This is a genomic window from Serratia sp. L9 (assembly GCF_050632285.1).
Classification (GTDB): Bacteria; Pseudomonadota; Gammaproteobacteria; order Enterobacterales; family Enterobacteriaceae; genus Chania.
Genome location: NZ_CP192591.1, coordinates 806,247 through 921,589, shown reverse-complemented (window position 1 = coordinate 921,589; position 115,343 = coordinate 806,247). Strand labels below are relative to the sequence as shown.

General features: G+C 53.8%; 76 protein-coding genes, 5 tRNA genes and 19 pseudogenes (1 of these 100 only partly in view). 70 read left to right on the top strand and 30 right to left on the bottom strand.

Translation table 11 applies throughout. The annotated features are described in order from the left end of the window. The first annotated feature begins 291 nt into the window (after positions 1–291). Positions 292–930 (top strand): histidine phosphatase family protein, encoded by a 639-nt coding sequence (locus tag ACQ86O_RS04315; protein ID WP_431224260.1) that lies wholly within the window; start codon positions 292–294, stop codon positions 928–930. 139 nt (positions 931–1,069) lie between these two features. Then, positions 1,070–1,306 (top strand): DUF4282 domain-containing protein, encoded by a 237-nt coding sequence (locus tag ACQ86O_RS04310; RefSeq protein WP_431224259.1) that lies wholly within the window; start codon positions 1,070–1,072, stop codon positions 1,304–1,306. Positions 1,307–1,372: 66 nt separating this feature from the next. On the opposite strand, the gene ACQ86O_RS04305 is transcribed toward ACQ86O_RS04310, so the two are convergent. Then, positions 1,373–2,122, bottom strand: coding sequence for an NAD-dependent epimerase/dehydratase family protein (locus ACQ86O_RS04305; RefSeq protein ID WP_431224258.1), 750 nt, complete (start codon positions 2,120–2,122; stop codon positions 1,373–1,375). Between the two features lie 651 nt (positions 2,123–2,773). Here ACQ86O_RS04305 and bglF point away from each other — a divergent pair. Further along, positions 2,774–4,645, top strand: a complete 1,872-nt coding sequence (gene bglF / locus ACQ86O_RS04300; protein ID WP_431224257.1) for a PTS beta-glucoside transporter subunit IIABC — start codon at positions 2,774–2,776, stop codon at positions 4,643–4,645. A gap of 22 nt (positions 4,646–4,667) precedes the next feature. Further along, on the top strand, positions 4,668–6,068 hold the full coding sequence (locus tag ACQ86O_RS04295; protein ID WP_431224256.1) for a glycoside hydrolase family 1 protein: 1,401 nt from the start codon (positions 4,668–4,670) through the stop codon (positions 6,066–6,068). Positions 6,069–6,107: 39 nt separating this feature from the next. Here the strand turns inward: ACQ86O_RS04295 and ACQ86O_RS04290 are convergent, their stop codons facing one another. Continuing rightward, positions 6,108–7,766 carry a ShlB/FhaC/HecB family hemolysin secretion/activation protein gene (locus ACQ86O_RS04290; RefSeq protein ID WP_431224255.1) on the bottom strand — a complete coding sequence of 553 codons (1,659 nt, stop codon included), beginning with the start codon at positions 7,764–7,766 and terminating at the stop codon, positions 6,108–6,110. 72 nt (positions 7,767–7,838) lie between these two features. Beyond that, on the bottom strand, positions 7,839–9,896 hold the full coding sequence (locus ACQ86O_RS04285) for a filamentous hemagglutinin N-terminal domain-containing protein (protein WP_431224254.1): 2,058 nt from the start codon (positions 9,894–9,896) through the stop codon (positions 7,839–7,841). An 802-nt stretch (positions 9,897–10,698) separates the two neighbouring features. Between ACQ86O_RS04285 and eptB the strand changes: the two genes are divergently transcribed. The 9 genes from eptB (at position 10,699) to ACQ86O_RS04240 (ending at position 22,657) form a co-directional block, all read left to right on the top strand. Beyond that, positions 10,699–12,393, top strand: coding sequence for a kdo(2)-lipid A phosphoethanolamine 7''-transferase (gene eptB, locus ACQ86O_RS04280; protein ID WP_431224253.1), 1,695 nt, complete (start codon positions 10,699–10,701; stop codon positions 12,391–12,393). A gap of 237 nt (positions 12,394–12,630) precedes the next feature. After that, positions 12,631–12,707 (top strand) — tRNA-Pro (locus tag ACQ86O_RS04275). A gap of 1,211 nt (positions 12,708–13,918) precedes the next feature. Continuing rightward, a complete protein-coding gene (locus tag ACQ86O_RS04270) occupies positions 13,919–15,610 on the top strand; it encodes a glycosyl hydrolase family 18 protein (RefSeq protein WP_431224252.1) in 1,692 nt (563 codons plus the stop codon). A 596-nt stretch (positions 15,611–16,206) separates the two neighbouring features. Beyond that, positions 16,207–17,814 (top strand): dipeptide ABC transporter periplasmic-binding protein DppA, encoded by a 1,608-nt coding sequence (gene dppA / locus ACQ86O_RS04265; RefSeq protein WP_431224251.1) that lies wholly within the window; start codon positions 16,207–16,209, stop codon positions 17,812–17,814. A 158-nt stretch (positions 17,815–17,972) separates the two neighbouring features. Further along, the gene (gene dppB, locus ACQ86O_RS04260; protein ID WP_431224250.1) at positions 17,973–18,992 is read left to right on the top strand and encodes a dipeptide ABC transporter permease DppB; all 1,020 of its coding nucleotides are present in this window, start codon (positions 17,973–17,975) and stop codon (positions 18,990–18,992) included. 11 nt (positions 18,993–19,003) lie between these two features. After that, positions 19,004–19,906 (top strand): dipeptide ABC transporter permease DppC, encoded by a 903-nt coding sequence (gene dppC / locus ACQ86O_RS04255; protein WP_431224249.1) that lies wholly within the window; start codon positions 19,004–19,006, stop codon positions 19,904–19,906. A gap of 13 nt (positions 19,907–19,919) precedes the next feature. After that, positions 19,920–20,900 (top strand): dipeptide ABC transporter ATP-binding protein, encoded by a 981-nt coding sequence (dppD, locus tag ACQ86O_RS04250; RefSeq protein ID WP_431224248.1) that lies wholly within the window; start codon positions 19,920–19,922, stop codon positions 20,898–20,900. Next, positions 20,897–21,886 (top strand): dipeptide ABC transporter ATP-binding subunit DppF, encoded by a 990-nt coding sequence (gene dppF, locus ACQ86O_RS04245; protein WP_431224247.1) that lies wholly within the window; start codon positions 20,897–20,899, stop codon positions 21,884–21,886. Before dppD ends, dppF begins: the two co-directional genes overlap by 4 nt. Before the next feature lie 417 nt (positions 21,887–22,303). Then, the gene (locus ACQ86O_RS04240; RefSeq protein ID WP_431224246.1) at positions 22,304–22,657 is read left to right on the top strand and encodes a YebF family protein; all 354 of its coding nucleotides are present in this window, start codon (positions 22,304–22,306) and stop codon (positions 22,655–22,657) included. Here ACQ86O_RS04240 and ACQ86O_RS04235 read toward each other — a convergent pair. Both ACQ86O_RS04235 and ACQ86O_RS04230 read right to left on the bottom strand, forming a co-directional pair. After that, a complete protein-coding gene (locus ACQ86O_RS04235) occupies positions 22,597–22,866 on the bottom strand; it encodes a lipid II-degrading bacteriocin (RefSeq protein WP_431225644.1) in 270 nt (89 codons plus the stop codon). The genes ACQ86O_RS04240 and ACQ86O_RS04235 overlap by 61 nt on opposite strands. Positions 22,867–22,897: 31 nt before the next feature. After that, positions 22,898–23,248, bottom strand: coding sequence for a lipid II-degrading bacteriocin (locus ACQ86O_RS04230; protein ID WP_431224245.1), 351 nt, complete (start codon positions 23,246–23,248; stop codon positions 22,898–22,900). Between the two features lie 708 nt (positions 23,249–23,956). Here ACQ86O_RS04230 and ACQ86O_RS04225 point away from each other — a divergent pair. After that, complete coding sequence (locus tag ACQ86O_RS04225; protein WP_431224244.1) at positions 23,957–24,325, top strand: colicin E1 family microcin immunity protein; 369 nt, start codon at positions 23,957–23,959, stop codon at positions 24,323–24,325. On the opposite strand, the gene bcsG is transcribed toward ACQ86O_RS04225, so the two are convergent. The 3 genes from bcsG to bcsE are packed head-to-tail and all read right to left on the bottom strand — an operon-like array spanning position 24,291 to position 27,705. Then, positions 24,291–25,946, bottom strand: a complete 1,656-nt coding sequence (gene bcsG, locus ACQ86O_RS04220) for a cellulose biosynthesis protein BcsG (RefSeq protein WP_431224243.1) — start codon at positions 25,944–25,946, stop codon at positions 24,291–24,293. The two genes, ACQ86O_RS04225 and bcsG, sit on opposite strands and share 35 nt — an antisense overlap. Further along, positions 25,943–26,146 carry a cellulose biosynthesis protein BcsF gene (gene bcsF, locus ACQ86O_RS04215; RefSeq protein WP_431224242.1) on the bottom strand — a complete coding sequence of 68 codons (204 nt, stop codon included), beginning with the start codon at positions 26,144–26,146 and terminating at the stop codon, positions 25,943–25,945. The genes bcsG and bcsF overlap by 4 nt, the downstream gene beginning before the upstream one ends. Beyond that, entirely contained in the window at positions 26,143–27,705 is a 1,563-nt protein-coding gene (gene bcsE / locus ACQ86O_RS04210; protein WP_431224241.1) for a cellulose biosynthesis protein BcsE, read from the bottom strand. Before bcsE ends, bcsF begins: the two co-directional genes overlap by 4 nt. Before the next feature lie 193 nt (positions 27,706–27,898). Here bcsE and bcsR point away from each other — a divergent pair, with 193 nt between their 5' ends. From bcsR to ACQ86O_RS04165, 9 genes and pseudogenes are all read left to right on the top strand, one after another. Further along, entirely contained in the window at positions 27,899–28,093 is a 195-nt protein-coding gene (bcsR, locus tag ACQ86O_RS04205; protein ID WP_431224240.1) for a cellulose biosynthesis protein BcsR, read from the top strand. A 3-nt stretch (positions 28,094–28,096) separates the two neighbouring features. Continuing rightward, positions 28,097–28,834: a cellulose biosynthesis protein BcsQ gene (gene bcsQ / locus ACQ86O_RS04200; RefSeq protein ID WP_431224239.1), complete on the top strand. Its 738-nt coding sequence runs from the start codon at positions 28,097–28,099 to the stop codon at positions 28,832–28,834. Then, a complete protein-coding gene (bcsA, locus tag ACQ86O_RS04195) occupies positions 28,831–31,434 on the top strand; it encodes a UDP-forming cellulose synthase catalytic subunit (protein WP_431224238.1) in 2,604 nt (867 codons plus the stop codon). Before bcsQ ends, bcsA begins: the two co-directional genes overlap by 4 nt. 64 nt (positions 31,435–31,498) lie before the next feature. Further along, positions 31,499–33,807 (top strand): annotated as a pseudogene (gene bcsB / locus ACQ86O_RS04190) (cellulose biosynthesis cyclic di-GMP-binding regulatory protein BcsB). 8 nt (positions 33,808–33,815) lie between these two features. Beyond that, entirely contained in the window at positions 33,816–34,928 is a 1,113-nt protein-coding gene (bcsZ, locus tag ACQ86O_RS04185; protein WP_431225643.1) for a cellulose synthase complex periplasmic endoglucanase BcsZ, read from the top strand. Continuing rightward, positions 34,910–38,367 (top strand): annotated as a pseudogene (gene bcsC / locus ACQ86O_RS04180) (cellulose synthase complex outer membrane protein BcsC). Before bcsZ ends, bcsC begins: the two are co-directional and overlap by 19 nt. 306 nt (positions 38,368–38,673) lie before the next feature. Next, positions 38,674–40,683, top strand: coding sequence for a biofilm formation regulator HmsP (gene hmsP / locus ACQ86O_RS04175; RefSeq protein WP_431224237.1), 2,010 nt, complete (start codon positions 38,674–38,676; stop codon positions 40,681–40,683). 291 nt (positions 40,684–40,974) lie between these two features. Beyond that, positions 40,975–42,264, top strand: a complete 1,290-nt coding sequence (locus ACQ86O_RS04170) for a dicarboxylate/amino acid:cation symporter (RefSeq protein WP_431224236.1) — start codon at positions 40,975–40,977, stop codon at positions 42,262–42,264. Between the two features lie 355 nt (positions 42,265–42,619). Further along, a complete protein-coding gene (locus ACQ86O_RS04165; protein ID WP_431224235.1) occupies positions 42,620–44,119 on the top strand; it encodes a M16 family metallopeptidase in 1,500 nt (499 codons plus the stop codon). Between the two features lie 35 nt (positions 44,120–44,154). Here ACQ86O_RS04165 and ppiC read toward each other — a convergent pair. After that, positions 44,155–44,435: pseudogene (ppiC, locus tag ACQ86O_RS04160) on the bottom strand (peptidylprolyl isomerase PpiC). A gap of 183 nt (positions 44,436–44,618) precedes the next feature. Between ppiC and rep the strand changes: the two are divergent. After that, entirely contained in the window at positions 44,619–46,643 is a 2,025-nt protein-coding gene (gene rep / locus ACQ86O_RS04155; RefSeq protein WP_431224234.1) for a DNA helicase Rep, read from the top strand. Positions 46,644–46,664: 21 nt separating this feature from the next. Here rep and ppx read toward each other — a convergent pair whose 3' ends face one another. Beyond that, positions 46,665–48,158, bottom strand: coding sequence for an exopolyphosphatase (ppx, locus tag ACQ86O_RS04150; protein ID WP_431224233.1), 1,494 nt, complete (start codon positions 48,156–48,158; stop codon positions 46,665–46,667). Between the two features lie 130 nt (positions 48,159–48,288). Then, positions 48,289–49,575, bottom strand: coding sequence for an ATP-dependent RNA helicase RhlB (gene rhlB, locus ACQ86O_RS04145; protein WP_431224232.1), 1,287 nt, complete (start codon positions 49,573–49,575; stop codon positions 48,289–48,291). 132 nt (positions 49,576–49,707) lie between these two features. On the opposite strand from rhlB, the gene trxA reads away from it, so the two are divergent. From trxA to ACQ86O_RS04050, 19 genes and pseudogenes are all read left to right on the top strand, one after another. Further along, the gene (trxA, locus tag ACQ86O_RS04140; RefSeq protein WP_156293301.1) at positions 49,708–50,034 is read left to right on the top strand and encodes a thioredoxin TrxA; all 327 of its coding nucleotides are present in this window, start codon (positions 49,708–49,710) and stop codon (positions 50,032–50,034) included. Between the two features lie 526 nt (positions 50,035–50,560). Continuing rightward, positions 50,561–51,820 carry a transcription termination factor Rho gene (rho, locus tag ACQ86O_RS04135; RefSeq protein WP_025119023.1) on the top strand — a complete coding sequence of 420 codons (1,260 nt, stop codon included), beginning with the start codon at positions 50,561–50,563 and terminating at the stop codon, positions 51,818–51,820. 285 nt (positions 51,821–52,105) lie between these two features. Continuing rightward, positions 52,106–53,202, top strand: a pseudogene (gene wecA, locus ACQ86O_RS04130) (UDP-N-acetylglucosamine--undecaprenyl-phosphate N-acetylglucosaminephosphotransferase). 20 nt (positions 53,203–53,222) lie between these two features. Then, positions 53,223–54,275 carry an ECA polysaccharide chain length modulation protein gene (gene wzzE, locus ACQ86O_RS04125; RefSeq protein ID WP_431224231.1) on the top strand — a complete coding sequence of 351 codons (1,053 nt, stop codon included), beginning with the start codon at positions 53,223–53,225 and terminating at the stop codon, positions 54,273–54,275. Between the two features lie 203 nt (positions 54,276–54,478). Next, positions 54,479–55,609 carry a non-hydrolyzing UDP-N-acetylglucosamine 2-epimerase gene (gene wecB / locus ACQ86O_RS04120; RefSeq protein WP_431224230.1) on the top strand — a complete coding sequence of 377 codons (1,131 nt, stop codon included), beginning with the start codon at positions 54,479–54,481 and terminating at the stop codon, positions 55,607–55,609. Beyond that, positions 55,606–56,867, top strand: a pseudogene (gene wecC, locus ACQ86O_RS04115) (UDP-N-acetyl-D-mannosamine dehydrogenase). The gene wecB and the pseudogene wecC overlap by 4 nt, the downstream one beginning before the upstream one ends. Beyond that, entirely contained in the window at positions 56,864–57,931 is a 1,068-nt protein-coding gene (gene rffG / locus ACQ86O_RS04110) for a dTDP-glucose 4,6-dehydratase (RefSeq protein WP_431224229.1), read from the top strand. Before wecC ends, rffG begins: the two are co-directional and overlap by 4 nt. Positions 57,932–57,996: 65 nt before the next feature. Then, positions 57,997–58,878 (top strand): glucose-1-phosphate thymidylyltransferase RfbA, encoded by an 882-nt coding sequence (gene rfbA, locus ACQ86O_RS04105; protein ID WP_431224228.1) that lies wholly within the window; start codon positions 57,997–57,999, stop codon positions 58,876–58,878. Further along, on the top strand, positions 58,856–59,575 hold the full coding sequence (gene rffC / locus ACQ86O_RS04100; RefSeq protein ID WP_431224227.1) for a dTDP-4-amino-4,6-dideoxy-D-galactose acyltransferase: 720 nt from the start codon (positions 58,856–58,858) through the stop codon (positions 59,573–59,575). The genes rfbA and rffC overlap by 23 nt, the downstream gene beginning before the upstream one ends. Continuing rightward, a pseudogene (gene rffA / locus ACQ86O_RS04095) lies at positions 59,562–60,691 on the top strand (dTDP-4-amino-4,6-dideoxygalactose transaminase). Before rffC ends, rffA begins: the two are co-directional and overlap by 14 nt. A gap of 1 nt (position 60,692) precedes the next feature. Then, positions 60,693–61,943 carry a lipid III flippase WzxE gene (wzxE, locus tag ACQ86O_RS04090; protein ID WP_431224226.1) on the top strand — a complete coding sequence of 417 codons (1,251 nt, stop codon included), beginning with the start codon at positions 60,693–60,695 and terminating at the stop codon, positions 61,941–61,943. Beyond that, positions 61,940–63,025: a TDP-N-acetylfucosamine:lipid II N-acetylfucosaminyltransferase gene (locus ACQ86O_RS04085; protein WP_431224225.1), complete on the top strand. Its 1,086-nt coding sequence runs from the start codon at positions 61,940–61,942 to the stop codon at positions 63,023–63,025. The genes wzxE and ACQ86O_RS04085 overlap by 4 nt, the downstream gene beginning before the upstream one ends. Beyond that, positions 63,022–64,389 carry an ECA oligosaccharide polymerase gene (wzyE, locus tag ACQ86O_RS04080; RefSeq protein WP_431224224.1) on the top strand — a complete coding sequence of 456 codons (1,368 nt, stop codon included), beginning with the start codon at positions 63,022–63,024 and terminating at the stop codon, positions 64,387–64,389. The genes ACQ86O_RS04085 and wzyE overlap by 4 nt, the downstream gene beginning before the upstream one ends. Positions 64,390–64,397: 8 nt before the next feature. Continuing rightward, positions 64,398–65,138 (top strand): lipopolysaccharide N-acetylmannosaminouronosyltransferase, encoded by a 741-nt coding sequence (gene wecG / locus ACQ86O_RS04075; protein ID WP_431224223.1) that lies wholly within the window; start codon positions 64,398–64,400, stop codon positions 65,136–65,138. A 217-nt stretch (positions 65,139–65,355) separates the two neighbouring features. Next, positions 65,356–66,758 (top strand): annotated as a pseudogene (gene thrP, locus ACQ86O_RS04070) (bifunctional threonine/serine APC transporter ThrP). A gap of 135 nt (positions 66,759–66,893) precedes the next feature. Continuing rightward, positions 66,894–66,970, top strand: a tRNA-Arg gene (locus tag ACQ86O_RS04065). A 59-nt stretch (positions 66,971–67,029) separates the two neighbouring features. Continuing rightward, positions 67,030–67,105, top strand: a tRNA-His gene (locus ACQ86O_RS04060). Between the two features lie 46 nt (positions 67,106–67,151). Then, positions 67,152–67,238: transfer RNA gene (locus ACQ86O_RS04055), tRNA-Leu, on the top strand. Positions 67,239–67,313: 75 nt separating this feature from the next. Continuing rightward, positions 67,314–67,390, top strand: a tRNA-Pro gene (locus ACQ86O_RS04050). 1,433 nt (positions 67,391–68,823) lie between these two features. On the opposite strand, the gene hemY is transcribed toward ACQ86O_RS04050, so the two are convergent. The 4 genes and pseudogenes from hemY to hemC form a co-directional block, all read right to left on the bottom strand. Continuing rightward, entirely contained in the window at positions 68,824–70,017 is a 1,194-nt protein-coding gene (hemY, locus tag ACQ86O_RS04045) for a protoheme IX biogenesis protein HemY (protein ID WP_431224222.1), read from the bottom strand. A 3-nt stretch (positions 70,018–70,020) separates the two neighbouring features. Further along, positions 70,021–71,145 carry a uroporphyrinogen-III C-methyltransferase gene (hemX, locus tag ACQ86O_RS04040; protein WP_431224221.1) on the bottom strand — a complete coding sequence of 375 codons (1,125 nt, stop codon included), beginning with the start codon at positions 71,143–71,145 and terminating at the stop codon, positions 70,021–70,023. Positions 71,146–71,167: 22 nt separating this feature from the next. Continuing rightward, entirely contained in the window at positions 71,168–71,908 is a 741-nt protein-coding gene (gene hemD / locus ACQ86O_RS04035) for a uroporphyrinogen-III synthase (protein ID WP_431224220.1), read from the bottom strand. A gap of 4 nt (positions 71,909–71,912) precedes the next feature. After that, positions 71,913–72,845: pseudogene (gene hemC / locus ACQ86O_RS04030) on the bottom strand (hydroxymethylbilane synthase); the annotation flags it as partial. 314 nt (positions 72,846–73,159) lie between these two features. On the opposite strand from hemC, the gene ACQ86O_RS04025 reads away from it, so the two are divergent. Beyond that, positions 73,160–75,718, top strand: coding sequence for a class I adenylate cyclase (locus ACQ86O_RS04025; RefSeq protein ID WP_431224219.1), 2,559 nt, complete (start codon positions 73,160–73,162; stop codon positions 75,716–75,718). A gap of 36 nt (positions 75,719–75,754) precedes the next feature. On the opposite strand, the gene cyaY is transcribed toward ACQ86O_RS04025, so the two are convergent. Beyond that, on the bottom strand, positions 75,755–76,075 hold the full coding sequence (gene cyaY, locus ACQ86O_RS04020) for an iron donor protein CyaY (protein ID WP_431224218.1): 321 nt from the start codon (positions 76,073–76,075) through the stop codon (positions 75,755–75,757). 205 nt (positions 76,076–76,280) lie between these two features. Between cyaY and lptM the strand changes: the two genes are divergently transcribed. From lptM to uvrD, 6 genes and pseudogenes are all read left to right on the top strand, one after another. Then, positions 76,281–76,475 carry an LPS translocon maturation chaperone LptM gene (gene lptM / locus ACQ86O_RS04015; RefSeq protein ID WP_431225642.1) on the top strand — a complete coding sequence of 65 codons (195 nt, stop codon included), beginning with the start codon at positions 76,281–76,283 and terminating at the stop codon, positions 76,473–76,475. 71 nt (positions 76,476–76,546) lie between these two features. Continuing rightward, positions 76,547–77,371 carry a diaminopimelate epimerase gene (gene dapF, locus ACQ86O_RS04010; protein ID WP_431224217.1) on the top strand — a complete coding sequence of 275 codons (825 nt, stop codon included), beginning with the start codon at positions 76,547–76,549 and terminating at the stop codon, positions 77,369–77,371. Beyond that, positions 77,368–78,072: a DUF484 domain-containing protein gene (locus ACQ86O_RS04005; protein ID WP_431224216.1), complete on the top strand. Its 705-nt coding sequence runs from the start codon at positions 77,368–77,370 to the stop codon at positions 78,070–78,072. The genes dapF and ACQ86O_RS04005 overlap by 4 nt, the downstream gene beginning before the upstream one ends. Further along, positions 78,069–78,970 (top strand): annotated as a pseudogene (gene xerC / locus ACQ86O_RS04000) (tyrosine recombinase XerC); the annotation flags it as partial. The gene ACQ86O_RS04005 and the pseudogene xerC, both read left to right, overlap by 4 nt. 7 nt (positions 78,971–78,977) lie before the next feature. Next, a complete protein-coding gene (yigB, locus tag ACQ86O_RS03995) occupies positions 78,978–79,694 on the top strand; it encodes a 5-amino-6-(5-phospho-D-ribitylamino)uracil phosphatase YigB (RefSeq protein WP_431224215.1) in 717 nt (238 codons plus the stop codon). A gap of 78 nt (positions 79,695–79,772) precedes the next feature. After that, positions 79,773–81,933: pseudogene (gene uvrD, locus ACQ86O_RS03990) on the top strand (DNA helicase II). Positions 81,934–81,991: 58 nt separating this feature from the next. Here uvrD and ACQ86O_RS03985 read toward each other — a convergent pair. The 3 genes from ACQ86O_RS03985 to ACQ86O_RS03975 form a co-directional block, all read right to left on the bottom strand. After that, positions 81,992–82,726 carry a hypothetical protein gene (locus ACQ86O_RS03985; protein WP_431224214.1) on the bottom strand — a complete coding sequence of 245 codons (735 nt, stop codon included), beginning with the start codon at positions 82,724–82,726 and terminating at the stop codon, positions 81,992–81,994. 23 nt (positions 82,727–82,749) lie between these two features. Next, positions 82,750–83,256 (bottom strand): hypothetical protein, encoded by a 507-nt coding sequence (locus ACQ86O_RS03980; RefSeq protein WP_431224213.1) that lies wholly within the window; start codon positions 83,254–83,256, stop codon positions 82,750–82,752. A gap of 179 nt (positions 83,257–83,435) precedes the next feature. Then, on the bottom strand, positions 83,436–83,912 hold the full coding sequence (locus ACQ86O_RS03975) for a WbuC family cupin fold metalloprotein (protein WP_431224212.1): 477 nt from the start codon (positions 83,910–83,912) through the stop codon (positions 83,436–83,438). Between the two features lie 190 nt (positions 83,913–84,102). Here ACQ86O_RS03975 and ysgD point away from each other — a divergent pair, with 190 nt between their 5' ends. From ysgD to ACQ86O_RS03960, 3 genes are all read left to right on the top strand, one after another. Further along, a complete protein-coding gene (gene ysgD / locus ACQ86O_RS03970; RefSeq protein ID WP_431224211.1) occupies positions 84,103–84,192 on the top strand; it encodes a YsgD/CorL family protein in 90 nt (29 codons plus the stop codon). Between the two features lie 166 nt (positions 84,193–84,358). After that, positions 84,359–85,309, top strand: coding sequence for a magnesium/cobalt transporter CorA (gene corA, locus ACQ86O_RS03965; RefSeq protein WP_431224210.1), 951 nt, complete (start codon positions 84,359–84,361; stop codon positions 85,307–85,309). Between the two features lie 130 nt (positions 85,310–85,439). After that, the gene (locus ACQ86O_RS03960; RefSeq protein WP_431225641.1) at positions 85,440–86,501 is read left to right on the top strand and encodes an AbrB family transcriptional regulator; all 1,062 of its coding nucleotides are present in this window, start codon (positions 85,440–85,442) and stop codon (positions 86,499–86,501) included. Here ACQ86O_RS03960 and rarD read toward each other — a convergent pair. Beyond that, entirely contained in the window at positions 86,493–87,380 is an 888-nt protein-coding gene (gene rarD / locus ACQ86O_RS03955; RefSeq protein ID WP_431224209.1) for an EamA family transporter RarD, read from the bottom strand. The genes ACQ86O_RS03960 and rarD overlap by 9 nt on opposite strands. Positions 87,381–87,598: 218 nt before the next feature. Next, entirely contained in the window at positions 87,599–88,069 is a 471-nt protein-coding gene (locus ACQ86O_RS03950; RefSeq protein WP_431224208.1) for a thioesterase family protein, read from the bottom strand. Between the two features lie 200 nt (positions 88,070–88,269). Here ACQ86O_RS03950 and pldA point away from each other — a divergent pair. The 3 pseudogenes from pldA to rhtC all read left to right on the top strand — a co-directional run bounded on the left by pldA (position 88,270) and on the right by rhtC (position 91,721). Then, positions 88,270–89,147: pseudogene (gene pldA / locus ACQ86O_RS03945) on the top strand (phospholipase A). A 104-nt stretch (positions 89,148–89,251) separates the two neighbouring features. Next, a pseudogene (gene recQ / locus ACQ86O_RS03940) lies at positions 89,252–91,083 on the top strand (ATP-dependent DNA helicase RecQ). A 12-nt stretch (positions 91,084–91,095) separates the two neighbouring features. Further along, a pseudogene (gene rhtC / locus ACQ86O_RS03935) lies at positions 91,096–91,721 on the top strand (threonine export protein RhtC). A gap of 39 nt (positions 91,722–91,760) precedes the next feature. Here the strand turns inward: rhtC and rhtB are convergent. Further along, positions 91,761–92,381, bottom strand: a complete 621-nt coding sequence (gene rhtB, locus ACQ86O_RS03930) for a homoserine/homoserine lactone efflux protein (protein ID WP_431224207.1) — start codon at positions 92,379–92,381, stop codon at positions 91,761–91,763. A gap of 136 nt (positions 92,382–92,517) precedes the next feature. Here rhtB and pldB point away from each other — a divergent pair, with 136 nt between their 5' ends. The 10 genes and pseudogenes from pldB to ACQ86O_RS03880 all read left to right on the top strand — a co-directional run bounded on the left by pldB (position 92,518) and on the right by ACQ86O_RS03880 (position 103,152). After that, positions 92,518–93,555, top strand: coding sequence for a lysophospholipase L2 (pldB, locus tag ACQ86O_RS03925; protein ID WP_431224206.1), 1,038 nt, complete (start codon positions 92,518–92,520; stop codon positions 93,553–93,555). An 11-nt stretch (positions 93,556–93,566) separates the two neighbouring features. Beyond that, positions 93,567–94,367, top strand: a complete 801-nt coding sequence (yigL, locus tag ACQ86O_RS03920; protein WP_431224205.1) for a sugar/pyridoxal phosphate phosphatase YigL — start codon at positions 93,567–93,569, stop codon at positions 94,365–94,367. Between the two features lie 303 nt (positions 94,368–94,670). Next, positions 94,671–95,339, top strand: a complete 669-nt coding sequence (locus ACQ86O_RS03915; RefSeq protein ID WP_431224204.1) for a cysteine hydrolase family protein — start codon at positions 94,671–94,673, stop codon at positions 95,337–95,339. Positions 95,340–95,431: 92 nt separating this feature from the next. Beyond that, positions 95,432–96,325 carry a DUF2877 domain-containing protein gene (locus tag ACQ86O_RS03910; protein WP_431224203.1) on the top strand — a complete coding sequence of 298 codons (894 nt, stop codon included), beginning with the start codon at positions 95,432–95,434 and terminating at the stop codon, positions 96,323–96,325. Positions 96,326–96,563: 238 nt separating this feature from the next. Further along, positions 96,564–98,126 carry an acyl-CoA synthetase FdrA gene (fdrA, locus tag ACQ86O_RS03905; RefSeq protein WP_431224202.1) on the top strand — a complete coding sequence of 521 codons (1,563 nt, stop codon included), beginning with the start codon at positions 96,564–96,566 and terminating at the stop codon, positions 98,124–98,126. Next, positions 98,123–99,543 (top strand): annotated as a pseudogene (locus ACQ86O_RS03900) (DUF1116 domain-containing protein). The gene fdrA and the pseudogene ACQ86O_RS03900 overlap by 4 nt, the downstream one beginning before the upstream one ends. Beyond that, positions 99,540–100,499 (top strand): carbamate kinase, encoded by a 960-nt coding sequence (gene arcC / locus ACQ86O_RS03895; protein WP_431224201.1) that lies wholly within the window; start codon positions 99,540–99,542, stop codon positions 100,497–100,499. Before ACQ86O_RS03900 ends, arcC begins: the two are co-directional and overlap by 4 nt. Positions 100,500–100,516: 17 nt before the next feature. Continuing rightward, positions 100,517–100,909, top strand: coding sequence for an allophanate hydrolase-related protein (locus ACQ86O_RS03890; RefSeq protein ID WP_431224200.1), 393 nt, complete (start codon positions 100,517–100,519; stop codon positions 100,907–100,909). A 32-nt stretch (positions 100,910–100,941) separates the two neighbouring features. Beyond that, positions 100,942–102,164: pseudogene (locus ACQ86O_RS03885) on the top strand (cytosine permease). 79 nt (positions 102,165–102,243) lie between these two features. Further along, entirely contained in the window at positions 102,244–103,152 is a 909-nt protein-coding gene (locus tag ACQ86O_RS03880) for a LysR substrate-binding domain-containing protein (RefSeq protein ID WP_431224199.1), read from the top strand. 4 nt (positions 103,153–103,156) lie between these two features. Here the strand turns inward: ACQ86O_RS03880 and ACQ86O_RS03875 are convergent, their stop codons facing one another. From ACQ86O_RS03875 to glpT, 3 genes are all read right to left on the bottom strand, one after another. After that, positions 103,157–103,867, bottom strand: a complete 711-nt coding sequence (locus tag ACQ86O_RS03875; RefSeq protein ID WP_431224198.1) for a hypothetical protein — start codon at positions 103,865–103,867, stop codon at positions 103,157–103,159. A gap of 152 nt (positions 103,868–104,019) precedes the next feature. Further along, positions 104,020–105,099: a glycerophosphodiester phosphodiesterase gene (gene glpQ, locus ACQ86O_RS03870; protein ID WP_431224197.1), complete on the bottom strand. Its 1,080-nt coding sequence runs from the start codon at positions 105,097–105,099 to the stop codon at positions 104,020–104,022. Positions 105,100–105,240: 141 nt separating this feature from the next. Continuing rightward, on the bottom strand, positions 105,241–106,593 hold the full coding sequence (gene glpT, locus ACQ86O_RS03865; RefSeq protein ID WP_431224196.1) for a glycerol-3-phosphate transporter: 1,353 nt from the start codon (positions 106,591–106,593) through the stop codon (positions 105,241–105,243). 365 nt (positions 106,594–106,958) lie between these two features. On the opposite strand from glpT, the pseudogene glpA reads away from it, so the two are divergent. The 3 genes and pseudogenes from glpA (at position 106,959) to glpC (ending at position 111,064) form a co-directional block, all read left to right on the top strand. Further along, positions 106,959–108,607: pseudogene (glpA, locus tag ACQ86O_RS03860) on the top strand (anaerobic glycerol-3-phosphate dehydrogenase subunit A). After that, on the top strand, positions 108,597–109,868 hold the full coding sequence (gene glpB / locus ACQ86O_RS03855; protein WP_431225640.1) for a glycerol-3-phosphate dehydrogenase subunit GlpB: 1,272 nt from the start codon (positions 108,597–108,599) through the stop codon (positions 109,866–109,868). The pseudogene glpA and the gene glpB overlap by 11 nt, the downstream one beginning before the upstream one ends. After that, positions 109,865–111,064, top strand: a complete 1,200-nt coding sequence (glpC, locus tag ACQ86O_RS03850; protein ID WP_431224195.1) for an anaerobic glycerol-3-phosphate dehydrogenase subunit GlpC — start codon at positions 109,865–109,867, stop codon at positions 111,062–111,064. The genes glpB and glpC overlap by 4 nt, the downstream gene beginning before the upstream one ends. A gap of 35 nt (positions 111,065–111,099) precedes the next feature. Here the strand turns inward: glpC and ACQ86O_RS03845 are convergent, their stop codons facing one another. Both ACQ86O_RS03845 and ACQ86O_RS03840 read right to left on the bottom strand, forming a co-directional pair. Next, a complete protein-coding gene (locus tag ACQ86O_RS03845; protein WP_431224194.1) occupies positions 111,100–111,663 on the bottom strand; it encodes a DcrB family lipoprotein in 564 nt (187 codons plus the stop codon). A 178-nt stretch (positions 111,664–111,841) separates the two neighbouring features. Further along, positions 111,842–112,505, bottom strand: a pseudogene (locus ACQ86O_RS03840) (7-cyano-7-deazaguanine/7-aminomethyl-7-deazaguanine transporter). A gap of 174 nt (positions 112,506–112,679) precedes the next feature. On the opposite strand from ACQ86O_RS03840, the gene tusA reads away from it, so the two are divergent. Continuing rightward, positions 112,680–112,931 carry a sulfurtransferase TusA gene (gene tusA / locus ACQ86O_RS03835; protein WP_431224193.1) on the top strand — a complete coding sequence of 84 codons (252 nt, stop codon included), beginning with the start codon at positions 112,680–112,682 and terminating at the stop codon, positions 112,929–112,931. Between the two features lie 50 nt (positions 112,932–112,981). On the opposite strand, the gene ACQ86O_RS03830 is transcribed toward tusA, so the two are convergent. From ACQ86O_RS03830 to ACQ86O_RS03820, 3 genes and pseudogenes are all read right to left on the bottom strand, one after another. Continuing rightward, a complete protein-coding gene (locus ACQ86O_RS03830; protein ID WP_431225639.1) occupies positions 112,982–113,152 on the bottom strand; it encodes a DUF4056 domain-containing protein in 171 nt (56 codons plus the stop codon). After that, positions 113,129–113,404 (bottom strand): annotated as a pseudogene (locus ACQ86O_RS03825) (DUF4056 domain-containing protein); the annotation flags it as partial. The pseudogene ACQ86O_RS03825 and the gene ACQ86O_RS03830, both read right to left, overlap by 24 nt. A gap of 238 nt (positions 113,405–113,642) precedes the next feature. Further along, positions 113,643–115,343 (bottom strand): annotated as a pseudogene (locus ACQ86O_RS03820) (zinc/cadmium/mercury/lead-transporting ATPase); it runs 620 nt beyond the window's last position.

Here is a 115,343-nt window from a genome sequence, read left to right as displayed (position 1 = left end):
TTTTACTCGGTTCCTGATGCTGAGAGAACATTAATCTATAATGGCGAGGCTTATTTGAGTTTTGCAATCTATGTCGGGTTGTCAGATTTTTTAGCATAAAATGCCAGGTTGCCAAGGGCTGTGTGGTCGTCAGATTCGCCGGCACTCAGGCCATTTTTTCATTAGTGCTTCGGAGGATCTCGGGTCGAAGTAGGGTATTGTCTGAATGCTGCGTGATCCTGCGTTGTTCCACATGCTAAACCCTGCTCATAGTCTATAGTTAATGCCTCATCATGGATGGAGAACCACGCGATGCGCTTTATCGTTATCAGGCATGCTGAATCACAATGGAATCGGGAAGGGATTATCCAGGGCCAGTTGGATAGCCCGGTAACTCCGCAGGGGCACCGGCAAATCGCGGCGTTGATGGTAGCCTTGAAGGAAATGCCTTTCAGCCAGATTTTCAGTTCACCCTCCGGGCGAGCCATGACCACGGCGCAAGCCCTAGCTAGCCAAGGCCAGTGTGCGCTCAGCAGTGATGTGCGATTACATGAGCAGCATTTCGGCTGTTTGCAGGGGCAGCCTTATCACCAGGCGATGCGCAGCCATCCAGATATTATCCCGCGTATTTTTGCTGGCGAACCGGCAGCATCGGCCCCAGAAGGGGAGTCTGCCTTTGACGTTGCACAGCGCCTTTCGGCCTTCTTCTTAAGTTTCCCCTCCTCCTTGCGAGGGACCTTCGGTGTGGTAACCCATGGCCATGCTTTGCAGGCGCTGATTTGGCAGTTGAAAGGGGAGACTGGATGGATGACACCAGCCGATACGATCACCCCAACTGCGGTTATTCAGTGCTTGAGTTGGGTAATGGGCGGCTGCAATTACAAAGCTGGGGGTTGCCACGCATTTACGGGCGCTGCAGCCGGCCCCTATTTAGTGCGGGCGCGGCGGTAGGTTAAAATAATCGATAAGCATAACTACTTACTCTTTGTAAATTTTGGTAAAACTCCCTAATATTTATTCACTGTCTTGTCAGTGGGAGGCGCATTTGGCCTCTCTGGAATGGTTAACATTAACGAGGGAAGGATACACAGTGAAAAATATTTTCTTTTTTGACGCGATGCTGACACCTAAAATTATTACCGGTGTTTACTGGCTCTGCTTGCTGAGCATTCTCGTCGGCGGAATTGGAATGATGATTTATGGCGAGTTTTTCCGTGGTCTGCTGGGCATGATTGTTGGTGGTGTATTCACCCGTGTCTGTTTTGAAATGATCATCATTGCTTTCAAAAATAACGAATATCTGCGCAAAATCGCTGAAAAGCCGTAATTTTTTATCAGTAGAAGTACAGTTCCTGCGGTGGCGTGATTAACATTGTCGCGCCACCTGTTAATGTCAGGCAAAACCGAGGAGGGTGAACGCATCGTCTTCGGGGTAATACCCAAGCAAGCGCGTGGTTTCCTCCAACGACAACCTTTTATAGCGATTATTGGAGATGCCATGTACCACGGCGTACTCCACGTTTTCGATCCGGATACAGCGATCGAGCAGGTCGGCGGCGTCCCGGTGGCTAAGAAAAGCGCTCATATCTCTGGCGCTGATCTGCTGGCCGACTTCCAGCGTGGTGAAATTGGCAATCCGCACCGAAAGCGCTGAAAGCCCCTCCTGATAAGCGAAATAGGCGGCGATACCTTCGCCAAACGCCTTACTGGCACCGTACATATTCTTCGGTTTTGGTGCATCTTCCGGGCGCACCTGATAATCCAACGGGTAACCTTCTACCGCTTGCGCGCTGCTGGCAAAAACGACGCGTTTACAGCCGGCATCTTTTGCCGCCCGGAAAATATTGAACGTACCTAGAATATTGTTGCTCATCAGTGAGGAGCAGAAATCAGCATCCGGGGAGGGATCGGCCGCCAAATGTAACACTGTGTCGATATTGACGCAGGCGGCACGGCAGGCCTGAATATCGGTGATATCAAAGGCTAATGCCTGATCGTCAGGGCGTAGCCCATGCAGCATACTCAACTCTTTCTCTGCCAAACGAAAAGCGTATCGATCGCCAGCAAATTGCCTGAATGCCGTTGCTACCCGGCCAGCTGCGCCAGTAATCAAAACCCTTCCTAGCTCGGTACGTAATGGCATCGCGACAACTACCCTAAGTCAAATTCGCAGAGGGATAGTAATAATACTCTGGGTTATTTTTGTCCACATTTTAATTAGTTTTTCTGATGTATTTTTGCAAAAAAACTAAGATTAGTCTGGTGTTTGTTGTGGGCGGAAGCTTCAATCAACAAGAATTCTCTCATTTTACTCCCTAGTAATTATATGAATATATCGAAGTGCTAAAAACATCGAATCGATATAATTGTTTGTTATTTATTAGTTTTTTAATTTTTTTCTCATGCTTTATCATTAGGGTAAACGTATGCTTACCATAAATTACATTATGATTTTTTATTAGAAAAGTTAATGTTTTTCTTTGTCGGACTTCATGATTGGTAACCATCCGATTTGCCCGTTGGGTGAGGCGTAAATTTTGTATCCCAGATCACACTTCGGCAACTTTGCACTGGAAAACCTTGTCGCTCAGAAAAACAGGATGTTACTGTTATGGCTCAACCGATTTAGGGTTGTCACTGCTTCGGCAGGCAAAACCTAAACCTCGTGCTTCTGTCTCCCCCTGTTGGGTGTGCAGTGGCAACGAGGTTTAGGTTTTTTTGTGCTGAATTCCATTACGGCGATTGGCCATCACCGTTAGTTGGGGCAGCAAAGCCAAGCGTTAAGGACACAGTGATGAAATATCAGGAATTAGCCAGTGAGATCTTGGCCGGCGTCGGTGGCCGCGACAATGTGAAAAGCCTGGTGCATTGCGCAACCCGACTTCGTTTTAAACTGCGTGAAAGCAGCAGGGCGAATGCGGAGGCGTTGAAGAAAAATCCAGGCGTGATCATGGTCGTGGAAAGCGGCGGCCAGTTTCAGGTGGTGGTAGGCAATCATGTTGGCGAGGTCTATAAGGCCTTAAGCGCGCAGGTGGGATTGGGGGACGATGCACCAGACACCAGGGAGGAGAATAAAAAGGAAAATCTGCTCAGCCGCTTTATCGACATCGTTTCCGGCATTTTTACCCCGCTGCTCGGGGTAATGGCGGCCTCGGGGATCCTGAAAGGCTTCCTGGCGTTAAGCCTGGCCTGTGGCTGGTTGTTGGAAAGTAGCGGTACTTTCAAGCTGCTGTTTGCCGCCAGCGATGCGTTGTTCTACTTCTTTCCGATCATGCTGGGCTATACCGCAGGCAAGAAATTCGGCGGTAACGTTTTTATTACTATGGCAATTGGCGGGGCATTGACGCATCCGTTGATCATGAGTGCTTTTGAAGCCTCACAACAGCCGGGCGTTCAGCCGGAATATTTCCTCGGTATCCCAATAACCTTTATCAACTACAGTTCGTCGGTTATCCCGATCATTTTTGCTGCCTGGCTCTCTTGCCGGTTGGAACCCTTGTTTAACCGGGTGATCCACAGTGCGCTGCGTAATTTCGTCACGCCGCTGATGTGCCTGGTGATCACTGTGCCATTGACCTTCCTGCTGATTGGCCCTGCGGCTACCTGGTTGAGCCATTTGCTGGCCAATGGCTATCAAGCCATTTATGCCTTCAACCCGATCATTGCTGGGGCCTTTATGGGGGCCATGTGGCAGGTTTGCGTGATTTTTGGCCTGCATTGGGGGTTGATACCTTTGATGATCAACAACATGAGCGTTTTTGGGCGGGATACGCTGTCGCCGCTGTTATTGCCTGCAGTGATGGGGCAAGTGGGCGCGACTCTGGGGGTGATGTTGCGTACCCGCGATGCCAAACTGCGGGTAATGGCGGGATCTGCCTTCACCGCCGGGATTTTCGGCATTACCGAGCCTGCGGTATATGGGGTTACGTTGCCGAACAGGCGGCCGTTTATTATCGGCTGCATCGGCGGGGCGCTGGGCGGCGCAGTGATTGGTTACTTCCATACCGCCGTCTATTCGTTTGGCCTGGTAAGCATTTTCACCTTTGCCCAGATCATTCCCGCCAGCGGCTTTGATGCCACGGTGTGGGGGGCGATTGGCGGTACGCTGGTGGCGTTCCTGTTTTCCGCTATTGCCAGCTATCTGTTTGGCATCGTACCTGCGGTGGATCAAGAGGTTGCAGTGGCCCCGGCGGAGAATGCTCCGCTCAATCGCAGGCAGTTGGTCACCAGCCCGATTGCTGGGGATGTCATCCCGTTGGAACAGGTTGAGGACGCCACCTTTGCCAGCGGCCTGTTGGGTAAAGGCGTGGCCATTGTGCCGCATCAGGGCCGGGTGGTTGCGCCGGTCAACGGTAGCGTGGTGTCCCTGTTCAAGACCCGCCACGCTATCGGCATCGAATCGGATCAGGGGGCGGAACTGTTAATCCATGTCGGCATTGATACCGTCAAGCTTGATGGCCTGCATTTTACCGCTCATATCAAAGAAGGCGATCGCGTTAAACAGGGCGATCTACTGATCGAGTTTGACCTGGAGGCCATTCGCGCCGCGGGTTTTGATACCACTACGCCGATCATCGTCAGCAATAGCGACGACTACGTCGACGTGCTCAGCAGCGGCCACAGCCCGGTACAGGAAGTTGCGCCGCTGCTGACTTTATTACGTTAATCAGATCGTTGAGGAGAAAGCGATGAGTTGCAAATTTCCAGAACACTTTTTATGGGGCGGTGCGGTCGCGGCAAATCAGGTGGAAGGTGCGTACCTGGAAGAGGGTAAAGGCCTTTCGACATCAGATCTGCAACCACAAGGGATTTTTGGTGCACTGACGCCGCGTGTTGCGGGCGACAGCGGCATCAAAGATGTGGCGATCGATTTTTACCACCGTTACCCGGAAGATATCGCGTTGTTTGCCGAGATGGGCTTTAAATGCCTGCGAACTTCAATCGCCTGGACACGCATCTTCCCGCAGGGGGATGAGGAAGTCCCCAATGAGGCTGGGTTGGCATTTTACGATCGTCTGTTTGATGAGATGGCGAAATACGGCATTCAGCCGCTGATTACGCTTTCCCACTATGAAATGCCTTATGGCCTGACGCAAAAGTATGGTGGTTGGGGGAACCGCAAGACCATTGTGTTCTTCGAACGCTATGCTCGCACGGTGTTTGAGCGTTACAAGCACAAGGTCAAGCATTGGTTGACCTTCAATGAGATCAATATGTCTCTGCATGCGCCTTTTACCGGCGTCGGTCTGCCGGAAGACAGCAGCAAGAGTGAGATTTATCAGGCGATCCACCATCAGTTGGTAGCCAGTGCCAAGGCGGTAAAAGCCTGCCACGAGATTGTGCCGGGTGGGCAGATTGGCAATATGCTGCTGGGCGGCATTCTATACCCGCTGAGCTGTAAGCCGGATGACGTGCTGGAAACCCAGCGCCAGAACCGCGATTGGATGTTCTTTGGCGATGTACAGGCGCGCGGTGCTTACCCCGCTTACATGACGCGTTTTTTCCGTGAAAACGACATTACGGTGACTATCACCGAGGAAGACAAGCAGGCGCTACGGCAAACCATCGACTTTATCTCTTTCAGCTACTACATGAGCGGTTGTGTCACCACCGACGAAGAGCAGAACAACACCGCCCGTGCCAATATTCTCAATATGGTGCCAAACCCGCATCTGACAAGCTCGGAATGGGGCTGGCAGATTGACCCGGTGGGGCTGCGTTACCTGCTTAACGTGCTGTATGACCGCTACCAGAAACCGCTGTTTATTGTTGAAAACGGGCTGGGAGCGAAAGATCGTCTTGAGGCCGATGGCAGCATCAACGACGATTACCGCATCAACTATATCAACGATCACCTGGTGCAGGTGGCCGAAGCGATCGATGACGGCGTCGAGGTGATGGGGTACACCAGTTGGGGGCCGATTGATCTGGTCAGCGCCTCTAAAGCGGAGATGTCGAAGCGCTACGGCTTTATTTATGTTGATCGTGACGATGTAGGTAACGGCAGCCTGGAGCGCCGCCGCAAGAAGAGTTTTTACTGGTATCGCGATGTGATCCACAGCAACGGCAGCAGCCTGAAAATCAAGTAACCCCTTCAGGCCCCTCTTCTATCAGAAGAGGGGTCACCATCAAAACTGCCATTGCAGAGTGAACCCCAGACTAACCGGGCTGGTGGCGAAACCATCAGGTTTTGAGATGGGCACTCCGGCAAATGCGTCATAGCTGACCCGGCCTATTCCCCCTCTGATCCCGATCACGCCGCCAGTCAGATGGCCGGTGGTAAAACTGTTATTACTCCTGCTGACCTTGCCGTAATCAATACCTGCGTACAATTGCTGATTCAACTTGGGCAGATTCAGGTTAATGTCATTGCGCAGTGAATAGCCCTTGTTGGCCGACAGGTTGAACTCCCCGTCAAAGCCGCGCACTGTCCAGCGGTTGCCGATGCTGAACTGATCCTGAGTGGCCAGGCGATCGGGGCTGTATTGCTGTTGATAACGAGGTTGGTAACTCATCGATTGCCCAAACAGGATGAAAGGGACGAATGCGCTCACATCTAGATTGGCGATACGGCTTTTGGAACTGGTGCCAGCCTGTTGCTGCGCACCAAACCAGGACGTATTGCGCTGATAGCTCACCATCGCATCGACAATGGACTGGCCGATGTAGTGACGGTGGTTCAACCGGGTGATCAGGTTGGTGACATCGCGCTCCTGGTTATTGATTTCCGTGTCGTTCAGATAATAGTGCGAATTGTTTTTTAATAGTTGAACGCTGAGCGTGGTTTTCTGGCTGGCGTTACGGTACAGCAAGCGGTTTACCTTCAGGCTCAGGTTATCGCTTTTACCCTGATACTGAAAATCTGCCCAGATCCCGGAGATCTTTTGTAAATACTCGTTGTGGCTGGCGTACATATCCACCGACCAGAAACCGTAGGGAACGGAATAATACAGGGAGCTATTCTTTGAATTGTGTGAGTTGTGGAAATGCAAATCACGCCCGACCGAAACATAGAATAGATCGTTTAATGAAGTTGGGTTATCCAGATAGAGTGCCACACCGCTCTGGTAGCGGCCGGTATATTTGCTCCCCGCATCGTCAAACCAGCCACCTAGGCGCCAAAATGAGGGCTGAGTGCGTTCGATTTCAATGTCGGTGCCGCCAGCCTTTGCGCCAGGGCGGAGGATCACATTGGCATCAGCACCGGGAATGCGCTGTATATTTTCCAGCCCTTGCTCAATGGCACGCAGATCCAGAATATCGCCCTTATGACCAGGGAAAGTGGTGTAGAGATTGGCGTATTTGTCGCTGTGCTCGCTGAAGGTGATATTACCAATCACACCGGGCAAAACGGTCAATGTCAGTATGCCCTCATTCAAATCCTGGCGGGGAACCACGACCCGGGTAGTGATGTACCCGTGGCGGATTAACTTGTTTTGTACGGCGGTGGCCAGCGTGCGGATACCCTCGATGCCCAGGCAGCGTCCTTCAGCCTGTCCGGTGAGTTTATGCAAAGGCAACCACTGCGGAATTTTTTGGTCTTTATTGAGGATAACCTGGCGGATTTCAAAACAGTTGGGCTCCGCCGGGAATTCTAGCCTGGTGCTTTGTGGGCCGCTGTCGGCTGCGCGGACATCCTTACCTTGCGTTTCTAACTGGTGGTAACGGGCCTTTTCCTGCTCTTGTTGGCGGTTTACCTGTTGCTCAATGAGCTGGAGACTTTCCGCCCCCTTAGCGACTGGGATAAAAAAAGCTAATAACAGAGAAGCGGAAAAGCGAGCACGCATATTCTTTATATCCTTATATGAACTAGGGCATCCGTGAGAAGCTCAGGTGGCCCGGAGGCCACCTGTTATGACTTACTTGTTTGGGATGATTGTGATGTCACCGTCAATGGTGCCATTGTTGGTGAAGCTGCCAGGGGTACCCAGCACCAGTTGTACGCCAGCAGGGCTGTTGATCACCGAATTTCTCAGGTTAAAGAAATTACGGCTGTTAACGGTGGTCACGCCATTGGCAGAAGAGAGCGTGCCGTAGTTATAAACAGTGCCTTTCTCTGCGTTGATAGTGAGGCCTTCTTTACCGCTCAGTTTGCCTTGGTGGGAATAGCTGCCCGATAAAGACAGCGTCGCCTGGCCCTCGGCACTTATTTCACCGTTGCTGTTGGCAATAGAGTTGGCGGTAATCACGGTGTCTTCCACCGATTTGATGGTGCCTCTGCTGTTATCGAGATTTCTGGTGTTCATCACGATATTGCGGTCGCTTTCGATGATGCCGTTGGTGTTTCTCAGCGATGCTGAGGTATGGGTAACAATGTCGCCCTTCGATGAGATTTGCCCGTTGGTATTGGTGATAGTGCTGGCAATCAGCGTCATGCCGCCTTCACCACTGAACAGCCCGGCATCGTAGGTATCTTTAATCAGACCGGTGTTGGTGATCATCCCGCCGTTGGTGTTGATGTTCAGGTAATTCTCGGACAATACGCGGCCAGAGGTATTATTCAAACCCGCGCTGTTAATGTATACATTTTCACCACCGCGAATAGCGCCTTTGCTGTTATCCAAGGCTCTCTTGTTGGTGTTAATGGTCAGGTTATCCAGAGATTGAATTAACCCGGAGTTGTTATTCAAGTAACCCACATCCAGGTTAAGTTCACAGCAGGCTTCGATAGTCCCTCTGGTATTATTCAAGGTGTATCCGGCGGTGTGAATATCGAGATCGCCAGTGTTAGCGCTGATCAGGCCGTTAGTATTATCCAGGCTGTAAGAGGAAATTACGACACCTTGCTCACCACGAATAACACCACCATAGTTATTTAAGGTTCTGCCGTAACCATAATAATAAGGGTCATGGCGCATATTCACGGAGCCTTTACTTTCAATTTTGCCATACCTGTTGTCTACGTCGCTGCTGACAATATTGATATCGCCGTTTGCCTGGAGCGTTCCGCCGCCGTTACTCAGCCTGCTTTTCGCAATGTCGATATTGATATTGTTGCCGGCTTTGATGATACCGTTCGCGGAGTTGTTCAGGGCACGGCCATAGGCATAGTAATAGCCGGTGTAACCTTTGCGCGCGCGGGTGGTGTCGATAATCACGTCATTTTTTGCGGTGATAGTCCCTTTATTTTCCAGGATACCGTCACTGGTCATGCTGACATCACCAACGGCAGCGCCAATAGTGCCCGCATTACGCACACCAACGCCACGATCGGTGCTTACCAACGTAATTTTGTTGGCGTACATCCCGCCTAGCTTGGCGACGTCAATACCCACTGAGGATAGATTGCCCCTCGGCGTCAGTTCCCCAATCTGGGTATTATCCGCATTGACATTGTTGCGCCCGACGGTAACTTTCAGATCTTTGGCATGGATATCGGCGTTAACCTGTACCACGCGCGCGATAATGTCAGTGTAGTTGGCATCTGCGGTATTCAGGCCGTTACCATTTATGATAATGGTCCCTTTCTCTACGGTATAACCAAGCAGTTTACCGTTGGCCACCTGTGGTTTACCGGTGGTCAACGTTGCGCGATCGGTATTGATAAAACCACAACCGCTACAGGTGATCCCTGATGGGTTGGCCACGATAACCTGGGCTTGCTGGCCAGCAACTTCGATCATGCCGCTCAGTTGGCTGGCTTTGTTAGAGTTGACTTCATTAAGGATGATGGAGGCGGAACCGCCAGCCAGATTGACGTTCCCGGCGATATTCCCGGCCAGTTGCGATGTGGAACCCGCGGCACTGTTATTCAGCACTACGCCGCCTCTATCTACATCAAACTGCGAATAGATATTGTGGGAAACGCCGCCATTACCTGCCGCATTGATATTAACCACGGTGCTGCCATTGGCTCCGGCACTCACGGAAGGGCCACCGGCAACCGGAGCTGATGGAGTGATTGCTGCATGGGCCACGGCCCCCCAGGCGACCAAGCTAAAAAAACAAATTGGAGTTAATTTGGCGATGAGTTGTTTTTTTGTCTTATTCATTAAAAAACATTCCTTTTTCTTTATGAGATATAGGCAACCCATAATTTCATTCTATATGAGAAAGGGGGGAGGTTATTCTGCGCATAGTAGGAAATTGGGCTTTGAATGATTGCCCACTTCGTGGGCTAATAAGATGATAGCAGCTCGGTTAATTTCACGTAAACACAAGGCCAGTAAACTGGATTATTCTTGGTTTTACTAAGAATATAATGGGTGTGTGATTTGTGCTGATATTTAAATTTGAGTTTGTTGGGGTTGTTTATCTGTTTTTATCAGTTAAATATTTACTCATTTCGTTGTGTGTTATTTATTATTGTAGAATAAGTGTGCAGTTATTTAGCGGTGTAAGTAATATTCATTTTCCCCTGATTTTGTATCACGCCACCGCGTTTTTTAGTCGCGCTGCCGGGGAGGTTAAAGCCAACGTGCCGGATAGTTGCGCATCAGACAGGTTTTGGCGCCAGGCTACCCAGTGGTGCGGCTAATCCTTGACCTGACTTAATATTAATCCTGCGATTTAGGTCAAAAATGCAGGGCCCCGCTCCCTCATGGCCGTACCGTTCACTCATGTTGGCTGGCGGCAAAAATTAGCAAAAAGTGCTTATTTATTGCGATTTTTCTTGATTATGCTATGGGGAGTGGTGCTTATTGCCCATCGGCTGAACCTGACGGCACATCGACTGTCTGATTGGTTTCAGAACTTGTAAGCCCGGAGCTACAGCGTTACATGAACAAAGTTAAATCGCTATCACAGCAGAATTTATCGTTATTGTTAGCGATCTATATCGGCATATTTTTAAACCTTTCCGTTTTCTACCGTCGTTTTGATTCCTTTGCGCACGGCATTCAGGGGATCAAGGTTGTTTCTGCGGTGACTGAAGTTATCGCCATTGTCTTGTTCACCTTTTTTATCATGCGACTGGTGTCTTTGGGTGGCCGGCTGTTCTATCGCATCATTGCCTCTTTGCTGGTACTGATCTCGGTGGCTGCCAGCTATTACATGACGTTCTTTAACGTGGTGATCGGCTATGGGATTATCGTTTCGGTGATGACCACCGATATCGATCTCTCTAAAGAAGTGGTCGGGATGCACTTTGTGTTGTGGATGATTGTCATCAGCGCCTTGCCGTTGCTGTGCATCTGGCGCAACAATCTGAAAGATACTCTGATTGAACAGTTGAAGACGCCGGGTCATCGTATCAAGCCATTGCTTATTCTGTTGGCGGTGGTGGCGTTGGTATGGCTGCCTCTACGCACGTTGGATAAAGAGCAAAGCGCGCAGGAAAAGATAACCAATATTGACCTGCCAAGTTACGGTGGCGTTGTCGCCCACTCTTATCTGCCTTCAAACTGGATCTCGGCGCTGGGACTGTTTGCTTACACCCGTTACGACGAAAGCCAGGACGAAGCAAACATGTTCGATCCGGGTAAAAACTTCACCTATGTTCCCCCTGCTGGCATTGATGAGACCTATGTGGTGTTTATCATCGGTGAGACCACGCGCTGGGATCATATGGGTATCCTGGGCTATGAACGCGATACAACGCCAAAGTTGTCACAGGAGAAGAACCTGGTGGCATTCCGTGGTGAATCTTGCGATACCTCCACCAAACTTTCGTTGCGCTGTATGTTCGTACGCGAAGGGGGCACGTCGGATAATCCGCAGCGTACGCTGAAAGAACAGAATATCTTCGCGGTGCTGAAAGGGCTGGGGTTCTCATCTGAACTGTTCGCGATGCAAAGTGAAGTGTGGTTCTACAACAACACTGACGTGGATAACTACTCTTTCCGCGAAATGATCGCCTCCGAGAAGCGTAACGACGGCAAATCGGTGGACGATATGCTGCTGGTGGATGAGATGAAAGAGTCCCTGGCGCGTAATCCCGACGGCAAGCATTTGGTGATCTTGCACACCAAAGGCTCACATTATCTCTATTCGCAGCGTTATCCACGCAGTTTCGCCCGTTATCAGCCGGAGTGTATGGGGGTGGATGAGTTCTGCTCCAAAGAGCGTCTGATTAATGCTTATGATAACTCGGTGCTCTACACCGATACCTTTATTGACAGCGTGATTGACCAGGTCCGTGATAAGAAAGCCATCGTGTTTTACGCTGCCGATCATGGTGAATCGATTGGTGAAAACTCGCATTTGCACGGCACGCCGCGGGAAATGGCTCCGCCAGAGCAGTTCCGCGTGCCGCTGATTGTGTGGGCATCAGACAAATATCTTGAAGACCCGCAGCATCTGAGTGCGTTTGAGCAGTTGCAGGCCCAGCAGCGTATTGGCAAAACCCACCGCCATGTGGAGCTGTTTGACAGCATCCTGGGTTGCCTTGGCTATACCTCGCCAGACGGCGGTATTGTGGATAAAAATAACTGGTGCAATATCCCGCAAACTAAAGCCGACAGCGATACGCTGTAATGGGTCTGAAAGGCGGGTATCAGCTTGATGCCCGTCGTGTTTCAAGTTGCAGCGTTGTTACCTGCAGTCACTGGCTTAAGGCAGCGTCAGGGGATAAGTGATCTGGGTATTTGAGCGGCCAATTTGAAATTCATAGGGTATATACTCGCCTTTCTGGCGTTTTTACCATCACTTGGCAGTCTGGGCAGAAAAAGTGATTGACGCGTATGACCCCCAGCAGTAAGATGCGCCCCGCATCGGCGAGTAGCGCAGCTTGGTAGCGCAACTGGTTTGGGACCAGTGGGTCGGAGGTTCGAATCCTCTCTCGCCGACCACATTCAAGAAACCTGCTTTTTAAGCAGGTTTTTTTCGCCTGGAGTTTATGAGGATGAGAACCTCCGCGGAGGTCGACAAATCTGCCGGGAGCAGATTTGCATATCGCGTAAGCGATACCCCGAAGGGGCGAGCAGCAACGATGCAGGCAATAAATGAAAAAAGCCCTGACTGAAATAGCCAGGGCTTTTAGGTTACTGCAAATTTAAAATTTAACATTCATCAACTTAAACGCTTGGTACTGCTTGATACTATTTAAAAATGTACTCGTTTATCACAGATAATATTGGGTACTAAAAAGCTAGCTACATCCTCCCATATACTGACTGGTTATACGAATCCTACTGGTTCAGTAGGTTAAACTGGTACATCTCCCTCGCGATATGAACTATTGATGCGTGGCCTTACTTTCGTTACGCACTCAAATAACACCTACTTAACAATACGTAACATCCACAAACTAAAATCAGAGCCTTACATCATCGCGTTATCGTACACACCCTGCGATCGTCGATACTGACTACGTGGCCTGAAAGCATTATCGAGTGAGCTGTAATCTATGCTCCACTGCGATTGTCCCATACAAAAAATACTTCGTGGCCTTTATCGCAACACACTAAAAAACTTATTAAAGACTCTTTTAACTCAACAGCGAACTATCAAATCACCGCTGTTGAATACCAATCTACGGATTTATTATGCACTGTCAATACTGTTTTTAATAACATGTCTTTATGAGCAGTATTAATATATTTAATTTGAATAAATATCAATAATTTGTGGTGAAATTCACCTGCCAACTCTGCCAGTGAAATGTCCTTTTTATGCGCGAGTACTTTAAATCGCAAAGCCAGAGCTCAGCCTCAAGCGGCTAAGTGATTCTCAGAATCATCATGCAGCATGACAAATATTGATGCTTTGCCAGAAATAAATTCACATACTGCGTAGCCACGGGCGATTGTTACCTAAATGTAAATAAATTCATTATTGACCCCTAAAACCCGATTAATAGCACTATTGTGTTATAGATTTCTTTATCTATATTCTGTTGGTGCGGAACGGGAGTGATTATTCTCGCCGTGAATTGAAATTATATCCGATTATCCATTTTCTTTAATCAGCCATGATTATTGCGGGGCCGTTTTATCCGCGAATTTCGGTAGCTGCATTAAAGATATTTATCTTCTTTCTCTTGGAATTAAAGGAATCAGTTATGCGCAAATTTAATAAACCGCTGTTAGCGTTGTTGATAGGTAGTACGTTGTGTTCGGCGGCGCAGGCTGCCGCGCCGGGGAAGCCCGTGTTGGCCTGGGGTGAGACCAAGTTCGCCATTATTGAAGTCGACCAGGCGGCAACGGCTTATAATAATCTGGTGAAAGTAAAAAATGCTGCCGACGTAGCCGTTTCATGGAACTTATGGAATGGTGATGTGGGAACAACGGCAAAGGTTTTATTAAACGGCAAAGAAGTATGGACTGGGCCTTCTACCGGTGCTGCCGGTACGGCCAATTTTAAAGTGAATAAAGGCGGCCGTTATCAAATGCAGGTGGCATTATGTAATGCCGATGGTTGCACTGCCAGCGATGCCAAGGAAATTATTATTGCCGATACGGACGGCAGCCATTTGGCTCCGTTAGCAGAACCGCTGCGGGAGAAAAATAAGCCTTATAAACAGGATTCCGGCAAAGTGGTGGGGTCTTATTTTGTTGAGTGGGGGGTTTATGGCCGTAACTTCACGGTAGATAAAATCCCGGCCCAGAATCTGACCCATCTGCTGTATGGTTTTATCCCGATTTGCGGCGGTGATGGTATCAACGATAGCCTCAAAGAGATCGAGGGCAGTTTCCAGGCGCTGCAGCGTTCGTGCCAAGGGCGTGAAGATTTTAAGGTCTCGATCCACGATCCTTTTGCCGCCTTGCAGAAGGGCCAGAAAGGCGTCGGTGCCTGGGACGATCCCTATAAAGGCAACTTTGGCCAGTTGATGGCGTTGAAGCAAGCTAGGCCAGATCTGAAAATCCTGCCGTCAATCGGCGGTTGGACGCTGTCGGATCCGTTCTTCTTTATGGGGGATCAGGTAAAGCGCGATCGCTTTGTCGCCTCGGTGAAGGAGTTCCTGCAAACCTGGAAGTTTTTTGACGGCGTCGATATTGACTGGGAATTCCCAGGCGGCCAAGGTGCCAACCCGAATCTGGGAAGTGCGCAAGATGGCGCCACTTACGTCCAATTGATGAAGGATTTGCGCGCCATGCTGGATCAGCTTTCGGCAGAGACGGGTCGCAAATACGAGCTGACTTCGGCTATCAGCGCGGGTAAGGACAAAATCGACAAGGTGGATTACAACACGGCGCAGAACGCGATGGATCATATTTTCCTGATGAGTTATGACTTCTATGGGGCGTTCGATTTGAAAAATCTGGGCCACCAGACGGCGCTGAATGCACCTGCCTGGAAACCGGATACTGCTTATACCACCAGTAACGGCGTCAATGCACTGCTGGCACAGGGGGTCAAGCCGGGTAAAATTGTGGTGGGAGCAGCAATGTACGGGCGTGGTTGGACCGGCGTGAACGGCTACCAGAACAACAACCCGTTCAGCGGTACGGCCACCGGGCCAGTTAAAGGCACCTGGGAGAACGGTATCGTAGATTATCGTCAGATCGCTAATGAGAATATGAGCGGCGAATGGGTATACAGCTACGACGCCACGGCAGAAGCACCTTACGTGTTCAAAGCCTCTAGCGGCGATCTGATCACCTTCGACGATGCACGCTCCATCCAGGCAAAAGGCAAATATGTGTTGGATAAGCAGTTGGGCGGGCTATTTTCGTGGGAAATCGACGCCGATAACGGTGATATTCTCAACAATATGAACGCCAGCCTGGGTAATTCGGCCACGGGGCAGTAATAGGAGTGTCGCTATGCCGGGGGCGATTTATCCCCGGCTTATTTCCCCGGTGAGAGTTTTTTGCATCACACAAATTGTGGCCAACCCCCGTTCAAAAAACGTCCACTTCCCTCACTCTTTCGGGTGGCGCTTCAGCATTTCCTACTGTCTTTTACCTTGATCACAAAAATAACCGTTCAGATATTCATCATTCAGTAACAAACTTTTTTAGTTTTTTATCGGAGCTTAACGCTGGATGCGTTCTGTTACATAGCTCATTACCCTGAAAAATGGCGCTTAGCATAAATTTTAATGCTGTAACTGTTACGGAAAGGTTTTTTTTATGTTTGTTTGCTGTTTCTCACAGTCTATGTAAATCCCTACTGGTTATATTGACGACACTCAAAACAGTTGGCAATTTGGTAACCTCAGGGATAAGAGCGATAGGTGTATGAGTGGCTCACACGCGCTTAAAACGCCCAGCCGTGATGCGTTCCATCCGGCACTCTCGCACTTTTTTCCTCCTGCTCTCGGGCACCGACTGCACAGGCAGTGCAATAAAAAATATAGGGCCTGGCAGTAATTACACACATCACATCACATACGGAGCACTAGCGATGACAAGTTCCTTGGGTAAATCAGGGATTCTGAAATTCGGTATTGGGCTGATTGCGTTGACCGTTGCGGCCAGCGTACAGGCAAAGACACTGGTTTACTGTTCTGAAGGTTCTCCTGAAGGGTTCAACCCGCAGTTGTTCACTTCCGGCACCACCTATGATGCCAGCTCAGTGCCAATTTATAACCGTCTGGTCGAGTTCAAACTGGGTACCACCGAGCTGGAACCTGGCCTGGCCGAGAAATGGGACGTTAGCGAAGACGGCAAAACCTATACCTTCCACCTGCGCAAAGGCGTGAAGTGGCAAGACAGTAAAGCGTTCAAACCGACCCGTGATTTCAATGCTGACGACGTTGTTTATTCCTTTATGCGCCAGCTCGATCCGAACCACCCTTACCACAAGGTTTCTGGCGGTAGCTATGAATACTTCCAGGGTATGGGCATGGGGGAGCTGATCAGCAAAGTCGAGAAAGTGGACGACAATACCGTGCGTTTCACGCTGACACGTCCGGAAGCCCCATTCCTGGCTGACCTGGGTATGGACTTTGCTTCCATCCTGTCTGCGGAATACGCCGACAATATGTTGAAAGCCGGCACGCCGGAGAAAGTGGATCTGAACCCTGTCGGTACCGGTCCGTTCCAGCTGTTGCAGTATCAGAAAGACTCCAAGATCCTCTACAAGGCCTTTGAAGGCTACTGGGGCACCAAGCCGAAGATCGATCGCCTGGTATTCTCCATCACGCCAGACGCCTCGGTGCGTTATGCCAAACTGCAGAAAAACGAGTGCCAGGTCATGCCGTACCCGAACCCGGCTGACATCGCTCGTATGAAGCAGGACAAAACCCTCAACCTGATGGAACAGCCTGGCCTGAACGTGGGCTATCTGTCGTTCAACGTTGAGAAAAAACCGCTGGATAACGTGAAAGTGCGTCAGGCGCTGACCATGGCGGTGAACAAACAAGCCATCATTGACGCGGTTTATCAGGGTGCAGGCCAGCCTGCCAAGAACCTGATCCCACCAACCATGTGGGGCTACAACGATGCGGTGCAGGATTACGCATACAATCCGGACAAGGCCAAAGAACTGCTGAAAGAAGCGGGTATGCCAGACGGTTTCTCTATCGATCTGTGGGCAATGCCGGTACAGCGTCCGTATAACCCGAACGCTCGCCGCATGGCGGAAATGATCCAGTCCGACTGGGCGAAGATTGGCGTGAATGCCAAGATCGTTTCTTACGAGTGGGGCGAATACCTCAAGCGTGCCAAAGATGGTGAACACCAGACGGTAATGATGGGGTGGACCGGTGACAATGGGGACCCTGACAACTTCTTCGCTACGCTGTTCAGCTGCGCAGCGGCGAAAGATGGCTCCAACTACTCCCGTTGGTGTTACAAGCCATTTGAGGATCTGATCCAACCTGCTCGTTCCGAATCGAACCACGAAAAACGCGTAGAACTTTACAAGCAGGCTCAGGTGGTGATGCACGATCAGGCTCCGGCACTGATTATTGCTCACTCAACCGTTTACGAGCCAGTGCGTAAAGAAGTGAAGGGCTATGTGGTGGATCCGCTTGGTAAGCATCACTTTGAGAACGTTTCTCTGGATTAATCCTGCCCGATAAGGCCGGTTTTGGGACCGAATTTGCAGGGGCGCAATACGTTGCGCCCCTGCATTCCCGTCCCCAGAAGAATGTCGTGAAGAGTGTGAGTTTTAATAAGCCTGGCGGACGATGAGCTACCAGGCACTTTATACAGAGAGTTCGGGATATGTTGCAGTTCATACTCCGACGTTTGGGGTTAGTTATCCCAACGTTTATCGGCATAACATTGCTGACTTTTGCATTCGTCCATATGATCCCCGGCGATCCGGTGACCATCATGGCCGGGGAACGCGGGATCTCCGCAGAGCGCCATGCACAGCTCATGGCCGAGATGGGGCTGGACAAACCGCTCTATCAACAATATTTCCATTACGTAACCAACGTGCTGCATGGCGATCTGGGTACGTCCCTCAAGAGCCGTATTTCCGTTTGGGAAGAGTTTGTCCCCCGCTTTAAGGCCACCCTGGAGCTGGGTTTCTGCGCGATGCTTTTCGCGGTGATTGTCGGTATTCCTGTGGGGGTGCTGGCGGCGGTCAAACGCGGTTCGGTGTTTGATCATACCGCCGTGGGGGTCTCGCTGACCGGCTATTCGATGCCGATTTTCTGGTGGGGCATGATGCTGATCATGCTGGTGTCGGTGCAGCTCAATCTCACGCCCGTATCGGGGCGAATAAGCGATACGGTATTCCTCGACGACAGCCTGCCGTTGACCGGATTTATGCTGATCGACACCCTGATCTGGGGTGAGCCAGGCGACTTCATCGATGCCGTGATGCATATGATCCTGCCTGCTATCGTATTGGGCACCATTCCGCTGGCAGTTATTGTGCGTATGACCCGTTCCTCGATGCTGGAAGTGCTTGGGGAAGACTACATTCGTACCGCGCGCGCCAAAGGGGTGAGCCGTATGCGGGTGATCGTGGTACACGCACTGCGTAACGCCTTGCTGCCGGTGGTCACCGTGATTGGTCTTCAGGTCGGCACCATGCTGGCCGGGGCGATCCTGACCGAAACCATCTTCTCCTGGCCGGGATTGGGCCGCTGGCTGATGGATGCGCTGCAACGCCGGGATTACCCGGTTGTCCAGGGTGGCGTGTTGCTGGTCGCCTGTATGATTATTCTGGTTAACCTGCTGGTAGACGTGCTCTACGGCGTCGTTAACCCGCGCATTCGCCACAAGAAATAAGGGGCGCTCTGATGTCTCAAATTACCGAGTCTGTAGTGAAAGGTGCGCCGAAGCCAATGACCCCACTCCAGGAGTTTTGGCACTATTTCAAGCGCAACAAAGGGGCCGTTGTTGGCCTGATTTATATCGTTATCATGCTGATTATTGCGCTGGGGGCCGGGTTCCTGGCTCCGCATGCGCCAGCCGAACAGTTCCGTGATGCCTTGCTCAGACCACCGGTCTGGCAGGAAGGCGGCAGCTGGCAATACCTGTTGGGTACCGACGATGTGGGCCGTGATGTGTTGTCGCGCCTGATGTACGGTGCCAGGCTCTCGCTGCTGGTTGGTTGCCTGGTGGTGGTGCTCTCGCTGATTATGGGCGTGGTGTTTGGCCTGCTGGCCGGTTACTTCGGCGGCGTGGTCGATGCCATCATCATGCGTGTGGTCGACATCATGCTGGCGCTGCCAAGCCTGCTGTTGGCTCTGGTACTGGTGGCGGTATTTGGCCCGTCAATCGTTAACGCCTCGCTGGCGCTGACCTTTGTGGCCCTGCCGCACTATGTCCGTCTGACCCGCGCCGCGGTGCTGGTAGAAGTGAACCGTGATTACGTCACGGCTTCCCGCGTAGCGGGGGCCGGGGCAACTCGACAGATGTTCGTCAATATCTTGCCAAACTGCCTGGCACCGCTAATCGTGCAGGCTTCTCTTGGTTTCTCGAACGCTATCCTGGACATGGCCGCGCTCGGCTTTCTGGGCATGGGTGCGCAACCGCCAACGCCGGAGTGGGGCACCATGCTCTCCGACGTTTTGCAGTTCGCACAAAGTGCCTGGTGGGTTGTGACCTTCCCAGGGGTGGCAATTCTGCTGACGGTTTTGGCATTTAACCTGATGGGTGACGGGTTGCGTGATGCTCTCGACCCTAAACTCAAGCAGTAACGAGGAACGGACCATGGCGTTATTGAATGTAGACAAGCTTTCGGTGCACTTCGGTGACGAAGGCGCGCCGTTCCGCGCGGTAGACCGAATCAGTTATAGCGTGGAACAAGGCCAGGTAGTGGGTATTGTCGGCGAGTCCGGCTCCGGTAAGTCCGTCAGTTCGCTGGCGATCATGGGGTTGATTGATTACCCCGGTAAAGTCATGGCCGATAAGTTGGAGTTTAACGGCCAGGATTTGCGGAAAATCTCTGAAAAGGAACGCCGCCAACTGGTGGGTTCCGAAGTGGCGATGATTTTCCAGGATCCGATGACCAGCCTCAATCCGTGCTACACCGTGGGCTACCAGATTATGGAGGCGCTGAAGGTGCATCAGGGCGGCAACCGTCGCACTCGTCGCCAGCGAGCTATCGATCTGCTCAATCAGGTCGGTATTCCCGATCCGGCCTCGCGGCTGGATGTTTACCCGCACCAACTTTCCGGTGGGATGAGCCAGCGCGTGATGATCGCCATGGCGATCGCCTGCCGGCCAAAACTGCTGATTGCCGATGAGCCGACTACCGCGCTCGACGTGACCATTCAGGCACAGATCATTGAGTTGCTGCTCGAGCTGCAACAGCGCGAAAACATGGCGCTGCTGCTGATCACTCACGATCTGGCGCTGGTGGCCGAAGCGGCACATCACATCATCGTGATGTATGCCGGGCAGGTGGTGGAGTCCGGTAAGTCATCGGAAATCTTCCGTGCGCCACGCCATCCGTACACTCAGGCGCTGCTGCGTGCCTTGCCGGAGTTTGCTACCGACAAGGCGCGTCTGGCTTCACTGCCGGGTGTGGTGCCGGGTAAATATGATCGGCCAGAAGGCTGCCTGCTGAACCCACGTTGCCCGTATGCCACAGAACGTTGCCGTGTAGAAGAGCCGGAACTGCGTAGCATTCCTGGCCGTCAGGTTAAATGTCACACACCGCTGGATGATGCGGGGAGGCCGACCGTATGAGCCAGAACTACCCTTTATTGCAGGCTATTGACCTGAAAAAACATTACCCGGTCAAGAAGGGGTTGTTTGCCCCGGAACGGCTGGTAAAAGCGCTGGATGGCGTTTCCTTTACCCTTGAGCGCGGCAAGACGCTGGCGGTAGTGGGGGAATCTGGCTGTGGCAAGTCCACGCTGGGTCGTCTGCTGACCATGATTGAAGTGCCGACCGGTGGTGAGCTTTACTATCAGGGGCAAGATTTGCTCAAGCCGGACGTTACGGCGGAGAAGCTACGCCGCCAGAAGATCCAGATCGTGTTCCAGAATCCTTACGGATCGTTGAACCCGCGTAAGAAAGTCGGGCAGATCCTTGAGGAGCCGTTACAGATCAATACCGAGTTGAGCCGGGCCGAAAGGCGTGAAAAAGCGTTGGAGATGATGGCGAAGGTCGGTCTGAAAACCGAACATTATGATCGTTATCCGCATATGTTCTCCGGTGGTCAACGCCAGCGTATTGCTATTGCGCGTGGTCTGATGCTCAACCCGGATGTGGTGATTGCCGATGAGCCGGTTTCCGCGCTGGACGTGTCGGTGCGTGCGCAGGTGCTGAATCTGATGATGGATCTGCAGCAGGATCTGGGGCTGTCATACGTGTTCATCTCTCACGATCTGTCGGTGGTGGAACACATTGCTGATGAAGTGATGGTGATGTACCTCGGCCGCTGCGTGGAGAAAGGCAGTAAAGACGCCATTTTCAATAATCCGCGCCATCCGTACACTCAGGCACTGCTATCTGCTACGCCGCGTCTGAACCCGGATATGCGCCGTGAGCGCATCAAACTGACCGGTGAGCTGCCTAGCCCGATGAACCCGCCGCCGGGCTGTGCGTTTAACGCTCGCTGCCGTCGTGCCTTTGGCACCTGCACCCAGTTGCAACCACAGCTCAAGCAGTATGGTGACCAGATGGTGGCCTGTTTTGCTGTCGACCAGGAAGAAACGGCTGGGTCTTGAGGCCGCTCTCCAGGCTGGCAACTTACCTCAGCAACACTGCCATGTTGTTCTCAATCTGACGCCGGTAGCGATACCGGCGTTTTTTATGGGTGCGGCTCAGAAATCTGCTGTGTGCGATGCGGCGTTAGACGCTCAACGGCAGGCGGGTAATTTCGGTCATGGTTTTGTTAAACGCTGTTATTTTTTCGATCTCGCTTTGTCGTCCTGAAAGCCGCTGATGGCCCTTGGCTGTTGTCAATACACGTTGTTTAATGGCCTCACTCCTATTTCTTTTGCTCATCGAAATACTTCAGAATATATTTTAAAGTTATGCCGACTTCACGCAAACTTCACAAAAGGAAGATAGCTTAATTGAATTGCATCTTGCATTGCGTGCAAGAATATTATTATTACGTGAAGTTAATAAGAGAGAAAATTATGCAGTGGGTGAAAGTTTTTATGACACTTTACATTTTATCAACTTTTTCTTCGACTGTGGCAGCAGCAGAAGAATTTCAAGTTTGTAACTATGAAAAAGTAGATGAATTAATCAGTGTTGTTCAGGATGATTTCTATAAAATTAGAATGCCTCGGTGGGAAAAGGACTCCGAAGTTTTAGGGACACAAAAGCCAGACTTAATTTTTGATAAAAATAATATCACAGGTTCTGACGTGATCCTCTTGCCATTTATTGCTGGCGGTATACAGCATAAAAAGGAATACTTTGCACTTTATAAGTGCCGTGATGGGAATATAGAATATTCATCCGGAAATTTCGCCCCTTTAAAATAAAGGGGTGAACAGATATTATTATCTCTTACCACTATATTTTTCTGGGAGATCACCAGGAATGGTAATTGTATATGGTTTTCCGTTGATGGCAGGTAATATAGTGGTTGCTTTCGCCTAATGTACCTCCGATGCGAGCTAGGGTTTGCATCAAAGGTCTTATTATATGCTCTTATAACCCCATTGTAATTCCAGACACCATTTTGCTGTATGGATAGGATCCCCTCCGTTTTCAGCGTAATGTTACCAAGGTAGGCGGCATGGGATCATGCCATTCTTGGAAGTCTCTCTCGTGAAGTTGGATGAAATATCAAACACCCCGACTTGCCCACTATTGATAACGCTCATTACTGGAGGAATATCGGATGCTTTCAATTTCATTCTAATGTTTTCAATCTTAATCCTTCGCTCCTCCCCATTGCCAAGAATATAATAAGCAAGTGCGGCAACGGGGGTAACAACACCTCCTGTAAACTCTTTTACAGCATCACGCTTAAAATCAAATTGACCAGGAGCTTGACCAAATGGATAAGGATGATGCGTTGAATCATAATAATTCCACCAAATACCATTGCTTAACTTACCTTTCCACACAACTTGTTTTTCGCTATAAGCGGCAAAGTAAGAAGAGAGCCAATTTCATTTGCATCTTTATTAGCCAATGTGTTAATTAGGCTGACAAAAGCGTCATGAGTCCATCGTCACTCTGGCAATATGGCCTCACCGCCATAGTTATTATTTGCTCATTTGATGGGATATTTGGTGAAGATACGACTACGCCTAAACCGGCCATATTACCTGGTGTTAAAGGTTTAGCTGTTACAATCATTACGTCAGACATTTTATATTCTCCGTTTTCGGTTTTCGAAAATTAACCAAGCTTTAAAACTCATAATACACATAGCAATCATCTGTGTATAAACAGTGTTTTATTTTAGTGAGTTTGCCGAGTCGATAGAGATGTGTCGTGTGGATGTTGATACAAAAATTAAAAGAAATTTTCTAGATAAGGAGGGAACCGAAAAATGAATAGTGCTAGCGGAATTAGGCCACCGTTATCAGTATCTGCTTTCCGTTCCCTGTAAAATTAGGAAATCTGCTGACAGATGTAGTTCCAGTGTCCGGGGGATGATGCCAGCTGTCCGGTGAACAGGATTTTCCCCTGTGTTGTTCTCTTTCATACGCTTTTCTGCAGGGGGCAGCATCTTCGCATGGCTAGAATAGTAAAATAGAAACCAATGTGCAGGAGCAATGCGGGAGACGTGGTGATGACCAAGGCATTTTATCTAAAGAATGTAGTGTATGGTTCTCTGTGGGGGCTTGGCAGTGTATATCGATTACACCGGTTTCAATCAGGGCCATTCGGTAGGTATGTACCTCATCTTTGGGCTGTCAGCAGTCCTCTTTCCTTTCGCAAAATGCCTGATTGAAACGCTGGCACTCAAATACACTACGCGTGAGTTCTGGTCGCGGGGACTGTTTGTTGAAACTGCGGCAAAGAATGGCCTCTACGCCCTGTACCATATGGCTTGCTTCGTTGTTTCCATCCCTCAATGGATGACTATCGAAACCAAATGGGCGCAGCATGCAGCGCCCCTACAGCATGGTTTCTGCCTCTGGCCAGCTTCCCCACCGCTTACTGAGGATAAGGTACCCAGTCGCCACCGTTAAGGCGAATATATGGCTTGCCCTGATATTGCATCACGATGGCATTGTCGTTCTCGGAAATCACGGCGGTCTGAGGCAGGTCACGCGTTAAAGCTTGCCAATCGACGCTCGGCGCGGTGAATACCTTGCCATCAACCAGTCTCGAGATCAGCTCAGACATCGCCAGATAACTGCTCGGGGTCTTGATCTCCAGCGGGCTGCCCTGATGTGGAGCCTGCATCCCGATCAGTTTTATGCCAACTGGCGTATGGGTAATATTCGGGCTCGGAATATCACGCAGCCCGGACATCTGCATCTTGTCGCCCACCAGGGCCGCACCGTGTTCCGGCACCACCACTACCATCACTTTGCGCCCCGATTTCTGCAGCTCATCCAGGAAGGTGTTCAACTGATCGAACAGCTTTTGCGCCCTTGGCTGGTAATCGGCACTCTTGTTGGTGCCGACAAGCCGGTTGCCATCATGCAGCGGAATGGTATTGAAGAAGGTTGCGGTACGGGCATCACCCTCTTTTTTCTGTTGTTCAAGCCAGCGGTTGAGCAACTCCAAATCGTTATATATCGGTTCACCGTCGAACGAGGCCAACTGATTACTGATACCGGCCTGTGACATCAGCGGTGCCTGCATATCCCCTTGTTCGCGCAGCTCTTTCAGGAAATTACCGAATACGCCGGAGTGGTCCAGCATCAGTTGCTGTTTAAAGCCCAGCCTGGCCAGATTATCAAACAGGTAGCATTGCTGATTGGCCGGTTGATACAGATCGTGGTGCGAAGTCTGGCCACAGCTGGCGCGCAGCAGGCGGATTGCCGCCGGGCCGCTGTAGGCGGTAGCCGAGTTGAAGTTGGTGAACATGATGTCCATCTTCGCCCACAGCGGGTGGTTTTGCAGATTGACGGCATCCATATCGGCCCAGGCCAGCGAACAGATGTTAATGATCAACACATCAAACGGCTGCGCATCGGCGGGCAGGGCGGTTGGGAAGGTGGTCGTCCTGGCTTTCTCCTGCTCGTAAAACTTGTTCAGATAGGCGGTGAGATTGGCGCTGGTCGGAGGGCCATTGGCGGCGGGAAGATTGCCAGCCGGGGCTGCCGCCGTGGTTGGCGCGGGTGTCGCATCAGACGCCGCAACCTGGCTGGTCGCAGGCAATAACGACATTGCCGGGCCAGCAATAGTGATCAGGTTCAGCCATACCAGCGCCGCGACGGTAAACACCGTCACGCGGATCCATTGCGCCAGGAACAGATAGCCGATCAGCAACACAAAACCGGCACCTATCATCTGCCAGTTGATAAAGCGATCGACCAGTTCAAGCAGATACTGGGCGCTGAAACCGGTGAGTTGCGAGCCTTGGCTGAGGATGCTGTTAATCCCGGGCAGCCAGGTGTCGTGGTAGAACAGGCCGATACCGATCGGAATGGCAATGATATGCCGCCAGCGGTGCCAACGTGGCGAGGGGATCGGCATCAGCAAAAATGCCATAAACACCAGATTGGGCAGCGCATGGAAATTCAGATAGCCAAACCACAGCAGGCCGAATTTGGCCAGAAAATAGAAGTTCCAGCCACCGAGACCGCGCCAGTAGCGCCACAGAGTATTGCCGGTTTGCGTGTTGTCTTTATCCGTCATTGTGGTTTTTTACGCTTAATCTTTGAGGTGGAACCTTCGCGCACCCAGAGTCCAGCCGACTTTAAGTAGCGCGGTGATAACAACAGGTTTTGCCAAGCCTGGAACCCGTTGGGGAAACGGCGATGCAACGCATATCCCAATGGAATAAAGACGAGTGCACACAGGAAAACCAACTGGATAATATCGCCAAGGCCGGTCATGTTCGCTCCTCCAGCCCATAACTCAAGAGCGTGAAGGGCACAGGTTCACGGCGTTCTGCCTGATCTTCTGTTACCGCCGCGTGGGTTTTGACAGCCTCGGGCTGCTGCTTGGCCACCGGTAGTGACAGCTCGATATGTTGTGCCAGTAATCTGATTTTGGCGGTGATATCCACATCCTGATGCCAGACTACCCGGTTACTGAACGCCTCGCTGACTGGCAGGCGGAAAATAAATTTCAATGCGGTCTCCAGATCGTTAATCCTGCAGGTGGAGAGGAACAGGAACAAGCGGTTCTGCGCTACGGTCATGACATCGCCAAAACGGCGCAGATGGCACAGCGTCATTGATTGGCGGGCGGTTAACCCTGGGGCAGGGCGCAGGGCGATCATTACGCCCTTGCCATCTTCCGGCAACAGTGTGTTTTCCATCAGGGAAATCACCGCTTTGCTGAAATCCTCCAGCGGCATATAGCCTTTTAATGGCAAGGGGCGCAGCCCGGCCAGCAAGGCATCAATATCCGCCGGAACATGGCGTGATAGCCGCTGGCCCTGAATGCCCTCCAGCATGGTCAGGAAGCTGGAAAGAGGTGCCACATGGGGCACAATCAGGTTGGCTCCGCAGGCCAGCAGCAACCGCTCATCGCTGTAACGCAGGCTGGCGCTCATTTCGCGCACCACAATTTTCAACCCGTCACCCCGGCTGCGGCGCAGGCTGTGGATAAAGTGCGCCAGCTCATCAATTTCATCGCTCTGATACAGGGCGAAAATCAGCGTGGCGGCTATCGTCGCCATACCGCGCTGCATCAGTTGCTGATTGCTGTTGAACAGCCGCCAGTTGGCCGACAGCGGAGGGGCTCCCTCCAGAATACGCTGTTCGGCCAGGCATAGGCTTTCGTCGTTGCGTTCCGCCGTGGGGGAGGGTTTATTGCTGTCGTCCTCCCCTTGCCAGCCTTGCGCGCTCTGGGTCAGGGTAAACAGCTGGTTGGCGTTGATGCCGTTGGCCGTGCTCCACCAGTTCACCAGATATTGGGCGCTGTCCTGTTGCCATTGCAGGCTGGCCAGGCCGTTGAGGATACGGTGTTCGGCGCTCAACTGGCCTTTCAGCTTGTTGACACCGCTGCCGTGGCTGAGGATGAGCAGCGTGCACTGCTGTTGGTTCAGCCATTTGCCGAGCTTAGAGGCCCAGGCGCGCAGTTCCTCGCTGGTAAAGGTTTGCCACAGGCTGGCGTGAGCCAGCAGGATCAGCAATCGGTTTTCAGTTTTTAACGTGCGCATCAAATCGTCGCTGAGATGCCACAGCGCCGCTTTCTTTTCCGGCAAGGTATATAAAGGAAACTTTTTTAATGCGCAGGGAAAAGGTTCGGCCAGTAAGTTATCCGGTTGATCACCGCTGCAAATCAAAGCCAATGGGCTGTTTTCGGTTTGGGACGCAATAATTTGCCGGCAAAGCAAATTGGCATCGGCCTGACGATCGACATTGACCCAATAAAATCCTGGGGATTGCATTACCGATAATTCCTGCCAAATACGCCGGATACCTAATACAAAAGTTTGAGCCATGGATTTATTCTACTTTCGTTGAAAGTGAAGCAGACCAACCAACTTTCGTCACATTAAAAACGTAACGTTGAAATTATCATAGCAAATTTGGCGCAGTGATCGATTATATCCGTTTGGATTCATCTTATTGCCCCTGTTTTTTCTGAACGTTGCTATAGTCATTTAACATTAGCCTATATTTTAAGGCGGCAAGATGAATAATGATGAGTGGATGAGCTTTCATGCTCAGGTTCCGTTGGAAATTGAAGACGACCTGCAGGCATTAAGCCATGCTTTTTCTTTGCCCAAGCTGAACTATATCGATATTTCACGGCAGGAACGGTTAACGCAAATGATGACGCGTTGGCCGCTGTTGGCTGAGTTGGCGAAAAAAACGGGGAGTAGCTGAGTTATGCCAGTCATTGCGCTGCAAGGGGTGCGGGGCGGAATTGGCGCAACGTCGGTGACGGCGGCGCTGGCCTGGGCATTACAGCAATTGGGTGAGTCGGTGCTGGCCATCGATCTCTCGCCGGATAATCTGTTACGTTTGCATTTTAATACCCCTTTCAGTCTGAAGCGTGGCTGGGCGCGGGCGCAGTTGGATGGTGCAGACTTGCAGCAGGGGGCAATGCGCTACAGCAAAAGTCTCGATTTTCTGCCGTTTGGCCGTTTGAACCTGGTCGAACAGCGTCAGTTACAGCAGCAGACTCTGGAGGCGCCGGAACGCTGGCGGGAGTTTCTGGCTCAATTGCGGGCCTCAGGGCATTATCGCTGGATCCTGCTGGATATCCCGGCGGGCAATAATCCCCTGATCGAGCAACAGCTGGCGCTGGCAGACTGCGTATTCCTGATGCTTTCCCCCGATGCCAATTGCCATGCGCGTCTGTATCAGCAGCCCATGCCTGTTGGCTGCCACTTCCTGATAAATCGCTACTCATCGGCTAACCTGCTGCAACAGGATCTGCACCAGCTGTGGCTGCAAACGTTGGTGGGCCTGCTACCGCTGGTGATCCATCGGGATGAAGCCCTGGCGGAGGCGATGGCGGTGAAACAACCGCTGGGAGAGTACCGGCCAGAAAGCCTGGCGGCCGATGAAGTTCTGACGCTGGCCAACTGGTGCCTGCTTAATCTACAGGACCCGGCGCAATGAGCCGGGTACTGAACCTGCTACTGGTGCCCCCCGTTCACCGGGTGGTGCAGGCGCGTTATCGCGCTTACCGCCGTGCTGGCGCCTCCGCATTTACCGCTTTTCTCACCACACTGATGGTAGCCTTGGGCTGGCTGTTGCTGCGGCTGGAATCCCCGGCCTGGCAAAAAGTGAACGATGGCCGCAGCTATTGGTTCCCGCATATTTCGCCTAATCGTCCACGGCCAGCAGATCTGGTGCGTTACTTCTTGCAGGTAATCTGGCTGCTGGTGACGCGCAGCGGCCCCGCGCCGATGGGGCGTTACCATTTTGCCGGTTGGCAAAACCTGCAACTGCGTTATATCAATTGGTTGCAGCGCTTACCGCAACGCCTGCAGGAGGCCGGGATAGAGGCGCGTTCGGTGCAGCGCCTCAGCCGGATGAACCGATATGTGCGGCGCGCGTTGTTTATTCTCGCCGCAATGCTGGCCACGGTGCTGGCGCTGCTGTGTATTTCCCAACCTTTTGAGCTACCGGCGCAGTTTGTATTCGTGCTGTTGCTGTGGTGCATCGCCATGGTGGTGCGCCGTGTTCCTGGCCGTTTGCCGAGCCTGATGCTGATCGTATTGTCGTTGACCGTTTCCTGTCGTTATCTGTGGTGGCGCTATACCGCCACGCTGAATTGGGACGATCCCGTCAGCCTGGTGTGCGGTTTACTGTTGCTGATAGCGGAAACTTACGCCTGGGTGGTGCTGGTGCTGGGCTACTTCCAGACCGTCTGGCCATTGAACCGCCAGCCGGTGGCGATGCCTGCCGACAGCAGCACCTGGCCGGTTATCGACCTGATGGTGCCGACCTATAACGAAGATCTGGGCGTGGTGAAACCGACTATTTACGCGGCGTTGGGCATCGACTGGCCGAAAGACAAAATCAATATCTTCATCCTTGATGACGGTAACCGGCCTGAATTTAAAGCCTTTGCCGAAGAAGTGGGGGTCAGGTATATCGCACGACCCACCCATGAACATGCCAAAGCCGGAAACATCAACAATGCCCTGAAGTATGCGACCGGCGAGTTTGTCACCATCTTCGATTGCGACCACGTTCCTACCCGTTCTTACCTGCAACTGACCGTGGGCTGGTTCTTCAAAGATAAGAGTCTGGCGATGTTGCAGACGCCGCACCACTTCTTCTCACCCGATCCGTTTGAACGCAACCTGGGGCGTTTTCGCCAGACGCCGAACGAAGGCACCTTGTTCTACGGATTGGTGCAGGATGGGAATGATATGTGGGATGCCGCTTTCTTCTGCGGTTCCTGTGCCATCCTGCGCCGCAGTGCGTTGGATGAAATCGGCGGCATTGCGGTGGAAACCGTGACCGAAGATGCCCATACCTCATTGCGCCTACACCGTCTCGGTTACTCGTCTGCTTATATCCGTATCCCTCAGGCTGCCGGTTTGGCGACAGAAAGCCTGTCGGCCCATATCGGCCAGCGCATTCGCTGGGCACGCGGTATGGTGCAGATCTTCAGGCTGGATAACCCGCTGTTGGGCAAAGGGCTGAGGCTGGCGCAGCGCCTGTGTTATGCCAACGCCATGCTGCATTTCCTGTCCGGCATCCCAAGGTTGATCTTCCTGACGGCACCGCTGGCATTTCTGTTAATGCATGCCTATATCATCTTTGCCCCGGCGTTGGCGATCGCGCTTTATGTGCTGCCCCATATGATCCACGCCAGCCTGACCAACTCGCGTATTCAGGGTAAATACCGCCACTCATTCTGGAGTGAAATCTACGAAACCGTGCTGGCCTGGTATATCGCCCGGCCAACCACCGTGGCGCTGCTCAATCCGCATAAAGGTAAGTTCAATGTCACTTCCAAAGGCGGTTTGGTGGAGGAAGAACACGTCGACTGGGTAATTAGCCGACCGTATTTGTTCCTGGTAATGCTCAATTTTGCCGGTTTGGGGTTTGGTTTATGGCGTCTTTTCTATGGCCCGGCTGATGAGGTGATGACGGTAGTCATCAGTCTGGTATGGGTGATCTACAACATGACAATCCTCGGCGGGGCGGTAGCGGTGTCGGTGGAAGCCAGGCAGGTACGCCAATCGCACCGCGTGGAAATCGCGATGCCAGCGTCGGTGGCCCGGGCCGATGGGCATCTGTTCCCCTGCACGCTGCGTGATTATTCCGACGGCGGGGTTGGCATAGAGATGCGGGTGTCAGATCAGTTCAAAGAGGGCGACCGGATCGCCTTGTTGCTCAAACGCGGCCAGCAGGAATTCAGCTTCCCCTGCGTGGTGACGCGCGTTAATGGCCGCTTTGCCGGGATCCGCCTGGTGGAGCTATCTACACGCCAGCATATCGAATTTATTCAGTGCACCTTTGCGCGTGCCGATACCTGGGCACTGTGGCAGGACGGGTTCCCTGAAGACCGGCCTGTGGACAGCCTGCGTGACGTTCTGATGCTGGGTTTCCACGGCTATCTGCGTATGGCGGATTATGCACCGCCAGCCGTTCGCAAAATGATTATCGGCTTTACCACGCTAGCTACCTGGATTATGTCGTTTATTCCTCATGGCGTTGGGAGAGGCCGAGTTTCAGCAGCACAGGAAACAGTGGCATAGACTGTGTGTCGCAACCGCCCGTTCGCTTGCCTGGTGAACCGGCTCTAACATTGATGATGATACGATGACGAGAAAAATAAACTGGTTTACCGCATTGGCCTTGGGCATCAGTACATTGTCTCAGGCAGAAACTGCCAGCGCGCCAACGGCCATTGAGTCACCCCCGTGGCCACTGCGGCTGAAGCTCCGGTCAGCGCGCCTATCATTGCTCCGGTTGCGCAAGCGCCCAGTGCGCCGGTACGCGACGTTCAACTCCCCTTTGCCAAGATTGCTCCACCGCCGGGTACTTTTAGTTTGCGGGGGATCCGCCCTGAGGGGCAGGTGGAGTTTGGCGTGCGCAGCGATGAAGTGGTTTCGCAGGCGATGCTGGATCTGGAGTTTACCCCATCGCCTTCCCTGATCCCGGTGGAGTCGCACCTCAAGGTCTATCTCAATGATGAGCTGATGGGCGTCACTACCATCACCAAAGAGCAACTGGGTAAACCTAATCGCATCCAGATGCCGATCGATCCGCGCTATATCACCGATTTTAACCGCATACGTCTGGCGTTTGTTGGCCATTATCAGAACATTTGTGAAAATCCGGCCAACAGCACGCTGTGGCTGGACGTGAGCAAGTCCAGCTCGCTGAACCTGCGCTTCCAGACGCTGCCATTGAAAAATGAGCTTTCGCATTTCCCTGAGCCATTCTTCGACAGCCGAGACAACCGGCCATTAACTTTGCCAATGGTCTTTGCCGGTCAGCCGGATCTGACGCAACAGCGTGCCGCCGGGATCCTGGCCTCTTGGTTTGGCACCGTCGCGCAGTGGCGCGGCCAGTCATTCCCGACATTATTCAATCGATTGCCTGATCAGCACGCTATCGTATTTGCCACCAACAAGCAGCGCCCGGACTTCCTGAAAGACTACCCGGCGGTAAACGGACCAACGGTGGAGATGATAGGCCACCCCGATAACCCTTATGTGAAGCTGTTATTGGTGCTGGGGCGTGACGACAATGATCTGATTACTGCGGTGAAGGGGATCGCCCAGGGCAATATCCTGTTCCGTGGCCAGACCCTGACCGTCGACAAAGTGGAACAGTTGGCTACCCGCCAGCCGTACGATGCGCCAAATTGGGTGCGAACCGACCGGGCAATGAAGTTCAGCGAATTGCAGCAATATGCGCAACAGTTGCAGACCGATGGCGTTGAGCCTGGGCCGATCACGCTGTCGATGAATCTGCCGCCGGATCTGTTCCTGATCCACAGTACCGGCATCGATATGCAGCTGAAATATCGTTATACCTCGCCGCGTATCCAGGATGGTTCACGCTTGAGCATCAGCCTGAACAATCAGTTTGTGCAGTCTTATTCCCTGGTGCCGGAAAATGAAAAGGGGGCTCAGCTGCTACGTTTGCCGCTGGTGCAAGGGCTGATTGATTCGGACAAGGCGGTCAACATCCCGGCGCTGAAGCTGGGGGCGACCAACCAACTGCGCTTTGATTTCGATTACACCACGCTGCTGGCAAGCGGGGCCGAAGGGCGCTGTGAAACCTATTCGCTGGTACCTAACCATGCCGTGATCGATGGCAGTTCTACTATCGATTTCTCTGGTTATCGCCACTTTATCACCATGCCCGATCTGCGTGCTTTCGCCAATGCCGGTTTCCCGTTCAGCCGGTTGGCCGATCTTTCGCAAACGCTGGTGCTGGTGAACAAACAGCCGCAGCCAGCCCAGGTGAGCGCACTGCTTAACGCGCTGGGTAATGTGGGGGCACAAACCGGTTATCCAGCGCTGGCCTTCACGCTGGCGGATGACTGGTCGCAGGCCAAGGATAAGGATGCTGACATTTTGCTGATTGGTACCATCCCGCCAGAATTGCGGGATGACAAGAAAATCAGTCTGTTGGTGGAGGCGATGCTGAGTTGGGTGAAACAGCCGATGCGGCAACTGCCGCTGCCGGAAATGGAGATCCAGCAAGATGACGCCACGCCGGACAGCAAAACCACCATCAGTTCTGAAGGTGCCATGTCGGCGATTATTGGTGTGCAGTCTCCCTTCCACGATCAACGCAGTATCATAGCCTTGCTGGCAGACAGCCCTCGGGGTTATGAACTGCTGAATAACGCGCTGCTTGATAGCGGCAAACGTGCGGCGGTGTTTGGCTCGGTCGCGGTGATCCGTGAGTCGGGCGTCGATAGCCTGCGCGTCGGGGATATTTATTATGTCGGTCATCTGCCGTGGTGGGAGCGTATTTGGTACGCGTTGTCGACACATCCGGTGATTTTGGGTGTGATAGCCGCGCTGGTGGTGGTGATTGTGGCACTGTTGCTGCGGCGTGGCCTGAAGGCCTATAGCCGTCGTCGTCTGTCACCGGAAGATCGGGATTAATTAACATGGTGGCTTGTGGCCTGAAACGTCTGCTACCTGGCTTGCTGTTGCTGTGCGCTTTCAGCACGGCGGCGGCCTGTGAATGGCCAGCCTGGCAGCAGTACAAACAGTTTTATATCAGTGATGAAGGGCGGGTTATCGATCCCAGCAGCCCGAACCGGATTTCTACCTCCGAAGGGCAAAGCTACGGGATGTTCTTTGCGCTGGTGGCCAACGACCGGCCCACCTTCGACAAGTTGCTGGAATGGACAGAGAACAATCTGTCCGCTGGCGATCTGAGTGCGCATTTGCCTGCCTGGCAGTGGGGTAAAGACGATAAAAACCACTGGAAGGTGCTGGACAGTAACTCGGCCTCCGACGCCGATCTATGGATTGCTTACGATCTGATAGAGGCAGGCCGGTTGTGGCACAGCCGTCGTTACCAGACGCTGGGTACCTTGCTGCTGCAACGGATTGGCCGCGAAGAAGTGGCGGATATCCCCGGTTTGGGGCCAATGCTGTTACCTGGCAAGACTGGTTTCGTCGCGGAAAACCGCTGGCGGCTTAACCCCAGCTATCTGCCCCCGCAGTTGCTGGCGCGTTTTGCCTCATTAAACGGGCCTTGGCGATCCATGCAGCAAACCGGCCAGCGTTTGTTGCTGGAAACTGCGCCACAGGGTTTCTCACCGGACTGGGTAGCCTGGCAAGCCACCAAAGGCTGGCAGCCAGACCCGGTCAAACCTGATGTGGGCAGCTATGATGCCATCCGCGTTTATCTCTGGGCCGGAATGTTGGCAGATGACGATCCCCATAAAGCAGCGTTGGTCAAACAGTTCCAGCCAATGACTACTCTCACCGCACGGCTTGGCGTGCCACCGGAAAAAGCCGATACCGCCAGCGGGAAAACCACCGGCAATGGCCCGGTAGGGTTCTCTGCTGCGTTGTTGCCGCTGCTAGCCGCCCAGCCTGATGCCCTGGCGGTTCAGCGCCAGCGCATCAAAGACAATCCTCTGGGCAATGACGCCTATTTCAATGCCTCTTTGGTGCTGTTCGGCCAGGGATGGGATCAGCAACGTTATCGTTTTAATCGTCAGGGTGAACTTCAACCCTCCTGGGGCAGCCAATGCGTAACTTTAAACTAGGCTGGATTTTAGGCCTGGCCATGTTGCCGCAGGCGCAGAGCGCTGAAACCGTTGCTCCTGAGCAATGGCTGTTGGAGCAGGTGCGCATCGGTGAGGCCAGTAATAAAGACGAACTGGTTCGTCAGTCGCTTTATCGCCTTGAACTGATGGATCCGAACAACCCGGACGTGATTTCGGCGCGTATGCGTTTGGCATTACGCCAGGGCAATCTGGTGGTGGCACAGCAGCAATTGGACAAGCTTAAAGGCGTGGCACCGCAATCCCCGGTTTATCGTCAGGCGGAAATGAACATGCTTCTGACCCAGCCGGAAACCCGCCAGAAGCTGCAACAGGCGCGTCTGATGGCGACTGCAGGGCGCTTGACGGAAGCCAAAGCCCAATACGATGAGCTGTTCCAGGGCGATCCGCCTACGTTCGATCTGGCCGTGGAGTATTGGCGGCTGGTGGCCCGATTGCCCGGCCAGGAGCCCGCAGCAATACAAAAGTTGCAGGCACTGGATAAGCAATATCCGGGTAACGTAGCGCTGCGTATGGCGCTGGTGCGGCTGTTATTCAGCCAGGGTCAGGATGCACAGGCTTATGTGCTGTTACAGAAAGTCGCAGCCGATCCCGCTGGCCGTGGTGATGCGGCGGATCTGTGGCTGGAAAAAGTCAAAGCGATGCCCGTCAGCCCGCAGAGCGTAGCCGCGTTAAACCGCTTTCTTGGCGTGTTTGAAAGCGGTGAGCAGGCGCTTAACGCACAGCAGGAATTGGCCCGGCAACAAACGCTGCTGGCCGATCCGGCTTATCAGGCCCGTATCACCGGGTTGGCACAGGTGGACCAAGGCGGCAGCCGTGCCGCAATCCCAGAGTTGAAAAAGGCCTTATCTGGCGCGCCCAAGGATGCTGAAGTCCTCGGGGCGCTTGGGCTGGCCTATTCCCGTGCCGGTAACCGCCAGCAGGCGTTAAATCTGTTCCTGCAGGCACAAAAAGCGGATAAGGATAATTACGACAGCGACAAATGGCAGAGCTTAATCCAGAGCACCCGCTACTGGATGGCGATCGATGCCGGTGACAAGGCGCTGAAGGCCAATAACCTGCCGCTGGCGCAACAGAAATACCAACTGGCACGGCATATTGATAACAGTGACAGTGATGCGCTGATTGGCCTGGGTGACGTTGCCGTAGCCCGTAAGGATGATGTTGCCGCAGAACGTTATTACCAACAGGCGCTACGCCTTGACCCAGGCAGCGGCAGTGCGGTGCGTGGTTTGGTCAATATTTACCAGCGGCAGTCACCACAAAAGGCATTGGCCTACCTCAACAGCCTGTCTCGTGGGCAGCAGAACAAGATGCGCAGCACGCTTGAGGGCCTGCAACTGGACATGCTGAAGCAGCAGGCGGATGAGCTGGCGCAGCACCAGCAATGGCCACAGGCGGCGGAAAAATACCGTCAGGCGCATCAGAAAGACCCCGATGATGTCTGGCTGACCTATCACTATGCGCAGGCGTTGCGCCAAGCCGGGCAACCGCAGCAGGCCGACGAGATGTTCCGTCAGTGGGTCCAGAAAAAACCCAGCGACCCGCAGCAGATATACGCCTACGCTCTCTATCTGTCGGGCAGCGATCGCGATACCCAGGCATTGGCGCATCTCAATAGCCTGCCACCGGCCCAGTGGGACGACAATATGCGTGAAATGGCGCAGCGGCTGCAGATGCAGGCGACGCTCGATCACGCTGAACAGCTCCGGGCGGGCGGTGATGAACCTGCAGCCATCGCCTATCTGCGCCAACAACCGGCAAATACGCGTATCGACCTGACCCTGGCTGATTGGGCGTTGGAAAGAGGGGAGTATGACGCGGCATTGGCGGACTATCAGCGGGTTCGGACCCGTGAACCGAATAACCCGGATGCGCGGCTGGGGGAGGTGGAAGCCTATGTGGCGCAAGGCAAGCTGAGTGAGGCTCGCCAACGGTTGCAAGCGGCACCGCTGCAGCCGGATGAATCGATCAATGGCCAGCGCCGTATCGCTAATGCCTGGATGGCGGTGGGCGAACCTGCTAAAGCGACAGGTATTTTCACCCAGTTGAAAAGCGCTGCTCAGCAAGAGCCGCCAGGTCAGGCAAAAGCGCTGGTTTATCGCGATGCCGCCAGGCTTGAGCAGGCACAGCGGCAGCCGGTACTGGCGCAGCAGGATTACCGCCAGGCGATGGTTGCCAGCGGTATTGCCCCAAGCGTGCCCGAAGATAATGACGGTTACACTCGCCTGACCCGCAATAACCCGACGGATGACTGGCTAAAAAGGGGGATCCGTTCTGATGCCGCCGATCTCTATCGCCAGCAGGATGTCAGAGTTACGCTCGACCATGACTATTGGCGTTCGAGCGGGACCGGCGGGATCTCTGATTACCAGGCGCATGACACCATGCTGCAGGTGGATATGCCGCTGTATGACGGGCGTGCGTTCTTGCGCACTGACACCGTACAGTTAAATGCAGGATCGTTTTCTACCACTGGTGGTAAGTATTTCGAAACCTTTGGTACCTGTAATACCGTGGGATGCAGTGGTGACGAACGGCAGAAAACTACTGGCACCAGCGTGGCGGCGGGTTGGGCAAACGACCATTGGCTAACCGATATTGGCACCACTCCGATGGGATTTGAGGTGGTGGATTGGGTCGGTGGCGTGGCCTACAGCGGTGACTGGAACCATATCGGCTGGACGCTGGGCGCATCACGGCGTCCGCTGACCAGTTCGCTGTTGGCCTTTGGCGGCACCCGCGATCCCAACACCGGTATTACCTGGGGCGGCGTACGGGCCACAGGTATCAACCTGAGCGCCAGCTACGATCGCGGTGAAGCCAACGGGGTGTGGGCCGATCTCAGTGCCCATCAACTGACCGGCAAGAATGTGGAAGATAACCAACGCCAGCGATTGATGGCCGGTTATTACTATAAAGTGATTAACGAAGATAACAGACGTGCCACCATTGGGCTGAGCACCATGCTCTGGCACTATCAAAAGGATTTGAGCAGTTACTCACTCGGGCAGGGGGCTATTACAGCCCGCAGGAATATGTCTCGCTGGCGGTACCGGTGAACTATCGCCAGCGTACAGAAAACTGGTCCTGGGAACTGGGTGGCTCGGTGTCAATTTCACACTCGAAATCCAACGATGAAAAGCGTTATCCCCTGCAAGGGCTTATCCCTGATTCTCTGCCGGACAAGTTTGCGGTGGAGAGTGGGGGTTCCTCCTCCGGTGTGGGTTACACGCTGCGGGCCATTATCGAACGCCGTCTCAGTTCCCATTGGACTTTGGGGGCAGGCATCGATATTCAACAGGCGAAAGACTACACGCCGAGTCATGCGCTGATTTATCTGCGCTATTCGCTTGCCGGTTGGCAGGGCGATCTTGACCTACCTCCGCAGCCACTGACGCCTTACGCTGATTTCAAGTGACAGGAATTGGGATATTCACAGTGTCGCCCACAGGGTAGTTTTGCTACCCTGTGATTATTCCGGTTCAGATAATACCGAAACCCGCGTTTTTCCTCCTGCAGTCAGAAGGTTGGTAAGGTAAAAACACGAAACAATCGAGTATACTCGGCCGGTTCGAGGGGAGAGCAGAAGTGACCTTCCATCTTTCAAACTACGGCGTTGTGGGTTTCACGCAGTAACTCGGTGGTTCATTGAGCGAGATTTTGAAAGTTATTGGGTATGGCTCTGGCCCTTTTTTGTTTCAGCCCGAATGAGCGGAGAGCAGGTTTGCGGGTCAGGCGTTCATTAACGATTAAACAGATGGCAGCGGTGTCTGGCGTGGCACTGGTGACAATCGCCATTTTTATCGTGATCCAGTTATTCCACTTTGTGCAGCAGCGCAGGGATGATTATGCCCAGCAACTGGAGAATATCGCTCAGTCCGTGCGTCAGCCTCTGGCAGAAGCGGTGCTGCGCATGGACGTACCGGAAACCAAACGCGTTCTTAATACCCTGCTGCCGATAGGCATCCTCACCCGGGCGGATATCGTCCTGCCAAACGAGTTCCAGGCGTTACATGCCAATTTTCCTCCGGAACGCCCGGTCCCCGCCCTGGCGGCGCGTATTTTTGAGCTGCCGGTACAGATTTCGGTGCCGCTTTATTCTCTGGAGCGGGTACCCGCCAATCCTCAACCGTTGGCTTACCTGGTATTACAGGCCGATTCGCATCGGATGTATCAGTTTATTCTCAGTACGTTATCCACCATGCTGTCAACCTACCTGCTGTTGGCGCTGATCCTGTCGATCTCCATAACCTGGTGCATGAACCGGCTATTGGTTTATCCACTGCGCGCCATGGCTCGGGAACTGGAAAATGTGTCTCAGGAGGATACCCCTTATCATCAGCTGATGCTTCCTGCCCAGCATCAGGATGACGAACTTGGCCAGTTGGTTCGCAATTACAACCGTAACCAGCAGATGCTGGCCAAGGCGCACAACGCCATGAACCACCTGAGTACCCGCAATTCGATAACTGAATTGCCTAACCCGGTGTTGTTTACTGCGCTGCTGGAGCAGCATATTGCCACCAGTATGCGGCCCGCGCGTTTTAACCTGTTGGTGGTTGGCATTGAAACATTGCACGAAGCGTCTGGCGTGCTGAGCCCGTCAATGCGGGAGTCGCTGTTGCTGACGCTGGCGAAGAAACTACGGCAGGTTATTGGCGCGGATTGCGTGCTGGCCCAGTTGAGCAACGCCGAATTTGCCATATTGGCGAAAAATGTCGAGCGGCCTTTCCAGGCCCTGCAACTGGCCCGAAGCATTATGGTGGCGATTAACGCGCCGCTGGATCTGCAACAGAAGATGCTGTTACGGCCAAGCGCCAGTATCGGCATTGCTCATTACCCGAACCCAGGGGAAAGTGCGGAACAGTTACTGCGCAGCGCCACCTCGGCGATGATGTCGGCGCATCGCGAGGGTAAAAATCAGATTTTGTTCTTCGAACCCAGCCTGACCGAAAAAACCAAAAAACGTCTGACGCAGGAGAGCGAGATCCTGCTAGCCATCGAGCAGCGCCAGTTTATGCTGTTCCTGCAGCCGCAATGGGACATGCAAACCAACCAGATCACCGGTGCGGAGGCTCTGCTACGCTGGCAGTTGCCCAACGGCAATATTATTCTGCCTACGGATATCATTTCTTTGGCAGAAGAGCTGGACGTGATTGTGCCGCTCGGCAACTGGGTGCTGGAAGAGTCATGCCGGATTCTGGCAGATTGGCAAACCAAGGGGATTACGTTGCCGCTGGCGGTGAATATTTCGGCGATCCAGATGCAGCACAAAAACTTTGTTCCTCATTTGAAACAACTGCTGGAGCAACAGCGTATCGACCCGCACAAGCTGCTGTTGGAAATCACAGAAACGGTGCGCATCAACGATCTCGACCAGGCATTGGCTCTGCTGCGTGAGCTGCATAGCCTGGGGCTGTCGATCGCCCTGGATGATTTTGGTATGGGCTATGCCAGCCTCAATTACCTCAATCGTCTTAAAAGCCTGCCGATCGATTTGATTAAAATCGATAAAAGCTTTATTGGCGGCCTGCCAGAGGACGATGCGATGGTGCGTATTATCAGTTCAATTTCGGAAGTGCTTCACCTGCCGGTGTTGGCGGAAGGGGTTGAAACGCAAGCGCAGCGGGACTGGCTACTGCAGCATGGCATTCGCACTGGCCAAGGCTTCCTGTTTGCCAAGCCAGCCCCTCGCGAAGAATTTGAGGCGCTATTTTGCCAGCCAGGCCGTTAACTATGGCAAGATTTTTGCCGATAATCTGCCGTTTTTCCCCTCTCCCAACAATGTCCGAAAACCGCTATTTTTTTCAAATTTTTTTGGGTTAATTCCAAGAAAACTCAGGGTAACGCCCAAACTTGCAATTGGACTGACGCGTTTCAGCTCTTAAATTCGTATCAATAGGCGTTTTAGGGGACAACAAGTTATTTCCATGTTGTTATCTGGGTGTTATTTTCCGCGCTAGCGATAAACAGGACGGACGAGTGAACGTCCTCCTGCCTCGTTGTCTCCCCCAAAGGATGTTATATGAAAACAACTATCTTCAAGAGTCTCTATTTTCAGGTACTGACAGCGATTACGCTGGGTATCCTGCTTGGCCATTTCTACCCTGACCTCGGAGCCCAGATGAAACCGCTGGGTGATGGATTTGTTAAATTAATCAAGATGATCATTGCCCCGGTTATCTTCTGTACCGTGGTGACCGGCATCGCAGGTATGGAGAGCATGAAGGCTGTGGGCCGTACCGGGGCGATAGCTCTGCTGTACTTTGAAATTGTCAGTACCATTGCGCTGCTGATCGGTCTGGTGATCGTTAACGTGGTGCAACCAGGTGCCGGGATGAACGTTGATCCTGGTACTTTGGATGCCAAAGCGGTGGCGGTGTATGCCGAACAGGCATCGCAACAGGGGATCGTGCCGTTCCTGCTGGATATCATCCCTGGCAGTGTGATTGGTGCCTTTGCCAGCGGCAACATCCTTCAGGTGCTGCTGTTCGCCGTGATGTTCGGTTTTGCCCTGCATCGTCTGGGTGAGAAAGGCCAGTTGATCTTCAACGTGATCGAAAGCTTCTCCCGCGTGATCTTCGGCATCATCAACATGATTATGCGCCTGGCTCCTCTGGGTGCCTTTGGTGCCATGGCGTTCACTATCGGTAAATATGGTGTGGGGACGTTGCTGCAACTGGGCCAGTTGATTGCCTGCTTCTACCTTACCTGTGTGCTGTTTGTGGTGGTGGTTCTCGGTTCTATCGCTCGCTACAACGGCTTCAACATCTTCAAATTTATTCGTTACATTAAAGAAGAGTTGCTGATTGTATTGGGGACTTCGTCTTCTGAGTCGGTGCTGCCACGCATGCTTGGCAAGATGGAGAATCTGGGTTGTAAGAAATCGGTGGTGGGGCTGGTGATCCCGACCGGTTATTCGTTCAACCTTGATGGCACCTCTATCTACCTGACCATGGCTGCGGTGTTTATTGCCCAGGCAACCAACACCCATATGGATGTTATGCATCAGGTCACCCTGCTGGTGGTCTTGCTGCTGTCGTCGAAAGGGGCTGCGGGGGTAACCGGCAGCGGCTTTATCGTGCTGGCAGCTACCATCTCGGCGGTGGGGCATTTACCATTGGCCGGTCTGGCCCTGATCCTGGGTATCGACCGCTTTATGTCTGAGGCGCGTGCACTGACCAACCTGGTAGGTAACGGTGTTGCGACGGTAGTCGTTGCCAAATGGTGTAACCAATTGGACGAGCAGCAACTCAAAGATGTGCTCAACAACCCAGGGGCGGTTCCTACAGACAAAACGCTGCCTTCTGCCTGATATTTCCTGCCCTGTCCAACGTCATTGGGGTGGTAGCCGATAACGCTGCAACCCCAGGAACGAAGGATATAAAAACATCGGCTGCCATCGCAGCCGATGTCATTTCCCCTTGCTTCCACGGCATTTTTTCTCCATAACACTTTGCTATGCATTATTTTTCACTCTGATGAGTGACATCCGTAAAGGCACGCGGTCTAACAGAATGGTACACTTTCCGCTTTCCGCCCCACTGTGAAACTCAGGGCGTCATTAGTAGACTGTGTCAGGTAACAGCCACAGCACAGCCTAATATTCCATTGAACGGAATATCCGCATTTGCATAGAAAAATTGGATAGTCATTAAGTAGGGGTTCACATGCAGGGCACCAGAATTCGTCTTTTAGTGGGTGGGCTGCTGTTGGTTGCGGCCAACGGTAGCGTGCGGGCTGAAGCACTACAACCTGATCCTGCCTGGCAGCAGGGGCAGTTGGATAACGGGTTTTCCTGGCAGATCCTGGATACGCCACAACGCCCGAGCGACCGCGTAGAATTGCGGCTGATGGTCAATACCGGATCGCTGGTGGAGTCTTCCCAGGAGATTGGTTTTGCGCATCTATTACCGCGTATAGCTATTACGCACAGTGAAAGTTTTACCGGGCCGCAGCTGCATTCGCTGTGGCAGCAGAGCGTGGACAGTGAACGGCCATTGCCGCCAGCCATCAGCTCTTATGATTTCACCATTTATAATCTGAGTCTGCCGAATAACCGTCCCGATCTGCTGAAAGAAGCGCTGGCCTGGTTGTCAGATACGACAGGTAAACTGGCGATTGACGAAAATACGCTGCATACCGTGATGAATGCGAACGTTGACCCTATAGGTGCTTTCCCGCCGAATCCTCAGGATCCCTGGTGGCGTTATCGCCTGAAAGGCTCAACCATGCTAGCTCACGATCCGGCCCAACCGGCAAAGCGGCCAGTTAACATCGATCAACTGAAGAAATTCTATGAGCAGTGGTATACCCCAGATGCCATGACTTTGTATGTGGTCGGTAAAGTGGATAGCCGTGCTCTTAGTGAGCAGATTAACAAGACTTTCTCACTGCTTAAAGGCAAGCGTGAAATACCGGCACCGATGCCCACTCTGACGCCACTGCCCCCGCAGCCGGTCAGCCTGATCAGCGAGCAGGTGAAGCAGGATACGTTGTCGATCATGTGGGACACACCGTGGCACCCGATCCGTGATTCACAGAGCCTGAGCCGTTATTGGCGTAGCGATATCGCCCGTGAGGCTTTGTTCTGGCATATTCAGCAGGTGCTGCAAAAGAGCGAGCAGAAAAACATACATCTGGGCTTTGACTGCCGGGTGCAGTTTCAACGTGCCCAGTGCGCGATCCATCTGGATTCGCCGAATGATAACCTGAACAATGGCTTGGCCTTTATCGCCCGCGAGTTGGCCAACGTAAGGGATAATGGGTTGTCCCAGGATGAATTCAAGGCGTTGCTGGAGCAAAAGGCCGATCAACTGAGCAAACTGTTTGCTACCTATGCTCGTACTGATACTGACGTGCTGATGAGCCAGCGCCTGCGTTCACAGCAGAGCGGGGTGGTGGATATTGCGCCAGAGCAATACCAGAAGCTGCGCCAGGCGTTTCTGTCGTCAATAACGCTGGAGTCGCTCAATCAGGAACTGAAGCTGCAACTGTCGCAGGATGCCACCTTGGTGCTGTTACAGCCGAAGGGGGAGCCGGAAATGAACATGAAGCAGTTGCAGGAAACCTACAACGGTATCATGACGCCCGCACCTGCGGTGGTGAGTGAAGACGTTAAACCCGCGGAGGCTGCGGCGGCAGCAGCGCCGGAAACCAGCGCTCAGTAATCTGAAGGGCGCAGTTTATTGCTGCGCCTTTAGTTTTAATTCCGATATAACACTTTGATAATATGGAAGCCAAACTGGGTTTTTACTGGCCCATAGGGTTTCAGTAATGGGATGCTGAATACCGCTTTATCAAAGGCCGCTACCATGGTGCCCTTATTGAACTCCCCAAGGAACCGCCGTTGCGTTTGGACGGGCAGCTTGAGTATTTTCGCGCCAGCGTGTCAAAGCTGACGCCGCGCTTTAGTTTAGCCAGCAATTCGTTGGCCAAGGTTTCGTTATCCACCAGGATATGCAGGGCGCAAGCCGTCTTTGCCATCATCTCGTCCATTTTCGTCATGCAAAATTAACCGCTATTATACCTGTTTTACCCAATGTATTTCGAGTCACAGCTACGCTCGCAGATAACAACGCTGTGGCTTGAAAGGCGACGGGTATCAATCTGATTGGCGCTTTCTGCTACAATCCTCCTCCACGTAATAAAGTCGAGCAACAAAGCGCCATGCGATTAAACCCTAGCCAACAACACGCTGTCGAATTCGTTACCGGGCCCTGCCTGGTGCTGGCCGGTGCCGGTTCCGGCAAAACGCGCGTGATCACCAATAAAATCGCCCATCTGATCCACCAATGTGGTTATCAGGCACGGCATATTGCCGCCGTGACCTTTACCAACAAGGCGGCACGCGAGATGAAAGAGCGTGTGGCGCAAACCATGGGGCGCAAAGAAGCGCGTGGCCTGATGATCTCTACCTTCCACACGTTGGGGTTAGAAGTGATCAAACGCGAATATGCTGCGCTGGGGATGAAATCCAATTTCTCGTTGTTCGACGATCAGGATCAGTTGGCGTTACTGAAAGAACTGACCGAAAAATGGCTGGAAAATGACAAAACTCTGGTGGCGCAGCTGATTTCCACCATTTCCAACTGGAAGAACGATCTGGTGGATCCTCCCCAGGCGATGGGGTTGGCGCGGACGGAAAGAGACAAACTGTTTGCCCATTGCTACGGGTTGTACGATGCCCATATGAAGGCCTGTAACGTACTGGATTTTGATGATTTAATCCTGCTGCCAACGCTGTTGCTGCAGCGCAATGAAGAAGTGCGTGAACGCTGGCAGAACCGTATTCGCTATCTGCTGGTGGATGAATATCAGGATACCAACACTAGCCAGTACGAACTGGTGAAGTTATTAGTGGGTAACCGTGCCCGGTTTACCGTGGTGGGGGATGACGATCAGTCAATCTACTCGTGGCGCGGTGCGCGTCCACAAAACTTGGTACTGCTGAAAGAAGACTTCCCGCAACTCCAGGTGATCAAGCTGGAGCAAAACTACCGCTCTAGTGAACGCATTCTGAAGGCGGCCAACATTCTTATCGCCAACAATCCGCATGTGTTTGAGAAACGTCTGTTCTCCGAACTGGGTTATGGCGAAGAGCTAAAAGTGGTGACGGCCAATAACGAAGATCACGAGGCCGAGCGGGTGGTAGGGGAACTTATCGCCCACCATTTTGTGAAGAAAACCAATTACGGCGATTATGCGATCCTTTACCGGGGTAACCACCAGTCGCGGCTGTTTGAAAAAATGCTGATGCAAAACCGCATCCCCTACAAGATTTCTGGTGGGACTTCGTTTTTCTCCCGCCCGGAAATCAAGGATCTGTTGGCCTATCTGCGTGTCTTGACCAACCCGGACGATGACAGTGCGTTTTTGCGCGTGGTCAACACGCCCAAGCGTGAAATCGGCCCGGCAACGCTGCAAAAACTGGGAGAGTGGGCAAACCTGCGTAATAAGAGCCTGTTCCGCGCCAGTTTTGACGTTGGTTTGAGCCAGCACCTCACCGGTCGTGGGCTGGAATCCTTACAGCGCTTCACTCACTGGATGGAAGGCATCGCGCAAATGGCCGAGCGGGAACCCGTAGCGGCGGTACGGGATCTGATCCGCGGCGTTGATTATGAAAGCTGGCTGTTTGAAACCTCACCGAGCCCGAAAGCGGCTGAAATGCGCATGAAGAACGTCAACACTCTGTTTGGCTGGATGACTGAAATGCTGGAAGGCAGCGAGCTGGACGAACCGATGACGCTGACCCAGGTAGTCACACGCTTTACATTGCGTGACATGATGGAACGCGGCGAAAGTGACGAAGAGCTGGATCAGGTGCAGTTAATGACCCTGCACGCCTCTAAAGGGTTGGAGTTTCCCTATGTGTTCCTGGTGGGAATGGAGGAAGGGTTGTTACCCCATCAGAGCAGCATCGATGAGGATAATGTCGATGAAGAGCGGCGCCTGGCCTATGTGGGGATCACTCGGGCCCAGAAAGAGCTGATTTTCACGCTGTGCCGCGAACGCAGGCAATACGGCGAACTGATGCGTCCTGAACCTAGCCGTTTCCTGCTGGAACTGCCTCAGGATGATTTGGCCTGGGAGACGGAACGCAAGGTGATTAGCCCGCAAGAGCGGATGCAGAAAGGGCAAAGCCATTTGGCCAGTGTTAAAGCCATGTTGGCCAAGGCTAAAGGCGAAAGTTAAAGCGCCGTAATCACCGCTCTCTCAGTTCTGTTCTTCCAGGAATAACGGCCAGTGGGCATAGCTTTGCCAATGGCTTTCCTGCTCAAGCGCTTCCGCGCGCAACGGATGTTGCTCCAACCAACCGTGCGGTAAAATGACGTGCAATTCTTCATCGTTGGCACGCAATCGTACAGCAGGCAGGGTGTCGTCACGGCGGCGGCTGGCAAAGATGATGGCCAGGCGCAGGATACGGCACAGCCGCTGAGCTATACGTGGCGGCACGGCATTTTGTTGGCTCAGCAGCGGCAAATCGAGCGCATTGCTCTGGTTTTTTAACAGGGTTGCCAACAGTTTTTTCTGCGCCGGAGTAAAGCCGGGTAAATCAAGATGGCGGATCAGATAGGCGGCGTGTTGCGGTGCCTGTCTGAAGTCGACGCTCAGGCCGATTTCGTGGATAAAGCAGGCGGCATGCAGTAGCTCACGACATCGCTCATCCAACTGCCATTCATTGGCCGTCTGCAAGCAGAAATTCGCCGCCAGTTGGCTGACGCGCTCTGCCTGGTCGGCATCGAGCAGGTAACGGCGTTGCAGATTTCGCAGCGTTCTGCTGCGGATATCCTGCTCTACCGGTAGATGCAGCATGCCATACACGAGCCCTTCACGCAGTGCGCCACCGGCCAGCGTCATGCTTTCAATGCCCAACTCCTGGAAAATGGCCAGCAGTATCGACAAGCCGCTCGGGAATACCAGGGCTCGTTCCAGTGTCAGCCCTTCGATTTCCAGCTCTTCCAGTTTGCCACACTGGATGGCGCGCTGTTTCAACTGGCGTAACTTGGGCAGGGTAATGCGCTCGTCCATACCTTGAGCAACCATGATCTCCTGCAGCGCTTGCACGGTGCCTGAGGCGCCGACGCAAATCTGCCAACCATGTTGGCGCAATTGCGGGGCTATCGGGCGCACCATTTCACGCGCTGCCAGCTCGGCCGCTTCAAAGTTATCCCGCTCCAGATTACGATCGCTGAAAAAACGTTCGAGCCAGGTTACGCACCCCATCGAAAGGCTGTAAAGCTGGGAGGCTTGCGCACCAATACCGGCAACCAGCTCTGTGCTGCCACCACCGATATCAACGACCAGGCGCCGATCGGGGCCACCGGTGGTATGGGCGACTCCGTGATAGATCAGGCGGGCTTCTTCCTCGCCGCTGATAACCTGCACAGGGCAGCCAAGGATCGTTTCGGCGGTTTTCAGAAATTCGTTAGCGTTACTTGCCAGGCGTAACGTCGCGGTGGCTACCACGCGGATTTGCTCCCGTGGGATATCCTGCAGGCGTTCCGAGAACAACCGCAGGCATTGCCAGCCGCGTTGCATGGCCTCATGGGACAAATGATTGTGCTGATCCAGCCCGGCAGCCAGACGCACCTTGCGTTTGATGCGTGCCAAAGTCTGGATACTGCCAGCAACCTCACGTACCACCAACATATGGAAGCTGTTGGAACCAAGATCGATGGCAGCATATAGGGTGCTGGAACCGGGCATAATTATCCCCTTTGCCTTTCAAGCAACATCGTTGTTGGTGGCGTTCGTTCACCCCTGTCACTTACCGGTGTAAGCTCCTGAGGACTCACGAGCTTGCCGCCTAGATGTAACTTGAAATTCATTGGGTATGTCAGCCTGAACGTTTGCGGTTATTACGAGGCGCACCGCCACGGCGTGGCGCGGAGTTACGGCGTGGGCCGTTGTTGCCTCTTGGGCGCACCAGGCGCTTAGGTGCTGGCAGATCGCTCATCAGCGCATCGCTATTGTACTTGCTCACAGGAATACTGTGGCCGGTATAAGTCTCGATAGCGGGTAGATTAAGCGCGTACTCTTCACATGCCAGACTGATGGAGTGGCCACTTTCGCCCGCACGACCGGTACGGCCGATACGGTGAACGTAGTCTTCACAGTCGTCCGGCAGATCGTAGTTGAAGACATGCGTCACCAACGGGATATGCAGGCCGCGTGCTGCGACATCGGTGGCGACCAGAATATCCAGGTTGCCTTTGGTGAAGTCGTCCAGAATACGCAGGCGTTTTTTCTGCGCCACGTCACCGGTCAGCAGACCGACGCGGTGACCGTCCGCAGCCAGATGGCCCCAGATATCCTCACAACGGTGCTTGGTGTTGGCGAAAATAATACAGCGATCCGGCCACTCTTCCTCGATCAGCGTCTGCAGCAGGCGCATTTTTTCTTCGTTGGAAGGGTAGAAAAGCTCTTCTTTAATGCGGTGGCCGGTTTTCTGTTCCGGTTCGACTTCCACATATTCGGCGTTGTTCATCTGCTCGAAGGCCAGTTCGCGCACGCGATAGGACAAGGTGGCGGAGAACAGCATGTTCAGGCGCTGATCGACCGCAGGCATGCGGCGGAACAACCAACGGATATCTTTGATAAAGCCCAGATCGTACATACGATCGGCTTCATCGAGTACCACAACCTGGATAGCCCCCAGATCGATATAATTCTGTTTGGCGTAGTCGATTAAACGGCCGGTCGTCCCGACCAGGATATCCACACCACTTTCCAGCACTTTAAGTTGTTTGTCATAGCCATCACCGCCGTAGGCCAGGCCAAGTTTCAACCCGGTGGATTGCGACAGAGCCTCTGCGTCGGAATGGATCTGTACTGCCAGTTCACGCGTTGGCGCCATGATCAAGGCGCGCGGCTGGTTGGTCTGGCGACCTTCTTTCGCCGGGTGGGACAGCAAATAGTGAAAAGTAGACGCTAAAAATGCCAGCGTCTTTCCGGTACCGGTTTGCGCCTGACCCGCAACGTCACGCCCGGAGAGCGTGAGCGGTAATGCTAACGCCTGGATGGGCGTGCAGTTGTGAAACCCTTTTTTCTCAAGGGCTTCAAGGACTAACGGGTGCAGGGCGAAGTCGGAAAACTTCTGTTCGGTCAAGTGTGTTTTGCTCATAGTGTGGTAGAATATCAGCTAACTATTGCTTTACGAAAGCATATCCGTTGAAATAAAAGCGGTGAAATAAAATCACCCTAAGTTGGTTTGACGCTACACCAACAAGGTAGACATAATCCTGTGGAGTAGAATATGAGCGATAAAATAATTCACCTGACTGACGACAGCTTTGACACTGATGTGCTGAAAGCCGAAGGACCAATCCTGGTCGATTTCTGGGCTGAATGGTGTGGTCCGTGCAAAATGATTGCTCCGATTCTGGATGAGATTGCCGAAGAGTTCGAAGGCAAACTGACCATCACCAAGCTGAACATCGATCAAAACCCGGCTACCGCCCCTAAATACGGTATCCGTGGTATTCCTACGCTGTTGCTGTTCAAAAACGGTGAAGTGGCCGCGACCAAGGTAGGCGCGTTGTCCAAAGGTCAGCTCAAAGATTTCCTTAACGCGAATCTGTAATCGGGCGGGAAGCCCTGTGACGGGCGTCTGGAGGGGGATGTTTCATTCACCGCTAGACGCCTGCCAAGAAGCGTGTTAAGTTTAACCATACTGCATATAGAACTTGCCCTAAGTATTAAATCTAAAGAGTCTGAATCTAAGCTTTACTCTGTGTTGAACCATCGGCGTTACAAAAGAAATGTGAACCCAGCCCATGTTTTAACAATCAAGCGGTTTTGCAAAAATCAGTTTTAAGGCACCTTCGATCTTAAACCGTAAGCTCATGCGTCCCGTGTAAGCCATTTCTTGCCGCGACGATTCAGTGACCCGGTGATCGAACGTCCAGTAACAGGCACGTATACCCAATGAATTTCGAGTTGCAGCTAGGCAGCGAGAGTGTGAATTCTCTGGAGCTTACTCTGGTAAGTGACCGAGATTTGTGTTCGCAAGTAACAATGCTTCAGCTTGAAAACCGACAGGTATATCACGCTGCCATACCATTCACGATATAAGTTCGAGACATACCCCGAGTTTAAGAACCCCCACTATGAATCTTACCGAATTAAAGAATACGCCGGTTTCTGAGCTGATTACTCTCGGCGAAAATATGGGGCTGGAAAACCTGGCCCGCCTGCGCAAACAGGACATTATCTTCTCTATACTCAAGCAACATGCGAAAAGCGGAGAAGATATCTTCGGTGATGGCGTGCTGGAGATATTGCAGGATGGATTTGGTTTCCTCCGTTCCGGAGACAGTTCCTACCTCGCAGGCCCCGATGATATCTACGTTTCCCCCAGCCAAATCCGCCGTTTCAACCTCCGCACAGGTGACACCATTTCCGGTAAGATTCGTCCGCCAAAAGAAGGTGAGCGTTATTTTGCCCTGTTGAAAGTCAATGAAGTCAACTACGACAAGCCGGAAAACGCCCGTAACAAGATCCTGTTCGAAAACTTGACGCCATTGCACGCCAACTCTCGTTTGCGTATGGAGCGCGGCAACGGTTCTACTGAAGATCTGACAGCCCGCGTGCTGGATCTGGCATCCCCAATTGGCCGTGGTCAGCGTGGGTTGATCGTGGCACCGCCAAAAGCCGGTAAGACCATGCTGCTGCAGAATATTGCCCAGAGCATCGCTTACAACCACCCAGACTGTGTGCTGATGGTGCTGCTGATCGACGAACGTCCGGAAGAAGTTACCGAGATGCAGCGTCTGGTGAAAGGTGAAGTTATCGCTTCTACCTTCGACGAACCGGCTTCTCGCCACGTTCAGGTTGCGGAAATGGTGATCGAGAAGGCCAAGCGCCTGGTCGAACACAAAAAAGACGTCATTATCCTGCTGGACTCCATTACCCGTCTGGCGCGTGCCTACAACACTGTAGTACCAGCCTCAGGCAAAGTGCTGACCGGTGGTGTGGATGCCAACGCGCTGCATCGTCCGAAGCGTTTCTTTGGTGCGGCTCGTAACGTTGAGGAAGGCGGTAGCCTGACCATCATCGCTACCGCACTGGTAGATACCGGTTCCAAAATGGACGAAGTGATTTACGAAGAATTTAAAGGTACAGGTAACATGGAATTGCACCTGGCGCGTAAAATCGCCGAGAAGCGTGTATTCCCTGCTATTGATTACAACCGTTCCGGTACCCGTAAAGAAGAATTACTTACCACGTCTGAAGAGCTGCAGAAAATGTGGATCCTGCGTAAGATCATTCACCCGATGGGCGAGATCGATGCGATGGAGTTCCTTATTAACAAATTGGCGATGACCAAAACCAATGATGAATTCTTCGACATGATGAAGCGCTCATAATTAAGTAAAAAATTTGGGGAACGCCACGCCTAGTCGTGGCGTTTTTCGCTTTTGGCGGATACGATAAGTAACAGCAAAAGGAAAGTAAGTTATTCTTACGCCTAACTGAGAACTCATCTTATTTATGCCGATTCTCTGCGTTATTGCGCGCAAGCAAGGAACGACTGGGTATAGATAAGTGTGAATGTCTGTTGTCATAGGAAATGACTGAAAGGTTGCCTGGTCATGTGGCGCAGTTTTTTACCCATGATAAGCTGCCTCATCTTCTTCAGAGATTTGTTAACTGTGAACCTGCTCACTATGAGTACCGAAATTCTTTTTGTTTTTCTGTTTTCTCTGGCTTTTTTGTTTGTTGCCCGCAAGGTAGCAAAACGTATTGGTTTGGTTGATAAGCCCAATTATCGTAAACGTCATCAGGGGTTGATCCCGTTGGTGGGGGTATTTCCGTTTACGCCGGTATCTGCTTTGCCTTCCTGATTTCCGATCAAACGATTGCGCACGGTAAGCTCTACCTGGCCTGTGCAGGCGTTCTGGTGTTCGTCGGGGCACTGGACGATCGCTTCGATATCAGCGTCAAGATCCGCGCGACCATCCAGGCGCTGGTGGGCATTGCCATGATGGTATTCGCTGGCCTCTATTTGCGCAGCCTTGGCTATGTATTTGGCAACTGGGAAATGTTGCTGGGGCCTTTTGGCTATCTGGTTACGCTGTTTGCCGTTTGGGCAGCGATCAACGCTTTTAACATGGTTGATGGCATTGACGGCTTGCTCGGTGGCCTCTCCTGCGTGTCATTTGGTGCCATGGGCGTGCTGTTATATCAAAGTGGCCACACCGAACTCGCCTTCTGGTGCTTCGCCATGCTGGCAGCCATTGTTCCCTACATCCTGCTTAACCTCGGCATCCTGGGCCGCCGGTATAAGGTATTTATGGGGGATGCAGGCAGTACCTTGATTGGCTTTACCGCCATCTGGCTGCTGTTGCAGAGTACGCAAGGGCCAAGCCACCCAATCAATCCCGTAACTGCGCTGTGGATCATCGCCATCCCGTTGATGGACATGATCGCCATCATGTATCGTCGCCTGCGCAAGGGCATGAGCCCGTTCTCGCCAGACCGCCAACATATCCACCACCTGATTATGCGTGCTGGCTTTACGCCGCGTCAGGCCTTTGTGCTGATTACGCTGGCTGCAGCGCTGCTGGCGGCCATTGGTGTGATAGGTGAACGTTTGAGTTTTATCCCTGAATGGGTCATGTTGGCATTATTCTTGCTTGCATTTTTCTTCTATGGCTATTGCATTAAGCGTGCGTGGCGAGTGGCGCGATATATCAAACGTATGAAGCGTCGCCTGCGTAATTCCACGAACAATAAGCAAGTACCTTAACCTGAGGCTTTTGGGCAGTGATGATTCCTGAGACAACGTCTGAAAAGAATACCCCGGTGGTCGATAATGAACTCGATATCCGTGGTTTGTGCTGCACCCTATGGCGCGGTAAAAAATGGATTATTGGTTTCGCGGTGCTGTTTGCCGCTGTCGCTCTGATTTTTTCTTATCTGGTCAAACAGGAGTGGAGTGCGACGGCGATCACCGACAAGCCGACGGTGAATGCGTTGGGAGGATATTACTCTCAGCAGCAATTCCTGCGAAACCTGGATGTACGCAGTATGCCTGCGGTTTCTACCGATCAACCTGGGATTGCGGATGAAGCCTATAATGAATTCATCATGCAGTTAGCCGCGTATGACACACGCCGTGATTTCTGGCTGCAAAGTGATTATTACAAGCAGCGCCAGGAAGGTGATGCGCGTGCCGATGCCGCGTTGCTTGACGATATGATCAACAATATCCAATTCACGCCGCGTGACGATAAAAAAGTGCTTAACGACAGCGTGAAGCTGACTGCAGAGACGGCTCCGGATTCCAACCATCTGCTGCGCCAATACGTTGCCTTTGCCAGCCACCGTGCGGCACAGCATCTGAACGAAGAGATCCAGGGCGCCTGGGCTGCACGTACCACCTCGATGAAAGCGCAGGTAAAGCGTCAGGAAGCGGTTGCCGATGCGGTTTATCAGCGTGAGCTCAAGACGGTTCAGCAGGCGCTGAAAATTGCCGAGCAGCAAGGTATCAGCCGTACTCAGACGGATACCCCGGCAGAGCAGTTACCCGATTCCGATCTTTTCCTGCTTGGTAAACCGATGCTCCAGGCTCGTCTGGAGGGTTTACAGGCTTCTGGCCCAACTTATGATCTGGATTATGATCAAAACCGGGCTATGCTGGCAACCCTGAGCGTTGGCCCAACGCTGGATGCCAAATTCCAGACTTACCGTTATTTACGCACGCCGGAAGAACCGGTTAAACGTGATAGCCCGCGCCGGGTATTCTGGCTGATTATGTGGGGGGCGATTGGTGGTCTAGTAGGTGCTGGTGTTGCCTTGGCGCGCCGCCCTCGTCGTTAAAAATAATATTACCCATGGATTTCAAGTTGGCCGTTCTAGTACGTCCATGCGTTCGCGGCATTTGTTTATCCCTGTACAGCATAGCTGGTGCAGGTAACCACGCTGCAGCTTGAGAGACGACGGGTAAAATAATTTCGCTGATGGGTACTTAGGTACCCACTTTGCAGGTCCGCCTGCGGTTCACCGACCAAAAGAGATTCGCTGTGAAAGTGTTGACTGTTTTTGGCACTAGACCGGAAGCCATCAAAATGGCCCCTCTGGTACATGCTCTGGCTCAGGATGCAGCCTTTGAATCAAGAGTCTGCGTAACGGCACAGCATCGTGAGATGCTGGATCAGGTATTGCGTTTGTTTGAAATCGTGCCTGATTATGACCTCAATATCATGAAACCTGGCCAGGGGCTGAGTGAAATCACCTGCCGCATTCTGGAAGGGCTGAAGGGTGTGCTGGAAGATTTCAAGCCGGATGTGGTACTGGTGCACGGCGATACAACGACCACCATGGCAACCAGCCTGGCGGCGTTTTATCAACGTATCCCGGTAGGGCATGTGGAAGCGGGCCTGCGCACGGGTAATCTCTATTCTCCGTGGCCGGAAGAAGCCAACCGCAAGTTGACCGGGCATTTGGCGATGTACCATTTTGCGCCGACCGAAAATTCGCGCCAGAACCTGCTGCGTGAATCATTGATGGATGACCATATTTTCGTGACGGGCAATACCGTTATCGACGCTCTGCTATGGGTGCGCGATCGTGTCATGGGCGACGAAGCCCTGCGCACCAGCCTTGACCAGCGCTATCCTTTCCTTGATGCCAACAAGAAGTTGATCCTGGTAACCGGCCACCGCCGCGAAAGTTTCGGCGGCGGATTTGAGCGTATCTGCAGCGCCCTGGCGGAAATCGCACTGCAGCATCCAGAAGTGCAGGTGGTATATCCGGTACATCTCAATCCGAACGTCAGTGAGCCGGTTAACCGCATTCTGAAAGGCATTGATAACATCATTCTTATCGATCCACAGGATTACCTGCCTTTTGTTTACCTGATGACGCATGCCTATATGATCCTGACTGACTCTGGTGGTATTCAGGAAGAAGCACCGTCGCTGGGTAAACCGGTACTGGTCATGCGCGATACCACGGAGCGCCCGGAAGCGGTAGATGCCGGTACGGTGCAACTGGTTGGCACAGATGTAGCTAAAATTGTTGATGCGGTAACCCGGTTGTTGACAGATGAAAACGAATATCACGCCATGAGCCGGGCGCATAACCCATACGGTGATGGGCATGCCTGCCAACGTATCCTAGAAGCTTTAAAGAATCGTCAGGTGACACTATGAGTTTTAACACTATTTCAGTTATTGGCCTGGGTTATATCGGCTTGCCAACGGCGGCGGCATTTGCTTCCCGCAAGAAAAAGTGGTGGGTGTAGATGTTAACCAGCATGCGGTGGATACCATTAACCGTGGCGCTATCCATATTGTAGAGCCCGATCTGGACCGTGTAGTGAAGGAAGCGGTTGAAGGAGGCTATCTGCAGGCGGTAACCAAGCCGCTGGCGGCGGATGCGTTCCTGATCGCCGTGCCAACCCCGTTCAAGGGAGATCACGAACCCGACCTGGCCTATGTTGAAGCGGCTGCCAAGTCACTGGCTCCCGTGCTGAAAAAAGGCGACCTGGTGATCCTGGAGTCCACTTCTCCGGTGGGCGCTACCGAGCAGATGGCGTTATGGTTGGCAGAAGCACGCAGCGATCTGAGCTTCCCGCAAGATGCTGGCGAGCAGGCTGATGTCAATATTGCCTATTGTCCTGAGCGTGTGTTGCCGGGGCAGGTGATGGTCGAGTTGATCAAGAATGACCGCGTTATCGGTGGGATGACGCCGAAATGCTCTGAGCGTGCCAGCTCACTGTACAAGATTTTCCTCGAAGGCGAGTGTGTGATTACCAACTCTCGCACCGCCGAGATGTGTAAGCTGACAGAAAACAGCTTCCGCGACGTTAACATTGCGTTTGCCAATGAACTTTCACTGATCTGTGCCGATCAAGGCATCAATGTGTGGGAGCTGATTCGCCTGGCCAATCGCCACCCTCGCGTCAACATTCTGCAGCCTGGCCCTGGCGTCGGTGGGCATTGTATTGCCGTTGATCCCTGGTTTATCGTGGCTCAAAACCCTCAGCAGGCGCGTTTGATCCATACGGCCCGCCTGGTTAACGATGGCAAACCGCTATGGGTGGTTGATCGTGTCAAAGCTGCCGTGGCAGATTGCTTGGCGGCAACCAACAAACGCGCTTCAGAAGTAAAAATTGCCTGTTTTGGTTTGGCGTTCAAACCGAATATCGATGACCTGCGTGAAAGCCCGGCGGTTGAAGTGGCTCATCTGATTGCCGAATGGCATGTCGGAGAGACGCTGGCAGTAGAGCCTAACGTTGAGCAATTGCCAAAATCATTGACGGGGCACGTTACGTTGAAAAACCTTGCCGATGCGTTGCAGCAGGCAGATGTGATCGTGATGTTGGTCGATCATAAAGAATTCAAGGCGATCAAGCCGGAAGAGGTTAAGCAGTCCTGGATCGTTGACACCAAAGGAGTCTGGCGTTGAAACGTATTCTGGTCACCGGTGGCGCTGGGTTTATCGGCTCTGCCGTGGTAAGGCACATTATTGATGGCACAACCAACAGCGTGGTGGTGGTCGATAAGCTGACTTATGCCGGTAATCTGGAATCACTGGCAGGGGTTGCTGACAGCGAGCGCTATGCTTTCGAGCAGGTGGATATCTGCGATCGCACCTCGTTGGATCGCGTATTTGCGCAGTACCAACCAGATTTCGTGATGCATTTGGCGGCGGAAAGCCACGTTGACCGCTCAATTGATGGCCCGGCAGCCTTTATCGAAACCAATGTGGTGGGCACCTATACCCTGTTGGAGGCAGCCCGCCATTATTGGTTGGGGCTGGCAGAAGAGAACAAGCTGGCTTTCCGTTTCCACCATATTTCCACCGATGAAGTGTACGGCGATCTGCACGGCACGGACGATCTGTTTACCGAAACCACGCCTTACGCGCCAAGCAGCCCGTATTCTGCCTCCAAGGCATCGAGCGATCATCTGGTGCGTGCCTGGTTGCGGACCTACGGTTTCCCGACCGTAGTGACCAACTGTTCCAATAACTACGGCCCCTATCACTTCCCGGAGAAGCTGATCCCGCTGGTGATCTTGAACGCAATTTCGGGCAAACCGCTGCCGGTTTACGGCAATGGCGCACAGGTGCGTGACTGGCTATATGTCGAAGATCATGCGCGGGCGTTATATCAGGTGGTGACTGAAGGCGTAGTAGGCGAGACCTATAATATTGGTGGTCACAACGAACGCAAAAATATCGAAGTCGTGCAGACTATCTGCGAGCTGCTGGAAGAACTGGCACCAAACAAACCGCAGGGTGTGGCGAAATATCGCGATCTGATCACTTACGTCAAGGATCGCCCTGGCCATGATATGCGTTATGCCATTGATGCAGGCAAGATCGAGCGTGAATTAGGTTGGCGGCCGCAAGAAACCTTTGAAAGTGGGATCCGCAAAACGGTTTCCTGGTATCTGAATAATGAAACCTGGTGGCGCCGTGTGCAGGATGGTTCCTATGCGGGTGAACGCTTAGGGCTAAGCGATTAAGCCTTTAGCCAGAAGACGCGCGGAGGCTGGCAAGCACCGCGCGGTTAGCGTAATCAGGAGTGAAGATGAAAGGTATTATTCTTGCCGGTGGTTCGGGGACGCGTTTGCACCCGATTACCCGTGGTGTCTCCAAGCAGTTACTGCCAATCTACGATAAACCCATGATTTATTACCCGCTCTCGGTGCTGATGCTGGCCGGGATTCGGGACATTCTGATTATCTCAACGCCTGACGATCTGCCCTCATTCCGTCGTTTACTCGGCAGCGGTGAAGAGTTCGGTATTAACCTCAGCTACGCAGAACAGCCAAGCCCGGACGGGTTGGCGCAGGCCTTTCTGATCGGTGAAGAGTTTATTGGCGGTGAGCCAAGTTGCCTGGTTTTAGGCGATAATATCTACTTCGGTCAAGGCTTTAGCCCGAAACTGAAAAGCGTTGTCGATGGTCTGCACGGGGCCACGGTATTTGGTTATCAGGTTATGGACCCCGAGCGCTTTGGCGTGGTGGAGTTTGACGACAACTTCCGCGCGCTGTCGATTGAGGAAAAACCGCTTAAACCCAAATCCAACTGGGCGGTCACCGGTCTCTATTTCTATGATAATCAGGTAGTGGATTTTGCCAAACAGGTGAAGCCTTCCCCGCGTGGCGAACTCGAAATCACCAGTATCAACCAGATGTATCTGGAGCGTGGCGAACTGAGCGTTGAGTTGCTGGGGCGTGGTTTTGCCTGGCTCGATACCGGGACTCACGACAGCCTGATCGAAGCGAGTACTTTTGTGCAAACGGTTGAAAAGCGCCAAGGGTTCAAGATTGCCTGCCTGGAAGAGATCGCCTGGCGTAACGGCTGGCTGGATGACGATGGTGTAAGGCGTGCCGCTCAGGCACTCTCCAAAACCGGCTATGGCAAATATTTACTGGATCTTCTGCATGTCCGTCCACGCCAATATTGAGCCTTTAGGCTGGGAAAGCGAATTTTTCCATCTTGACAGCGCCAAGCTGAGTTTTGATGTTACTGCCCCGGCGATCGGCTTGGCCGAGCTGGGCGCTTTTTCGTTGGTTCAGGCCAAAATTCCGGCGCAGCGAGTTGACCTGGCGGATGCTTTGGCAGGCTTGGGGTTTCGGCTGGTTGAAGGCGAAGTGGATCTGGCCCTGGTGATTGGCACGGAAAGTGCATTATTATCAACGACGAGCCGCATTGCTCAGCCGGAAGATATTCCGTTGCTGCGTCAGGCGGCAGCCAGCGTATTTGCTGCCAGCCGTTTCCGTATGCCCTGGTATGGGCCACAGGATAGCGGGCGCTTTTACGCCACCTGGATTGAAAAAGCGGTGTTGGGGACCTTTGATCATCAGTGCCTGCTGGTGCTGGGAAGCGAGGGGGAACCCGAAGGGTTTGTCAGCCTGCGCGATATCGGCCAACAGGAAGCGCGTATCGGCCTGCTGGCAGCATTCCCAGGAGCACAAGGGAAGGGGACCGGTTCGCGGCTGATGGCTGCTGCAATAGCCTGGTGCCAGCAGCAACGGCTGCAGCGCCTGCGAGTTGCGACCCAGATAAGTAATATTGCCGCGTTACGGCTCTATCAACGGCACGGTGCCACCATAGAAAGCACCGCGTATTGGTTCTACAGAGGTTTACATGATTCCATTTAACGCACCACCGGTTGTAGGCACTGAACTCGATTATATGCAGGCTGCGATGGGCAGCGGCAAATTGTGTGGCGATGGTGGTTTTACCCGTCGCTGCCAGCAGTGGATGGAACAGCATTTCGGCAGCCCGAAAGTGTTACTGACCCCGTCTTGCACCGCCTCACTGGAAATGGCCGCCATCCTGCTGGATATTCAGCCGGGTGATGAAGTGATCATGCCAAGCTATACCTTCGTGTCCACCTCCAACGCCTTTGTGCTGCGTGGTGCGGTGGTGGTGTTTGTCGACGTGCGTCCAGACACCATGAATATCGATGAAACCAAGATAGAAGCGGCCATCACCGATAAAACCCGAGCGATCGTTCCGGTGCATTACGCAGGTGTGGCCTGCGAGATGGACACCATCATGGCGCTGGCTAAGAAGTACGATCTGTTTGTGGTGGAAGATGCCGCACAAGGTGTGATGTCGACTTACAAGGGTAAAGCCTTGGGCACTATCGGCCATATCGGTTGCTTCAGCTTCCATGAAACCAAAAACTACACCGCCGGTGGTGAGGGGGCGCGACGTTGATTAACGATCCGGCCCTGATCGATCGTGCAGAAGTCATCCGCGAAAAAGGCACTAACCGCAGCCAGTTCTTCCGTGGTCAGGTAGATAAATACACCTGGCGCGATATCGGTTCCAGCTATCTGATGTCAGACCTGCAAGCCGCCTATCTGTGGGCGCAATTGGAAGCCGCCGAGACGATTAACCAGCGCCGTCTGAAGCTGTGGCAGAACTATTACGATGCTTTCAAACCGCTGGCAGACTCCGGGCGCATCGCCTTGCCGGTGATCCCGGCTCATTGTGTGCATAATGCCCACATGTTCTACATAAAACTGAACGATGTGCAGGATCGCACAGCGTTTATCGATTACCTGAAAGAGGCCGAGATCATGTCGGTCTTCCACTACATTCCACTGCACGCCTGTCCGGCTGGGGAGAAGTTTGGTCGTTTCTCCGGAGAAGACCGTTTCACCACCAAAGAGAGCGAGCGTCTGGTACGCCTGCCGCTGTTCTATAACATGTCAGACGTCAATCAACGTACGGTGATCAATACCATCCTGAGCTTCTTCGCCTGATATGTCGCTGGCAAAAGCATCGATTTGGACCGCGGGCTCCACGCTGATTAAAATTGGCGTGGGGCTGTTAGTGGTAAAAATGCTGGCGGTGGCCTTCGGCCCCAGCGGGGTTGGGCAGGCAGGGAACTTCCGCCAGTTGATTACCGTGTTGGGTGTGCTGTCTGGTGCCGGGATTTTTAACGGTATCACCAAGTATGTGGCGGAATACCATCAGGATCCCCAACGGTTGCGGATGGCAGTGGGGACGGCTTCCAGCATTGTGCTGGGCTTCTCCACCTTGCTGGCGCTGGTGTTCCTGTTTGCTGCCGAGCCGATCAGCCGTGGCTTGTTTGGTCATAGTGATTATGTGAACGTGGTGCGGGCGGTGGCGTTTATCCAGATGGGGATAGCCTACGCCAATCTGTTCCTGGCGATCCTCAAGGGTTACCGCGATGCGATGGGCAATGCCCTGGCGGTGATCGCAGGTAGCCTGATCGGCGTACTGGCCTTTACGCTGTGCTTCAAGCTTGGCGGTTATGAAGGGGCATTGGCCGGGCTGGCGCTGGTTCCGGCGCTGGTTGTGTTACCTGCCGGTTTGATGCTGTGGCGTCGCAAGGTGCTGCCGTTGCGCTATCTGGCACTGGCCTGGGATAAAGCGCTGGCAAGCCATCTTGGCAAATTTACCATCATGGCGCTGATCACCTCCGTGACCTTGCCGGTAGCCTATGTAATGATGCGTAACCTGCTGGCGGAACATTACAGTTGGGACGAAGTGGGGATCTGGCAGGGGGTGAGCAGTATCTCTGATGCCTATCTGCAGTTTATCACCGCCTCGTTCACCGTTTACCTGTTACCGACGCTGTCGCGCCTGAAGGAAAAAAGCGCCATTTCGCAGGAAATTGTGCGCTCGCTGAAGTTCGTTTTGCCTGCCGTGGCCGCCGCGAGTTTTACCGTCTGGTTGCTGCGTGACTTTGCTATCTGGCTGCTGTTCTCCCATCAGTTCGTTGCCATGCGGGATCTGTTTGCCTGGCAACTGGTGGGGGACGTGCTGAAGGTCGGGGCTTACGTTTTCGGTTATCTGGTGATCGCGAAAGCGTCCCTGAGGTTTTATATTCTGACAGAGGTCAGCCAGTTTGCCTTGCTGACGCTGTTCTCGCACTGGCTTATCCCGCTGCATGGCGCATTGGGGGCGGCACAGGCCTATATGGCAACCTACATCGTGTATTTTGCGCTCTGTAGCTGCGTATTTATTCTTTATCGTAGACGAGTATGACCACACTGATTCACGTACTGGGATCTGATATCCCGCATCACAATCAGACGGTGCTGCGCTTCTTTAATGATGTGCTGGCAGAACGCCTGCCCTCTGAACAGGTGTGTCATTTTATGGTGGCCGCCAAAGATGTTGCGGCATTGGGCCAATTCCCCAACCTGAAGATCGACGCTTTTGCTGGCAAAAAGAGTCTGGCAGAGGCGGTGACTGCCCGCGCTCAGGCGGACCGTAATACCCGCTTTTTCCTGCATGGGCAGTTTAATGCGGCACTGTGGCTGGCCTTGCTGAGTGGCAAGATCAAAACGCAGCAGGTGAGCTGGCACATTTGGGGGGCTGACCTGTATGAAAATGCCACCAGTTGGAAGTTCCGCCTGTTTTATATTCTGCGCCGTATCGCCCAGGGGCGGGTTGGCCGCGTATTTGCGACGCGGGGCGATCTGATCCATTACCAACAGCGCCATGCGCGGGTTCCGGCTTCACTGCTCTATTTCCCGACCCGAATGGATCCGGCACTGACGGGTATCGACGTTGCCAAGAACCTGGCAGGGCCGATGACCATTCTGGTCGGCAACTCTGGTGATACCACTAACCGCCATATCGAGGCGCTGCAGGCCATCCATCAGCAATTTGGTGCCGACGTGCGGGTGATTGTACCGCTGGGCTACCCGGCCAACAACGAAGCTTATATCGAACAGGTTCGTGCTGCCGGGCTGAAGCTGTTTGCCGAGCAGAATTTGCAGTTGCTGACCCAGCAGGTGGCTTTTGATGACTATCTGAATATCCTGCGTGAGTGCGATCTCGGTTACTTTATCTTCGATCGCCAGCAGGGCGTGGGCACCTTGTGTCTGTTGATCCAGTTTGGCGTCCCCTTTGTGCTTAGCCGCAAGAATCCGTTCTGGCAGGATCTGGCCGAACAACATCTGCCGGTATTGTTCTATGGTGATTCGCTGGATGAAGCGGTGGTGCGTGAAGCACAGCGCCAACTGGCGACGTTGGATAAACAATCTATCGCCTTTTTCAATCCGAACTACGTCGATGGCTGGCAGCAGGCACTGGCGCTGGCCGCGGGAGAAAATCCATGACGCTGGCGCAGTTCGGCGGGCTGTTCGTCGTCTATCTGATCGGGGTGCTGTTTGTGCTCACCTTGACTTATCAGGAGTTCCGGCGTGTCCGCTTTAACTTTAACGTGTTCTTTTCCCTGCTCTATCTTCTGACGTTCTATTTTGGCTTCCCGCTGACCTGCCTGTTGGCCTTCCAGTTTGATGTTGAGGTGGTGCCGGTAGAATTCCTGCTGTACGCCATCCTCTCTGCGACCTGTTTCTACGCGATTTATTACGTCAGTTACAAGACGCGGCTGCGTAAACACAGCAACCAGCAGCGTAAACCGGTGTTTTCCATGAACCGGGTGGAAACCAACCTGACCTGGGTGCTGCTGGCATTGGTGGCGATCGGTACCGTTGGTATCTTCTTTATGCAAAACGGCTTCCTGCTGTTCAAATTAAACTCGTACAGCCAGATTTTCTCCAGTGATGTGTCCGGGGTAGCGCTCAAACGCTTCTTCTACTTCTTCATTCCGGCGATGCTGGTGGTCTATTTTCTTAAGCAAGATGTGCGTGCCTGGTTCTTTTTCCTGGCGGCCACGGTGGCGTTCGGCATTCTGACCTATGTGATTGTGGGTGGCACCCGGGCCAATATCATCATCGCATTCTCGTTGTTCCTGTTTATCGGTATTGTGCGCGGCTGGATTTCGTTGTGGATGCTGGTCGCCGCCGGGGTGTTCGGCATTGTCGGCATGTTCTGGCTGGCGTTGAAGCGCTACAGTCTGGATGTCAGTGGCCCGGAAGCCTTCTACACTTTTCTGTATCTGACACGTGATACCTTCTCACCGTGGGAAAACCTGGCGCTGCTGCTGCAAAATTACGACAAGATCGATTTCCAGGGGCTGGCGCCGATCGTGCGTGATTTCTACGTGTTTATCCCTGCCTGGCTGTGGCCGGGGCGGCCGGATCTGGTATTGAACACCGCAAACTACTTCACCTGGGAAGTATTGGACAACCACTCGGGGTTGGCGATTTCCCCTACGCTGATTGGTTCACTGGTGGTAATGGGCGGCGTGCTGTTTATCCCACTTGGCGCCATTGTGGTGGGTCTGATCATCAAGTGGTTCGACTGGCTGTATGAGCTGGGCAAAAACGAGCAAAACCGCTACAAAGCGGCTATCTTGCAAGGGTTCTGCTTTGGTGCGGTATTTAATATTATCGTGCTGGCACGTGAAGGGGTGGATTCGTTTGTCTCGCGCGTGGTGTTCTTCTGCATTATTTTTGGTGCCTGTCTGGTATTGGCAAAATTACTGTACTGGCTGTTTGACGCTGCCGGATTGATTAAGGCACGGATCATGCGTAAGCGTGCGCACGCACCAGCTGCCAACGCCCTTTTGCAAAGGTGAGAATGACGATGGAAGCAAAAATTTCGGTTCCCAAGTATGAGCTACGAGGCTTCAGCCTGTGGGGCTTTCGTGATATGGCTCAGTGCATGGATTTTCTGTTTGATGCTGGCCGGGTCAAGCAAGGTACGCTGGTGGCGATGAACGCCGAGAAAATCCTCAATGCGGAAACCGATCCCGCGCTGCACGCTCTGTTGGATGAGGCCGAGTATAAGTATGCTGATGGTATCAGCATGGTGCGCTCGATCCGTCGGAAATACCCTGGCGCACAGGTTTCCCGCGTGGCCGGAGCTGACTTGTGGGAAGCCATGATGCAGCGTGCTGGGCAGGAAGGTACGCCGGTGTTTCTGATTGGCGGTAAACCTGCGGTGTTGGCAGAGACCGAGCAGAAGCTGCGTAGCCAATGGAATGTGAATCTGGTGGGCAGCCAGGATGGTTACTTCAAGCCGGAACAGCGAGAAGCATTGTTTGAGCGCATTCGTGCCAGCGGTGCGGCGATCGTGACGGTCGCCATGGGGTCACCAAAACAGGAAATCCTGATGCGTGACTGTCGCAAAGTCCATCCACAGGCGTTGTATATGGGCGTAGGAGGCACGTATGACGTGTTTACCGGCCATGTGAAGCGTGCGCCCAAGGGGTGGCAGAATCTTGGCCTGGAGTGGCTTTACCGCTTGCTCAGCCAACCCAGTCGTATTGGCCGTCAACTCAAACTGCTTAAATTTGTAGGTTATTATTATACTGGCAAAATGTGACCTTCACGCTGGGGCGCTATAGCCGCCCCAGCGGCCGTCTCGGTATTAACGATCTTCTTCCTGGCCACCGCTGCATTTCCCCGCAAAAACTGTTCAGACCGTTCGTCGAGCTCTGCATTGCCTGGTTAGGGATGAATGACACTCTTTTTTCTAAAACAATAACGACCAGCCCAGGTTGGCAAACAAACACATTCATAGAAAGTATGATTGAGGATTTATGGCAAGCAAAGAAAAACCGCAAGGGCTACACCGGGGGCTAGAAGCCCGGCATATCGAGTTGATCGCACTGGGTGGGACAATCGGCGTCGGCCTGTTTATGGGCTCAGCCAGTACCTTGAAATGGGCGGGGCCTTCGGTACTGCTGGCCTATATTATTGCGGGCCTGTTTGTGTTCTTTATTATGCGTTCTATGGGCGAGATGCTGTTCCTGGAACCGGTAGCGGGCTCCTTTGCTGTCTATGCGCACAAGTATATGAATCCCTATTTCGGCTATCTCACCGCCTGGGGTTATTGGTTTATGTGGATTGCCGTGGGGATATCAGAGATCACGGCGATTGGCGTCTATGTGCAGTTCTGGTTCCCTGAAATACCCCAGTGGTTGCCCGCGCTGATCGCGGTCGCTATGGTCGCTTTGGCCAACCTGGCTGCGGTGCGCCTGTATGGGGAACTGGAGTTTTGGTTCGCCATGATTAAAGTCACCACCATCATTGTGATGATCCTGGTAGGCTTGGGCGTGATCTTCTTTGGTTTTGGCAATGGTGGGCAATCCATCGGTTTCGCCAACCTGACGGCCCACGGCGGATTCTTTGCCGGTGGCTGGAAAGGCTTCCTGTTTGCGCTGTGTATCGTTGTAGCATCCTACCAAGGGGTGGAACTGGTCGGTATTACCGCCGGGGAAGCCAAAAACCCACAGGTGACTCTCAAGCGGGCAATTAACAATATCCTGTGGCGTATCCTGATTTTCTATGTCGGGGCCATCTTTGTTATTGTTACCATCTTCCCGTGGAACGGGATTGGCACCGCTGGCAGCCCATTTGTGCTGACCTTTGCCAAAATAGGTATCGTAGCTGCAGCCGGGATCATCAACTTTGTGGTACTGACTGCCGCGCTCTCCGGTTGTAACAGCGGCATGTATAGCGGTGGCCGTATGCTTTATGCCTTGGCAAAGAACCGCCAACTGCCTGCCGCGTTAACCCGGCTTTCCGCCAGCGGCGTACCGGTAAACTGTATCGCCATCACCATTGCCTGCCTGTTGGCGGGGTCTGCACTGAATTACATCATCCCTAATCCCCAGCAGGTGTTCGTCTATGTTTACAGCGCCAGCGTGTTGCCGGGGATGGTGCCATGGTTTGTGGTGTTGATCAGCCAGCTCTATTTCCGCCGTGCCCATAAAGAAGCCATGAAAACCCATAGCTTCAAGTCGGTGATGTTCCCTTATGTCAATTACCTGACCATTGCTTTCCTGGTTTGTGTGCTGGTTGGCATGGGGATTAATCCAGATACGCGGATTTCACTAGTGGTGGGGGGATTTTCCTGGCGCTGGTCAGCCTGTGCTATTTCGCTCTGGGGATGTACAAAGCACACCATCAGCCTGAAAAGCGGACAGAAAGTCAGCAGTAATCTTGAGAAAAGGGCCCTGAAGGGCCCTTTCTGGTGCAGGAGTGAGCAAAGCGTAATAAAACACTACATTTCTGAGAAAAAGCACTAGACAGGATCGGTTTAAAACCGTAGTATCCCCACCCGCAACGGCGCTACGCGCCCGTAGCTCAGCTGGATAGAGCGCTGCCCTCCGGAGGCAGAGGTCTCAGGTTCGAATCCTGTCGGGCGCGCCATTAATTTTGTGCGCAGGAGCTGCGGTGGTATGATTACCGCGTGAAGTAAAGTAGTAATGGTGGCTATAGCTCAGTTGGTAGAGCCCTGGATTGTGATTCCAGTTGTCGTGGGTTCGAGTCCCATTAGCCACCCCACTTTACCTAGGGTAAAGTAAAAAATTGAAAGCGGTTTTGTGACTGTGCGAAGGTGGCGGAATTGGTAGACGCGCTAGCTTCAGGTGTTAGTGTTCTTACGGACGTGAGGGTTCAAGTCCCTCTCTTCGCACCACACAAAATGTCTAATAAATTATAATATTTACATAGACATAAGCTTTAATTTTGAGTAGCATCAGCAACAAGAAATCGGCGAGTAGCGCAGCTTGGTAGCGCAACTGGTTTGGGACCAGTGGGTCGGAGGTTCGAATCCTCTCTCGCCGACCACATTTAAGAAACCTGCTTTTTAAGCAGGTTTTTTTCATCTGGAGTTTATGAGGATGAGAACCTCCGCGGAGGTCGACAAATCTGCCGGGAGCAGATTTGCATATCGCGTAAGCGATACCCTGAAGGGGCGAGTATCATGGATGATACGAGTGAATCCTCTCTCGCCGACCACATTCAAGAAACCTGCTTTTTAAGCAGGTTTTTTTCATCTGGAGTTTATGAGGATGAGAACCTCCGCGGAGGTCGACAAATCTGCCGGGAGCAGATTTGCATATCGCGTAAGCGATACCCTGAAGGGGCGAGTATCATGGATGATACGAGTGAATCCTCTCTCGCCGACCACATTTAAGAAACCTGCTTTTTAAGCAGGTTTTTTTCGCCTGGAGTTTACGAACCTGTTCAACAATGAACGGGTTTTTTGCTTTTGGGATTTTAAACCTGATGATGATGTATGGTGATGCAGACCAATAGGGGCAGCCGGTAGGAGCGAGCGGGGAGGGAGTTATCGACTTCTGGAGCACTTCAACTTGGATGCAGTTTTGCTCCAGATACTAGTCGATTTATTTCAAGCGCACGTGGCAGTGGCGATTACAGATTGAAAGTACCGAATGAAAAGTTTACGTCGTTGAAAGCAGTGATGATTCTGTTAATCAGTTTCATTATGTCAGTCCTCATGGGGTAATTAATAGTGTGATGTTCGTCACGCAAATAGATTACTCCTGAGCGTGAGGCAGATCAATCATTTTTGTGATGAATCTCACAAAAATATTAAACCAGCGTTTTGACTTTAGCTCTCCTGCAATCAAAGCTAAATCACCCTGTGATGTGGATGGCTCATCACGCTGTCCGCCCATCCCGTAACGAAATTTTTATCTGTCTCCTTTTATCATTTACGGAAGAGCTTCATGTCGTCAGTTTGAGACATTTAACATTTTGATTTTAATCAATAAAAAACCATTCATGCTATCCCGTCGTTTTAAGGCGACAAAATTGGCGCGGGGTCAAAAAACGCTAAACGGATGGCCTGAGTTGTAGGGAACAGTGCGATAATAAATAAGTTATTAAAATTCAATATGATGCGTTATTTTTTCTTTTTAGCCTTTGATTGCCAGGAATTGGCACGCTAAGTGCAATATCTCTACTGTAGATGCTCATTCCACTTCTTATGTTCGCCTTAGGCCTCATAAACCCAGGAATGATGCAGAGCCGATTTTAGGGTGCCTATTGCCCACCAGAACGATGAAAGGGTTGCTTGCAACGGCTTCATCACACTCCGGGCATAACGTTGAGTGAGGCACCACCCCAGTTGTCCTAGACCTGATTGCTTCTTTATACACTTGCCTCGCGGCAAGTGTTTTTTTGCCTGTAGGAAACGCAGGCAAAAAAAGCCCAGCAACTTAGGCTGGGCTTGGGCAAACCAACGGGCGTCGGGGTTATTCGCCGTTTTGCTTCAGCGTTAACATTAGCCCTTCACGCCGCATCTGTGCGGCTTCCTCGGCACAGTGGAGCTTATCCAATGCGTCCGCCAGCCAGGCATAGTCATAAGCATCCGGGCGTTGTTTCAGCGCCTCACGGAACGCATCACTTGCCTGCTGCCACTCGCCGTGTTTCATCAGCAACTGACCCAGCGTGCTATTCAGTAACGGTGTCGCACCGTGTTGCTTGATCTGCTGGCGCAGGATTTTCTCTAACTGTTCCGGATTGCCGGATTTGAGGCGCGGGATCAGCAATACCAAACGTTCATCGTACTGACGTTTCAGACCGCCCATAACGATATCTTGTGCCAACTGGTGATCGTTACATTCAATCAGGTGCTCTACCATCGCCACTTGCAGCGGGATCTCATGGCGCGTTTTACGGTTTTGATCTTTCCACCAGCGTTTTAACCCTTCACTACCTTCATCAGCCATTGCCTGATTCATCAGGCCGATATAAGCCTGTTGTTGCAACGCCTGGATCTCATCTTCGCTGTGCAGGTCAATCTTGCTCATTGAAGGTAGGATTTCCAGCAGTGAAGCGTATGCGCCGGTACGCAGGTAAGCCTGCTCCGCCAGCCGCAGCACTTCAGGATGACGCGGTGCCTGATTGAGCAAACGGTCAACGCCATGCCGTGCAGCATGGGTTTCACCTTGTGCCAACTGAATACGCACGCGGGTAATATCCACCGGCAACTGATCGGTATCGGCGGCCTCAGCTGCGCGTTCCAGATACTGATTAGTGCGGAAATCATCCCCACGCTGTTGTGCAGCTTCTGCCGCCAGCAGATAGTTCACCACCGGTTGCTCAGCATGATCGGCATTGCGTGTCAGCAGCTTTTCGACCTGCTTGTAATCACCTTCTGCCAGCTTGATCAGCGCGGCTTTGGTTTGTTTGCGCGCACGGCTGCGTTTACGGCCAAGGAACCAGCCGCGTGTACGGGCGCCGGTGCGGAAGATACGGCGCAGGATCCATTCGATGACAAACAGCACCAGAAATATCAGCACAACCATAATCACCAGACCGGTGACGCTGGTTTCAACATTGTAATTGTCGGTCTGGATCAGCACATAGCCCTGATGACCAGCCAACATTGGCCCCACCACCACGCAGGCGATCAGCACCAGAAACAGGAATAACACGCGTAACATGGCTTATCCCTCCTGGTGGGTGGCAGGCGCCTGGGTCAGCAGGTTACGAACCCGGCTCTGCATCAGTTTTTCCAGCATTGGCTGGCTTTTCAGTTGATCCGGGACATCCATTGAGATGGATTGCTGGCTCAGGTTATCGAGTTCTTCCAGGAATGCCTTGGTGGCCGGATCTGTGGTATCAAAATAGGCACGTACCCAGGTAGATACCGTTTCCAGAGACTGTTTATACACCTCGTTTTGATGGCGAGGGATGGCTTGCGCAGCGATCAACAGGCGGGAGCGGATATTTTCACGCAGGTAGATATCCTGATTCGGCGCCAGCAAGGGTTCAGCACTGGTATCACGGCGGCGGATAGTGATGAAGTCCGCCATAAAGTTGTGCCAGCTTTTGGTCAGATTTTGGCGCCATTCGCTCAGGGAACTGGACAGCTCGCCATCGTCTTGATCCATTGGCCTTTCGTCTTGGTTGTTATCCGCCAGGCGCAGGTTATCAACCTGATTGGCCAGTTGGTCAACCTTCAGAATGATGCCGTCAAAATCAACCTGGGCTACGGCCGAGAGCGAACTGACATCTTCGGTAATAGCGCGGCGGATATCGATCAGACTCGGATCGTTCATTTCTGCCAGACTGGCATCGGCGCTTTTCAGCAGTGCGGCGGCGGTAGTGACATCCTGATCGCTCCACAGTTTGCGGCCAGCCATTTTCACCAGGAAATCAGCCTGTGCCAGTAACCAGGTTTTGGCATCGCTGCCGGAGAGAGTCGCAACCTTTTCCTGCAACTCATTTAACTGGCGGGCCAGCGTGCTTTGCTCACGATCGGCAGCGTCCAGCGTTTTGCTCTGCTGTTGCAGCAAACCTTCCAGCGCAGTTTTTTCCTGCTGCTGGCTTTGTCTCAGCTCAGCCAACTGTTGTTGCAAAGCCTGGTTAGCGGCAATCAGCGTCTGTGCCTGCTTGTGCGTGTGGTAATAGCCGCCAGCACCCAGTGCGATGACCAGCACGATTGCAATCGCACCTAATACCGGGCCAGTATTTTTACCTTTGCGGTTGTCAGCGTCTGGCTGCTGGGGGCTCTCTACCGCGGTGGTTGGCTCTTCAACCGGGGCGGATGGAGTGTTTTGTTCCGTCATAGTGGCACATCCCATAGTCAGGTTATTGTAGCGCGCGTATCAGCGCGTCATTATCTGCGTTGTCAGCTACCCGAATCGAATTCCAGCCCAATTCCTGGGCTAGGGTAGCCAGGCGTTCACTGACAACTATCAACCGGCAACGTAACAGCCAGGAAGAACGATAGTAATCAGGAACTAAAGTATAGAGCTGTTGTAACATTTCACCGCTGGTCACTACCAGCGTATCGATGCCAGCACGTTGCCAATGGGCGCTTTGCTCGCTGCCATCATAGTGAACCTGGCTGCGCCGGTAGCATTCATAATAGCTCACCGCAGCGCCACGCTCAGCCAGGCTATCCCCGAGCAGTTCACGGCCACCGTTACCACGCATGATCAGCACCTGCTTACCGGTAAGCCGCTGCAATGCGGGCATCAGCAACAGGTTCTCGCTGATTTCACGTTCACGCGGGTATTCTACCGGCAGGCTGCTGATGCGATGCATCGCCAGCGCGGTGGTACGGCCTATTGCATAATAGGATAAGTGAGCGGGCCAATGAAGCCCGGCTCGGTTGATCACGGAGTTGGCATAGCTGACGGCGTGCTGTGACAGGGCAAATACCAGGTCACCCTCGTTCAGTTGGGCCAGTGCCTGAGGCAGTTTGGCAAGATCGGCACCGGGGGCAAAATCGATCAACGGCGCATGATAGGCAACCCGGCCAAGTGCGCGCAGGCGGCTCACCAGTTGCTCCCCGGCAGGAGAGGGGCGGGTTACCAGAATGGTCATGCGGGGGATTTCCCTGATAAACCTCGCGCAGGATCTCACGAGCCCCGGCTGCCAGCAGCTCTTCCGCCAGCTCGACACCCATCTGCTCTGCCATGTTTGCTGGGCCACGGCGCTCGCCGCGTACCATCTGGCTTCCGTCTGGAGCGCCAACCAGTGCGCGTAACCACAGCTCATCACCCAGCAGTTCGGCGTAACTGCCGATGGGAACCTGGCATCCACCTTCCAGCCGGGTATTCATGGCCCGCTCAGCACGTACACGGATTTCCGTCTCGCGGTGGTTGAGGGGAGCCAGCAAGGCACGCGTAATGTCGTCATCAAGGCGGCATTCGATACCCACCGCGCCCTGGCCAACCGCAGGCAAGGATTCTTCTGCGCTCATCGGGCAACGGATGCGCTGTTCCAGCCCAAGGCGTTTCAACCCGGCAACGGCCAGAATAATGGCGTCGTAGTCGCCGTTATCCAGCTTGGCCAAACGGGTGCCGACGTTACCTCGCAGGTCACGCACGATTAAATCAGGGCGGCGTTGGCGCAACTGGCATTGGCGGCGCAGGCTTGAGGTGCCGACCACACTGCCCAGAGGCAGTTGATCGAGCGAGGCAAAGGTATTCGACACGAAAGCGTCACGTGGGTCTTCGCGCTCGCAAATGGTTACCAGCCCGAGACCTTCTGGGAAATCAACAGGTACGTCTTTCATTGAGTGCACGGCGATATCCGCCCGACCCTCCAACAGGGCCAGCTCAAGTTCTTTCACGAACAGACCCTTACCACCGACCTTGGCCAGCGGTGTATCCAGAATAATATCGCCGCGCGTGACCATCGGCACCAGTTCGACCTGCAGGCCAGGATGGCTCTCAAGCAGGCGTTGCTGAACATAATGGGCTTGCCAAAGGGCAAGTGGGCTCTGGCGAGTGGCAATTCGAACAATTTTGTCTGACATACTTGTTACCGTTTTTATAGTTCGCCGTCCATCCTACCACTGAGTACGAAAACTGTCAGTGCAAGAAGCCATAGGCGAGGAAAGGACAACGGAATCAATGGGTGACGGAGGAGTTTTGGCTGCGGCTAACGCTGCGGGTCAATCGTTTATAGAAGCGCTATGATAAGTGTGTCGCTTTACCTCCTTTACGGTCAATCAGCAAGGTGTTAGATTGATCACGTTTCCAGCAATAAGTCGTCAAATATTCTTCTAAACTAAAGACGCTTACGGAATACGGGTTTTTTTCAAGCATCGGGATAATCAGGCGAGACGTCTTGTACCTCTACATCGAGACACTGAAACAAAGACTGGATGCGATCAACCAATTACGTGTCGATCGTGCCCTGGCGGCCATGAAACCCGCGTTCCAACGGGTCTACAATCTGCTGCCTACCTTATTGCACCACCATCATCCTCTGATGCCGGGCTACCTGAACGGTAACGTTCCCCATGGCATCTGTATCTACACGCCTGATGAAGTACAACAAGATTATCTCAATGATTTAGAAGATAAATGGGGTAGCCCGTTTGAAAAAATGGCCTCTGGAGAGTTGCCGATCACCGGGCTTTACTCCATGGGCAGCACCTCCTCGATCGGCCAGAGCTGCACCTCAGATCTGGATATCTGGGTGTGCCACCAATCCTGGCTTGATAACGAAGAACGTAACTGCCTGCAGCAGAAGTGCAGCCTGTTGGAGAAATGGGCCGCGTCGATGGGGGTAGAGGTCAGCTTCTTCCTGATCGACGAAAACCGCTTCCGCCACAATGAAAGCGGTAGCCTGAGCGGTGAAAACTGTGGTTCAACCCAACATATTCTCTTACTGGACGAATTCTACCGCACGGCTGTTCGCCTGGCAGGGAAGCGTATCCTGTGGAACATGGTGCCGGGCGAAGAAGAAGCGCATTACGATGAATATGTGCTTTCGCTGTATTCACAGGGCGCTTTAACCCCGAACGAGTGGTTGGATCTGGGCGGGTTGAGCACGCTGTCTGCCGAAGAGTACTTCGGTGCCAGCTTGTGGCAACTGTATAAAAGTATTGATTCGCCCTACAAGGCGGTGCTGAAAACGCTGCTGCTCGAAGCTTATTCGTGGGAATACCCCAATACCCAACTGTTGGCGATGGGTATCAAACATCGTCTGCACCAGGGGGAGATTGTCTGCTTTGGCCTTGATGCCTATTGCATGATGCTTGAACGTGTCACCCATTATCTGACCGAAATCAACGATACCACCCGCCTCGATCTTGTCCGCCGCTGTTTCTACCTCAAAGTTTGCGAGAAGCTGTCGCTGTCCAACAACGCCAGCATCGGTTGGCGGCGTGAGATCCTCAGCCAACTGGTCAGCGAATGGGGCTGGAGCGAGGAGCGGTTGGCGATCCTGGATAACCGGGCGAACTGGAAAATCGAGCGGGTGCGCGAAGCGCATAACGAACTGTTGGATGCGATGATGCAAAGCTATCGCGATCTGATCCGCTTTGCCCGTCGCAACAATCTCAGCGTCAGTGCCAGCCCGCAGGATATTGGGGTATTGACCCGTAAACTGTATGCCGCTTTCGAAGCGCTACCCGGCAAAGTCACGCTGGTGAATCCGCAGATTTCGCCGGACCTGTCGGAAAACGACCTGACATTTATTCATGTCCCGAGTGGCCGTGCCAACCGCACTGGCTGGTATCTGTATAATCAGGCACCTGAGATGAGCTCGATCGTCAGCCATCAGCCGTTGGAATATAACCGTTATCTGAACAAGCTGGTGGCCTGGGCCTATTTTAATGGTCTGTTAACGCCACGAACCCGTTTGCATATCAAGAGTGGCAATATTTGCGACATTGCCAAGCTGCAGGAACTGGTGACGGATGTGTCGCACCACTTCCCGCTGCGTCTGGCGGCACCGACGCCTAAAGCCCTCTATAGCCCTTGTGAAATCCGCCACCTGGCGATTATCGTCAACCTGGAAAACGATCCAACGGCAGCTTTCCGTAATCAGGTCGTGCATTTCGATTTCCGTAAGCTGGACGTGTTCAGCTTTGGCCAGCAACAGCAATGCCTGGTTGGCAGCATAGATTTGCTGTACCGCAACTCGTGGAACGAAGTGCGAACCCTGCATTTTAGTGGTGAGCAATCGGTTCTTGAGGCATTGAAAACCATTCTTGGCAAGATGCATCAGGATGCGGCACCGCCAGAGTCGGTGGAAGTGTTCTGCTACAGCCAGCATCTGCGTGGCCTGATCCGCACCCGTATTCAGCAACTGGTTTCCGAATGTATAGAACTGCGCCTTTCCAGCACTCGCCTTGAGCCTGGGCGGTTCAAAGCGGTACGCGTCGCCGGGCAAACCTGGGGCCTGTTCTTTGAACGCCTGAGCGTATCGGTGCAAAAGCTGGAAAACGCGGTGGAATTTTATGGGGCCATCTCTCACAACAAATTGCATGGTCTGTCGATCAAGGTCGAAACCGATCAGGTACATCTGCCGCCGGTTGTTGATGGTTTTGCCAGTGAGGGGATTATCCAGTTCTTCTTTGAAGACACCACGGATGAAAAAGGCTTCAACATCTATATTCTGGATGAGTCGAACCGGGTTGAGGTTTACCATCACTGCGAGGGCAGCAAAGAAGAACTGGTGCGCGACGTCAGCCGCTTCTATTCATCATCGCACGATCGCTTTACCTACGGCTCCAGCTTTATCAACTTCAACCTGCCGCAGTTCTATCAGATTGTGCAGCTTGATGGCCGCACCCAGGTGATCCCATTTCGCAGCAATGCGCTGTCGAATCTGTGTGTTACCGTCTCTGGCAGCAATACCAATCAGCCCCTGAAGCAACAATTTCAACTGCACTGATCGCGTAAGGGCGCGAAGTTTGCGCCCCGCCAGACTTCAGCTAAAACTGACCACGGCACCTGCCTGTGTGCTGGCCGCTTCGGTAAGCAATGCGTAAAACTCTTGCCCGCTGCGATCGCAAAACCAGGCACTGTCACGATAGTCAAAGTGGTATCCGCCGGTTTTGGTCGCCAACCATATCTGGTGTAGCGGCTCCTGGCGGTTAATCACTATCTTGGTGCCGTTTTCGAAGCTGAGCGTCATTACGCCGCCATTGGTTTCGTAATCGATATCCGCGTCACCGTCAAAATCGTCCAATGTCTCTTCAATATTAAGCATCAATTGGTCGGCCAATTGATGAAACTCGCTATCGTTCATAATCGATTCCTATTGCTTTTCATGATCCACCTGCGATTATATACCCTTCATACTTGAAGCCGCAGCTGTGTTGGCTGCGTGCGCTTACCCCGGTCATTTACCAATGTAAACTCCTGGGGACTCACGCACTTGTCGCCTTGCTGCAATTCCAATTATTTTGGGTACAGTGAGCTTGGACGCATGAATTACAGGCATATTAATGCAAATGAAAAAACAACTACGCTATGCGCTGATGGCCGTTATGCTGGCCGGGCTCTCTGGCTGTGGCCTGAAAGGCCCGCTGTATTTCCCGCCGAGCGATAAACCGGCAACGAAACCGATGACCAATGATGATAGTGTCAGCAAAAACCAACAAGAACCCGCTGGTACTCAGCAACACCCGTCGATGAGCAGCCAGTAACGATAAATCCAGGGTGGCCGAGGTCACCGTGGATGCCAGACGGATAGCGCGTCCAGATAGCGGAGTATGATATGCAGTTCTCCAAAATGCACGGCTTGGGTAACGACTTTATGGTGGTCGATGCCGTCACACAGAATGTCTACTTTTCCCCAGAGCTGATCCGCCGTCTGGCCGATCGGCATTTGGGCGTCGGTTTTGACCAGATGCTGGTGGTAGAACCCCCTTACGATCCTGAACTCGACTTCCATTACCGCATTTTCAATGCCGATGGCAGCGAGGTGGCGCAATGTGGCAATGGCGCCCGCTGCTTCGCCCGTTTTGTGCGGCTGAAAGGGTTGACCAACAAGCGCGATATCCGCGTCAGCACCCAGACTGGGCGCATGGTTCTGAGCGTCACTGACGACGATCTGGTTTGCGTTAATATGGGCGAACCGAACTTTGACCCGCAGATCGTGCCATTCCGCGCCACCAAAGCGGAAAAAACCTACATCATGCGTGCAGCGGAACACACCGTACTGTGCGGTGTGGTTTCCATGGGCAATCCGCACTGTGTTTTATCGGTAGATGATGTGCTGACTGCCAAGGTAGAACTGCTGGGCCCGGAGCTGGAAGGGCATGAACGCTTCCCGGAGCGGGCCAATATCGGCTTTATGCAGGTGGTCAGCCGCGAGCATATCAAACTGCGAGTTTATGAGCGCGGTGCTGGAGAGACTCAAGCCTGCGGCAGCGGTGCCTGTGCCGCCGTAGCTGTGGGGATCCAACAGGAATTGCTGTCTGAAGAAGTTCATGTAGAACTGCCTGGGGGCAGCCTGCATATCCGCTGGAAAGGGCCAGGGAATCCGCTGTTTATGACCGGCCCGGCGACCCATGTTTATGACGGATTTATTCATCTATGAAGAGCGTTGAAGATCAGGCAATAACCGGCATAGAGCTTGATGATGATACGGTGATGCACTATTTGCTGCAGAATCCGGATTTCTTTATCCGCAATGCCCGGCTGGTTGAACAGATGCGGGTGCCTCACCCGGTGCGCGGCACGGTTTCGCTGGTGGAGTGGCATCTGGCGCGTCAGCGTAACCACATCACCCGGCTGGAAGAAGAGATCACCCTGTTAATGGAACAGGCCAGCGCCAATGAAACCCTGTTTGCCCGCTTGCTCAATCTGCAGGCCGATCTGGCCACTGCCAGCAGCCTGCAGGATATGTTGAACCGCTTGCAACGGTGGGCGCGTGGATTTGGTCTGGCAGGGGCGAATATCCGCCTGTTTGCCGATCGTTGGAATATCGGCGCACCGTCGGATTTCACCCATCTTGGCCTGACGCGTTCAACGTTTGAACCGTTGCGTATTCAGCGCTTGGGCGGCCAGAACCATTATCTTGGCAGCCTCAATGGCCCTGAACTGTTGCTGCTACTACCGCAGGCTAAACAGGTTGGCTCCGTGGCGCTGTCATTGCTCGGGGAGCAGGGCGATCTTGGCATGGTGATCTTCAGCAGTCGCGATACACAACATTACCAGCCAGGAATGGGCACCGTGATGCTCGGCCAACTGGCGTTAATGCTGCCAGCTTTGCTGGAACGCTGGATAGAACGCGCATGACTTCCTCAGCGGCCAGCCTGCAACAGCCGGTGGACGCTTTCCTGCGTTATCTCAAGGTTGAGCGCCAGCTTAGCCCACTGACCCAGATCAGCTATTCGCGCCAGTTGCAGGCGTTGATTGCGATGGCGGGCGAGCTGGGCGTGAGTGAATGGCCGATGCTGGATGCGGCAAGGGTGCGTCAGCTGGCGGCCCGCAGCAAACGTGCCGGGTTGCAGTCTTCCAGCTTGGCGCTACGCCTCTCGGCGCTGCGCAGCTTTCTGGATTGGCTGGTCGGCCAGGGTGTATTGAGCGCTAACCCTGCCAAAGGGATCCGTACGCCGCGCAGTGGCCGCCATTTGCCAAAAAACATCGACGTCGATGAAATGAACCAACTGCTGGATATCGATCTCAATGATCCGCTGGCAGTGCGCGATCGCGCCATGCTTGAGGTGATGTACGGCGCCGGGCTGCGTCTTGCCGAAATGGTGGGGCTGGATTGCCGCCATGTCGATCTGGCTGCAGGCGAAGTCTGGGTGACAGGGAAAGGCAGTAAAGAGCGAAAACTGCCGATTGGCCGCACGGCGGTAACCTGGCTGGAGCATTGGCTGGCGTTGCGCGACCTGTTCGGGCCACAGGATGATGCGATGTTCCTCTCCAATCAGGGCAAACGCATCTCGGCCCGCAACGTACAGAAACGTTTTGCCGAGTGGGGGTGAAACAGGGCGTCAACAGCCATATCCATCCGCATAAACTGCGTCACTCCTTCGCCACCCATATGCTGGAATCGAGTGGCGATCTGCGAGCGGTACAAGAGTTACTGGGCCACGCCAATCTTACTACTACGCAAATTTATACCCACCTCGACTTTCAACATCTGGCTAACGTGTATGATGCGGCACATCCACGTGCCAAACGGGGAAATCCTGATGCATTTTTACCGCCCGCTGCGTCCGTTGGCAGCGCTCACTTTCGATCTAGACGATACGCTGTATGACAATCGCCCGGTGATCAGACAGACTGAACAGCAGTCGGTAGCCTTTTTACAGAATTATCATCCAGGGTTAAGTCATTTCCAGTCGGCAGATTTTCATCGCCTGCGCCAGGAGCTGCGTGAGCAGGACCCTGAAATTTACCATGATGTTACCCAGTGGCGCTGGCGGGCGATCCATCTGGCGCTGAGCCGCCAGGGATTGCGTGATGCAGAGGCCTCCAGCGGTGCGGATGCGGCCATGCAGAACTTTGCCCTGTGGCGCAGCCGTATTGATATCCCGCCAGCGACTCATGCGACCTTGCAGGCATTGGGGCAGCGCTATCCGCTGGTGGCAATCACTAACGGTAACGCCGATCCTGCCCAGTGCGGCCTGGAGGGGTATTTCCAGTTCGTATTACGCTCCGGACCAGATGGCCGTGCCAAGCCGTATCAAGATATGTATCAGCTGGCCGCAGACCGGTTAGGGATAGCCCCTGGGCGTATTTTGCACGTCGGTGATGATCTGACCACCGACGTTGCCGGTGCGCTGCGTTCCGGTCTGCAAACCTGCTGGATCAACGACCGCCAACGTAACCTGATGCAGGTCGCTGATAGTCGCCTGTTGCCGCATATTGAGATTTCGCAGTTGGCATCGCTGACAGCATTGTTATAATCCCACCAGAAATCTGTATAAATCCCCAGTGGAAAGCGCGCGCAACATGGGTTTTCCCTTTACCAATTAATGGTGCTTATGGACGTTTCCGATCTGCTCGACAGCATGAATGATAAACAACGCGAAGCCGTGGCTGCGCCACGCAGCAACCTGTTGGTGCTGGCCGGTGCAGGCAGCGGAAAAACCCGGGTGCTGGTGCATCGCATTGCCTGGCTTTTGGCAGTAGAAAACTGCTCGCCGTATTCCATTATGGCGGTAACCTTTACCAACAAAGCGGCGGCGGAAATGCGCCACCGTATTGAACACCTGATTGGCACCAGCCAGGGGGATGTGGATCGGCACCTTCCACGGCCTGGCACACCGTCTGCTGCGTGCGCACCATATGGATGCCAACCTGCCGCAGGATTTCCAGATCCTCGACAGCGAAGACCAACTACGCCTGTTAAAACGCATCGTACGGGCGCTGAACATTGATGAAAAGCAATGGCCGCCGCGTCAGGCGATGTGGTACATCAACGGTAAAAAAGACGATGGTCTGCGCCCACAGCATATCGAAAGTTACGGTAACCCGGTGGAAGCCACCTGGCTGCGGATCTACCAGGCTTATCAGGAAGCCTGCGATCGGGCAGGGTTGGTGGACTTTGCCGAGCTGCTGCTGCGCGCTCATGAACTGTGGCTGAACAAGCCGCACATCCTCAATCATTACCGCGAGCGCTTCACCAATATCCTGGTAGACGAATTCCAGGACACCAACCGCATCCAGTATGCCTGGATCCATCTGCTGGCGGGTGATAAGGCCAACGTGATGATCGTGGGGGATGACGATCAGTCCATCTACGGTTGGCGCGGCGCTCAAGTTGAAAACATCCAGCGTTTCCTGAAAGATTTCCCGGGTGCAGAAACCGTGCGCCTGGAACAGAACTACCGCTCCACCAGCAACATCCTGAAGGCCGCCAACACGCTGATCTCCAACAACGATGGGCGTATGGGTAAAAACCTGTGGACCGAAGGGGCCGAAGGCGAGCCGATCTCGATTTACTGTGCATTCAACGAATTGGATGAAGCGCGCTTTGTGGTTAACCGTATCAAGGCCTGGCAGGATAATGGTGGCGCGCTGAACGATTGCGCAATCCTGTACCGCAGCAACGCCCAATCGCGCGTGCTGGAGGAGGCTTTGCTGCAAACCGCCATGCCTTATCGTATCTATGGCGGCATGCGCTTCTTCGAGCGCCAGGAGATCAAGGACGCGCTGGCCTATCTGCGCCTGATCGCCAACCGTAACGACGATGCCGCCTTTGAACGTGTGGTGAATACCCCAACGCGTGGGATTGGCGATCGTACGTTGGACGTGGTGCGGCAAACGGCGCGAGATCGCCAGTTGACGATGTGGCAGGCCACGCGCGCGCTGCTGCAGGATAAGGTGCTGGCTGGCCGTGCGGCGTCTTCATTGCAACGTTTTCTCGAGCTGGTCGATTCGCTGGCGCATGAAACTGCGGAAATGCCGCTGCACGTGCAAACCGACCGGGTGATCCGCGATTCCGGGCTGTTTATCATGTATGAGCAGGAGAAAGGCGAAAAGGGCCAGGCGCGTATCGAAAACCTTGAGGAACTGGTCACGGCAACCCGCCAATACAGCTATCAGGATGAAGATCAGGATCTGATGCCGTTGCAGGCTTTCCTGTCACACGCCGCGCTGGAGGCGGGAGAGGGGCAGGCCGATGCCTACCAGGACGCCGTACAGCTGATGACCCTGCACTCGGCCAAGGGACTGGAGTTTCGTCAGGTATTTATCGTGGGTATGGAAGAGGGCATGTTCCCAAGCCAGATGTCACTGGACGAAGGTGGCCGCCTGGAAGAGGAGCGCCGTCTGGCCTACGTTGGCCTGACCCGTGCCATGCAGAAACTGACACTGACCTATGCTGAGACCCGGCGGCTGTATGGCAAAGAAGTTTATCATCGCCCATCGCGCTTTATCGGGGAGATCCCGGAGGAGTGTGTGGAGGAGGTGCGCCTGCGGGCCAGCGTATCTCGCTCGGTGAGCCACCGCCGGATGGGAACGCCGATCAGTGAAAATGACACGGGTTACAAGCTGGGGCAGCGCGTACGCCATGCAAAATTTGGCGAAGGGACGATCGTCAATCTGGAAGGCAGTGGTGAACACAGTCGTTTGCAGATTGCGTTTCAGGGGGAAGGCATCAAGTGGCTGGTAGCCGCCTATGCCAAGCTGGAAACGGTCTGAACCAGGCAGGTGCCGTTTAGGCACCCAACTGGCGAATCAAAGGTGTTGCAACCACAAATCAGCCGCAGACAAAAGCACGATCCTTGTCCAGCAAATAGGGGCGTAAATAGGCCACGGTGCTGCACATAGGTAAGATATCCGGCGAAAGCTTAATCCCTAAGGTTTCGATCAGGTATTGCCTGCGTTGCTGCATCCGTTGCCATAACGGTGGATACTGCGTTTGGATAGCCCGCTTTAACGTCTCATCGGCCAGCAGTACGGTGCTCTCGGCAGAGACACCGCCAAAACCGGGCACTGCGGGAATAATATCAATTTGCAGGATCATACCGCTCAACAGTTGCTGCTGTGAGCCTTCATAAACCGGGGAGGACATCCACTCCTCTTCCGCTACCAAATGCCCAGGGCATAGCGACCAGCGGTATTTTGCGCGTGGCAAAACCGCTTCCACCTGATCAAACAGCTCACCGCCGCGCATACCCACGGTAATGACTTCAAGCCAATGCACGTAGGCGGAGAAATAGGGCCCGGCAACCTCACTCAGATACTGGGTCGTCTCGGTGGATAAGTTATCAGCGGAGACGACATAACCTGCTCGGCTGGAGGCCCCGCCGCGATACCCGACGGTCAGCGAAATCGTATCGCCGTATTTTACGGTATTGTCGGTGGGGAACAGATTGCCCTTGATAAAGCGCGGGCCACTGGTGGCAATGGTGACGATATTCGTGTGCTGGCCAGCACGCACCAGGCAATCTCCTAGCTGCTGCTCTGTAACACCAGGGGCGAGCTTGTTCATGGCATCCAGCATGCAGTCTGAGGCTAATGCGGCACCATATTCATAATGGGCAATTTCGTTCGCATTATTGACCGTTCTGACCCCGTTTTCGCCGATAAATAAGTCTGTCTCATTAGACAGGCAGGCTTCGTCACCCACAATGCTGCGAATGGCGTCGACGATAAATGAGGGGAGGTCATAGATTTTTTCTCGATCTCCGGCCCATCGGTAAACATCTTCCAGCCTACCAGACCGGTCCGGGTATTGCTTCGTATCCCGGCCTCAACCAGCAATTCCTTAATCGACTTATCGCTTCTGTTTGGCTGATTAGGTAAAGAAAATTGAGAAAGATGCACGGCTTTAGCGGCAATGCGCGCTTTGGCGACCTTATTGAGATTCTCATTCCCCAGCACCAAGGTCATCTGGCCATCGGCATTGATGACCAGCAATGATTCTTCAAAGCGGGTAAAAAAACCGACCAGATAAGCGAAATTGCCACCGTGTTCTACATCACAATAAATCACCAGTTGATCAAGCCCACGCTGTTTCATCAGGCTAAGGATGTTGTTTTTTCTTTCCTGGATGGTGTCGTCCGTTAACGCGACAGGAATGCCGGAACAATCCTTTTCCGGCTCATGGATTTTTTTAATCTCACCGCATGCCCAATCATAAGACCTCTCTCACCACCCAGTGTGGCCTTGCAGAACATTTATCGCAGGGGTGTTCGGCGTTACTTCACTGAAAAGCGATCGCCCACTTTGGCGGTGGCGTACCAGCGCATTACCGCTTCTATGCCTTGGCCACCTTCCGGTGGAGCCCATGGCATACAGTCCTCTTCCGCGAGTGCCTGATACGGCCCTTGCTTCACTTCAAATACCACGCCGCCCGGATCGACAGACAGTACGGCATGCCAGGTGGACGCAGGCATCTCCAGTACTTTGGTTTCTTCGCCCAGCAGGGTGCGCTGTATGACTACCCCCTGGTCGTCGAACTGTAACACCACGAAACGGCCACGTAGCGGGGTGAGCAGTTCCCAGGTTTGCGGGTGGCGGTGTGGGCGAATATAAGTTCCCGGTTCCATGGCAATTGCCAGGCGCTGTACCGGATCGCTGAGTTCTTCATGCAGTGTACGGTGGGAACGTAAGCGGGGAACTGTGGCGGCTTGTTCGCTCATGCTGGTTAAGTCGTGGGCGGTAATCTGTTTCATGTCGTCAATCCGCAATATTTTTGTGCGTTAATCTTAGCAATTTTCTGCTGACGGTTCAGAGATCGCGGCGTGTTTTTCTGCATCCTGTCACCCTGGTTGCGGCAATGTTATAAATCAGCAGTCACCGTGATGAATTGTTGTGCAATTATCCTGCCTAACGTGTTGACAGGCTTTTTCTTCTCGGCGTAACATGCGCCCACTATTATCAATGAGGACCTACGCCTTGGACACACCCAGTAGATACTGGCTCACAGACCTGGTTAACAGGTACAACTTCTAAGGCTATCCCATTGCGCTGATACCCTTCGTGGTTGTCGGCGACCCTCTCAAGTGTCGCTCTGAGTCAGATCTCTTCATGGTCTGGAACGAGCAGGTGTTTACATTCCCCCTCGATTTCTGTGCTTCAACGCGTTGTCTACCCCGTCACCATTAGGGAGTTTTGGCACATGCTAAGCGCTTTTAAATTAGATAACAGCCGCTTATCCCGTCTGGAGTTGGATGACTCAGATGATTTGACCTCGTCGCTGTGGGTTGACCTGGTTGAGCCGGAAGAAGGCGAACGCGAGCGCGTGCAAAACGAGCTGGGCCAGAGCCTGGCAACACGCCCGGAACTGGATGACATCGAGGCCTCAGCCCGCTTCTTCGAAGACGATGACGGCCTGCATATCCACTCCTTCTTCTATTTTGAAGATGCCGAAGACCATGCGGGCAACTCTACCGTGGCATTCACCATTCGTGATGGCCGCCTGTATACCTTGCGTGAACGCGAATTGCCCGCTTTCCGCCTTTACCGGATGCGTGCGCGCAACCTGAAAATGGTGGATGGCAACGCTTACGAGCTGCTGCTGGATCTGTTTGAAACCAAGATTGAGCAGTTGGCAGACGAGATAGAGAACATCTACAGTGACCTGGAGAAACTCAGCCGGGTGATTATGGAAGGCCATCAGGGCGATGAATATGACGAAGCTCTATCCACGTTGGCAGAGCTGGAGGACGTTGGCTGGAAGGTACGCCTGTGTCTGATGGATACCCAACGCGCACTGAATTTCCTGGTGCGCAAGGCGCGTTTGCCAACCAGCCAGTTGGAGCAGGCGCGTGAAGTGCTGCGCGATATCGAATCCCTGCTGCCGCACAACGAATCCCTGTTCCAGAAGGTCAACTTCCTGATGCAGGCGGCGATGGGGTTTATCAACATTGAGCAGAACCGTATCATCAAGATCTTCTCCGTGGTTTCGGTCGTTTTCCTGCCGCCAACGCTGGTGGCTTCGAGCTACGGGATGAACTTCGAGTTTATGCCTGAACTGCGCTGGTCGTTCGGCTATCCGGGCGCTATCGGCCTGATGATTGTGGCCGGGCTGGCGCCTTACCTTTATTTCAAACGCAAAAACTGGCTTTAAATACGACGCTGCCTACGGCGGGTGGTAGTCGGTATAACCACCCCATTTTTCTATCAACGACTCCTCTTTTGCCGGTTAAATCAGAGTAGAATAAAGCCCCCGCTTATCCGTTCGTAAGGCATGCGTTTTGATGGAGAATTTCCCCCGAGTCATTCAATGGCTGATCCTGCTGCTGGCTTCGCTGGTGCTGGGGTTTGGCCTGCAGGCCTGCCATATTCCCGCCGCGCTGCTATTGGGGCCGATGATCGTCGGCGTAGCAATGGGCCTGCTCGGGGCTTCGGTACGGATCCCTGCCCCGTATTTTATCGCTTCGCAAGCGGTATTGGGCTGCATGATTGCCCAAAGTCTTTCCCCCGATATCCTTACCCCGTTGCTTGATGACTGGCCATTGGTGCTGTTGGTATTGGTCGCCACGCTATTGGCGAGCGGCGTTTCTGGCTGGTGTCTGGTGCGTTTCAGCGGGTTGCCTGGCCCCACAGGCGCCTGGGGTTCCTCCCCTGGCGGAGCGTCCGCGATGGTGGCGATGGCGGGTGATTTTGGTGCGGATGTACGCCTGGTGGCGTTTATGCAGTATCTGCGCGTGCTGTTCGTGGCTACTGCGGCGGCAATGGTGGCGCGTATTGGGCTGGGGGATGAGGCCGGGCACGGCAGCGCTACGCTTGAGTGGTTCCCTGCGCTGGATTGGCGTTTCTTCGGGACCCTGGGTATTGCGGTGGTTGGGGCCTGGTTAGGGCCGCGCCTGCGTATTCCTTCAGGCGCACTGATGTTGCCGATGATCCTGGGGGCGGTATTACACTCCACCGGCACTATGATGCTGCAGATACCAGAGTGGCTGCTGGCGCTGGCTTATACCCTGATTGGCTGGAGTGTCGGGCTGCGTTTTACCCGGCCGATATTCTTGCTGGCACTGCGCACTTTGCCACAGATGGTGGTGTCTATTGTGGCGCTGATGCTGTTTTGTGGGGGATTGGCGTGGATGTTAACCCAGTTCCTGCCGGTCGATTTGCTGACGGCCTATCTGGCAACCAGCCCTGGAGGGCTGGATACCGTAGCAATCATCGCCGCTGGCAGCCGGGTCGACATGACTTTCGTGATGGCGATGCAAACGCTGCGTTTATTCACGATTTTGCTGACTGGCCCGGCAATGGCTCGCTTTATTTCCAACCATGCCATGCCGGCACAATCAACGTAGCTTACGTTGGTTGTACAGGGCATCAAGAGTGAACAGCACCAATGCCGCCCAGATAAAGCCAAAGGTGATCAGCTTATCCTGGCCGATGGTTTCACCGTAGAAGGTGACCGCCAGCAGGAACATCAACGTTGGGCCAATGTATTGGAAAAACCCCAGTGTTGAAAGGCGCAGGCGGTTTGCCGCAGCGGTAAAAAACAGCAGCGGGACGGTGGTGACTACCCCGGCGGCAACCAGTAACAGATTCAATGACCAGGCGTTGGCGCTCAGATGGCTGGTTGGGCTGTCGGCAATCAGGAACAGATAAATAGCGGCCACCGGCAGCAGCCACAGGGTCTCGATCAGCATGCCGGTTTGTGCATCTATGGCGATCTTCTTGCGCAGCAGGCCATAGAAGGCAAAGCTGAAAGCTAACCCCAGCGCGATGATCGGCAGTGAACCAAACTGCCACAATTGCACCAGCACCCCGGTCAACGCCAGTATCACGGCGACCCACTGCATACGGCGGAAACGCTCACCCAGGAATAATACCCCTAGCAAGACATTCACCAGCGGGTTGATGAAATACCCCAGGCTGGCTTCCAGCATATGATGGTTATTCACCGCCCAGATAAACAGCAGCCAGTTGCCCCCTACCAGCAGCGCGGTAACGGCCAGCAGCAGTAACCGCTTGCGGTTCTTGCACGCGGCCCGCACTTGAGGCCAGTTATTACCTAATGACACCAGTACCAGCATAAAGAAGAACGACCAGATCACCCGATGGGTGAGGATCTCATCGGCAGGCACCTGCTGGATCAATTTGAAATAGGCGGGGGCAATACCCCAAATAAAATAAGCGGCCAGGGCAAAGAAAATGCCCTGCCGCGTCTGTTGCGCGTCCATGACGGTTACCGGGTAGGAAAGGAGATGCCGTGATTTTACTCAAGATAACAGGCTGTGTCCCACAAATGTGCGGTTTACCGGGCACAACCTGTCTACCCGCCGTCTTTCAAGCTGCAACGTTGTTACCTGCGCTGTCTACCCCTTACTCCAGGCAATGAGATCGCTGGGCGCCGAGATGCGCTTGAGCGGCCAACGTGAAATCCACCGGGTATAGGTGCTTACCCCACCAGATAAGTGGCGGTTGCACTGGCAATATGCAGACCGTCGTGGTTATGCAATTCCACGCGGGCTACGGCGACTTTATTACCACTACGCAGTACGCTGGCGGCAGCGATAAAGTGTTCGCCACGGCCAGGGCGCAGATAGTCGACGCGCAGATCGATAGTGCCCATACGCGCAAGACGGGTTGCCAGTTCTTCTTCGATCAACGGATCCTGGCGCATGAGCACACTGCCTGCGCACGCCAGTCCGGCAGCCACATCCAGCACCGAAGCGATTACGCCGCCATGCAGGATATTCTGTGCGGCGTTGCCTACCAGTTTGTGTTGATTAGTAAAGCTCAGCTCCACGTATTCGTCGTCAAAGCGGCGCAGTTCCAGCCCCAACTCACGGTTGAACGGCATATGGTAGACAAAGATTTCGCCTATTTTCTGGCGGGCAGCTTCCAGGGTCATTGGTGTGTGCGACATAGTTCCTTTCTTCACTTAAGTTCGTTAATGAGATAACTGGTCTGTCCAGGTTAACTGATTGTAGATTTTATGCTTGTTTTTTGTTGCTTTCCAGGCCCGCCGGATAAATGTATTCCCTAGTGCTGTAAATCCCGCTTTGTGTGTAAAATGGCCTGCTTTTATTTCTGCGGTTTTCCTAATACTTCTGGAGTCAGCAAATCATGCGCGTTCTGTCAGTGGTGGTAATGTCGATGCTGTTTGCACCCATAGTGGTGCAGGCTGATGAGGCTACCGAAAAAAGAATCTGAATAAACCGGCGGTTCGTGGCAGCATCATCGGCAACATGCTGCAGCATTATGATAATCCGTTCACTCTCTACCCTTACGAGCCCAACTATCTGCTCTACACCAACACCAGCGATCTGAATAAAGAGGCGATCAGCTCTTACAACTGGGCGGAAAATGCACGCAAGGATGAGGTGAAGTTCCAGCTCAGTCTGGCGTTCCCAATCTGGCGTGGTATTGCCGGTGAGAACTCGGTATTGGGGGCTTCCTACACCCAGCGCTCCTGGTGGCAGTTCTCTAATCATGATGAATCTTCACCGTTTCGTGAAACCAACTACGAACCGCAGATATTCGTTGGTTGGGCAACGGCGTATCAGTTTGCCGGTTGGACACTGCGTGATATCGAAGTGGGTTTAAACCATGAATCCAATGGCCGCGAAGATCCTACCTCCCGCAGCTGGAACCGGGGTTATGCGCGCCTGATGGCGCAAAATGGTGACTGGCAGGTAGAGGTGAAACCCTGGTTCCGCTTTGCCGAAAAAGACAGTAACGACGATAACCCGGATATCACCAAATACATGGGTTATTACCGCCTGAAGGTGGGCTATGCCCTGGGTGAAAGCGTGTTAAGCGTCGACGGTCACTACAACTGGAATACCGGTTTTGGCGGTGCGGAACTGGGTTGGAGCTACCCAATTACCCGCCATGTGCGTTTCTATACTCAGGTGTTCAGTGGCTACGGCGAATCGATGATTGATTACAACTTCAGGCAGACACGGCTTGGTGTTGGTGTCATGCTTAACGATATTATGTAATCTTGATACCCGTTATCTTTCAAGCTGCACTTGCAGCTTTAAATCCGTAGGGTATGGCGCGGTGCTCAGTCAGGCACCGTTGCAGAGTAAAAATGGGGAAGTGTGTGTCAACCGCAGCTGTGATAAACCGAGAGTTGCTGGCTGAGCAGGTATTACGTGATACCTTCGGCTACCAGCAGTTCCGTCCGGGTCAACAAACCATTATCAACGCAGCCATCGGCGGCCAGGATTGCCTGGTAGTGATGCCGACTGGCGGGGGTAAATCGCTTTGCTATCAAATCCCGGCGCTGGTGATGGATGGACTGACGCTGGTGGTCTCCCCATTGATTTCGCTGATGAAAGATCAGGTCGATCAGCTGATGGCCTATGGCGTTTCTGCCGCCTGCTATAACTCGACGCAAACGCGGGAACAGCAGTTGGAAGTGATGGCCGGTTGCCGCAGCGGTAAGATCAAAATGCTGTATATCGCTCCAGAGCGGCTGATGATGGACAGCTTCCTCGATTTGCTGGATAGCTGCCAGCCAGCGCTGCTGGCGGTGGATGAGGCGCACTGCATCTCCCAGTGGGGCCATGATTTCCGCCCGGAATATCGCGCGCTTGGCCAGTTGAAACACCGTTTTCCGGCCATGCCGGTTGTCGCGCTGACCGCCACCGCCGATGAGGCTACCAGGGGGATATTGTCCGCCTGCTGGCGTTGCAGGATCCGCTAATCCAGATTAGCAGCTTCGACCGCCCCAATATTCGCTATACGCTGGTAGAGAAGTTCAAACCCCTCGATCAACTGTGGCGCTTTGTGCAGGATCAACGGGGTAAAAGCGGCATTATTTATTGCAACAGTCGCGCCAAGGTGGAAGACACCACGGCACGCTTGCAGAGCCGTGGCTTGAGCGTCGGGGCTTATCATGCCGGGCTGGATAACGAGCGCCGTTCCCAGGTGCAGGAAGCCTTTCAGCGGGATGATTTGCAGGTCGTGGTAGCTACCGTTGCTTTTGGGATGGGGATCAACAAACCCAACGTGCGTTTTGTGGTTCACTTTGATATTCCGCGCAACATTGAGTCCTATTATCAGGAAACGGGTCGTGCCGGGCGTGATGGTCTGCCAGCGGAAGCAATACTGTTATATGACCCGTCGGATATGGCCTGGTTGCGCCGTTGCCTGGAAGAAAAACCGGCAGGGCCGCAATTGGAAATCGAACGCCACAAGCTGAATGCCATGGGGGCGTTTGCACAGGCTCAGACCTGTCGCCGCCTGGTGTTGCTGAACTACTTCGGCGAAGGCAAGCAGCAAGCCTGTGGCAACTGCGATATCTGCCTCGATCCGCCCAAGCGTTACGATGGCCTGGAAGATGCGCGCAAGGCCCTGTCGGCGATAGGCCGCGTAGGGCAACGCTTCGGTATTGGCTATGTGGTAGACGTGCTGCGTGGCTCCAATAACCAGCGTATTCGCGAATTTGGTCATGAAAAACTGCCGGTGTACGGCATTGGCCGTGATCAAACCACCGAACACTGGACCAGCGTGCTGCGCCAATTGATCCACCTTGGGTTTATCACCCAGAACATTGCCATGCACTCGGCTTTGCAACTGACAGAAGCCGCACGCCCGGTGTTGCGTGGTGAGGTGGCGCTGCAATTGGCAGTACCACGCATCCAGAGTTTCAAGGTTCGCAGCAGTGCCAACCAGAAATCCTACGGTGGCAATTACGATCGCAAGCTGTTCGCCAAATTGCGTAAACTGCGTAAATCGATTGCCGATGAAGAGAACATCCCTCCTTACGTGGTGTTCAACGACGCAACGCTGCTCGAGATGGCCGAACAGATGCCGATCAAGGCCAGCGATCTGTTGAGCGTCAACGGCGTCGGGCAACGGAAGTTAGAGCGTTTTGGTGCGCCATTTATGGCGATGATCCGCGATCATCTCGACGATGACGATGAATAAGGGCAAGCAATCATGTTGATGTTGTTTATGACGGTAGCGCTGGTGCATCTGATTGCGTTGATGAGCCCAGGGCCGGATTTCTTTTTGTTTCACAAACCGCCGTTAGCCGTTCGCGCCGTGAGGCGATGATGGGCGTCGTGGGGATCTCCCTCGGCGTTATGGTTTGGGCCGGAGTGGCTCTGCTGGGGCTGAATCTGATCTTGCAGAAGATGGCCTGGTTGCATCAGATCATCATGGTGGGCGGTGGCCTGTATCTGTGCTGGATGGGTTGGCAATTGCTGCGCTCTGCCCGTAGCCAGAATGCGCAAACGGCTCCATCGCAAGAGGTGAAAGTCGTGTTACCCAAGCCGGGGCGCAGCTTCATTCGCGGTTTGCTGACCAACCTTTCCAATCCAAAGGCGGTTATTTACTTTGGTAGCGTGTTCTCGCTGTTTGTCGGTGAGGATGTGGGGGCTGGGGCGCGTTGGGGATTATTCGCCTTGATCACCGGGGAAACCTTCATCTGGTTTACCCTGGTAGCGATAGTGTTTGCGCTACCCGCCATGCGCCGTGGCTATCAACGGATAGCGAAGTGGATCGATGGCCTGGCGGGGGTGTTATTCACCGGTTTTGGCCTGCACCTGATTTTTACCCGCTAATACAGGCCGGTATACGGCGCCCCGATAGGGGGCGCTGGATCACGCCTTTCTTGCCGTTGCCAATAATCCCGCCACCAGAATAAACAGCGAGCCAAAAACGCGGTTGAGCAACTGCATTTGGCGTGGTGTTTTCAACCAACCGGCGATACGCGTTGCCAGCGTGGCATAGCCAATCATCACCAGTATATCGACCACCACCGTGGTGACACCAAGAACGACATACTGCTCGGTCTGTGGTTGATTTGGTACGATGAATTGCGGGAACAGGGCTGCCAGGAATACGATACTCTTGGGATTGGTCAGATTGACCAGCACGGCACGGCGAAACAGTCGGCGACGCGGCATGGTGCCGGCCAGGGTGTGTAAATCCAGCGCCCCGGCGGCACGCCATTGCTGGATCCCCAGCCATACCAGATAGGCCGCACCGAACCACTTCAGCAGTTCAAAGGCCAGCAGAGACTGGGAAACGACCGCACCCAGGCCAATACCCACCAGCACGATATGAATGCTCAACCCTACCTGCAGCCCGGCGATCGATGCCACAGCCCCACGATAGCCGTGGCTGATGCCGGTACTCATGGTGTTGATGGCACCGGAACCGGGGGAGAGACTAAGGATAATTGTTGTCAGCAGATAGGTTAACCACCAGTCTAAGGTCATAGCAAGGCTCCCTGAGTGCGCCAAATTGTGCCACAATACTCTTCACCCGTTGTCTTTCAAGCTGTCGTAAAGCGGTAACTTGAATTCCATAAGGTATAGTAATATTTATCACACTTTCCCCGCTAAAAGGCCGGTAATGACGTCGTTTACTCTCACTTGTGCTGAATGGTTAAGCCGTGAAAAGCAGTTTTCTGCTTTTGCCACCGGGCCATTGCTGGATTTTTGGCGTCAGCGTGAGGAAGGGGAATTCACTGGTGTCGGCGGTGTGCCCATTCGTTTTGTGCGCTTTAGTTCGCCGCAGCATCAGCGCGTGGTGGTGGTGAGCCCTGGGCGCATCGAAAGCTATATCAAATACCCGGAAGTAGCGTACGATCTGTTTCATTGCGGCTATGACGTAATGATCATTGATCACCGTGGCCAAGGCCGCTCGGGGCGCATGCTGACGGATAAGCACCGTGGTCATGTGGTAAACTTTACCGACTACGTGGACGATTTTGCCCAGTTTTACCATCAGGAAGTCGAGCCTTTGGGCTATCGGCAACATGTGGCGCTGGCTCACTCAATGGGGGGCGCGATTCTGGCGCAGTTCCTGGCGCGGGAGCCGCAGGCATTTGTTGCAGCGGCGCTGTGCGCACCGATGTTTGGCATTTATCTGCCAATGCCGGGTTGGATGGCCAGGCGTATTCTAAACTGGACGGAGAAGCGCCCGGCGCTGCGTGATTATTACGCCGTCGGTACCGGGCAATGGCGGCCCTTGCCCTATGTGGTGAACGCATTAACCCATAGCCGTGAACGTTATCGCCGCAGCTTGCGTTATTACGCCGATTACCCAGAGTTGCAGGTAGGGGGGCCAACCTATCACTGGGTGCGGGAAAGTATTCAGGCCGGGCAGCAGATCATTGCCCAAGCCGCTAAAATAGTTACACCGATTTTATTATTGCAGGCCGGTGAGGATCGGGTGGTCGACAACCGTTCCCAATGGGCTTTTTGTCAGGCACTGTCAGATGCGGGACACCCTTGCGAAGGGGGAAAACCGTGGGTTATCAAAGGCGCTCGCCATGAGATCCTGTTCGAACGGGACGCGATGCGCGCCGAGGCATTGGACGCAATCCTGCGTTTTTATGCTCAGCACTTAGGTGGCGCTGCTGCTGCCGACCACTCCATCAGAGGTTAGAACATATCGCTATGTATCACGTCGTCGCTTCCGATTTAGATGGCACACTGCTATCTCCCGACCACACCCTGACACCCTATGCCAAAGAAACGTTGAAGCTGCTGACGCAGCGCGATGTGCACTTTGTTTTCGCGACTGGCCGCCACCATATCGACGTTTCCCAGATCCGCGATAACCTTGGCATCAGCGCTTTTATGATCACCTCCAACGGTGCCCGGGTGCACAACACGGAAGGTGAACTGATCTTCAGCCATAATCTGGACGAAGATATCGCCCGCGATCTCTACGGTATGATGCATGACAACCAGGATATCCTGACCAACGTCTATCGCAACGACGATTGGTTTATGAACCGTGAAAGCCCGGAACAGGAAGAGTTCTTCCGCGAGTCTATCTTTAAATATCAACTGTTTGAGCCGGGCCTGTTAGAAACGGACGGCGTGTGCAAGGTGTATTTCACCTGCGACGACCACGACAAGCTGCTGACGCTCGAAGAGTCCATCAATGCGCGCTGGGGTGACCGGGTTAACGTCAGTTTCTCGTTCCCTACCTGCCTGGAAGTGATGGCTGGTGGTGTTTCCAAGGGCCATGCACTGGAAGAAGTGGCCAAGATTATCGGCTATTCGCTGAAAGAGTGCATTGCCTTTGGCGATGGCATGAACGATCTGGAAATGCTGTCGATGGCGGGGAAAGGTTGCATCATGCGTGATGCCCATCAGCGCCTGAAAGACAAACTGCCGGACCTTGAAGTGATTGGTTCCAACGTTGACGACGCCGTGCCTCACTATTTGCGCAAGATGTTCCTGGCATAAACATTCGGGGTGCGGCCCTCCCGGCTGCGCCCCTGTTTTAAAATAGCAAGCCAGCGACTTGGCTCACATTCCATCAACGATTTTTTTGATTTTAATTCCCTCCTTTCATCAATTTAATTGCAGCTAAAAAGCTCGGCAATGGCAATCTCACACTTTTTATCTGGGTAATTATCTGCTGCAAAATATTCGTCGCTGGCGGCGAAATTGTTTATCTGTGATGCCTGATGCAGACATCTATACTTGGATCATACCCCAGGATTACTGGCCTTCCGGGCCTAAAAATACTGATTCAGGAGATATGCCATGACACAGAAAACTTTTCACGCAGAACCCTTCGACCTGCCGTTTGATATTGGCAGTACCGCGTTGGTGATGATTGATATGCAAAAAGATTTTGTTGAGCCGGGCGGTTTTGGTGAAGCGCTGGGTAACGACGTCTCTTTTGTTCGCAGCGCCATAGAGCCTTGTAAGCAGGTGCTGGCCGCCGCCCGCAGTAAAGGATTGTTGGTGATTCATACCCGTGAAGGCCACCGTGCTGACCTTGCCGATTGCCCACCAGCCAAATTGACCCGTGGTGGCCAGACCTTTATCGGTACCCATGGCCCGATGGGCCGTATTCTGGTGCGTGGTGAGGCCGGTCACGACATTATCCCCGAACTCTACCCGCAGGCTGGTGAACCGGTTATCGATAAGCCGGGTAAAGGCGCGTTCTACCAGACCGACTTGCACCTGATCCTGCAAAACCACGGTATTAAAACGCTGATTGTATGCGGTGTGACGACCGAAGTGTGTGTGAATACCACGGTGCGAGAAGCCAACGATCGTGGCTACGAATGCATTATTCCAGAGGACTGCGTGGGGTCTTATTTCCCGGAATTCCAGAAATACGCTCTGGAGATGATCAAAGCACAGGGCGCGATTTTTGGCTGGGTCAGCAACGCCTCCGCCATTGTAGATGGTTTGCAGAAATAACCGTGGCATAACTTATGGCCCTCTCCCCGCAGGAGAGGGTGAGGGGAAAATCACCTTGGCCTCCAGCCTGGGCATGAAGTCAGAAGGTGAAAATGACAACCTCAGCGTTTTCGGCACTTTCCGTCGGTTATCTTGCAGCAAGCAGGCTGTCAGACTGGGATCGCCTCCGGGTGCACAGCTGCTTTCAACGCTCGGTAAATCTGCATCACCCTGATGGTTATTTGCTGTCGCTGCTGAGTGGTGATTTTCAAGATTTGCCGGATGCGATCCGCATCCCGGTGGTGGGTGATTGGGACTGGCGTCATCATGCGCGAGTTGGGCAGTACGCCACTTTTCACCACGGAGTGTTACAAGGTGAAGGTTGGAGCGTGGTGCTGAGGCGGGCCCCCTGTTGGCGGCCAGAACGGTGGTTTTCGGATGAAGAGCCGCCGTTGCCAGAGGCTCTGCGCCATTACGCCACCTTGGCCTGGCAACTGGAACAATACTGCCGCCAGCAAAACAGTGAAAGCGACGTGCAGTTATTGCCTGGCGTGGAGCAAAGCCGTTATTCACGTCACTCTCCTCCACGCGTCGTGCAGCTTGAGCTTGGCGACAGCCTGGTGCGGTTGACTGGCGAAGTGACTGCATTGATCGGTTATGGCCGCGGGCTGACACCCGATGGTGATGACTACTTATTGGGCTACATGGCGGCGCTGTGGCCCTGGCGGCGGCAGTTGGCTATCGCAGCCCACGATGCTGCGCTGCGCAATCTTATCGGCAGCCAGTTGTCACGTACCAATGATATCAGCCGGCACTATCTGGCGCGGGCCGTAGCAGGCCACTTTTCAGAGCCGATCTGCCATCTGATGTCACTACTCGGTTCTGCCACTTCCAGCGCGCAGATTCAGGCAGCGGCTTTGGCGGTGATGCAGTTTGGTGCTTCTTCCGGCGTGGATTGTTTGGCCGGATTATTACATGGCCTGAGGACTCTAAGAAGTTCGCTTTGATCCCGGTCGATACTCGCCATACTTCAAGCTGTATGCGCGTTGGCTGAGTTCGTTCACCCCAGTCACATAGTTGTATCTATGCTCCTGGTGGCTCTCGGCCTTACTGCCTTCCTACAACTCGAATTATTTAGAGTAGATGAACCTATTGATTTTTAACGTGCTGAAAATAAAAAATTTTCAGCAGGGAACCCTTTTGCCCGGATCCCGCTGGCGGGCAAATCTCGTACAGGTAAATGCGATGAGTGTAATGCATAAAGTTTTTGCCAATCTCTATCAGGACTCGGTTTCGCTGATGCAGATTTCGGCGCAAATCAGCCAACTCCCCGGTATTGAACAGGCCTCCGTGGTGATGGGGACGGAAATGAACCTTGCTCAGCTGCGCGATGCCGGTCTGGATGATGGCTGCAAGGCTGGCCCCAACGACCTGGTGGTTGCCGTGCATGGGGAGGAGGCCGCCTGTCTTGATGCTCTGGAGATCGTGCATCAGCGCCTTACCAGCAAGCCGCAGGAAAATGGCACCGATGGTGGCCCGTGCGCGCCGCAGTTGGTCAGCCTGGAAATGGCCGCCGAACAACAGCCCGACATCAATCTGGCACTGATTTCCGTGCCAGGGGATTATGCGGCGGCGGAAGCCATCAAGGCGCTGCATTTGGGCATGAACGTGATGCTGTTCAGCGACAACGTCAGCCTGGAGCAGGAAAAACAGATCAAACTGCTGGCCCAGAGTAAAAACCGGCTGGTGATGGGCCCAGACTGTGGCACCGCCATTATCAACGGCTTGCCTCTGGGATTCGCCAACGTGGTGAAAGCCGGTTCGATTGGCATCGTGGGCGCATCCGGCACCGGCTTGCAGGAGGTGAGTTGCCGTATCGATCAACTTGGCGCGGGAATTTCACAGGCACTGGGCACCGGTGGCCACGATCTGCATGAGGAGATCGGTGGGATTTCCATGCTGCATGGGTTGCAGGCGCTGGCCAGCGATCCGGCTACCCAGGTGATTGTACTGATTTCCAAGCCGCCAGCTCGCCCGGTGGCCGAACGTATTCTTGAACGGGCGCAGGCCTGCGGCAAACCGGTCGTGGTTAACTTCCTGGGGGCGGCCCCTGAAGATATTAACCGCCCAGGGGTCACCGCTGCGGCTACCTTGGCCGATGCGGCAGGGATCGCCGTCGCGTTGGCTAATGGCAGTGCAGCCCCGGGTTCGGCGATGCTTATTCCGCCTCAGGATGTGCAGATGCTGCAGCAAGCCAGTGCGCCTTTAGCGCCCGCGCGGCGGGCCATTCGTGGCGTATTTGCCGGAGGTACCTTCTGCTATGAAGGGCAGCTGTTATGCCAGCAGCAAGGATTTAGCGCGGCTTCCAATACGCCGGTAAAAGGCAACACCCGGCTGGCGGATATCTGGCGTAGCCAAGGGCATACGCTGATCGACATGGGTGACGATGACTTCACCCGTGGCAGGCCGCACCCGATGATCGATCCGACCCTGCGCAACCAGCGCATTGTGGCCGAACTGAACGACGCAGACACCGCCGTGGTGCTGTTTGATCTGGTGCTGGGTTATGGCGCAGCGGCCGAACCTGCAACCGAACTTCTCGCGCTGTTAAGCCAACACGACAGGACCGCAGGGCCAGTTTTGATTGCTCATGTGTGTGGCACCGAAGCCGATCCCCAACAACGTTCACGTCAGGTGGCGGCCCTGAGTCAGGCCGGCGTACTGGTGGCTGATTGCAACGCCCAGGCAGCGCTGTGGGCCAGCCAGGTAGCCCATAATCAGGCTGAGAAAAACGGAGAAACAGCATGAACCCATTATTCCAGCAGCCACTGAAAGTGGTTAACGCCGGGTTGGCCGGTTTTGCCGATAACTTGAAACAGGCTCAGGGGGACGTGGTTGCTCTGCACTGGCAGCCGCCCGCCATGGGCAACGTCCAGGCCGGTCTGGATCTGGCAGCGTTGACTCGTCACCCGTTGGTGGAGCAAGCCAATCAGGTTGCCTTTGAACGTTACCTGAGTGCCCAACCGGTGCTGATTGATGTGATGAGCGCTGGCGAAGCTATCGCGGCAATGGCCCAGCGCAAGCTGATCCTGCACTCCGGGCCCCCGATTGCCTGGGCAGACATGTGCGGCCCGGTGAAAGGCGCAATTATTGGCGCGATCCTGTTTGAAGGCTGGGCTAACGACCATCAGGCCGCCGAGCGTTTGGTGATAGAGGGCCGGATTGAGCTGGAACCATGCCACCATCATCAGGCCGTCGGCCCGATGGCCGGGATCATCAGCCCGTCAATGCCGCTGTGGGTGATTGAGAATAAAACCAATGGCCAGCGGGCTTTCAGCAACTTCAATGAAGGATTGGGCAAGGTGCTGCGCTTTGGCGCCAACAACGATGAAGTCTTGCAACGCCTGCATTGGATGAAGCAAGAACTGGCCCCGGCGCTGAAAGCCGCAGTTGGCCAGATTGGCGAACTGGAGCTGAAGCCGTTAATGGCGCAAGCGCTGCATATGGGGGACGAGGTTCACAACCGTAACTCTGCCGCTACGGGCTTGCTGATTAAACGCCTGGTCCCTGCGTTACTGGCCTGCAACCTGCCGCTGGAAACGCTACAGCGCGTGGTGGCGTTTATTACCGGTAACGATCACTTCTTCCTCAACCTGTCGATGGCGGCATGTAAGGCGATGATGGATGCCGCCACCGGCGTGCCGTACAGCTCAATCGTCACCGTAATGGCCCGCAACGGGGTTAATTTCGGTATTCGTTTGTCCGGCACTGGCGACCAATGGTTCCAGGCGCCGGCCAACGCGGTGGAGGGGCTGTTCTTCCCTGGTTACGGCGTGGACGATGCCGCAGCGGATCTGGGGGACAGCGCCATCACTGAAACCGCCGGCGTGGGGGTTTTGCCATGGCGTCCTCACCGGCCATAGTGAAGTTTGTCGGTGGTACGCCAGCGGATGCCACTAATAACAGCCGCCGTATGCAGGCGATCACCGTGGGTGCTAACCCGGCCTTTACCTTGCCAGCACTGAACTTTGCGCCAACGGCGGCAGGGATTGATGCCCGCAAAGTGGCCGACCGCCAGATCCTGCCGGTGATTAATACCGGAATCGCCCATAAACAGGCCGGGGTGGGGCAGATTGGAGCCGGCATCACTACCGCCCCGATGCCTTGTTTCATTGATGCTATTCAGGCCCTGGCCAAGACACTGCCAGCAGGAGATCAACCATGAGCAGACCTTTAGCGGTGGTTGCCGTGGGTGGCAACGCGTTGATCCAGAGCGATCAACATAACAGCATCCCCGATCAGTATCAGGCGGTGATGGAAACCGTAGGGCATGTCGTCGAAATGATCGAAGCCGGTTGGGATCTGGTACTGACTCACGGCAATGGGCCACAGGTCGGTTTTATCCTGCGCCGCTCAGAGTTGGCGGTACAAGAAGTCGCGCCGGTACCGCTGGACTATGCCGTTGGCGATACGCAGGGCGCAATCGGCTACATGTTCCAGAAAGCCCTGCATAACGAACTGCAACGCCGGGGAATCAAGCGGATCGTGGTGGCCCTGGTGACACAAACCCGTGTCAGCATTGACGATGCTGCATTCCAGAATCCGAACAAACCGGTAGGTGCCTTCTTCGATCACCAGACAGCGCTGGAGCGCCAGCAGAAACTGGGCTGGACGGTGATGGAGGACGCTGGCCGTGGCTGGCGGCGCACGGTGCCTTCGCCGCAGCCGTTGGAGATCATGGAGCTGGAAGTGATCGGCCAACTGTTGGCGCAGGGCTGCATCGTGATCGCCTGTGGCGGCGGCGGGATCCCGGTGGTGCAGGACGAAAATCAACAGCTACGCGGCGTGGAGGCGGTGATCGACAAAGATCTTGCCTCCGCTCTGCTCGCCGAAAAACTGGGTGCCGACCTGCTGATGATCCCGACTGGCGTTGAGCAGGTTGCCATCAATTTTGGTCTGCCACAGCAGCAGTGGCTGGATACGCTGAGCATTGAGCAGGCGCAGGAATTACTTCAGCAGGGGCAGTTTGGCGCAGGCAGCATGCAGCCAAAGATCGAAGCCATCCTGCGTTTTGTCATCAACAGCAAGCAACAGGGTAAAAACGGTCAAGGCTTGATCACCAGCCCGCAGGCGATTAAAGCCGCGCTGAATCACCAGACCGGCACCTGGATTAAGCCATAACACAAAAGGAAACAACAATGAGCCTGACAACTTTGGTAGCGGTAAATGGCACCCTGATGCGCGGCCTGGAACTTAACGGCAACATGACCGCGGCCGGTGGTGTCTTTGTCCGTGAAGATCAAACCGACGCCCATTACCGGCTGTGGAGTATTAACGATCGTCACCCAGGCATGATCCGGGTGATGGAAGGCGGAGTTTCTGTCTCGCTGGAGATCTGGGCATTACCGATGGCTTCGTTTGCTACCCTGTTGCTGAGTGAACCCGCCGGGCTGGCAATCGGCAAGGTGAAGTTGCTCGATGGCAGCGAAGTGCTGGGCGTGCTGGCAGAGCCTTGGCTGGTAGAAGGGCAACAGGAAATCACCGATCACGGCGGTTGGCGGCAGTATACCGGCGAAGCCTTTACTGGTTGAGCTGATTGCTGGTAACTCACAAGGAGTCATGTATGCGTAAAACAGACGAAAACATCAATACAGCATCTGGTTTTCATATTGCGATGATCCTGCTGGGGATTGCGGTCACCCCAGTGTTGCTCTCTTCTTCCAGCTTGGGCAGTCAGTTATCCCGCTCGGGTTTGATCACCGTGGTGGCATTGGGGGGCTTATCCTGACGGTGCTGGCTGCCATCACCATCAGCGTAGGTGAAAAGGCCCGGCTACCGACCTACGGCATCGTGAAATATCCTTTTGGCGAGCGTGGGGCGGTTGCCATCAACATCCTGCTGGCGATCAGCCTGTTCGGCTGGATTGCGGTGACCGCCAATATGTTCGGCCATTCGGTTCACGATCTGCTGGCGCAACAAGGTATGAACGTACCAACGCCGCTGTTGGTTGCCGTCGGTTGCTGCATCTTTGTCGCTTCCACCGCCTTTGGGTTTGCGGTGCTGGGTAAAGTGGCGCAAATCGCGGTGCCGGTAATTGCGCTGGTGCTGTGTTATATCCTGTATGTGGCGACGCACGGCCAGGTGGAACTGGTGCAGAGCGTGGGCAGCATGGAGATCGGTGTGGCGGTGTCTACCGTGGTGGGGACGATTATCGTGCTGGTCGCCACCTTGCCGGACTTTGGCAGCTTCGTGCATAACCGCAAACATGCCTTGATTGCTGCCGCAATCACCTTCCTTGTGGCCTATCCTCTGCTGTACTGGGTAGGGGCAACGCCAAGTGCCCTGAGTGGTCAGGGCTCTCTGCTGGCAGCGATGGCGGCGTTTGGCTCGGTGTTGCCAGCGGCACTCTTGCTGATTTTTGCCTGCATCACCGGCAACGCAGGCAATATGTTCCAGGGGACGCTGGTGGTTTCAACCCTGTTGACCCGCTTCCCTAAATGGCAGATCACTCTGGCGTTGGGGGTACTGTCGGCGATCGTTGGCAGCATGGATATCATGGGCTGGTTTATCCCATTCTTGCTGTTCCTGGGCATTGCCACACCGCCGGTTGCCGGTATCTATATTGCCGACTTTTTCCTCTATCGCCGTAACGGCTACCAGGAAAGCGTGTTGGCAGCAGAACCGCAAATCAAACTGCTGACCTTTGTCGCCTGGATAGCCGGTTCTGCCGTGGGTTTTATGACCATCAAAGGCCTGTTTACCCTGACCACCATCCCTTCGGTGGACTCTATCCTGGTGGCTTGCGCGGGTTACATAGTGTTGAGCCGGATAGGTGCAAACAAATAATCAGGTATAATCCAGCATAATGAACAGACTGCCAGCGTGCTGGCAGTCTCTCCTCTCCAGGCCGCTTCAGGGAATCATTATGTTTATCTCCGACGAAACATTGCGAGTGGTACATCTGGTTGCTAAATACCAGAGTATTACTAGCGCCGCCGAGCACCTGAATAAAGTCCCTTCCGCGATTAGCTACACGGTAAAAAAGTTAGAGGAGAGTTTTGGCGTCGAGCTGTTCTTGCGTAAAGGCCGCTATATCGAACTTACCCCGGCGGGTGAATATTTTATTGAGCACAGCAAAACCATTCTCAACGACTTGGAGGCGTTACGGCGCAATACCGCCCTGATCCACGGTGGCGTGGAGCAGGAATTGACGATCGCAGTGAACAATATTATCCCACGCTCGGCCATCGTCGAGTTTGTCTGCGATTTTGAGCAGAGGTTTCCTTCCACCCGCCTGACCATTGATACTGAGGTTTACAACGGCTGTTGGGATGCACTGTATGGGAAAAGGGCCAACCTGGTGATCGGCGCGCCGCATGCGGTGCCAAGTACCGAAGGGATTATCAGCGAGTCTATCGGCCACTTGGAGTGGGATTTTGTCGTTGGGCCACAACATCCCCTGGCGATACAGGTTCAGCCCTTGCAAAACACCGAACTGCGGCAGTACCCGGCGATCTGTATCCGTGATACTGCGGTCAACTTTGTGCCGCAGCAGGCCTGGCTACTGGAAGGGCAAAAGCCGATGTTTGTGCCGGATTTTGCCACCGCCATTGAGCTTATCCAGCGTAATATCGCTATCGGTTATGTGCCACATCATCTGGTATTACCGCTGCTGAATGCGGGCTCATTGGTTAAAAAACCGATGCAGGAACACAAGCATGCCACGCAGATCTTTTTTGCGGCCCGTTCCGATGGCATGGGCAAGGTCTGCCGCTGGTGCATGGATTATCTGTTGGCACCGTCATTCCGCGCCCGATTACACGGGCAGTTGTGAGGCGTTATTCCTGCACCTTGCAGACCAAATCATAGGAAGATAATTGCCCGTCAGGGGTCCCCTGAATCAGCTCTATATCCTGATCCAGGCTGCAAAATAATGCAGCGCTGCTGCGAACCGGCGACGCATAACTGATATCGAAAAATAACCGGCTGGTGTTTTCAGCTTGCCTGTTTTTCATTTCCTTTTTTATCCACTGTTCCAATTCAAGCGCTATTTTTTGCAGATCGTCATTTTCCTTGAGCAGATGGACCGCAATATTGTTATCCCCTTCAAGCTTCGCCAGCTCGGCTTGATATTGTGGCTGTAAGGCTTGCGGTACCAGCAGCGATAATTTCTCTGCGGCGGCATAGGTTTGCAAAAAAGCGGCGAGTTGCCCAACCCCCGGGGTGCCGACCACATGAGGCCCGTGCAGCAACGGTTTTCTCTTGGTTATCCGGTAGAGATGCGGCTTTTTAACATGGTGTAACGTCATGACCGAAGCCAGCAATAACAGCAGCGTGGTGAACAGTAAGGGAATAAACCAGATGAAGAAGCTGACTAGATCGGTAAACGGGTGTGAATAACGCTCAACATCATCTGGGCGGAAGAAGCGTAATATCATCTTGAAAATCAACCCTTCATTCAGCGCATCGGTGACCCAACCGGTCAGCACTATCGCGGATAGGGCATAACATGATGTTTTAATATGATGCAGCAAGACAGAACGTTCCACGATCGCTATTCCTTATTAATCGCCGACGTCCGTATCCTTTCATCACGCAGGGTAATAATCAAGATGGGGGATCATTATTGCTGTTGCAGCAGCCTGGGTCGCTAGCGTCAGACGGAACCCCACCGGGTAAACCGGTGGGGAGGGGCGCAGAATTATTGATGTTGCCCCTGCTTTTGCAGGAACTGCACACCTTTATCCGGGAAGTCGGTAAACACCCCGTCAACGCCAGCCTGATTGTATATCGCATCAAAGAGCTGGTTCACATCGGTGGCATACTTCGGCAGCTTATCGGCGCGGATGGTGTAAGGATGCACCGCCATATTGCTGGCGTGAGCTTCTTTCACCATATTGGTCAGCACGATTTGGTTCGGTTTGGATTTCTCTTCAACGATCAGCATGTGATAGTCCGGCCCGATGCCATCGGCATATTTGGCGATCTTCTTCATCGCACCCGGCTTGAACATCCAGTCGTAGTCATAGTTCACCCACTTGCCATCGGCCTTCTGCTCGTAGGTTTCGTTCCAGTCGGTATAGGCAATCAGCTGTACCAGCTTCAGATCCATCCCCATTTTGGGTTCTAACTGTTCTTTGATGCGTTTCAACTCGTTGGCATCAAAGCACTGCAGGTAGACGTTGTCGCTTTTGCTGGTGTAACCATACTGCTTCAGCACTTCCAACACCTTGGTAGAGATGTCTTTGCCTTCCTGCTGGTGGAACCATGGCGCCTTGATTTCCGGATAGATACCGATGTTTTTGCCGGTTGAATGGTTCAGGCCCTGCACAAATTCGATCTCTTCCTGGAAGGTATGCACGCGGAAGTCGGATTTGCCCATCGGGAAGCGGCCAGGGTAGCTTTGTACCTGCTTACCGTCTTTAATATCAAAGCCTTCGGTGAACTTCAGCGACTTGATTTCAGGCAACGTGAAGTCGATGGCGTAGTAGCGCCCATCTTTACGTGCGCGATCCGGGAAACGTTCGGCGACATCGGTAACGCGATCCAGATAGTGGTCATGCAACACGACCAGCTCGTTGTCTTTGGTCATCACCAAGTCTTGTTCAAGGAAATTGGCACCTTGCGCATAGGCCATCGCTTTGGCTGGCAGCGTGTGTTCTGGCAGGTAGCCGCTGGCACCGCGGTGAGCAATAACAATTTTATCCGCAGCTTGTGCGGCACTGAGCATTGAAGTGGCAAGAATGATCCCCGTCAGCAGGGTTTTGGTTTGAGTCCGCATTCTGTGATTCTCCATGTTGTAGGTAGAGGCTATGAAAAAGGCCGCAGAGAGTGCGGCCTTGTTACCTGTCGTCTTTCAAGCTGCAGCGTTGCTACTTGAAATCCTTAGGGTAAAGATTATGCAAAAAGCGTTGTGGCGAAATTAGCCGCGTTTGGCCGCGATTTCTGCGTGGTGTTTCTTCTCGCTGAACATGGTCAGTATCAGCAGAAGTACTGCGCCGATGCTGCCGCCGATCATGACCATAAAGCCGCCGTCCCAACCGAAGTAGTCAACGGTGTAACCGACGATGGCGCTCGCTGCGACCGAACCGCCCAGATAACCGAACAGACCGGTGAAGCCAGCTGCGGTACCTGCCGCTTTTTTCGGTGCCAGTTCCAGAGCGTGCAGACCAATCAGCATGACCGGGCCGTAGATCAGGAAGCCGATGGTGATCATACAGGCCATATCGATGCCAGGGTTGCCCACCGGGTTCAGCCAGTAAACGACAGTGGCGATAGTCACCAGCGTCATAAAGAACACCCCGGTAGCGCCACGGTTGCCTTTAAACACCTTGTCCGACATCCAGCCGCACAGCAGGGTGCCTGGAATACCGGCATATTCGTACAGGAAGTAGGCCCAGGAGGACTTGTCCAACGCGAAGTGTTTCACTTCTTTCAGGTAGGTTGGTGACCAGTCCAGGATGCCGTAGCGCAACAGATAGACAAACACGTTGGCGATAGCGATGTACCACAGCAGTTTGTTTGGCAGCACATACTGCATGAAGATCTGTTTGGCTGTCAGTTCTTCTTCTGCTTCTTGGGTGTAATCATCCGGATAGTCGTTTTTGTACTCTTCAATCGGTGGCAGGCCACAAGATTGCGGGGTGTCACGCATCAATGCGAAGGCGATCAGCGCCACCAGGATCGCGCCGAAAGCAGGCATATACAGCGCCGCATGCCAATCGTTAAACCACGCCATACCCAGCAGGAACAGCAGTGGAGGCAGACCGCCACCCACGTTGTGGGCGCAGTTCCACACCGAAACGATACCGCCACGCTCTTTCTGCGACCACCAGTGAACCATGGTACGGCCACACGGAGGCCAACCCATACCCTGGAACCAACCGCACAGGAACAACAGCACGAACATCACGGCGATGCTGGAGGTTGCCCAAGGCACGAAGCCCATAAACAGCATTACGGCGGCGGCCAGGATCAGGCCGGCAGGCAAGAATACCCGGGGATTGGAACGGTCAGAAACCGAGCCCATGATAAACTTGGAGAAACCGTAGGCAATGGAGATCCCTGACAGTGCAAAGCCCAGGTCACCACGGCTGAACCCCTGATCGATCAGATACGGCATCGCCAGGGTGAAGTTTTTACGCACCAGATAGTAAGCTGCGTAACCGAAAAAGATCCCCATAAAAATTTGCCAGCGTAGCTTGCGGTAGAGCGGGTCTACCTTATCTACCGGCACACGTGAAATGTGTGCGGCTGGTTTAAAAATACTCAACATGAGCGCCTCCGATGGCTTTATCAGTTATTTATTGCATCAGCAGGAAACGGATATCCTGAAGATGGTCGAGCGGATGCCAGAAGTGTTGTCAAATTGTTCTATAACGAGCGTAATCCTAGTGAAAACCAACAAACGTCACTGTGATGGAAGGCGCATTTGTTACACTTTTATGAAACCGTGGCGGATTTTGAGCGATTGGTTAACGTTATGAAATAGGTAATCGCAAAAAACTCGTGATATTGATCACATTGATGGTTTTTTAAGGACATTTTGTTTTCGTTTTTTGTTCGTTATTGTTCCTTATCAAACAAAGACCCCAGTAACTGTGGCTAAATAAACTCATAACTACAGGCTTAGGGGGCGTGATGAGCAACAACTCACCAGTGACCGAAACGGATGTGATCATTATTGGCGGCGGAGCCACCGGCGCGGGGATCGCTCGTGATTGTGCGCGGCGAGGCTTGCGCTGTGTATTGCTGGAGCGGCATGACATTGCCACCGGTGCCACGGGCCGTAACCATGGTCTGCTGCACAGCGGCGCTCGCTATGCGGTGACCGATGATGAGTCGGCTCGCGAATGTATCGAAGAAAACCGCATTCTCAAGCGTATTGCTCATCACTGTATCGAGCGTACTGATGGTCTGTTTATTACCTTGCCGCAAGATTCGCTGGCCTATCAGCAACAGTTTATATCCGCCTGCCGCAACGCCGGGATCGAGGCCGAAGCCATCGACCCCCAACTGGCGCTGCGTCTGGAACCAGCGGCCAACCCAAGCCTGATCGGCGCGGTACGCGTGCCGGATGGCACGGTTGATCCTTTTCGCTTAACCGCGGCCAATATGCTTGATGCCCGTGCATATGGCGCGCAGATCCTTACCTATCATCAAGTTACCGGTCTGATACGCGTGGGCGACCGTGTGAATGGCGTGAGCGTTTTCGACCATCAAGCGGCGCGTCAATACGACATTTATGCGCAGGTAGTGGTGAATGCTGCAGGGATATGGGGCCAGCAGATCGCCGAATACGCCGATCTGCGCGTTCGCATGTTCCCATCCAAAGGGGCGCTGTTGATCCTGGGCCATCGCATTAACAACATGGTGATCAACCGTTGTCGTAAACCGGCGGATGCCGACATTCTGGTGCCGGGTGACACTATTTCGCTGATTGGCACGACTTCCACACATATTGATTACGACCAAATCGACAATATGGTGGTTACGCCTCAGGAAGTGGATGTGTTGATCCGTGAAGGTTCTCTGCTGGCCCCTGAGCTGGCTCAAACCCGTATTCTGCGGGCTTATGCCGGAGTCCGGCCACTGGTGGGCCGCGACGACGATCCTACCGGGCGCAACGTCAGCCGTGGCATTGTCCTGCTCGATCATGCGGTGCGGGATGGGCTGGAAGGTTTTATCACCATTACCGGCGGCAAGCTGATGACTTACCGGCTGATGGCGCAATGGGCCACCGATATGGTCTGCGCCAAGCTGGGTGTCGATAGCCCTTGCACCACCGCAGAAGAAGCCTTGCCGGGATCTCGCCAATCCGCAGAAGAAACCGTGCGTAACGTGGTGGCTTTGCCAGCCAGTATTCGCGGTTCAGCGATATATCGCCACGGCGATCGCGCCAGTCTGGTGCCATCCGGTAACCGCCTGGACAACAGCCTGGTGTGTGAATGCGAAGCGGTCACCGCCGGGGAAGTCCGCTATGCAGTGAATACCCTGACCGTCAACAACCTGGTTGATTTACGCCGCCGCACCCGCGTGGGGATGGGCACCTGCCAGGGGAACTGTGCGCCTGCCGTGCCGCTGGCCTACTGACGCGCTTTAACGTGACCACACCGCAGCAATCCATCGCCCAGCTCTCCCACTTCCTCAATGAACGCTGGAAAGGGGTGCGGCCCATCGCCTGGGGCGATGCGCTGCGCGAGAGCGAATTCACCAGTTGGGTTTACCAAGGGTTATGCGGGCTCGATGCCCGTGATGACCGTAAGCAGGAGGCGGATGATGCAATTTGATGTGGTGGTGATTGGCGGTGGTCTGGCCGGTTTGAGCTGCGCCGTTCGTTTAGCCGAGCTGGGTAAACGCTGTGCGGTGGTCAGTTCTGGCCAGAGTGCGCTCTATTTCTCTTCCGGTTCGCTCGATTTGCTGGCTCAATTGCCCGATGGCACACCGGTAGCCTCACCGGCGGCTGCCTTGCCCGCTTTGGCACAACAGGCGGCACAGCATCCTTACAGCCTGATTGGTGCTACACAGGTGGCCAGGCTGGCCACCGAAGCTGAACAGCTGTTGCAGCGTTGCGGCTTGCAAATGCAGGGCAGCAGTGAACAAAACCATCTGCGTGTTACTCCGTTAGGGACTTCCCGAGCCACCTGGCTCAGCCCACAGGCGATCCCGGTTTTGCCGCTGGCAGGCAAACTGCCCTGGCAAAACATTGCGGTGCTGGGGATTGAAGGTTTCCTGGATTTTCAACCACAAATGGCCGCCAGCTCATTAGCTGAAGAGCAGGGCATTACGGCAGCGGTAGAGTTTCTGCATTTGCCGGTATTGGATCGTCTGCGTAATAACCCGAGTGAATTTCGCGCGGTGAATATCGCCCGCGTGCTGGATCTGCCAGAGCACTTGGCGGCATTGGCGGAAGAAGTGAAACGCCAGGCTGGAGAAGCTGAAGCGATCTTCCTGCCAGCCTGCCTGGGGCTGGAGAGTGATGAGCCGCTGATGGCGCTGCGCCAGGCCGTTGGCAAGCCGGTCTTCTTGCTGCCGACACTGCCTCCTTCCGTGCTTGGGATGCGGTTACACCAGGCTTTGCGCCAACGCTTGCAGCAACTGGGCGGGGTATTTATGCCGGGTGACACCGTGTTGCGGGCCCGTTTCGATGGGCAACGGATTACCGGCCTGTATACCCGTAATCACACCGATATTCCGCTGCGGGCGCAGCAGGTGGTATTGGCCAGTGGGAGCTTCTTTAGCAACGGGTTGGTGGCTGATTTTACTGGCGTTCGTGAGCCGGTGTTTGGCCTGGATGTCTTCAGCAAGACCGAGCGTGCCGACTGGTGCCAGCCGGATTTGTTCGCCGCGCAGCCTTATCTGCAATTTGGGGTGCAAACGGATACCCAGCTGCGAGCCCTTAAGCAGGGTGAGGCGATCGCCAATCTGTATGCTGTCGGTGCGGTGGTTGGCGGTTACGATCCGCTACAGCAAGGATGTGGTGCCGGGGTTTCGCTGATTGGTGCGCTGCACGTCGCACAGCAGATCGCGGCACAGGAGGTTTCAGTATGAGCCTGTTAAAAGATAACAGTTTCGAAAAGTGCATCAAATGCACCGTCTGTACCACTTATTGTCCGGTAGCCAAGGTGAATCCGCTCTATCCGGGGCCAAAGCAGGCTGGGCCAGACGGTGAGCGCCTGCGTTTGAAAGATCCGGCACTGTACGATGAAGCGCTGAAATATTGCACCAACTGCAAACGTTGCGAAGTGGCTTGCCCTTCCGACGTTAAAATCGGCGACATCATTCAGCGTGCCCGCGCCAATTTCAGCCAGCATAAACCGACGCTGCGCGATGCCATTCTCAGCCACACCGACCTTATGGGGTCACTGTCGACGCCGTTTGCGCCGATCGTTAACGCCACTACTGGCCTCAAGCCGGTGCGTAAACTGTTGGATAAGGCGTTGAAGATCGACCACCGGCGTGAGTTGCCGAAATACTCGTTTGGTACTTTCCGCCGCTGGTATCGACAGCAGGCGGAACAGCAACAGCGCTATGCCGAGCAGGTGGCGTTTTTCCACGGGTGTTTTGTCAATTACAACCATCCGCAGTTGGGTAAAGACCTGATCAAGGTGTTTAACGCGATGGATATCGGTGTGCAACTGCTGAAACGCGAAAAATGCTGCGGCGTCCCCCTGATTGCCAACGGCTTTATCGATCAGGCGAAAAAACAGGCCAAAGTGAATGCCGAATCGCTGCATGATGCGGTGCTGACACGCGGTATCCCGGTGGTTGCCACTTCCTCGAGCTGTACTTTCACCCTGCGTGATGAGTACCCGCATTTGCTGGACGTAGACACCTCGGCGGTGCGTGAACGGGTTGAATTGGCAACGCGCTATCTTTACCGCCTGATCAATCAGGGCCGCACGTTACCGCTGAAACCTACCCCGCTGCGGGTGGCTTATCATACGCCGTGCCATATGGAGAAAATGGGCTGGACAGCCTACACGCTGGAACTGCTACGGCAGATCCCTGGGCTGGAACTGGTGGTGCTGGATTCGCAATGTTGTGGTATTGCCGGGACTTACGGCTTCAAGTCGGAAAACTATGAGACTTCGCAAGGCATTGGTGCCTCGCTGTTCCGCCAGATTGAGGCGAGCGGCGTGGATATGGTGATTACCGATTGCGAAACCTGCAAATGGCAGATTGAAATGTCGACCAGCAAGCGCTGCGAACATCCGATCACCCTGCTGGCGCAGGCCCTGGCGTAAGCGTGTCAAAGGGGCCGGCATGCCGGCCCTTTCTATTACTTCTTGATTTTCAGTGTATTGATAATACCTTCAGCCTGGCTTTGCGCCTGCTGTTGGTTATCTGCTGGCAGAGTTATCTGAACGGTCAGCAAATTGCCATCCACTGAACCCAGTACGATGGAAGAGTATGCCTTCTGGCCACCGCTGGTGATGATGGTGTCCAACTGGCGCAACGGTACGCCGTTAACGTCGATGGCCTTATTGGTGATCACCTGCAGGTTGGCATCGCGGGAGCGCTGCTGTTCCTCCAGGCGCTTGGTCAGTACTTCCAGATTGTCTGGCGTTTTGTCGCCGACGATTACGATCACTGCGCGTTGGCCAGTGCTGTCAGCGTAGACATGCATATTGTTGGCCTGGCTACCCAGCTTGCCGCTCTGATCAGCCATGCCTTCCGGCAGGGTGAAGGCCAGTTTGCCATCCAACAAACTCACCTGTTGCCCAGATGGCGCGCTGGCTGCCGCGTCACCCGCTGGCGCTTTGCTGTCTTTGCTTTCACCGTCACAGGCCGCCAGACCAAGGACTAACAGGCTGATACCCATCAATTTAGTTACTTTACGCATCGGGATTCCTTATTCCTTACAGGTAGAGAGCTTCCGCCTTATGGCAACTGAAATCCTTAGGGCAGAAATAGTGTCACAAGGCTTTTCAAGTAATAGACGATACTCGGCTACTTTGCCTCACTTTTCCAGAGCGAAAATCTGATAATCGTTGCCTGGCAGGAGCAATCAAGAGGCAAGGTTAACTCAGTTGCAACCGCTTATCCGGCTGGTGTGAAGCCAGACGTTTAAGCAGCATATTAAGCAATACGCCGTACATTGGCAGGAAGAAAAGCAGGCAAATCATTACTTTAAAGCTGTAATCGACCAGCGCGATCTCCACCCAGTTGGCGGCCATAAACGGGTCGCTGCTTTTGTAGAAGGCAATAAAGAAGAAGGCCAGCGTATCGCTGATGTTGCCCAGGAACATGGCGGCAGCGGGGCTACCCACCAGGCGCTGCGTTGGCGCAGGCGGTTGAAGACATGCACATCCAGAATTTGCCCCAACACATACGCCATAAAGCTGGCGACGGCGATACGCGCCACGAACAGGTTAAAACTGGTCAGGGCGGCAAAGCCCTGCCACTCGCCCTGGAAGGTGACGGTGGAGATCACATAAGAGATAAACAGCGCCGGGATCATCACCGAAAGAATGATTTTGCGTGCCAGGGGAGCCCCGAAGATCCGCACGGTCAAATCCGTAGCCAGGAAGATGAACGGGAATGTGAAAGCCCCCAAGTGGTATGAAAACCGAAGATGCTGATCGGCAACTGCACCAGGTAGTTGCTGGAGGTAATGATGGCGATATGGAATAGCGAAAGCCAAACCAACGCGCTTGTGCGTTGTTGAGCGGTAAACGAATACATGTTGTAACCTTTTTAAGTGATGGGGTGAGGGAACCCATTTTTAACTGCGCGGCGGCATAATACGCGTTTGCGCAACCAATGCAAACGCCCTTGCGCAGAAAAACTACCGGCGTAAACTATGAGCTAATCAGATCCGGCGAGCCTTCGCCGATCGTTTTTGATCGAGAGAGATGCATGACTGACATTTTTGCCCAGGCGGACCAGACGCTTGACGCTCTGGGGCTGCGTTGCCCGGAACCGGTAATGATGGTGCGTAAAACCGTGCGCCATATGGATAACGGTAAAACGTTGCTGATCATTGCCGACGATCCTGCCACCACCCGCGATATCCCAGGTTTTTGCCGTTTTATGGAGCATACGCTGGTGGCGCAGGAAACTGAACAGGCTCCGTATCGCTATCTGTTGCGCAAAGGGCTTGAGCGTTAATCAGCGAGCGCTTGCCTGGCGTTTTTTGCCGTATCTGCTGTGCGTCCTGCTCACGCGCATGTAATGCCAACCCGTTGAAATCCTGTGGGCGATAGTTGTGTGCCGGTGGCGTCATCCCGCTTTAATACCAAAAATTTCTCTGGTACCCGGCGTTGGCTATCCCACCAGTCACCATCAATGCCGTCGAGCTGTTTCTGGGTTTCGTCGGCGGTATCGCGCACGTAGGCGATGTCGATAAACTCTCCGCGATGGGTGTAAATCAGCCCCAGATGTTCGCTACCTAATCCCAGCAGGTCGCCGATGGCGTTGAAAGCGCTGTCGTTATAATGATGGGTACCAAGCAGATCGGCATCCACCACGTTGCCCAACTGATAAAACGGTACCGGGATCCCCAGTGCCTGCACCTTGAGGTTATGACCAAAGGCGCAGCAAGGGTGTAGCCCATCCGGAGGTGCAAGCGGTTCAGTGACCGGTCAGGCCAGCGAAGGCTCGCGAGTTGGTTGAGAAGTTATCAGCGTTTCCAAAGCTTTGGCGGGTAACACAGGGCCAAGCAGCAACAAAAATACCAGCGCTACAATACGCAGTATAAAGGTGTCTGGAGAATATAATAAAGTCTTGCTGTCTATAGGGGCATTAAGTGCGCGTATCAAGGGCTGTTTTCCGCAAACAGCATCAGGACGCCATGGGTGACGTCCTGATGCCGTGGTGAGGTTACTGGCGCTTTTTCAACAACCTCAAGGCATTGGCCGTGACCAGCGCGGTGGCACCGGAGTCTGCCAGCACCGCCAGCCACAGGCCGGTCATCCCCAGCAGGGTGGTGACCAGGAAAATCCCTTTCAGCCCCAACGCGATGGTAATATTCTGGCGGATATTAGCGTGAGTGGCGCGTGAGATACGGATCATCTCTGCTACGCCAACCAGGCGGTTATGCGTCAGTGCGGCATCGGCCGTTTCCAGCGCTACATCGGTGCCGCTGCCCATGGCAATACCGATACTGGCGGCTTTCATGGCTGGGGCATCGTTGATGCCGTCGCCAATCATCGCTGTCCGTTGCTGTTTGCTCAGTTCGGTGACTGCCCGCACTTTGTCTTCCGGCATTAATCCGGCGCGGTAATCGATCCCCAGTTCATTGGCTATGGCTGCGGCGGCACGGGGGTTATCACCGGTGAGCATCACGCCACGGATCCCCAGTTGGGCCAGTTCCGCGATTGCCTGTTTGGCATCGTCACGTAACGTATCGCGCAATGCCAACAGGCCAATTGGCGTTCCATCGGCTAATACCACCACCGCCGTTTTCCCCGCGGTTTCCAAGGCTTCAACCCGGTTACGCCATGCGTTGTCCAACGAGTTTTCCGCCAGCTTACCCGGCGCACTGATCAAGATGGTTTTGCCCGCGACGACGCCTTCGACACCGATGCCAGCCAGAGCCCGGCGGCCTTCGGCCAGCGGCAGTTGTGCGCTGTTTTCCGCTGCCCGGCTGATAATTGCCTGTGCCAGCGGATGGTGTGAACCCGCTTCGACCGCTGCGGCTATGGCGAGCAGTTCCTGTTCGCTGATGCCTGCGGCTGGCAGCACGTCGGTCACCGTGGGTTTGCCTTCGGTCAGGGTACCGGTTTTGTCGAATGCGATAGTCTGTACCTGGCCTAATTGCTCCAGCGCTGCACCGCCCTTAATCAGCGCACCGCGGCGAGTGGCCGACGCCAGTCCGGAGGTAATGGCGGCAGGGGTAGAGATAACCAGCGCACACGGGCAACCTATCAGCAGCAGCGTCAGGCCGCGGTAGATCCAGGTTTCCCAAGGCTCGGCGAACATCAACGGCGGCACCAGGATCACGGCGACAGCCAACAGCATTATGGCTGGCGTGTAGAAACGGCTGAAGCGATCGAGGAAACGTTCAATCGGTGCGCGGCGTTCTTCGGCCTCTTCAATCAGTTGCAGAATGCGATCGATGGCGTTCTTGCCCGGCTCGGAGATGACCTTCATTTGCGCCGCCTGATCGACAGACAAACTGCCTGCGGCCACTTTCTCACCCTGTTGGCGCTCTACCGGCACGGACTCCCCGGTTAAGGCACTTTCATCAAAGCTGGCGAACGGGTTCAGCAACTCGGCATCGGCAGGCAGGCGGCCACCCGGGGCGATTTCTATCACATCACCGGGCTGCAGGCTGGCGACCGAAACACGTTTGCGTTCTCTGCCCTGAATAAGCAGAGCATCTTCCGGCACTAACGCCATCAGGGCTTTCACACCACGGCGCGCACGGTTGGCCGCGTAGGATTCCAGCAATTCCCCAACCATAAACAGCAGCAGCACCATCGCCGCTTCGGCGGTGGCGCCGATAAACAGGGCACCGATGGCGGCGACGCTCATCAGGGTTTCTATGGCGAACGGCGTGCCAGAACGGATGAGACGCAA

Bases quoted from the DNA above. Each gene is read 5' to 3' on its own strand.
- ACQ86O_RS04170 (WP_431224236.1), top strand. From the start codon at position 40,975: ATGAAAACAACTATCTTCAAGAGTCTCTATTTTCAGGTACTGACAGCG.
- ACQ86O_RS04085 (WP_431224225.1), top strand. From the start codon at position 61,940: ATGACCACACTGATTCACGTACTGGGATCTGATATCCCGCATCACAAT.
- ACQ86O_RS04270 (WP_431224252.1), top strand. From the start codon at position 13,919: ATGCGCAAATTTAATAAACCGCTGTTAGCGTTGTTGATAGGTAGTACG.
- ACQ86O_RS03960 (WP_431225641.1), top strand. From the start codon at position 85,440: ATGGAGAATTTCCCCCGAGTCATTCAATGGCTGATCCTGCTGCTGGCT.
- dppC (WP_431224249.1), top strand. From the start codon at position 19,004: ATGTCTCAAATTACCGAGTCTGTAGTGAAAGGTGCGCCGAAGCCAATG.
- rfbA (WP_431224228.1), top strand. From the start codon at position 57,997: ATGAAAGGTATTATTCTTGCCGGTGGTTCGGGGACGCGTTTGCACCCG.
- bcsQ (WP_431224239.1), top strand. From the start codon at position 28,097: ATGCCAGTCATTGCGCTGCAAGGGGTGCGGGGCGGAATTGGCGCAACG.
- lptM (WP_431225642.1), top strand. From the start codon at position 76,281: ATGAAAAAACAACTACGCTATGCGCTGATGGCCGTTATGCTGGCCGGG.
- dapF (WP_431224217.1), top strand. From the start codon at position 76,547: ATGCAGTTCTCCAAAATGCACGGCTTGGGTAACGACTTTATGGTGGTC.
- wzyE (WP_431224224.1), top strand. From the start codon at position 63,022: ATGACGCTGGCGCAGTTCGGCGGGCTGTTCGTCGTCTATCTGATCGGG.
- ACQ86O_RS03845 (WP_431224194.1), bottom strand. From the start codon at position 111,663: ATGCGTAAAGTAACTAAATTGATGGGTATCAGCCTGTTAGTCCTTGGT.
- ACQ86O_RS04290 (WP_431224255.1), bottom strand. From the start codon at position 7,766: ATGCGTGCTCGCTTTTCCGCTTCTCTGTTATTAGCTTTTTTTATCCCA.
- rffC (WP_431224227.1), top strand. From the start codon at position 58,856: ATGTCCGTCCACGCCAATATTGAGCCTTTAGGCTGGGAAAGCGAATTT.
- wecG (WP_431224223.1), top strand. From the start codon at position 64,398: ATGGAAGCAAAAATTTCGGTTCCCAAGTATGAGCTACGAGGCTTCAGC.
- dppF (WP_431224247.1), top strand. From the start codon at position 20,897: ATGAGCCAGAACTACCCTTTATTGCAGGCTATTGACCTGAAAAAACAT.
- tusA (WP_431224193.1), top strand. From the start codon at position 112,680: ATGACTGACATTTTTGCCCAGGCGGACCAGACGCTTGACGCTCTGGGG.
- yigB (WP_431224215.1), top strand. From the start codon at position 78,978: ATGCATTTTTACCGCCCGCTGCGTCCGTTGGCAGCGCTCACTTTCGAT.
- ppx (WP_431224233.1), bottom strand. From the start codon at position 48,158: ATGCCCGGTTCCAGCACCCTATATGCTGCCATCGATCTTGGTTCCAAC.
- bcsG (WP_431224243.1), bottom strand. From the start codon at position 25,946: ATGACGGATAAAGACAACACGCAAACCGGCAATACTCTGTGGCGCTAC.
- ACQ86O_RS04005 (WP_431224216.1), top strand. From the start codon at position 77,368: ATGAAGAGCGTTGAAGATCAGGCAATAACCGGCATAGAGCTTGATGAT.
- bcsA (WP_431224238.1), top strand. From the start codon at position 28,831: ATGAGCCGGGTACTGAACCTGCTACTGGTGCCCCCCGTTCACCGGGTG.
- hemX (WP_431224221.1), bottom strand. From the start codon at position 71,145: ATGACGGAACAAAACACTCCATCCGCCCCGGTTGAAGAGCCAACCACC.
- ACQ86O_RS03880 (WP_431224199.1), top strand. From the start codon at position 102,244: ATGTTTATCTCCGACGAAACATTGCGAGTGGTACATCTGGTTGCTAAA.
- glpQ (WP_431224197.1), bottom strand. From the start codon at position 105,099: ATGCGGACTCAAACCAAAACCCTGCTGACGGGGATCATTCTTGCCACT.
- wzzE (WP_431224231.1), top strand. From the start codon at position 53,223: ATGATTCCTGAGACAACGTCTGAAAAGAATACCCCGGTGGTCGATAAT.
- bcsF (WP_431224242.1), bottom strand. From the start codon at position 26,146: ATGACCGGCCTTGGCGATATTATCCAGTTGGTTTTCCTGTGTGCACTC.
- dppD (WP_431224248.1), top strand. From the start codon at position 19,920: ATGGCGTTATTGAATGTAGACAAGCTTTCGGTGCACTTCGGTGACGAA.
- bglF (WP_431224257.1), top strand. From the start codon at position 2,774: ATGAAATATCAGGAATTAGCCAGTGAGATCTTGGCCGGCGTCGGTGGC.
- rhlB (WP_431224232.1), bottom strand. From the start codon at position 49,575: ATGAGCAAAACACACTTGACCGAACAGAAGTTTTCCGACTTCGCCCTG.
- bcsR (WP_431224240.1), top strand. From the start codon at position 27,899: ATGAATAATGATGAGTGGATGAGCTTTCATGCTCAGGTTCCGTTGGAA.
- glpC (WP_431224195.1), top strand. From the start codon at position 109,865: ATGAGCCTGTTAAAAGATAACAGTTTCGAAAAGTGCATCAAATGCACC.
- ACQ86O_RS03980 (WP_431224213.1), bottom strand. From the start codon at position 83,256: ATGAAACAGCGTGGGCTTGATCAACTGGTGATTTATTGTGATGTAGAA.
- ACQ86O_RS04225 (WP_431224244.1), top strand. From the start codon at position 23,957: ATGGTTCTCTGTGGGGGCTTGGCAGTGTATATCGATTACACCGGTTTC.
- dppB (WP_431224250.1), top strand. From the start codon at position 17,973: ATGTTGCAGTTCATACTCCGACGTTTGGGGTTAGTTATCCCAACGTTT.
- fdrA (WP_431224202.1), top strand. From the start codon at position 96,564: ATGAGTGTAATGCATAAAGTTTTTGCCAATCTCTATCAGGACTCGGTT.
- rho (WP_025119023.1), top strand. From the start codon at position 50,561: ATGAATCTTACCGAATTAAAGAATACGCCGGTTTCTGAGCTGATTACT.
- glpB (WP_431225640.1), top strand. From the start codon at position 108,597: ATGCAATTTGATGTGGTGGTGATTGGCGGTGGTCTGGCCGGTTTGAGC.
- bcsE (WP_431224241.1), bottom strand. From the start codon at position 27,705: ATGGCTCAAACTTTTGTATTAGGTATCCGGCGTATTTGGCAGGAATTA.
- wzxE (WP_431224226.1), top strand. From the start codon at position 60,693: ATGTCGCTGGCAAAAGCATCGATTTGGACCGCGGGCTCCACGCTGATT.
- ACQ86O_RS03950 (WP_431224208.1), bottom strand. From the start codon at position 88,069: ATGTCGCACACACCAATGACCCTGGAAGCTGCCCGCCAGAAAATAGGC.
- ACQ86O_RS04295 (WP_431224256.1), top strand. From the start codon at position 4,668: ATGAGTTGCAAATTTCCAGAACACTTTTTATGGGGCGGTGCGGTCGCG.
- rhtB (WP_431224207.1), bottom strand. From the start codon at position 92,381: ATGACCTTAGACTGGTGGTTAACCTATCTGCTGACAACAATTATCCTT.
- cyaY (WP_431224218.1), bottom strand. From the start codon at position 76,075: ATGAACGATAGCGAGTTTCATCAATTGGCCGACCAATTGATGCTTAAT.
- ACQ86O_RS04165 (WP_431224235.1), top strand. From the start codon at position 42,620: ATGCAGGGCACCAGAATTCGTCTTTTAGTGGGTGGGCTGCTGTTGGTT.
- yigL (WP_431224205.1), top strand. From the start codon at position 93,567: ATGTATCACGTCGTCGCTTCCGATTTAGATGGCACACTGCTATCTCCC.
- pldB (WP_431224206.1), top strand. From the start codon at position 92,518: ATGACGTCGTTTACTCTCACTTGTGCTGAATGGTTAAGCCGTGAAAAG.
- hemY (WP_431224222.1), bottom strand. From the start codon at position 70,017: ATGTTACGCGTGTTATTCCTGTTTCTGGTGCTGATCGCCTGCGTGGTG.
- corA (WP_431224210.1), top strand. From the start codon at position 84,359: ATGCTAAGCGCTTTTAAATTAGATAACAGCCGCTTATCCCGTCTGGAG.
- arcC (WP_431224201.1), top strand. From the start codon at position 99,540: ATGAGCAGACCTTTAGCGGTGGTTGCCGTGGGTGGCAACGCGTTGATC.
- ACQ86O_RS03890 (WP_431224200.1), top strand. From the start codon at position 100,517: ATGAGCCTGACAACTTTGGTAGCGGTAAATGGCACCCTGATGCGCGGC.
- ACQ86O_RS04315 (WP_431224260.1), top strand. From the start codon at position 292: ATGCGCTTTATCGTTATCAGGCATGCTGAATCACAATGGAATCGGGAA.
- rarD (WP_431224209.1), bottom strand. From the start codon at position 87,380: ATGGACGCGCAACAGACGCGGCAGGGCATTTTCTTTGCCCTGGCCGCT.
- dppA (WP_431224251.1), top strand. From the start codon at position 16,207: ATGACAAGTTCCTTGGGTAAATCAGGGATTCTGAAATTCGGTATTGGG.
- trxA (WP_156293301.1), top strand. From the start codon at position 49,708: ATGAGCGATAAAATAATTCACCTGACTGACGACAGCTTTGACACTGAT.
- hemD (WP_431224220.1), bottom strand. From the start codon at position 71,908: ATGACCATTCTGGTAACCCGCCCCTCTCCTGCCGGGGAGCAACTGGTG.
- ACQ86O_RS03910 (WP_431224203.1), top strand. From the start codon at position 95,432: ATGACAACCTCAGCGTTTTCGGCACTTTCCGTCGGTTATCTTGCAGCA.
- glpT (WP_431224196.1), bottom strand. From the start codon at position 106,593: ATGTTGAGTATTTTTAAACCAGCCGCACACATTTCACGTGTGCCGGTA.
- rep (WP_431224234.1), top strand. From the start codon at position 44,619: ATGCGATTAAACCCTAGCCAACAACACGCTGTCGAATTCGTTACCGGG.
- ACQ86O_RS04305 (WP_431224258.1), bottom strand. From the start codon at position 2,122: ATGCCATTACGTACCGAGCTAGGAAGGGTTTTGATTACTGGCGCAGCT.
- ACQ86O_RS04240 (WP_431224246.1), top strand. From the start codon at position 22,304: ATGCAGTGGGTGAAAGTTTTTATGACACTTTACATTTTATCAACTTTT.
- ysgD (WP_431224211.1), top strand. From the start codon at position 84,103: ATGCGCCCACTATTATCAATGAGGACCTACGCCTTGGACACACCCAGT.
- ACQ86O_RS03915 (WP_431224204.1), top strand. From the start codon at position 94,671: ATGACACAGAAAACTTTTCACGCAGAACCCTTCGACCTGCCGTTTGAT.
- ACQ86O_RS03985 (WP_431224214.1), bottom strand. From the start codon at position 82,726: ATGAACAAGCTCGCCCCTGGTGTTACAGAGCAGCAGCTAGGAGATTGC.
- ACQ86O_RS03975 (WP_431224212.1), bottom strand. From the start codon at position 83,912: ATGAAACAGATTACCGCCCACGACTTAACCAGCATGAGCGAACAAGCC.
- eptB (WP_431224253.1), top strand. From the start codon at position 10,699: ATGAACAAAGTTAAATCGCTATCACAGCAGAATTTATCGTTATTGTTA.